This window comes from Saccharibacillus sacchari DSM 19268 (assembly GCF_000585395.1).
Lineage (GTDB): Bacteria > Bacillota > Bacilli > Paenibacillales > Paenibacillaceae > Saccharibacillus > Saccharibacillus sacchari.
In genome coordinates, this window is record NZ_KK073875.1 from 3,261,307 (window position 1) to 3,376,649 (window position 115,343).

Here is a 115,343-nt window from a genome sequence, read left to right on the forward strand (position 1 = left end):
TGGGGTTGTAGGACGTCTCACATGGAGTGACAAAGGGGTTTGGTAGGCGAAGAGGTTTGGAACGACCCGCCAGAGCAGGTGATAGCCCTGTAGCTGAAATTAAGCCCCCTCCGAGACGGATCCTGAGTAGTGCGGGGCACGTGAAACCCCGTATGAATCCGGCAGGACCATCTGCCAAGGCTAAATACTCCCTGGTGACCGATAGCGAAGCAGTACCGTGAGGGAAAGGTGAAAAGGACCTCGGAAGAGGAGTGAAATAGAACCTGAAACCGTGCGCTTACAAAAAGTCAGAGCCCAATTAAGGGGTGATGGCGTGCCTTTTGTAGAATGAACCGGCGAGTTACGTTTGCATGCAAGGTTAAGGTGAGAAGCCGGAGCCGTAGCGAAAGCGAGTCTGAATAGGGCGATTTGAGTATGTAGGCGTAGACCCGAAACCGGGTGATCTACCCCTGTCCAGGGTGAAGGTGCGGTAACACGCACTGGAGGCCCGAACCCACGTACGTTGAAAAGTGCGGGGATGAGGTGGGGGTAGCGGAGAAATTCCAATCGAACCCGGAGATAGCTGGTTCTCCCCGAAATAGCTTTAGGGCTAGCCTCGGATATGCGAGTTGTGGAGGTAGAGCACTGATTGGGTGCGGGGTCCGCGAGGATTACCAAGCTCAGTCAAACTCCGAATGCCATCAACTTAGATCCGGGAGTCAGACAGTGAGTGCTAAGATCCATTGTCAAAAGGGAAACAGCCCAGACCATCGGTTAAGGTCCCCAAGTGTGTGTTAAGTGGGAAAGGATGTGGAGTTGCCCAGACAACCAGGATGTTGGCTTAGAAGCAGCCACCATTTAAAGAGTGCGTAATAGCTCACTGGTCGAGTGACTCTGCGCCGAAAATGTAACGGGGCTAAACACACCACCGAAACCATGGCTTGATGCTTGCATCAGGGGTAGGGGAGCGTTGTATAAGGGTTGAAGGTGTACCGTAAGGAGCGCTGGACATTATACAAGTGAGAATGCCGGTATGAGTAACGAAAAGATCAGTGAGAATCTGATCCGCCGAAAACCCAAGGATTCCTGAGGAAGGCTCGTCCGCTCAGGGTTAGTCGGGACCTAAGGCGAGGCCGAAAGGCGTAGTCGATGGACAACAGGTTGATATTCCTGTACCGCCGTAAACCGTTACGAGCAATGGAGTGACGCAGGAGGGAAGGGACGCGGACTGATGGAATAGTCCGTCCAAGTACCAAGTTTTGTTAGTAGGCAAATCCGCTAACTTTAAGGACAAGGTGCGATGGGGAGCGAAAATTACAGTAGCGAAGGTCCTGGGCTCACACTGCCAAGAAAAGCTTCTAGCCAGGTGAAGGCGCCCGTACCGCAAACCGACACAGGTGGGTGGGAAGAGTATTCTAAGGCGCGCGGAAGAACTCTCGTTAAGGAACTCGGCAAAATGACCCCGTAACTTCGGGAGAAGGGGTGCCCCGGTAGTGTGAATAGCACGAGGGGGCCGCAGTGAAAAGGCCCAAGCGACTGTTTAGCAAAAACACAGGTCTGTGCGAAGCCGCAAGGCGAAGTATACGGGCTGACGCCTGCCCGGTGCTGGAAGGTTAAGAGGAGGGGTTAGCGGCAACGCGACGCTCTGAATTGAAGCCCCAGTAAACGGCGGCCGTAACTATAACGGTCCTAAGGTAGCGAAATTCCTTGTCAGGTAAATTCTGACCCGCACGAATGGCGTAACGACTTGGGCGCTGTCTCAACGAGAGATCCGGTGAAATTTTAATACCTGTGAAGATGCAGGTTACCCGCGACAAGACGGAAAGACCCCATGGAGCTTTACTGTAACTTGATATTGGACTGGGGTGCGATTTGTACAGGATAGGTGGGAGCCTTAGAGCTCGGAGCGCCAGCTTCGAGGGAGGCGCCGTTGGGATACCACCCTGATCGCATGCTAGTTCTAACCTCGTACCGTTACCCGGTACAGGGACCGTGTCAGGTGGACAGTTTGACTGGGGCGGTCGCCTCCTAAAATGTAACGGAGGCGCCCAAAGGTTCCCTCAGAATGGTTGGAAATCATTCGCAGCGTGTAAAGGCATAAGGGAGCTTGACTGCGAGACGGACAGGTCGAGCAGGGACGAAAGTCGGGCTTAGTGATCCGGTGGTACCGCATGGAAGGGCCATCGCTCAACGGATAAAAGCTACCCTGGGGATAACAGGCTTATCTCCCCCAAGAGTCCACATCGACGGGGAGGTTTGGCACCTCGATGTCGGCTCATCGCATCCTGGGGCTGAAGTAGGTCCCAAGGGTTGGGCTGTTCGCCCATTAAAGCGGTACGCGAGCTGGGTTCAGAACGTCGTGAGACAGTTCGGTCCCTATCTGTCGTGGGCGTTGGAAATTTGAGAGGAGCTGTCCTTAGTACGAGAGGACCGGGATGGACGCACCGCTGGTGTACCAGTTGTTCCGCCAGGAGCATCGCTGGGTAGCTACGTGCGGAAGGGATAAACGCTGAAAGCATCTAAGCGTGAAGCCCCCCTCAAGATGAGATTTCCCACTTAATTGGTAAGACCCCTTGAAGACGACGAGGTTGATAGGCTGGAGGTGGACGCGCAGCAATGTGTGGAGCTGACCAGTACTAATCGGTCGAGGGCTTATCCAACGTTTTCGTAAGAAAACAACTTCGAATAGACGCGAAGAGATCGTTTCGGATCCGGTTTTCAAGGTGCAAGCCTTGTGCGTAGTTGAGCTTCAACTACAAATGGTTTGGTGGTGATGGCAGAGGGGTTCCACACGTTCCCATCTCGAACACGACCGTTAAGCCCTCTAACGCCGATGGTACTTGGACCGCAGGGTCCCGGGAGAGTAGGAAGCTGCCAAGCCAACGAAGAAGTCTTCTCTTAACGGAGAAGGCTTTTTTTCTTGTTTCCGGAGGCTGTACTTAAACAGGTCGCTACGGGAGAACTCTTATTACTTCCCTGGCTAGCGGATCGCATATCCTTCAAACCTGATTATTTTCGCAATTTGAAATCTGTAACGGATCGTAGGGCGCCTAAACCGGAAAAATGGATGAAATCGGCACGAAAATCGGCCTTTTTCACCGCTAAGCGTCGCCTCGCTACGTTAAAAATCTCAATTCCCGAGTTCTGAGCGCTAAGCGCCATATCGATCCGTTACATGTCCTCTTCTCCGGATTGCGCTAACGCGCTCTATATTGAACGAAACGATGTGAAGCAGGTCTTGATGGATGGACCACGCTGAATCTCAAATCTAATGCGGTCAAGGTACTCCTTCAAAAATATCTTTGTTCTATCTTTTCAAAAGCTCAGACGCTTGAGAGGATTTCGCTTCCCCGCCTAGGGCGTGTCTTCAAACCTGCCAATGTGCATCTTTTGCCGCCTTTTCGCCCTCTACTGGAATTGTACCTAAACCGTGTACCCTTCCAGCGACGCTTCGTCACTTTCCCTTGACGTGCCCCGGCACGCCTTCGGAAAAGTTCCTTATTGAGAACGAAAATTCGGCAAAATCTGCTTCCATCGAGGTTTGAAGACACGCCCTAGCATGAGCCTTTTTCGAACCGAAGTACCTTTGCCCTTTCCCCCACCTCTAATCTTTTATTCAAATGGAGGGTGAGGGACAATGAAGCACAGGTTGAAAAAGGATCATGCCTTGTTACTAAAATTTATGTCGAAATTGTAACTTTTCGAGGGGTTTTATAGTAGAATGGACTTTGGGTCTAAACATTGCCTCGCAAGTGGCCGATAATACATAAAGTGGGGCTTTTTCAGAAAACATTATGAATCTTCCACGGACATTGCCCGGATCTTGATCACAGATGGAATGGCACCTCGGGTCCCCAGGATTTACGTGCACGCAACGTGGTCCGGAAATAAGAAATAGTCCGGCATTCTCCGTTTATTTCTTCGCAATAGAGGCAAGACAAATATAGCATGACGGCACGGCTTGAAGTTGTAGGATACAGGCAGACAGTTGTATAGAATCTTCAATCAACCATTTTGGGAGGTACATCTTGAGCAAACGTAAATTTTTCTCCGGCTTGGTAGTTTTATCTTTGGGTATCGGAGCAACTTTGGCAGGAGGCGCAACGGCGGAGGGAGCTGGGGTTACCCAGACGTACTCGTCTTCAGCAGCATTCGGCACGCCTCAGCAGGGAGCCGGTCAGTGGTATTACGAGAAGCTGTCAGGTAGCGCATATCTTGATTTAGTTTATGACAAGAAAAATAATCGCTGGGCTGCGCCTAGCGGCTACCCTTGGGTATCGGCAACGGCTCTTCATCCGGATCAGAATTTTGATGCGGTTCGTAAATGGGTTTCTCCAGGAAAAGGAACCATTTCAATCTCCGGAAACGTGAAAAAAGGCAGCAGCGAAGGTGACGGAGTCGTTGCAACGATCAAAAAAGACAATATGAAGCTCTGGAGCACGAGTATTACCAATACAACAGCCGTTACTCCGAAGGGAGTCTCGGCGATTCCTGTAGAAGAAGGCACCGAAATTTCGTTTGTCGTGAATAAGCTTGGAAATGCGAATCACGATCATACGATGTGGGAACCTGATATTGTGTATACGGGTTCTGCTCCTGCAGCTTTTTCCAGCACAGGAAAAACAGCTAAAGCTTCTGCATCTGCTCAAAAAAACTCATCGCCGGTTGTATCGGTTCTGGATTATGGGGCAAAAGCTGATGACGCTGTGGACGATTATACCGCTTTTGTTGCTGCGATCGATGCGGCAAAAACTTCGGGCAAGCCTGTCTATGTTCCTCCGGGTAATTATATCCTCGGTGATATTTTGACCATTGACGGCGTAAAAGTACAGGGTGCCGGCAAGTTTTTGACTACGATCACTTCGACCAATCCGAAACGCGGCTCGATCGATCTCAAAGGCAACGGCGTAGAACTAAGCAACTTAAAGCATGTTTACAAGACGACCGTACCTCGCGGAGACGGATCGAACGAAAAGAACAGCATTACCGTACGCGGAGCGAAAAACTTTAAAATTCAGGACGTGTATGTAAGCAAATCCAGTACGGCAGGTATCATGGTTACGTATGGCTCTACAAACGGAACGGTCAGCGGCAATACGCTCGATTCGACAGGTGCCGACGGCATTCATATGACCGGCGGTAGCAGCCATATTACGGTTGAGAACAATATCGTGCGCCAAGCCGGCGACGATACGATTGCCGTTGTCAGCTATATCGATAGCGATGTAAATCCGGTCAATAATATTACGATCCGCAAAAACAATGTCGGTTACGGTTCAAAAGCACGGGGAATCGCAGTCGTGGGGGGTACGGATGTGACGATCTCCAATAACTCGGTTCAAGATACGAATATGGCAGGGGTTTATGTAGCCGTCGAAGCCTCTTATAATACGCGAAACGTAGATCGGATTACCGTATCGAATAACGTCATTAACCATACAGGAATCGCACAACCGCAGAATCATCCAAATGTATTGGTCTATGCTTCTCAAGGCGTTGTGGACAATGTCGTATTTACAGGGAACATTATTAAAAACGGTGCGCATCGCGGCATTGGCGTATGGGGTGAAGGCAAGATCAAAAACATCACATTCAATAAAAACACATTGATCAATCGCGTAGGCGCGCCTACTACATTTACGAACGGAACGATCAAACTGAATCAAAACGTAGGATTTTAAAAGGTGGATTTGTTGGGTGGACCAAAGAGGAATTTAACCTGAGAGAAGCGGATGTCGGCGAAAACCGGTGTCCGCTTTTTAATGATTTATTGGGGTTAGTGCTTAGAGAAGAACAATGCGGTTTAAATAACACTAATCCTGCTTAACCGCTTTTCACCGTTCTGAAACATAAAAGGGAACCTTTTCCGGAATAAAAACTTTGTTTGAACGGATTATTGAAAAAGTTATTAGGTTTGGATGTCTAGAGTGAGAGTCGAAAAGCGCGAAGGAGGAAACCATGAGAAAAAAAACAAACAGGAAAATTTGGTGGGCCATTTCGATCGTCGTCGTGCTTGCGGCTGCTCTCGCGATTTGGAGAGGGGCTATTTTTATGAGAGAAGAAGCGCAGATGCCGGAATCCGCAAGTACCGGATCTACAGTCGAGGTGCCGGAAGGTGCATTATCGATTGTCGATGAAGGAGCAACGCCGGATGATGATACGGATGATTTGGCAGCTATTCAAGCAACGCTTGATCGAGCAGCCGCAGAACAAGTTGCCGTATACATCCCCCCGGGGAACTATCGACTAAGCGGTATTTTGGTTATCGACGGTGTAGAACTTTTGGGAGACGGAGCCGATCAAGCCATTCTGACTTCAACCAATCCCGAGAACGGTTCGATCGACGTTGAAGGAGACGGTGCAGTGCTTAGCGGCTTTGCTCATGTCTATGAAACAACGGTCGAACGCGGGAACGGAGCTAACGATAAGAATAGCATTACATTGCGAGGTGCCACTAACTTTACGATTCAAGGTTTAAAAATCGATAAGTCGAGCACGGCAGGCATTTTTGTAGGCGATGAATCTGCGAATGGAACGATACGTGGAAACTCGCTTCAAAATACGGGGGCCGACGGGATACATATCACTAATGGCAGCAGCAACGTGACGGTAGAAGAAAACAGTGTCCGTAAAGCCGGTGACGATACGATTGCCGTAGTCAGCTATGAGGAGAACTCGAAGACAACGCAGGATATCACCATCCGAAGAAACGATGTGGGATACGGCTCGAAGGCCCGGGGCATTTCTGTTGTTGGCGGAGAAAACGTGACAATCGAGAACAACCAGATTCGGGATACGGAAATGGCGGGCATCTATATCTCGGTTGAAAAGGAATGGGATACTCGTAATGTGAAAAATATCGTGATCAACGAAAATACGATCGAGCATACGGGTACGAGACTGGGATCGGAACATCCGAACATTCTGGTTTATGCCTCGCAAGGGATTATCGACGAGGTGAAGTTCAACGGAAATACCATCAGCAACTCGGTGCATGGAGGAATCGGCGTATGGGGAGACGGGGAGATCGGCAACATCTATTTTGACGCAAACAAACTCGAAAATACGAAAGGATTGGCAACAAATTTCAAAAGCGGGACGATTCATTCCGAAGGAAATACAGGGTTTTGAATTTCAAAAAGGAGTCAGGGGTAACTTCCTGACTCCTTTTTGTTACTTTAGGTTGCTTTCTCTCTTAAAATAGGAAAATGAGTCTGCTTGCTTGCGAAAAGTGAATAGGCATAAAGAACTAAAAACACATCAAAGAAATTGAATTTGATTCAAGCGAAAAGAGGGGGTTTATAAACTAGCATCGCAAAAGCAAATAGAAAGGTGTGAGGAGAAAGTTAAGAATTTGAAAATTCTTTGTGAAAGCTTTGTTAACGAATTTTGAACAAAAACAAAGCAGGCTAACGACTTAAATGAGCAGCCGAGCAAATTAACGCAGTTCAAAAGCAACAGAAGACGGTCGTCGGAACAAGAAGCGTTTGATAGCAAAAAATCCATATAGGGACTTTTGGCATCCGAGCTTACAACTTCTTTTCAATAAGTCGGTGCGTCACATACGGGAGGAGTTGATCGAGAAGCTTGAGCGGACTACATAATCGGAGTATTCACGACAAATTTCTGAATAGGTTGGTCTCTTGTAGCGAACCCGGAAATCGCCGGATAAACGGCAAAGGTTCGAATTTTCTATTTTCAATTTTGAAAATGTAAGTCGTTTCCATAACCTTTTTGAAATTAATCCATTTTATTTTCAACATGTAAAGATTGTTCTCATTACTTAAAAGGTTTCGCCTACTGTTAACCATTTCATTGAACACGGAGGGATCGTGCATGGAGTTAAAAGAATACTTGAGCGTCATTAAGAAAAGATGGTGGGTGCTGGCCCTGACCGTATTAGTGTGCTTCGCTGCCGCGATTGCATTCAACTCCAGATATCAGCCCCTCTACAAAGCTTCCGTCGACTTGATCGTCAATGAACCTTCAATCAGCAGTACGGGGCAGGCGCAGGTCGACTCCAACTCGATTGAGGCCAATCTTAAACTGATCAATACGTATAAAAAGATTATTACATCGGATTCCATCACCAAACTTGTGGTAGAACGCCATCCCGAGTTGAACCTGACTTCGACGCAGATCGGCGACAAACTTATGATCGACTCGACGCAAAATACCCAAGTCATTAACGTTTCCGTGCAAGATCCTTCGTACGAGACGGCTGCAACGATCGCCAATTCGACCGGCAACGTATTTATCAGCCAAATTCCGGAGATTATGCAGGTCAACAATGTCAGCGTCTTGAACGCAGCCGACCCGAATCTTTCGGCGGCGCCGGTAAACGATCACAGACAGATGGTAATCGTTTTGAGTCTGATCGTGGGACTTATGCTGGGATTCGGGATCCTTTTCCTGATCGAATACTTGGACGATTCCGTCAAAACGGAGTTCGACGTGGAAACCGCGCTCGGGCTGCCCGTCTTGGCGAAAGTGGAACGGATCGCGAAAAGCGATTTGAAAAACCAGCAAACCAACGATTCAGGGCAGCCTGAAGAAAAAGCCCTTCTTCGTACTGCCAACGAGCAGCGATAAGCGAGGCGAACCATGAAACTCATTCAACCCGAACTTCCCGTACTCATTTATCGGGATCAAATCTTGCCGCCGTCCGAGACTTTCATCAAGAGTCAGGCTGAACGTTTTGAATCTTTTCATTCGTATTTTATGGGTTCTCGTCTCGTGCCGGGGTTACAGATCGAAGCCGATAAGCAGATCATTATCAACACTGGAGGCGTATCGGGGCGAAGAAAAGAGTTGGAATTCAAGCTAATGGGGCCTGGTCGCGGATTGACGCGCAGACTCAAAGACATTCAACCCAAACTCATTCATGCTCATTTCGGTCCTGAAGGTTGTCTCGCTATGCCAATCGCGGAAAAATTGAAAATCCCGTTGATTGTAACTTTCCATGGATATGACGCGACAACCAAGGATGAGTACGCCAGAAAATCTTATTATACCCATCGAAATTATCTGAAACAGCGCTCTAAACTTCAGAAAAAAGGGGATCTGTTTATTGCGGTATCGGATTTCATCCGCAGTAAATTGATCAGCCAGGGTTATCCGCCGGAAAAAGTTGTTCGTCACTATATTGGAATTAACGTGGAGTCCTTCACGCCGGATCCTGCGATTCAGCGTCAGGAGACGGTTTTGTTTGTCGGACGGCTTGTTGAGGTCAAAGGCTGTGCGTATCTGATCGAAGCTATGGCTGAAGTCCAACGCAAAAATCCTGAAGCCGAGCTTGTCGTGATCGGAGACGGTCCGCTTCGCGGGCAACTGGAAAATATGGCGGCACAGCACCTGAAACGTTATCGGTTTCTTGGAACACAGCCGCATCATGTCGTTCGCGAGTGGATGAACAAAGCAAGAGTGTTCAGTGTTCCAAGTGTCAGAGCCGAGAACGGTGCCGAAGAAGGACTGGGCATGGTGTTTTTGGAAGCTGCTGCAATGGGAGTGCCGGTGGCAAGTTTTGCTACAGGCGGAATTCCGGAAGCTGTCGAACACGGCAAGAGCGGTTATCTCGCCCCTGAACGGGACTCGCATAGACTGGGCGCGTACATCGAACGTCTTTTAACGGAGCGCGATCTGTGGAAATCGTTCAGCGAGTACGGTCAGGCCCGAGTCAGTCGTCAGTTTGACCTGCACGAACAGACTCGAAAAATGGAAGACCTCTATAAGATGGTCATTTCCAAGCAATGGACCGAGGATCGGCTGCGATCGGATTCGATCATTCCTTCCGTCGGCGAAGCCCAACATGTTTTATAAAAGCAGATTTACCTTTTAGCATGAACTAATCCCATTAAAGGCAGGCGATGTAATCCATGACTAGAGCCATGAGCAGCGGAACTTACCTGGTGGCCAATAAAAACTCAACTGCGGACGCCTCCGAATCCTATCGGACGCTGCGCACGAACATCCGTTTTTCGGCGATGGGTCGTTCCTCCAAAATTTTATTGGTAACCTCGGCAGGCAGCGACGAAGGCAAAACGACAACCGCAACCAATCTCGCTGTGTCTTATTCGCAAGAAAACAAGAAAGTGCTACTGATTGACGGCGATTTGCGAAACCCTTCAATCCAACGAGTCTTTCCCCGCTCCAATAAGCGAGGATTGACGGATGTATTGAGCGGGCAATGCGGGCTGGAAGCCGCAGTATCCACAACAGCGATTCCCAATCTGTCCGTGCTTACTGCCGGAACGATACCGCCTAATCCGTCCGAAATTCTCGGCTCAGACCGCATGCAGGAGTTGTTAAAAGAAGTTTCCGCTTACTATGACGTTGTTCTGATTGATTCGCCGGCCGCATTGGACGTGTCGGATGCGCAGATTCTTGGCACGATGTCGGACGGCGTTGTACTGGTGGCCCACCAAGGTAAAGTAACGAAGGAAGAATTGAAGCGAGTGAAGCGCGGCATGGATCATGTGAATGCCCACATTCTAGGCGTTGTGCTGAACAAGGCGTAAAGACTGCAAGCTCGACATCCACAGACACCCAAGACAAATGGAGGGGAAACCATGAGTGTAGTCAGAAATGATGCCGAAGCGGCAGAATACAATGAAGCAGCGTTCAGGGACCTAACCTGGAATCGGGGAATCGTGTTTAACACAACCAAGCGGAGTATGGATCTGGTGGCTTCTCTGATCGGTCTGATTCTGTTATCGCCCGTATTTCTGGTATTAGCCGTTCTGATCAAGATCGAAGATCCGAAAGGCCCTGTATTCTTCAAGCAAAAAAGATTCGGGAAAAACTCGAACATGTTCAGTATTTACAAGTTCCGTTCGATGGCGACTAATGCGGAGCAGCGTTTAAAAGAAGATCCGGCCCTTTATGAAAAATACGTTGCTAACAACTATAAGCTGGAGCAAGACGAAGATCCCCGTATCACGTCCATCGGTCGTTTTCTGCGCAAGACAAGCCTCGACGAGCTGCCGCAACTCTTAAACGTACTCAAGGGTGAAATGAGCCTGGTCGGCCCGAGGCCGATCGTCGCGCAGGAACTAAAAGAATACAAAGACCGCAAAGACGATTTGCTCTCCGTAAAACCGGGCGTAACCGGATATTGGCAGGTGAGCGGACGCAGTGAGGTCGGGTATCCCGAACGCGTAGACCTGGAACTCCATTATGTCTATCACCGGACGATCTGGCTGGATATTCGGATTCTGTTTGCGACTGTCGTCAGCGTATTGCTCAAAAGAGGCGCGTATTGAGGTCGGGCTGACTCCTACATCAGAAGAGAAAGGATGAATCCGAATGAAAGTCGCAATCATTCACGACTGGTTGACCAGCTATGCCGGATCGGAAAAGGTCCTTGAACAAATGATTCAAATCTTCCCGGAAGCGGAGATTTATAGCCTTGTGGACTTCATGCCGGAAAAGGACCGGGGGTTCCTGCAAGGGAAAAAAGTACATACCTCCTTTATTCAGAAATTGCCGCTGGCGAAAAAGCAATATCGTCAATACCTGCCGTTCATGCCACTTGCGATCGAACAGTTCGATCTCTCGTCCTACGATCTGATTTTGTCCAGCTCCCATGCGGTAGCGAAAGGCGTCATCACCGGGCCGGATCAATTGCATATCTCTTACGTGCACTCCCCGATCCGCTATGCCTGGGACATGCAGCCTCAATACCTGAAAGAGTCCGGATTGCAAAAAGGACTCAAAGGCGCAATGGCCAAAATCATTCTCAGCCGTATCCGGTTATGGGATTATCGGACTTCGAACGGCGTCGATCATTTTGTCGCCAACTCGCAGTTTATCGCCAACCGGATCTGGAAAGTGTATCGTCGCGAAGCTTCGGTTATCTATCCTCCGGTCAATGTGTCAGCATTTACGGCACGCGAGGATAAAGAAGACTTTTACCTGACGGCATCACGTATGGTTCCTTACAAAAAAATGGACATGATTGCCGCAGCTTTCGCGCAAATGCCTGACAAGAAGTTGGTCATTATTGGAGACGGGCCGGACATGGAAAAAGTTCGCAAGCACGAAGCGCCTAACATTCAAATTCTCGGATACCAACCGGATCATGTGCTGGTCGACCATATGCAGCGCGCTCAGGCTTTCGTTTTCGCTGCCGAGGAGGATTTCGGAATCACGCCGGTTGAAGCACAGGCTTGCGGAACTCCGGTTATCGCTTACGGTAAAGGCGGCGCTTTGGAGACGGTAAAAGGCTTGGATGAACTGATGCCGACCGGAGTGTTCTATGGTCAGCAGAGTCCGAACGCGATCATCGAGGCCGTGCAGCGCTTCGAATCGGAAAAAGCCAAAATCCTGCCGACGAATTGCCGCAAAAACGCGATGCGTTTTTCACCGGAAGTGTTCCGGCAAAATTTGCAGACGCATATCCATAACAAGCAAAGCGAAGAAGGGCGTCGGTTTGGCGCAGAACGGATGATTTCACGGGTGCTTTAAGCCGATTCTCAACTCAAAGGAGACTTCATTATGAAATTGACATTCATCGGGACCGGCTATGTCGGTCTGGTATCGGGCGTTTGTTTTTCGGAAATCGGCAATCAGGTCACCTGCGTAGATAAAGACCTGGACAAAGTGGAACGCCTGAGCAAAGGTGAAGTTCCGATCTATGAGCCGGGTTTGCAAGAGCTTATGGAGAAAAATACAGCCTTGGGCAATCTGAAATTCACTTCCGATCTGACGAATTCGGTGAACGAAGCGGATGTGGTATTCATCTGCGTAGGTACGCCGTCGCTGCCGAGCGGCGAGGCAAATCTCGAATATGTGGAACAGGTTGCCCAAGATATCGCACTGGCGATGAACGATTACAAGATCGTCGTGACCAAGAGCACGGTTCCGGTCGGCACCAACGATAAAATCAAAAAAATCATCAGCCAGCTCAGCCCGCATGCTTTTGACGTCGTATCCATTCCGGAATTCCTGCGCGAAGGTTCGGCGGTGAAAGACACGTTGAATCCGGATCGCATCATCATCGGAACGGGCAGCGAACGGGCAGCGGCTACATTGACCGAGTTGCACCGACCTTTGACGAACGAGATCATGGTCACCGAAGTCCGCAGCGCGGAAATGATCAAGTACGCGTCGAATGCGTTCCTTGCCACTAAAATTTCGTTCATTAACGAGATTGCGAATATTTGCGAAAAAGTCGGAGCCGACGTGACGCATGTCGCGCAAGGCATGGGCTATGACAAGCGGATCGGCTCGTCGTTCCTGCAAGCAGGTATCGGATACGGCGGCTCGTGCTTCCCGAAAGACACGCACGCCTTGATCCAGATTGCAGGCAACGTGGACTACGAATTCAAGCTTCTGAAATCCGTGGTCGAAGTGAACAACGATCAACGCTTCAATATCATTGCCAAACTGAACCATTCGCTCGGCGATCTGCAAGGCAAAACGATCGGCATCTGGGGGCTTGCGTTCAAGCCGAATACGGATGACGTTCGCGAAGCGCCGGCGCTGGATATCATCAAAACGCTGCTGCAAGAAGGCGCGATCGTCAAAGCTTATGATCCGATTGCAACAGAGAATTTCCGTCGGTTCTTCCGTAACGAATCGGATGTGGAATGGTGCGATTCCGCTATGGATGCCGCGGCAAGCAGCGATGCGCTTTGCTTGTTGACGGATTGGGCGGAATTCAAAGAAATCGATCTCCAGCAATTGAACGGCGCAATGAAACAGCCGGTGTTGATTGATGGGCGCAACGTCTACTCCAGAGAACAATTGGCGGACACGACGTTCCAATACTACTCGATCGGACGGCCTGAGCTGGAAAGCCTGTCGCCTTTCCGCAATTCGGTAGCCTCGGATTGATCCGAAGTTACACGTTGATTCATGAAAACGAAGAGCGAAGCGATGCCGATTTGAACGGCTTTCGGCTTTCCGTCAGGAAAACGAGGGTAGAGAAAAGCGGCATTGCGTAGCGACTCATCGGCAGAAAGGAGGATCGGACGATGGCAAACAACAATCAAGCAAAATCTACGCAAGTTACGACGATTGAACAGGTACAGCGGATCTGGTGGCTGAATCCGACCGTCATTTTCGCAATCTTGATGACCGTGATCCTGATCGGGGCTTATTACATACCGGCAGACAGTTACGTTTCCTTCTACCGGGTCAACAAATTTATCGACTCGTCGAATATCATCTATTCCATTCTTCCGGTCTGCTGCTTTGTACTTGGCGGAGTGCTTGCCTTTCTGGCCGGAAGAGGAACGAAGCCGTCGCAAGCATTCAGCGAAGTGATGGAGAAAAAAGATTCCTTCATTAAAATGTGGATCGGCTTGCTATTCGGCTTTACCATGTTCGGTTACGCGATGTGGTTCCTGGTCATGCTGCGCGGCGGTTTCAGTATCGGACTGTTTATGAGCGTACTGAGCGGAGAGCCGGGAGCGATCTACGGAATCAAAGAAAGCTTCGATAACGTAGCAGGCATCACTTCGTTCACCAACTTCAGCATCCCGTTCGTGATCCTGACTAGTTACTACCTTTTTTATAACAAGAAAAAGATGTACATATGGATGCTTGCGCTCGTATTCGTCCTGACGATGCTGCGGGCGGTGTTTTTCCTGGAACGTTTGGCCATCATGGAATTCATCGTTCCGGCCGCCGTCGTATTCTTCTCGATGCGGGCCAAGCTCGGACGCAAAACGCCTTTCGTCGGATTATATCCGTTTATCGGTCTGGTCGCGCTTGTCGGATTCTTCGGAGTCAGCGAGTATTTCCGATCCTGGCTCAGCTATTACGTCAACTACTATCCTTCGTTTTGGGAATTCATCGTGACGCGTTTCTTCGGTTACTACGTGACGGCGATCAATACCGGCACATTGTACTTCCAGCATCTCGGATTCCATTGGCTGCCCTTCCCGAGTTCCACGGCAGAGTTCATCTGGAAATTCCCGGGCGTACCGGATACGGCTTACGAATCGATTTACGGCTTTGAACCGCAGTCCGTCATTAACAATACATTGGCGACGATGGGGAACCCGGAATTTAACAACCCGTCGGGACTGTTGCAGCCTTACAGCGACTACGGATTTAGCGGTGCACTGATCTTCTGGGTCATCGTCGGCTTTTTCACTGGAGTTCTGTATAACCACTTCAAAAAAGGCCACACATTCGGCATGATGATCTACCCGATCTGGCTGGTAGGCGTATTGGAAATTCCTCGCTACTTCTACTTTGGCAGCGGACGCTTTTTCCCATGCTGGATCATCATTCTCGCTTTTACCTTCATTCTGCATTACAACCGGAAGAAACTGACAAGCTGGCGTTTGAAAGGAGTGGGAGCAGGTGACTAAGACGCGCATTTACGTTAACGGACGATTCCTCAAGGCTTCCGTAACCGGTGTACAGCGTTATGCTTACGAGCTGCTGCGCACCATAGACCAATTGATCGGTCGGGATGACCCGGCCGTTCGCGGTTACGAATTTGTGGTACTGGCTCCGACCGGAGACATTCATGAGTTAGGTACCCGGCATATCGAAGTTCGTCAAGCGGGGCGCTTCAGCGGGCAATTGTGGGAGCAGATCTCGCTGCCGCTATTATCGAAAGACGGCTTCCTCGTCAACTTATGCAATGCGGCTCCGTTGTTCAAGCGCAAGCAAGCCGTCACGTTACATGATGCTGCCGTGTACTCGGTGCCGGATACGTATTCGTCCGCGTTCAAGATGTGGTACAAGTTGATGTTTCGAACACTCGGGCGCACTTCGCCGCTCATCCTGACTTGTTCGGAAAATTCGAAAGACGAATTGATTCGCCACTGCGGCATTCGCGAAGACAAGATCGTAGTTATCTACCATGGAAAAGAACATGTGCTTCAAAGTGGAAGTGCTCCCGATTACCCGGCGCAACAGGGGCTGGATCGTCCTTTCGTGCTCGCCGTAAGCAGTCGCAGTCCCAATAAAAATTTTCGTTCCATCGTTCGTGCAGCCGAGCTGATCGGAGATCAAGGGTTCGACTTCGTGATCGCTGGAGGGACAAACCCGAAGATTTTCAAATCCGAAGATACGGAGCTGAACGATAACGTTCGGCATGTCGGGTACGTCGAAGACGAAGAATTGCGGACCTTGTACGATCGCGCATCCTGCTTCGTATTCCCGTCCTTCTACGAAGGGTTCGGGTTCCCGCCGCTTGAAGCCATGGCATGCGGATGCCCGGTTGTCGTATCGGATACGGCGTCATTGCCGGAAGTATGCGGAGATGCCGTCTTGTACTGCGATCCGAACAGCCCCGAGGATATTGCCGGGAAAATCGCCAAAGTGATGCAAGATCCCGAACTGCAAAATCAAATGAAACAAAAAGGTCTTGCGCAAGCAAGTAAGTTTTCTTGGGAAAAATGCGCGTATGAGACGTTAGCCGAAGTGAAGCGGCATGCAATCGGACGTTATGCGGAGAAAGTTGTCCGCAACGAAAATCGTAAGGCGCAAGCTTGAGCCGAGAACGTAACGCGAGAAAAGGAGGAGAGTCGGTATGAATATTATGTTTGCGAGCCATACGTATATGGGAAGCCCGTTCGTCGTCGGCTCCCATCACTTATCCAGGGAAATGGAGAAGCTGGGGCACTCGGTTATTCACGTCAGTACCCCGCTAAGCCTGTTTCATCTTTTGAAGTGGAAAGATCGGGATATTCAGGCTCGATTCCGCATCTTGCAAGGGAATAAAGTCGATACGTCGGCCGTAGTCAACTCGGTTCCGATGTCACTGTTACCGTGGGAGATTGCCGGACCGATCTTCAAGCGGACGCAGAAAAATTGGATGTTGCCCGCAATAAAAAAGGTAATGCGCGAGCATGAGATGCCTTCAGTCGATTTGCTGCTGATCGACCAACCGCGCTTTGTCGGATTAGAGAAGTTGGTGTCGCCCAAAGTGACCATTTACCGACCGACTGATATTTATAGCAAAATGACCGGAGATGCTTCGATCGCCACAGCGGAACGAACGTTGATGTCGGTGGTCGACGGATTGGTATCCACTTCGGGACCTGTACTGTCCGAACTTCAGGAATACAACCCGGCCGTGCCGACGCTGCTGCTGGAAAACGGCGTCGAATACGAACACTTTTCCGCTCCGGCCGAAGAGCCTGATGATCTTAAACCGATTCCTTCTCCGCGCGCCGTCTACGTAGGAGCGTTGGACGAGCGGCTTGATTTGAAGGGGCTTAAGCTGTTGGCGAAGGAAAAGCCGAATGTCAGTCTCGTGATCATCGGTCCTGTAAATGACGAAACCAAGCGGGATTTCTCGGAGTTTGCCAATGTTTATTTTCTCGGGGCAAAAAAGTACGCGACCGTGCCTGCTTATCTCCAGCATTCGGACGTGGCGCTGCTGCCGCTCAGCAATCATGCCGCCAATGCGGGACGAAGTCCGATGAAGCTGTATGAATATGCCGCCGCCGGGTTGCCCGTTGTCGTGACGGAGACGCCGGAGTTGCTCAGACGCCAAGAACGCTTTCTCCATTTTTACCGGGATAGCGCGGAGCTGCCGAGCCAAGTGGAAGCTGCGCTGTCCGCAAAGCAGGATCGGCTGGCGATCCGCGAAATGGCGCGAAGCCATGCTTGGGAATCCAAAGTGAACACGCTGTTGGATTTTATTGATCAGTTACAGGTCAAGATCGGATAGACAATCTTAGATAGAGAATTGCAAACCTAAGGAGTGGCGATATGTCTTCATTAAAGAAGAAAGGGATCAAAGCGGCGAAGTGGTCGAGCATAGCCACGATCGTGACGATCGTGATCCAGCTGCTGCAGCTGGTCGCGTTATCCCGGATCTTGAGTCCGATCGACTACGGTCTGATGAGCATGACGATGGTCGTCGTCGCTGCGGCGGTCAACTTGACCGATGCGGGGATCTCGAACGCCATCATTCACCGCCAGGACGTAACCAAAAACCATCTTTCCAGTCTCTACATACTTAATCTCGTTACGGGAGCGTTTATCGGCGTCGTTATTTTCTTCTCGGCACCGCTCGTCGTCTGGTTCTACCAAGAACCGGAGCTGCTGAATCCGGTTCGCTGGATGGCGCTGCTATGTCTGCTTCCGGCTTTCGGTCAGCAATTCGAAGTTCTGTTCCGCAAAGAGCTGAAGTTCGATAATATCGCCAAAATCCAGATCATTTCCTACTTCGTCGGCTTCCTGCTCGCGGTCGGCGGAGCCATGGCAGGCTTCGGCGTCTACGCGCTGGTTCTGTCGAACCTGGGTAACGCCTTCGTCAAATCCTTTATGCTTTTGGCGCAAGGATGGAGAAAGTGGACCCCGACGCTGCATTTCGCCAAAAAGGATTTGAAAGGCTATCTGAGCTTCGGCGTATATCAGATGTCGTCCAACGTGATCCAGTCGCTGATGTCCAATATCGACTATATCCTGATCGGTCGTCTCTACAGCGCCCAGGTTCTGGGTTACTACTCGTTCGCGTTCCAGCTCTGCACCATGCCGGTATTGAAGCTGACGCCGCTGATCAATACAGTCAGCCTGCCGCTGTACGCGAAGATGCAAGACAACATGGAACGCTTGCGCAGCGGTTATATCAAAACGATCAGTCTTGTCAGTTATCTGAACGCTCCGATCTATCTCGGGCTGCTCGTTACCGCTCCGGTACTCGTGCCTTTCATTTTCGGAGCCAAATGGGAACCGAGCGTCATTTTGATCCAGGTGCTGTCGGTCGCCATGCTGATGCGTTCCTTGATCGTCCCGATCCAACCGCTGCTTCAAGCCAAAGGCCGGACCGACATGTACTTCCGCTATACGCTGATGGGCATGTGCATTCAGGTTCCGGGACTTGCGATCGGCACGTATGTCTGGGGCATCATGGGAACTTGCGTCGCTTACGTCGTGATCCAATTCTTGCTCATGATTATCCAATACCATTACGCTATGCGCCGGATGATCGGGCCTTGCTTGCGCGATTACCTGCGCAGCATGGCGCCGGGACTGTCTTACGGACTGATCATGGTCGCAGGCGTGCTGTTGATCAACTATTTGTCCGTTGCCGTGTTCTCTCAAGAAGCGAACTTCGTTATCCAAGTCGCTGTCGGAGCATTAATCTACTTTGCCGTTATTTTTCTTTTTAACAAAGAATTGTTTCAAAACGTCAAGAATAGGCTTATAAGTAAAACTAAGTTAGCTAAATGACGGTGATTGCGTTAACTAAGTTTACACATTCCGAGGAGGGCATCAATGATGACTAAAGTTAAAAAAGCAATTATCCCGGCGGCCGGCTTAGGAACAAGATTCCTGCCCGCAACGAAAGCCATGCCGAAAGAAATGCTTCCGATCGTAGACAAGCCGACTATTCAATATATTGTCGAAGAAGCCGTTTCCTCCGGCATCGAAGACATCATTATCGTAACGGGACGCAGCAAGCGGGCCATCGAAGACCACTTTGATAAAAACATCGAGCTTGAAGCGGACCTGGAAGAGAAGAACAAGGAAGAGCTGCTAAGTATCGTTCGCGAAGTAACCAACCTGGTCGAGATCCACTGCGTCCGGCAAAAAGAACCGCTCGGTCTCGGACATGCCATCTGGTGCGCACGCAAATTCATCAACGACGAGCCGTTCGCGGTATTGCTCGGCGACATGATCATCGACAGCGAAGTGCCTTGCCTGAAGCAAATGATGGATGAGCAGGCGCGTACCGGCGGCAATATGATCGCGGTCGAAGCCGTGCCTTGGAAAGACGTAAGCAGCTACGGCGTCATCAAAGGCGACAAGCTGACCGATAACCTGAACTTGATCACGGACCTCGTGGAAAAGCCGAAAACGGACGCGCCGTCCAACTTGGCGATGATCGGCCGTTATATCCTCGAACCGAGCATCATGGACATTTTGGAGCATCAGACAGCGGGCGTAGGCGGCGAGATTCAATTGACGGACGCGTTGAAAAAGCTGGCGGAACTGTCCAGAATGTACAGTTTCCGTTACGACGGAACCTTGTACGACGTAGGCAGCAAAATCGGTTATCTGAAGGCTAACGTTGATTTCGCGCTCAAACGCAGCGGCCTCGGCGACGAGCTTCGCGAATACCTGATCGCAAGCCTGGTCGATCCGGCCGCGGCTTCAGAAAAAAAGGATAATCTCAAAATCGTGTAACATAACGCGCATATCTTAAAAGACACCGATACGAATCGACAGAATGGAGGGGCAAGCATGAAATTGGTATTACTGTCCGGAGGCTCGGGCAAGCGGCTATGGCCATTGTCGAACGACGCCAGATCGAAGCAGTTTTTGAAAGTGTTGGAGAACGAGCGCGGCGAGATGGAGTCGATGGTCCAACGGGTTTGGGGACAAATCAAAGGTGCAGGCCTCGCCGATTCGGCGGTTATCGCAACGAGTAAAGTTCAAGTCGAAATTTTGCAGAATCAACTTGGCGGCGTGCCGATTATCGTGGAGCCGGAGCGTCGGGACACATTCCCGGCGATCGCTCTTGCGGCGTCGTATCTGTATTCCCAGGGAGTAGGCCTGGACGAGACGGTCTGCATCCTGCCTGTCGATCCGTATGTCGATGATCAATTCTTCGACCGGATTCGCGATTTGGAGGGGGCGCTGCACAATTCGGGAGCCAAAATGGCTTTGATGGGCGTCAACCCTACATACCCGTCTTCGAAATACGGATATATCGTGCCGGAATCGGATGAAAACAACAGCGATTACAAGAAGGTAGGACGATTTACCGAAAAACCTAGCGAAGATCGGGCCGAGCGGCTGATCGAGCAAGGCGCTTTGTGGAACTGCGGCGTGTTCGCCTTTAAGCTGAGCTATATGATGGATCATCTGCTCCGCGCGGGAATGCCGATGCAATACGAGGATCTGCTTGCCCGTTACGCGACGCTGGAGAAAATCAGCTTCGATTACGCGGTGGTGGAAAAAGAATCGCATATCGCCGTGATTCCTTACGACGGATACTGGAAAGATCTCGGTACCTGGAACACGCTCACCGAAAACATGGGCTTGCAGCATATCGGCAAAGGCGCGATCAGCGAAGATTCGCCCAATACGCATCTGATCAACGAATTGGATATTCCGGTTACGATTATCGGCGTTCCCAACGCGATCGTCGCGGTCAGCCCGGACGGGATTCTCGTATCCGACAAAGAAGCCAGTCCTCGGGTCAAGGACATGGTCGATCCCGGACAGCGTCCGATGTACGAAGAGCGTCGCTGGGGCTGGTATCGCGTGCTTGATTATTCCAAGTTCGGGGACGGCACCGAAGTGCTGACCAAACGCATCGGGCTCAAAGCCGGCAATAATCTGGGGTACCGCAAGCATCTTTATCGCGCAGATACGTGGACGATCATTAGCGGAAAAGGCATTTTGGTCAAAGAAGGCACGATTACGCCGGTTGCCGCAGGCGATGTGGTCACGATCGAGCCTGGAACGTACCACTGCCTTAAGGCGTTCCACGACATGGAATACATCGAGGTGCAAAAAGGCGAAGTCGTGCAAGAAGAAGACTTTGAGGAATTGTTCAGCAGTTGGAACGATATCGAACGCCACTGCGTGGTCAGCGGCGCGAAGGCGGCCGGAGCCGGCCGAAACGCTTTATGAAGCGCTGGGCGAAGATCGTGATTTCCGGCGTCGCCGTTCTGGCAATCGGCGTCGGAGCTTACGCGTACTCTATCTATCGCCCGGTTGTCGATACGATGGCATCCATTTATGAACCGCTGGAATCGGACGTGGCCGCAGGCTCCGCCGATCCGGCGGCTCAAGGCGGAAGCGTAACCGCTTCGGTTGGAAATGCCGGCGCGCAGCAGGCCGCACAGGAGCTTCCAGCCGATCTGAGCGAGACCAAGCCTTTCAATCTGCTGGTCCTCGGCGTCGACGAACGGGAGAATGACGTAGGCCGTTCCGACGCGATCATGATGCTGGCCGTCAATCCTCAGAAGCGTTCGGTCCTGATGTTCAACATTCCCCGCGATACGCGCACGGAGATTGTTGGCCGAGGCACGGTCGACAAAATCAATCACGCTTATGCTTTCGGCGGCGTGAACATGTCGGTAAATACGGTCGAGCAATTTCTGGACGTTCCGGTCGACTATTACGTGAAAGTCAACATGGAAGGCTTGGAGCGGATCATCGATATTTTGGGCGGCGTAACCGTGGACAACCCGTTCGAGTTCGATTTTGAAGGAACCGATTACAAAAAAGGCCTGATCGACATGAACGGACATGAAGCACTGATGTACTCCCGCATGCGTTACGACGATCCCAAAGGCGATATCGGCCGCAATGACCGTCAACAGCTGGTATTGTCCGCCCTGATCGAAAAAGGAAAAAATATCTCGAATTTGACCAAAGTCAACGCGTTGTTGGACGCGGTCAAAGATAACGTCAAAACGAATCTGACCAAGGACGATATGATGGACATTGTAACCAAATATCGGACGGAAATCGATTCGGTCGAGAAGGACGAAGTACAAGGCAGCGGCAAAAAGATCGACGGAATCTACTATTATATCGTGGACGATGCGGAGAAGACTCGTATTCGTGCCGAGCTGACAAATCAGCTTCAAAACGGTGACTCTTAAGGAAACGGAGGAGCAGGCGGCAATGGCAGTTAATCTTTTTTTCATCCCCCATCAAGATGACGAAGCGCTGACGTTCGGAGCGGGCATTCGCAATCATCTGAACGTCGGCGACGAGTGTCATGTAATTTTGTACACGGACGGTTCGTCTTCCAACGTCGTTCGACAATTGAACGGTCAGACCAAAAGCAATATGCACCGCAAGCTGCTGGACCCGAAGCGGGAAGGCTATACGCCATTGGATCGCACAGATCTGGTCCGTTACCGCAACGATGAATTTCTGCGTTCCTGCATAGCCTTGGGACTCCCCGTGGAACATGTGCATTTCGTCCAAGAATTACAGGACGGTACGACGACGGTCGAAGATTGCGAAGAACTGATTCGCGAATTTACGGACCGTTATCACGGTGCCCGAGTGAAGACGTTCACGGATTTGGGCGATAATCATCGGGACCATGCCAACATGGGCGCGGCGGCGCGAAATTTGTATCGACAGGAAAAGATCGCGGATCTGCGGCTTTACGTGGAGCCTTATAATCTGCGTCAAGCCAAAAAAGCGAATCGGGCAGTTCGGGTATTGAAAGAAAAGCCGGAAACCCATCGCGAATCCGTAGTCGCTTCCTTAAGCGAATATAAAAAATGGAACCCGGCACTTGAGCAATTCGCGATCGGCTATCATTCGGTTCGAAAAGAAATCGATGCGGCGATCGCGAATCCGGTGTCTTATTATCATAAGCCTTACTGATTGTTTTGCCCGTTGGACAAAAATCGGATAAAGGAGCTGCGACTGAATGAGCAAAATTTTGATTGTAGGCGGACAGATGGAAAATAAGGGTGCACAGGCGATGACTTTCACGGTGATCAACGAGATCAAGAAGCGTTATCCCGACAAAGAAATCCTGGTGAACTGTATCGATCCGGATCGGGGATACGCATTCGACATCATCAAGATCGGCAAAAAGCTTAAAATCGAAATGTTGGGTGGGGTATTCGGCACATTGGGCAAGCTGATTCCGAATGCCGAGCATGTCAACGTGACCCGCGGGGACATGGAGCGAATCATGAAGGATACGGACATGATGATCGACATCAGCGGCTTTGCTTTATCTTCCCAATTTACGATTCGTCACTCCGTGAACTATCTGGTCAATATTATGTTGGCCAAGCGTTATAAAGTACCTATGGTGCTCATGCCGCAATCGTTCGGACCTTTTGAATACGAAAGCAAGTATAAGTCGGTTATTATGGCGCTGATTAAAAAGTACATCACTTATCCGACCTACATATATGCGCGCGAGGATGAAGGGATGCAGTTTTTAAGCCGCTTCACGACCCGCAACCTGAAACGTTCGATGGATTTGGTGCTTCAAGGCAGCAGTGCATACGATCTGAATGTGCTGTTCAAACCGGGTGCTTACCAGCCGAATGAACGCGTCGACATCCAACCCAATTCGGTAGGGATCGTGCCCAACGTCAAAACGATGAAATACGGCTCCCGCGAGGACCTGCTTCAGGCTTATCGCAAAATGACCGACCACCTGCTGAAATCCGGCAAAAATGTGGTTCTGCTGCGTCATTCGACGGAAGACTTGGAGATTTGCAAAGGCATCAAGCAATATTATCCTAATGATGAGCGGGTTGTGCTGCTGGAAGATGAATATGATTGCATCGAGATCCATCATATTCTGGAACAATTCGAATTCATTATCGCGTCGCGCTACCATTCCATCATTCATGCGTACAAGGACGGCATTCCGGTCTTGGCACTTGGATGGGCAACCAAATATCAGGAACTGCTCGGACGATTCGGACAAAAAGAGTATATGTTCGATGTTCGCGACCTTGCGCATGTGGAGAGGGAAATCGAACGCAAGATTGACCTGATGATTGCTCGCCGCGAAGATGAATCGAAGAAGATCAAAGAAGTCACCGCAGAGATTCAGAGTCAAACGATCTTCAATGAAGTATTCGGCGAACTTCCCGTGACGGAACGAGCAAAGACGGAGATATCCGCGGAGCTTGAAGACGTCGAGAACGCAACGCTGCAAATCGGTTAGGGTAGCGCTGCGGGGCTGTGTGAAGAAACCTTTATTGAGCAGGCCGCAAGGTCTCCGGTAAAGGTTTTTTTGCGGTGAGCAGACATAGGCAAAGTTCAGGTTTTGTGCTACCCTTACGGAATATATGGAGAAGATCAAGCGGAAGGGAAGAATGCGCGTATGCAACAATTGTTTATTGGCGACATCTCGCTCAGCGACGGAACGATCGAATCGGTGCTGCTGCTTGAATCCGCTGCGAGAGTCGAGTTTCGGATGTGGGACGGCGGCAAAGCAATTTTTCGTTTCAAAGGCGTAATCGGCGTTCGGGACCGCAATGCAGCCGGGCAGGAAGTGGAATCGTTGGAGACGGAGGATGTGCTGCCGATTCGGAGTGTTCCAACCGACCCGTTTATAGCCGAGCTGTTGGAAGAACGGCCCGAAGGTCGAGCGGAAGGCGTAACGCGTTACGCTTTTATCGGTTCGTGGACGATGCGTCCGATCCTTGAAGTTTACGCGGAGGAAGTTGAAGCGGAACGTGCATACGCTCTTTAAAAAAGGGTTGGGAACCCATGGTTTTCACGCTTGAGATTTTGCTTCTCGGAACGGTTTAGGATGAAAAAAATGTGTTTATTTACCGCATGTGGACAAATTGCGCACTCGGCGCCGGATCGAAGCTGCTCCTGCCGCGTTCGTGCAAAAAATTCTCATTCTTTCAATCGAAGGAGCTGAAGCGTATGTCGATCGACCGTTTTATTTGGACCAAGTTAAGCCGCGCAGACAACGAAAAAACGAAAAAAAATCTGGCCAAGCTGTTGGCGATTCGGATTCGCAAAGCCGAGAAAGCCGAGCGGTTGACATCGTGACCCGAGCGTAATTGTCTGAAGACGTACAAAGGAGGTTCCTCTCGGAACCTCCTATTCGGCCTTTGTGCCGGCCGCGGCTTTTTCGCAATCTTCGTCGGAGAAGTGCAGGACTTCTTCTTCGGATTCCGAATGCTGCGGTTCGTTGATCCACTCGTCCGACCAGCCTTGAATGCAGGCGATCGTCGACTGGAGAGCGTGTCCTTTTTCGGTCAATTCGTATTCGATCCGGACCGGCGTCTCGGCATACACGTGGCGTACGACGATGCCTTCTTTCTCCAAATCTTTCAAGCGTTCCGACAACAGTCGTCCGCTAACCGGGAAAGCCGATTGAATGTTACAAAAACGCTGCGGTCCCGACAGCAAACGATAGATGATCAGACCGTTCCAGCGTTGCGACAGAATCTGCATGCCCCGTTCGAATCGAGGACAAAGCGTTGAGTTCTTCATGGGTTCACCTCCAAACTTTCCAAAGGAAAGTCACTGCCTGTAAGTTTCCTTGATCGCCTTGATTATATCACGAATTGCAGATGGAATGCGGATTTCCGTCATTATTTTCCGTCGGATCGTGAAATTAAGGAAGAACCTTTCTTTTTGCGCAGTAGCTCTTTATAAAAAAAGCGAATCTGACGAAAATAAATAGTGAGCAGCTACTACATCAACGGCGATCCTGCCAGAGGGAAGAAGGGAACTACATGAATATTTTGGAAGCGCTCGTACTCAGCATCCCGTATTTAAAAAAAATCACCAACGAAGACTTTATGATCGGCATTACGGATACGCAAAAATTCCTTTATTACGCGCCGTCCTCCGATCTTGATTTCGGCTTGTCCGTCGGTTCGCCGATTCCGCCGGATGACGCCAATTTGAAAAAAGCGCTTGCTGGACACTTATCCAGCACCCGCATTCCGGCTTCGGCCTACGGTGCCGAGCTTGAAGCAAAAGGCATCCCCGTCTTTAATGAAGAAGGAAAGGTTATTGGTGCATTGGCCGTTGCTTATACACGGAAGAACGAAGACTTCTTGCATGGATTCGGCGATCGGATGGAATCGGTTAGCCGGTCGTTAACGGATTTCGTCGCTTCGATTGCAGCGCAATCCCAGCAGCTGGCCGCCGCAACGACCGAAATCCGGGAAAATTCGGGTCGGGCCGTAAGCGATGCGCGCGAGGTGAACAAAGTCACTTCGTTCATTCGCGAAATTTCCGAACAAACAAATATGTTGGGACTGAACGCTGCGATCGAGGCCGCGCGCGTCGGTGAGTTGGGTGCGGGATTCCAGGTGGTGGCGAGTGAAGTGCGCAAGCTGTCCGTGGATACGAAACAGGCTACTCAGAGCATTGAACAGGCGCTCAACAACGTACAAGAAAGTATTGTACGAATGCAGCAGGAAATCACGTCGATCTCCGACGCGTCCAACGAACAGGCGCATTTGCTTGGCGAATTCAGCAGCCTGACGGACCAACTTAATCATCTGAATATTGAATTTTCCGAATTCACGCGAAAAATGTTGGATGAACGCGGTCGCATGAATTAACAAAAAGCAATCAGCACTGCGTGCGGCGAGGAAGCAGTGCCGCATGATGATCATACAATAAGCCGGTAAAACATGAAAAAAGACATTCCGCAAACCGGAATGTCTTTTTATGTACCGCTGCTGATGCCGCGCCACTCTTATTAGTAGAGGGACAGAGCGAGCGTGTCGCTTTCGCGGTACGAATGCAGAATGGCTTCGGAGCCGACAATTTCAATACTAATCAGGGAACCGATACAATTTTTCAAGGCACGTTTACCGTTGCTTAACTTATTATCTAATGCGCTGGTCAGCAGTCTGAGCATTTTCTGAGCGGGTTGAGTATTCTCGGCGTCAATGTAAACGGGAACCAGTTTTTCTTGAACCGTAATCGTCGTCGTTTTCATTACAATCACCTCGTCATGTTCTTTATCCTTGTTTGTATTATAAACTCGCTTCCTTAAAAACAAATTAAAAAAGGCTTAAATTTCTTCGTAAATATTACTATTTTCTCGGTTTTTTTTGAAAAACTCTCGATTCCTCCTTAATAGTTAGCCTATCGGCAGCGATCGCCGCTTGATTTTAATAGTTTTTACCCTGCCTTGCCTATTTATGAAAACCTTTTTGCGTGAATAATTAATCAATTTTCAAAAAAGGATTGAAAAAGCGGAAAATGATTGAATGCAAGAACTTTTCGGGTAATGAATACCTGGATTGGAGCAGCCGTCTAACTGCCTCCAAAAAGGTATTTACTTTCTGAAAACGAAGGAGTGGATCGCCATGACGGCACCGCGTTTTGAAGGCAGAACCGTGATTGTGACAGGAGCAGGTTCAGGAATAGGACTGGCAGCGGCCGTGAAATTCGCGCAGGAAGGCGCGAATGTCGCGTTATTCGAGCTTGACCCGCTTCGCGCGGAATCGGCGCGCGCAGAATTGGAAAGTATCCGGGGCGGCTCGGGCTTTGTCCAAATCGTAGATGTCTCCGACCCGGACGGCATGGAAGCGGCTTACCGGAATGTGAACGAGCATTTCGGAGGATTGGATGCCGTATTTGCGAATGCCGGAATCAACGGAGCAAAAGGTCCTATTGAGCATATGGAACTCGATGAGTTTAAAAAGACCATAGACGTGAATCTGGGCGGCATGTTTTTATCCGTGAAATACGCCATTCCTTATATGAAGAAACGCGGCGGGGGAAGCATCGTGATTACCAGCTCCGTAAACGGCAACGGAAGGTACTCCAGCGTCGGCATGTCTCCTTACAGCACATCCAAAGCCGGACAAGTCGCTTTCGCCAAAATGGCGGCATTGGAACTGGCTCGCTATCGGATTCGCGTCAATGCCATCTGTCCCGGCGCGATCTCGACGAACATCGACGAGACGACCGAAGAAGACGCCCGCATGGACGAGATCGCGATCCCGCTCGAATTTCCCCGGGGCGGCGATCATCCGCTCGCCGGACGTCACGGATTGCCGGAAGAGGTGGCCGACTTGGCGGTATTCCTCGCTTCTTCGGAGTCGCGCCATGTGACGGGGACTTCGATCACGGTGGACGGCGGGGAGTCTTTGTTGTTCTGAGGACGCTCGCCCGATTCCGCCCCTTCGCTCGGGTTGTTTCCCTTGCGGGAAGCCAAAAGTCGCTCAGGTGCGGAATCGGGCTCGCTGGGTCAGAGCATGGCGTGTAGGTAGGGCGCCCGGCCCTTTTGCATAGGCCGGGCTAGGGCGTGTCTTCAAACCTGCCAACGTGCATCTTTTACCGCCTTTTCGCGCTGCCCCGGATTCGTACCTAAAGCGTGTACGATTCCGGCAACGCAGCGTCACTTTCCCTTGACGTGCCCCGGCACGCCTTCAGAAAAGTTCCTTATTCAGCACGAAAATTCGGCAAAATCTTCTTCCGTCGAGGTTTGAAGACACGCCCTAGGTAGCTGCTTTGCAGGCTGCGGGAAAGCGGATTAGTGAGCTTTTTTATGCCGGAAGACTATGTAGCGGTTTAAGTCGCTTGTTAGTTCTTATCTTAAACGAGCAAACCCAATGCTGGTCGAGCAAGCCTTTTTAATAACTTTAAGCAGACGGCGGAGGGAGAAGTTCGGTGAAAGACGCCTTTGAACGAAGAAAGCTGAAAGCTTTCTTCGTGAGACAGCATCTTGAACGAATTTCTCTCTCCGCCTTCAAGCTTCTCCCAACGAATAGGAATTGCTTGGAATTTGAGCCCCGCCAAAGGATAGCCAAGGCAGGGCTTTTTGTCACGGAAAAGAGAGCCTGCTGCCCAAGGCAAAAAGAATCAGGTATAATGGAACGACAAAAGTCGATGGGATCGGGAGGGATTCGGATGGGTTGGTTATCGTGGTTGGCGGAGCAGAAGATCGACGAAGCGGCGCGCAACGGGGAGTTTGACGACTTGCCGGGAAACGGGAAACCGATTGAATTGGAAGATATGTCAGGAGTGCCTGAAGAACTTCGGGTTCCTTATCGGATTTTGAAAAATGCGGGGATGTTGCCGCAGGAGATTGTGTTGCGAAAAGAATGTTTGGAGTTGGAGGATTTGCTTGCGGCTTGCCGCTCGGATGAAGATCGTGAGGAAATTGGACGTCGATTGAATACGCAAAGGCTCAAACTTCGGATGGTTGAAGAAGAACGAGGCTGGAGCGGAGGCGCGTATTCGGAATATGCGGACAAGATCAAGGATCGGTTAGGCGGCGATTAATGCAGAAATCCAGTTATTTGATTTTTGCTCAAGCTTAAGTTTGAAATACCTGCAAATCTCCATTTATTTTTGAAAAAGCGTCTGAATTTTGGCTTACGCTTGCTCATTTAAATGGATAAATGCAGGTATTTCGGTGAATATGGAACATATCGAGTCGGATAAATGGATATTTGCAGTTATTTGTTCTTGCAAACCTTATAAATCAGGCACGTCCACGACGACGGGTTCTCGCGGAATCAAAGACAGATCGAAAGAGCTCACCAGCTCCGCGGCCGCTACCGCTTCCGGACGGTCGATTAATCCGCTCGCATGAGCCAGCCAGCCGACAAGCTGTTCAGGCGAAGTGCCGCGTTCGCGGAAGGACGAGATCGCGATGCCGCCGTGACGTTTGGCCAAGCGTTTGCCGTCCGATCCGTTCAATAGAGGGACATGCAGGAAATTCGGCGTTTCGAGTCCCAAAGCTTCATACAACAGGATTTGTCTCGGCGTCGAATCCAATAAGTCGTATCCGCGCAGGACGTCAGTGATCTTCATGTCCGCGTCGTCCATCACGACCGACAACTGGTACGAATGCAGGCCGTCGGCACGACGAACGACGAAGTCGCCTCCGCTGCCCGGCGCGAAGGATCGGGTTCCGGCGATGCCATCTTCAAAACGAACTTCACGACCTTCAGGCAGGGCGAAGCGGAGCGAAGGATCTTTATGCAGCGCTTTTTCGGCACGCTGCGCGGCCGTCAGATGCCGGCATGTTCCTGCGTAGGCAGGACCTTCGGAGGTCAATCCGTGGGGAGCGCTGGCAGCGGACAGAATGTCTGCACGACTGCAAAAGCAGGGATATAGTGCGCCTGCCGCTTCCAACTTCAGCAAGCCTGCTTCGTATCGTTCCAAACGCTCGCTTTGCGTATAGGGCGCGCAGGGACCGCCGACGTCGGGGCCTTCGTCCCAGTCCAGACCGAGCCAGCGCAGATCGAGCAGCGCGAGTTCGGCCCATTTTTCACGGGAACGCTCGGTGTCGATATCTTCCATGCGGAGTATGAATTCGCCGTTTAACGAACGCATATGGAGCCAGGAAATCAGTGCGGTGCGGGCATTGCCCAAATGCATTTTGCCGGACGGCGTAGGCGCAAAACGTCCGCGTCTCATTATCGTTCACTTCCTTGTTGGGGCGTGCACGCAAACCGGTACCTTGCGTTGCTTCAAGGTTTGCATGCAGGCCTTAGTATCGATCAGTAACAAAAGCGTCGCATGAATTCGAATGAATCGGATCAGACATACAGGCGAGCTTGACATGATCCATTATACGACACATTTTCTGTAGGCTGAAATTGCATGTTCGAATCAGTCTACTTATAAGGAAAGGGAACTGCCCAACATGAAAGAAGATCAAGTCCGAAACGCGAAAAAAGAAAGCGATTCCGGCGAAAGGTTCTCCGAAGCTCCTTTTTCCAAAAATAACGCGATAACGTTTCCCGTCGACTCCGCCCTGCCTGAGCTGAAACGAAGCCTTGCCGCAAATCGTCCCGCGATCCTGATTGCTCAGCCGGGAGCCGGCAAAACGACACGGGTCCCTCCTGCGCTGCTGCATGAACCTTGGCTGGAAGGGCGCAAGATTCTGATGCTGGAACCCCGGCGGCTTGCGGCGGTATCGGCAGCCGATTACATCGCGGAATCGCTCGGCGGGAAAACGGGAGAAATAGTCGGTTACCGGATTGCTTTGGATAGCAAATCCAGCTCTCGAACAAGGATCGAAGTTGTGACTGAAGGCATATTAACACGGATGCTGCAATCCGATCCTTCCCTGGAAGAAGTAGGTCTGGTCATTTTCGACGAGTTCCATGAGCGCAATCTGCAGGCGGATCTGGGATTGGCTCTTGCCTTGCAAAGCCGCGCCGTGCTGCGGGAAGATCTGCGTATTCTCGTGATGTCGGCGACGATCGATCCCGAGCCGTTGTCCGGCGTATTGGGCGGGGCGGACGTGATCCGCAGCGAAGGCAGAGTCTATCCGGTCGAGACGGCGCATCTCGGCGCTGCGCGGGAACTTCCGTTGGAACGCAAGGTGGCGCAGGCCGTGCGCCGGGCTTGGGAAGAGACGGAGGGAGGAATTCTCGTATTCCTGCCGGGGGTGCGCGAGATTTCGCGCGCGCGGGAAGAGCTGGTCCGCGGCGGAGGACTGACGGGCGCGGAGATTTTGGCCCTGCACGGCGGGCTGGGGCGCGAAGAACAGCGTCGCGCCGTTCGGGCTTCCGCGGACGGGAAGCGGAAGATCGTGCTCTCGACCACGCTGGCCGAGTCCAGCATTACGGTCGAGGGGGTGACGGCCGTCGTCGATAGCGGCCTGATGCGGACGCAGGTGTTTTCTCCGCGCACAGGCATGTCGCGGTTGGTCACGTTGACCGAATCGCTGGAGTCGGCGGATCAGAGGAGAGGGCGCGCGGGGCGGACTGCGCCGGGTATGTGTTATCGGTTGTGGAGCCGCGAAGAAGAGTCGGGCATGCCGACTTCCCGGATTCCCGAGATCCTGCAAAGCGATCTCGCGCCGCTTGCGCTCGAACTGGCAGCATGGGGCGTTCGCGATCCGAAGGAACTGGATTGGGTCGACGCGCCGCCGGAAGCCGGCTATGCGGAGGCGCAGACGCTGCTTCGGCGGCTGCATGCACTGGGCGAAGAAAATCATATTACGGAAGAAGGCCGGGCGATGAGCGACCTCGGCGTGCATCCTCGATTGGCCCGGATGATCCGGCGTGCTGCCGGTCTCGATATTGGCTTGCAGGGCCTTGCCTGCGATCTGGCGGCGCTGCTTCAGGAACAAGCTTCTTCTGCTGCGCCCGCCGGCGGAACGGTGACGGACACCGTGTCCTTGCTGCCGCGTTTGGAGGCTCTGCTTGCCGCCTCCGGTAAACGGAATTCAGGCACGCCGCGGACGCCGGAAGACCGGGCGGCGGAGCGTGCTGCCAGGCTGCGCCGAATTGCCGGCGTGACGGAAAGTTCGGATGGCGATCTCCATCGGGCAGGGTTGCTGCTTGCTTACGCTTTCCCCGATCGGATCGGGCGTCTTAGAGGAGGAGGACGATTCTTGCTTAGCGGCGGACGCGGCGTGTATATGCCCGAGCGGGAACTGCTGTCGAGGGAAGAATACGTGGTCGCCGCCGATATTGACGATCAGGGAAGCGAGGGACGAATATGGCTTGCGGCTCCGATCGAAGCGGACGATTTGAACCTTTTTGCTGCTGAAGAAGGGATCGAAGAAACATGCGTAGAGTGGGATTCGGACCGATCCGCCGTATCCGCGCTGCGGATCCGACGGATCGGTGCTGTCATTTTACAGTCGGCGCAAGCTTCTTCGCCCGATCCGGAAGCTGTCGGAGCCGCTTTGCTGGAAGGAATTCGGGCTGCTGACGGCCGGATTCTTCCATGGGGCAAGGAGGCGAGGGAACTGCAAAACCGCATGATGTTCATGCATCTGGCAGACTCGGAATTCCCCGCCGCCGACGATGTGACGTTGTTGGCAGAACTGGAAGAGTGGCTGCTTCCTTACGCATCGGGCATTCGCAATGAAGCGCAGCTCAAAAGGCTTAACCTCCCGCAACTGCTGGAACAGCGTTTAACCTGGGAGCAGCGACGGACGCTGGACGCGGAAGCTCCAACCCGTCTAAGCGTGCCCAGCGGTTCGCGTATTGCCGTTGATTACAGCGACCCCGAACGTCCTTTCATGGCGGTAAAGCTTCAAGAAATGTTCGGCCAAACCGAGACGCCCCGCATCGGACGCGGACGTGTGCCGATCACGTTACAATTGCTTTCTCCAGCCCGTCGTCCGGTACAAATCACGTCGGACTTGGCTAATTTTTGGAAAGAAACCTATTTCGAAGTAAAAAAGGATCTGAAGGGCCGTTACCCGAAACATTACTGGCCGGATGACCCGAACGGAGCCGAAGCGACAAGGCATGTCCGTCCCCGCAACTAAAGCGATTTTGCGCGGGAAAAGTCGGTTTTCCGCATAAAAGAATCGCTCGCCTCAATAGACCTGCATCCCTGGCGCGCCGATAACTCCGCGTTTCGCCTGCCCTGCATCGGGTAATAAAGAAACGAACACGAATCCCAAGTCAGTTGGGAACAACGATGAAGGAGGAGTTTAACATGGCGAAAAAAATTGTAGGGGTATTCGAAAACGAGCGGGAAGCTTCGCTGGCGATTCAGAACCTTCAGGAGCGAGGGTTTACTTCAGACGAAATTTCGGTAGTGGCAAAAGATCGCAACGACTTAAGAGCGATAGATGAAGAGACAGGCACAAAGGCTCCGGAAGGCTTGGCCGCAGGAGCAGCGACAGGCGGCGTGCTCGGCGGCGTAACGGGTCTGTTGGCCGGAGTCGGCGCGCTGGCAATTCCGGGGATCGGGCCGATTCTGGCAGCCGGGCCTCTGGCAGCGGCAATTGCGGGCATGGCGGTAGGAGCCGGAGCAGGCGGTTTGGTCGGCGGTCTGGTAGGACTGGGCATTCCGGAGAACGAAGCGGAAGAATATCAGGAGTATCTGAATCAAGGGAATATTTTGGTTCTGGTCGATGAAGACAACCGCAGCCGCGACGTATACAACTCGTTCCGCGACAACCGTTCGGTAAACGCCAATCGTTACCATTTGACGGAAGAAGGATATGGCAACGAGATGCATACGGGCGGTTCGGTGAATCCGGAAACGAACATGGAAGCCGAGCAGGTAGGGATTTCAAATCGAAATTCGGCAGATTCGATCAGCGAAGCAGAACGCCGTCGGGCGATTGACGATCCGTCGGATACGCTGCCACCGCGCGGGGATCGAGGCATTTAAAAAGAATAACGCGAGAGGGTCTGCTGCGCATCGGCAGCGATAAGCATGATCCTACATCAGAGTTTCATTCAAAAGGCGCCTTCGGGCGTCTTTTTTTGGTTGGCACGGCCGTTCGAATCGAAGATCGCGTGAATCAAGGCCTGTCTTCATTTATAATAGAGCAACAATAAAGCACAGAAAGAAGGGAAATGTAGATGGCTTCATCGTCGGAGAGAAAGCTTCGCAAACCCGATATATCGACTCTGTTCCATGCGCCGACCGGCGGCGAGGGATTACGCTGGCTTGAACAGGGAGATAAACGGCAGCGGGGATTGGCAGCTTAATGGAGCAGCTTGCCTTGTACCGTCCTTCGATAGCGGGTACGTTTCCGATCGGGATCGATATTCCGGGCAGCGATCTGGACGTGTTATGCGAAGTTCATAACCATGAGGAATTTTTGCGGATATGCGCAAGCCGATATGGGCATTTGGACGGATTTGAAGCCGATCGGCGCAGCGCGGAGGGGGAAGAACGCTCGGTTGTGCGATTTTTATGGGAACAGATCCCGATCGAGTTGTTCGGACAGGGACGACCTCCCGCTTTGCAGAACGGATGTCGGCATATGATTGTAGAGCGTCGGCTGTTGGCGTTGGACGAACCTTCGGTAGCGGAGTCTATTCGTACTCTTAAGCAGGCAGGATTGAAGACGGAACCTGCGTTTGCCTCTTTTTACAAGTTGCCCGGCAATCCTTACGAGGTCATGTATCGACTGGCTGAAGCTGATGAGCAAGAGCTTCGCCGGATTGTTTTAAAGCGTCAAATTAACTAATTATTTTATCAAGTGAAAAATTCACAATAGTAAACATGAGCTTATCGCTTCTTACCAACATATGCATTGGTCTTTGCTCTCCCTCTGAAAAAAGGAGAAAAGCGCCGCTTCGCTCTTTTTCACAAAAAAACCGGGTCAAAAGATGTGAAAACGCAAAAATTCAGTTATAATGAAAGGGAACAAACGTTCACCCGAAAAGGAGGAGGAAAGCATGGCCTTCATGATCGCCCAACGGGCATTTATCAAACTGTACCTCATCACCATGGTTGAGCAGCAACGCGGATACGGATACCAGATGCTCGAAGAGATGAAGGAGAACTTCAAGCCCTTCGGGTACGTGCCTCCACAGAGCGAAATTTACCGTGCGCTGCACGAGCTGGTGCACGAAGGCGTCTTTTACCGGACCAAGCAGCTCAAAGGCAACGATCCCCGCGTCGATTTCCAGGAAATCGTGCTGTATCATTTTACGGAAGACGGACCGGAGAAAGCTAATTTATACAAAAAACAGGTCAAAACCGATCTGGATCGCTGCTTGGGAATGTTGAACAAAGCGGCTGAAGATAATTACGGAGTTTGATTCGCTCAAAAGATACGCGCCGAACAGGCTTAATGCGTATCTTTTTTTACGGGGAAAGAAAGGCGATTGGCAGAGCAATAAGAAAGCGTTATCATGATAATGGATAGGTTATTTAAAGGAGGGAACGATATGGTTCGAACGCTGCGATGGGGAATTGTCGGAACGGCGGCGATCGCGGAAAGTGCTTTTATACCGGCGGTGCAGGAGTCCGAGCGAGGAATCGTGCGAGCCATAGCCAGCCGAAATGCGGACAAAGCCAAGCAGATGGCAGAGCGTGCGGGCGTGGAGCGGCATTACGGCAGTTACGAAGAATTATTGGACGACCCGGAGATCGACGCCGTTTATATTCCGCTGCCGAACCATTTACATAAGGAATGGACCATTCGGGCAGCGCGGGTGGGCAAGCATGTCTTATGCGAAAAACCGGCGGCTTTGGATGCGCAAGAGACGATGGAGATGCTGGCGGCGTGCGAAGAGCATCATGTCGTATTTTCGGAAGCATTCATGTATCGATACGGAGAAAAGCATCGTCGGGTACGCGAAATCATCGCGTCCGGCGAGATCGGGGACATTCGCTCGATGCGGGGCGTGTTCAACTATTGTACGCCTGATGATACGGGGAATGTGCGTTTTAATCGGGCGATGGGCGGCGGTTCGATTTACGATATCGGCGTGTACCCGATCTCTGCCGCGCGAATGATCATGGGAAGCGAGCCGTTATGGGCATCCGCGCACGCTTTTTTCTCGCCGGAGCATGATGACGTGGATATGTCCGCTTCGGGCCTGCTTGCCTTTTCCGGAGGCGTGGCGTTGTCGTTCGAGTGCGGGATGTGGGCGTATAATCGCTCCTACTTCGAGGTAACGGGGACAAAAGGACGCATCGAACTTCCGCATATGTTCGGCTGGCGGGAGAATCCGCAGATTATCGTCGATACGGATCGGCATAAGCGCGAGGAAAAGCTGCATTGCGTCAACCATTATATTTTGCAGTCGGATGCGTTCGCGCGTGCCGTCTTCGGCGAAGAGCCGCTTCCGTTTCCCGCGTCGGATGCTTTGCGTGACATGCGGGCGGTGGATGCTTGTCTTCGTTCCGCGCGGGAAGGCGTCAAGGTTGAGATCGGGCAGGATTAAAAACATCAGGCAACGAGAAGAAAACGTTCTGTCATACGGCAGAGCGTTTTTTTGTATATCATCGTCAAAAAAAATTTAACGATACCTCTTGAAAAAATATTCGTTATCGTTAAAATAAGATTAACATTAAAAATATTTTAACGTTAATAAAAATTTAAGGAGGTATAATGATGCAAGATACGCAAACGGCAACGGCAAAAACCTCAAGCACCGCGACTACGCAGCAGCGCAAGCAACCGGAAGGAATTCGATCGCTCTGGACCAGCCTTTCGTTTCGCCGACTGTTGATTTCCCGGGTCCTGTCCAACTTCGGGGATTCGGTCGACGTGATCGCTTACAGTTGGCTGGTTTACTTGCTTACCGGGTCCAAACTATTGATGGGAACATTGTTTGCCGCGGGAACGCTGCCGACGATCGTATTGGGGATTTTTGCGGGCGTGTTGGTGGATCGGTGGTCGAACAAAAAAACGGCGATCGTCAGCGCGTTAATCCGAGGCGGAATCGTGACGGGGACGGCGCTGCTTTATGTGACGGGAACGATTCAAATATGGCATCTGTTCGCATTATCGATGCTGCTTTCTTCGGTCGCCGCTTTTTCCAATCCGGCCATGATGTCTTGGCTGCCCCGATTGTTATCCAAAGAACAGATCATGCCGGGGAACTCGCTTATGGCTTCCGCGGCGCAAACGGCCAGGCTGGGCGGGTTCGCGCTGTCCGGCGCATTGATCGCATGGGCCGGACTCGGAGGAGCGTTCGCGCTGAATGCGTTGATGCTATTGCTATCCGCGCTAACGTTGCTTCGTATTCCGGCGATGCAGCCAGTCAAAAAGGAAACGGATAGCGCCAGCGTATCGGTATCCGCATTCGGACAGGAATTGCGATCGGGACTGGTTTATCTGTCTCGTCAAAAAATACTGCTGATCATTATCGGGCTGGCGGCGTTCCTGAACTTTGCCGTCTCGCCGATCGAAGCTTTGGAAGCGGCTTACGTCGGGGAGCTGCTTAAGCAGGGACCCGGCGCTCTCAGCGCGCTCAGCATCGGAATGGCAGCAGGCATGATCGTTGGCGGATTGCTGCTTGGACAGGTCGGATCTCGTGTACGAAAAGGGACGCTGATGGTGTTTGGATTTGTGTTGATGGGGATCTCGATCGGATTGATGGTACTGCCGCCTGTCGTTGCTCAGCCGCGATTTGCTTTGATCTTCGCTTCGGCGCTATATTTGCTGCTCGGTTTGTCGATCAATCTGATCGCTTCGCCCGCTACCGCCTATGTGATGGAGCAGACGCCGTCCGATATGCTCGGCAGGGTCGGTTCGCTGTTCAACACGCTCTGTTTGGCCGCTTTCCCGATCGGAAGCGCGTTGTCCGGAGCGGTGGCCGAACGGATACAATTGTCGCCTCTTTATCTGATCGTTTGCGCAATGGTACTGCTGCCTGCTTTGGCGATGTTGATGATCCCAAAGCTCCGTACTTTGAAATAGATGCTTTTGTGCTGCCGGTCCTTTTTCGCCTATAATGGGAAGATACGAACTTCGCGTTACGCGGAGCCGATCATGAAAAAGCGGGAGCTGGAGCAGTGGATAAACGAGAGAGCAAAACGCTGAACACGGTCGAAGAGATCAAAATCTATTCCGATCCTTACCGGCTGCGGATATTGAAAACCTTTTTGGATTTCGGGAGACCCGCGACGGTCAAAGAAGTAGCCGACCGGATGGGGGAAGTGCCCGCGAAGGTCTATTATCACGTCAAAAAGCTGGAATCGATCGGACTGGTGTCCATCGACCATACCGAGATTATCAACGGGATCGTAGCCAAATATTACGATTCGTATTCCGGCCAGATCGAGATCAAAGCCGCAGAGATCGAACCGGAAATGCGCAGCGTGTACTGGTCCAACGTGCGCCGCCTGATCGCGGAACAATTCGATCAAACAAAAGAAACGTTCTTGAACCGGGTAAACGGCGACGGCGATACGGGACGTTTTATGCAGAATATCCTGTACATGAACCCCGAAGAAGCCGAAGAACTGTTCCGTCAGGTACAGAAGCTGTTCGAGCCCTACGAACGCAAACGCAGCGGCGAAGAAGTGAAAGCTTACGATCTGTTCCTGGCTTTGGGCGCGGAAAAATCCGAAGCCGATGCGGAGAAGGATATGCCGAAAGAGGAAAAAGGGGAAGAAGATTGAGTCTGTTTTTCTCCGCATGTCGAGAAAGTCCGGCGTAACCGGAAGACAGGAGACGGAGAGAGAAATTCAGTTCAAGACGCCTTTGAACTCGGAAAATTCCTTAGTTAAATCCAATCCTTTTTCCGAGTGAGACAGCGAATTGTGAAGCATTTCGAAGAAATGCACTTCGGAAGCGTATGCTGGCAATTTCTCTCGCAGTCTTTTGTCTTCCCGCACAAAAGTAACTTTCGAGAGCAACCTCAAGACGGTCAATCCTGACCGTCTTTTTCTTTTTCGAATTGAAAGCGCCTCCGCCTACGCGATATAATGAACCTTGAGTGATTCCATCTTGATTTAAAGGAGACTGTATATGTCCATGAATCCAAATGCCGGAACTCCTCCGGTATATGAAGCAAAACGCGGCGACTACAATGGAGAAGAGGCCGTTTGGCTGACATACGGCGATTACGAGGCTGCCGTACTGCCGAATGTCGGCGGCAACCTGATCGCTTTCCGCGATACCAAGCGCGGCTTCCGTTTCCTGCGCGAGCCGGAAGACATGCAGGCTTTCGTGTCCGATCCGGGCACGCACGGCATTCCGCCGCTATTCCCTCCGAACCGCTATGACGGCGGCAAGCTGAAATGGAACGGCGAAGAGTACACCTTCCCGGTGAACGAAGAAGCGACGGGCAACTTCCTGCACGGTTACTTGCATACGCTTCCTTGGGATGTGGAAGCTTTCGGCGCGTCGGAAGCGGAAAGCTTTGTCGTGGTGGCCCATCATGTCGGCGAAGGCCATAAAATGTATGAATATTTCCCTTATGCGTTCACGCTGCGCATTCGCTATACGCTAAGCTCGCTGGGGCTGGAACAGGACGTCGCGCTCTTTAACGAATCGGGACGCAAGCTGCCTGCGCTGCTCGCTTTCCATACGGCGCTCAATGCGCCTTTCGCTGAAGAAAGCACGTCGGAAGATTGCAAAATAAAAGTGACAATCGGGCAACGGCGCGAGCTGGACGGACGCATGCTGCCGACCGGAGGATTCCAACCGCTGACCGAATGGGAAGAAGAAATGCGCGAAAGCGGCGTTAATCCGTATATCGATTCCATGGATAACCATTACACGGCCGTTCCGCAGGGCGGACGCAACCGTGCGGAGATTACCGATTCGCGCATCGGCGTCAAAGTTGTGTATGATGTAGGGACGTCCTATCGTCACTGGATGATCTGGAACAGCGGAGCAGGCGGCTCGTTCATCTGTCCCGAACCGCAGGTCAATCTGGTGAACGCGCCGAATCAATCGCTGCCGAGCGAAGATATGGGATTGTTCGCAATCGAAGCGGGCGAAATTTGGCAGGCGACAAGCCGTATTTATGCGGTAGATTTGGCAAGCGGCGTATAAGAATATAAGAAGGAGGAATCGCAATGGAACTGTCAGAAGCGATCCGTACCCGGCGCAGCGTCGGGGCAGTCAAGGATGAAAGCGTGCCGCGCGAGTTGATCGAACGCATTTTGGAAGCAGGAACGTGGGCACCGACTCACCGCAGAACGCAGCCGTGGCGATTCTTTGTTTTGCAAGGAGAAGGCCGAACCCGTCTTGCATCCGCATTGGTCGATACGGAAGCGGCGGAGAAAGGCACAAGTCCGTCCGCGGAAGAACGCGAGGAGTTATTGGCTTCCGCGCAGAAAAAAGTATCGCGTGCTCCCGTGATCATCGCGGTAGGCTGCGAGCCTGTCGACGAACCGAATATCATTCCGTTGGAGGAGACCCTTTCCGTGGGAGCGGCAATTCAAAACATGCTGCTTGAAGCTCATGCCCTGGGACTGGGGGCAGTATGGAGAAGCGGGAGTTCGTGCTACCATCCCGTGATGGCAGAGCGCTTCGGTCTGGGACCGAACGGGCAAATGCTGGGCTTTGTCCACCTCGGTTATCCGGCACGCGAACCGGGCGAAGGCAAGCGCGAGTCTTTCGAGACGAAAACGGTCTGGATTGACGGCGCAGAAGACTGATTGTTTTTTACGGCATGTAAACAGTATCCCGTTTCGAACGTTGAGGGTTTGACCTTTGATCGGCTTCGCGTCTCTTTGGAGGCGCGGAGCCTTTTTATTAACTTGCCAGAAACGCACCAGGTCCGGCTTTGGAGATTGTCCGATACGAAGGTATAATGAAAAACAAGGAGATGAAGCGCATGCAGGACGTATGGACCGAACCTTTCGTTGCCACGGTGACAGAATCGGACTTTGCCGGACGCATTCGTCCGTCCGCAATTCTGGCGGCGATGCAAAATGCGGCCGACCGCCATCTGGAGAATGCCGGCGTCCCTGTAGCCCGCCTGCTTGAGCGCGGGTTGGCTTGGGTACTGATGACGACTCGAGTGAAGTTGGAAAGAATGCCCCGTCTCGGAGAGGCTTTGACATTGGAGACGTGGAATAGCGGAGCGTCCGGGGTATTATGGACGCGCGACTATCGACTTTTTGGGACGGACGATCTTGAAGTCATGCGAGCTTCTACAGCTTGGACATTGGTCGATATCCATAAACGCCGCATATTGCGGCCGTCCGCGTTTCCGTTTCCGTTACCGGTCAGCAGCCGCCCTTCTTTATCCGGACCGCCGGAAAAGGTATCCACGCCCGATAAAGGAATCGAGTGGTCGGAGCCTAAGACCTACACGGTACCTTATAGTACAGTGGACTGCTACGGTCATATGAATAATGCTCGTTATGCCGATCTATGCACCGATCTGATGAACCCGGAGCAATTACGAAATTTTGATCTGGTTGCGTTTCGGATCACCTACAATCAGGAAGCTGCGCTGGGGGACAACATTCAACTTCGCTGCGGGCAACAAGGAAGCGAATGGTTTGTTTTCGGAGAAACGGAAACGGGACGCAAAACGTTCGAGGCGGTGTGGTCGCTTAAGCCGAAAACGAAACTTTTTAAATGAAAGGAGCACTCGATATGAAACAAAACAAGCTTGGCCGCTCGGAGCTTCTCGTAAGCGAGATAGGTTTTGGCTGTATGTCGATAGGCACGGAGGAGAATAAGGCGATCCGTTTGCTGCATGAAGCTCTTGATCTCGGTATCAATTTGCTGGACACGGCAGACTTGTACGATGCGGGACGCAATGAAGAACTGGTCGGAAAAGCAATCAAGGGTCGCCGAAGCGAAGTCGTCTTGGCCACCAAAGTCGGAAACCGTCGCGTGCCGGGGCAGGAAGGTTGGGCCTGGGATGCTTCGAAAGGCTATATTCTGTCTGCGGTGAAGGACAGTCTGCGTCGGCTGGGAACGGATTATATCGACCTTTACCAACTGCACGGAGGGACGCTCGACGACCCGATCGAAGAAACGATCGAAGCTTTCGAGCAGTTGAAACGCGAAGGCGTGATCCGTTATTACGGCATTTCATCGATTCGTCCGAATGTCGTCCGGGAATATGTATCGCGCTCGAATATCGCAAGCGTCATGAGTCAATACAGTATTTTGGATCGCAGGCCGGAGGAAGAAATTCTGCCGCTGCTCGAAGCCAACGGCATAGGCCTGATCGCCCGCGGCCCTGTCGCAAGCGGCATGCTGGCGGAAGAAGGCGAAGGTAAGCTTGCAAAAGGTTACCTGGGGTATGCGGAAACGGAATTACGGGATTTTCGCAAAGGTATCAAGCAGGCGGCAGATCGCCCATTGACGGAAACCGCGCTGCGTTATCCATTAGCCAATCCGGCAGTCGCTTGCGTGCTGGCCGGCGCAAGTACGTCTGAGCAGCTTCGTGCCAATGCGGCAGCAGCTTCGCATTCGCCTTTGAGCCGCGCGGAGCTAGATGCGATTCGTTCCGGTGTCCCGGCTAACGTATATGCGCAGCATCGTTGAAAAACAGAATCATAAAAAGAAAAAAGTTCCACTTCGCTTAGGTGAAGTGGGGTTTTTTTATATGGATTAGGATAGGATATAGTTTAACGCCCCGTTAACCGTCGTCGCACGACCCGTTAATAGAGTGATGCTAGAATGAATCAGCTTGGCAATTGAGAGACCAAAATGAGCAACGAATAGAGAGGGGAACTCCCAGAAACATGAAAATGATCTCGGCAAACAAGAAAAAATGGCCTGCGCTGCTTGCGGCCGCGGTTCTGGTAACCAGCGTCTTCCCGTCGCCTGTTCCGGCATCGGCGACTCCGGCCAACGATAATATTGTGATTTCGCAGGTGTACGGAGGCGGCGGAAACAGCGGAGCACCCTATAAAAATGACTTTATCGAGTTGTACAATCCAACCTCTGCAACAATCGATGTAACAGGCTGGAAGATTCGGTATGCTTCCGCGACAGCCACTTCTTTCCCAGACGATGGAGATAATATTGCCGTGCTGCAAGGCAGTATCGAATCCAACGGCTATTATTTGATTGAAGCAAGTGCAGGAACGGGAAATGCGGCTGCACTTCCAACGGCTGATCTTTCTGCGTTGTCCATAAAAATGGCTGGGACAAACGGTAAAGTTGATCTGCTTGACAATGCCGGTAATGAAATTGATTTAGTAGGCTACGGAACAGCGAATAAATACGAAGGAACAGCTCCGACTGAAGTTCTGAGCAATACGACTGCTGCTGTAAGAGGTTCTGTGGATGGATTGGCTCCGGCGAACCGTGCCCTCGATACGGATTCGAATCGCAACGACTTTTCGGTCGCATCGCCTGACCCGCGCAACAGCTCTTACGATTCCCTGCGCGTGCAATCCGTCGAAGCGACTCCGGCATCCGGCGCGGTTATTTCCGGAACCCAAGTTTCTCTGAAAAGCCCGACAGTATCAGCAAGTGTATATGCAGCCGTCTATGGCTCTGGCGGATCGGGAACGTACGAGCCTTATATCGGTCCGATCACCGTTACCGGCCCGACAGAAATTCGTACCTACGCGCAAGCGGAGGGAATGACGCAGAGCGAAGAGACGACGTATACATACGACTTGATTCAATCCATCAGCGTTGCGGATGCGCGTTTGCTCAAAAAAGGCGAAAATGCGCTGACAGCAGGTATTGTAACGTTCATTAACGGCACGGAGACGTACATCCAGGATGAAACAGGCGGTATCGTTCTATACGGTTACTCGAACGGTAATATTCAAGTTGGCGACCGCGTTCAAGTCGGCGGCGTCATGGAAATCTACAACAATCTGCAAGAACTAAAGCCGGTAGACGGTTTGCCTTACGAAGTCATTGAGGAAAATACAGGCGTTCCTGATCCGAAAATTTTGACGGCAACCGACTTGTCGCCGGCTAACGGTGAAGCGCACGAGGCGGAACTCGTGCAATTGACCGGTATCGAGATCACGGCTAAAAACCCGACCAGCAACGCCTATACGGCTACTCAAGGCGGGGAGACGTTCACGATCTTCTCCAACTCGCCGAAGCTGGCTGTAGGCAAGACTTTTGAGCGCGTAACGGGTGTCGTCAAGCAATACCAGAACGATTACCAATTAATTCCGCTGGGCGAAGATGCACTGGTGGAAGAATTGTTCTCGGTAACGGCAAACCCGCAATCCGGTAAAATCATTATCGGCGGCGAAGTTACATTGTCCAGCCCGACGGCGGAAGCGGAAATTCGCTATACACTGGATGGAAGCGAACCGACTGCATCCGGCTTGCTGTATCAAAACGCGCTCAAAGTCGAGCAAGATACAACGGTAAAAGCCATTGCCGTGCTGAACGGCGAGCAAAGTCGCGTATACACGTTCAATTACGAAGCCGTACAACAACCGCGTATCCACGACATTCAAGGCCGTTCCCATACTTCCGAGTATGACGGTCAGAAAGTCGAAGACATCGAAGGGGTCGTGACCCAGTACGGATACACGTTCTCCAACGGCAATTACAAAGGCTTCTTCCTGCAAGACAACAAACCGGACAACGATCCAGCGACATCCGAAGGCATCTTCGTGTATTCGACCAAAGAAGATCTGAAGCCTGCCGTGGGCGATCTGGTTCGGGTATCGGGTACGGTCAGCGAATATAATGAAGGAAGCAGTACCAACCTGACGTCCACGCAAATCTCCCTATCTTCGATTAAAAAAGTAGAAGGTGCGGTGAAAGGCGTTGACTACGAGGTTCCTCAGCCAATCGTTTTGGGGAAAGAAGGCCGCGTGATTCCGTCTTCGGTCATTGATGACGACAATATGACGGAATTCGACCCGGAACACGATGCGATCGACTTCTACGAATCTTTGGAAGGCATGCTGGTCACGCTGCCGAGCCCAACGATTCTCAGCCCGTATTGGGTGAGCGCAGGCACGTACAATATTGCCGCGCGCGTCGAAAACGATAGCAACGAAGTCGTTTCTCCGGCGGGCGGTCTGGTACTCAAAGAGTATCTGAACTACAATCCGCAGCGCCTGATTATCGCTTACGGCAATCCAGGGCAAGAAGTGGGAACCGGCGATACCTTCGACGGCGACGTGACAGGCGCAATTGGTTACAATAACGCCAACTTCAAAGTCATTCCTGCCAAGGACGGACTACCATCTATTACGGCAAGCACTCGCGGTCAGGAAACAACGGATATTGTGCCGGCAGAAGACAAACTGATAATTGCTTCTTACAATATCGAAAACTTCTATCCGGGAACCGGAGATGCGAAAATCAAGAAGTTGGGCGAATCCATTGCCTCGAACATGAAGCGTCCGGATATTATCGGCGTTGTCGAGATGCAGGATGCGGACGGTCCGGCGAATAACGGAACCGTCGAAGCGGATGCTTCCGCATTGATTCAGGCGATCGCTCAAGCGGGCGGTCCGACTTATCTGTACACGGACGTCGCTCCGACAAACAATGAGGATGGCGGTCAGCCAGGCGGTAACATCCGCGTAGGTTTCCTTTACAATCCGGATCGCGTTCAATTGTCCGATAGCGTCAACGATGCAAAAGGGAATGCCAAGACCGCTGCTGTTTACGATCCGACATCCGGTATGTTGAATTATAATCCGGCACGCGTTGATCCGACCAATGCGGCATTTAATGAATCGCGCAAACCTTTGGCCGCCCAATTTGAATTCAAGGGCGAGCAGGTCATCGTCATTGCCAACCATTTCAATTCCAAAGGCGGCGATAGCGGTCCGTTCGGCAACGTTCAACCGCCGACATTGTCGAGTGAAGTACAGCGTCACGAGATTGCGAAGACCGTCAACGCGTTTATCAAAACGGTATTGACTGCAAATCCGAAAGCCAACATCGTCGCATTGGGCGACCTGAACGATTTCCAATTCACGCCGACGGCTGACTTGCTGCGCGGGAACGAATTGGTGAACTTGATTGACACACTGCCGATCGGTGAACAGTATACGTACACGTACGACGGCAACTCGCAGGTTCTCGATCATATCTTGGCGAGCAAAAACATCGCGGCTTCCGCAAAAGTGGACGTCGTGCACCTGAACGCGGACTATCCGGAATCGAGAGGGCGGGTATCCGATCACGATCCGGTTGTAGCCCAGTTCGATCTGAAAGCGGTGGTTCCAACACCGAATCCGAACCCGAACCCGAACCCTAATCCGGGAACGGATCCAGGAACGACGCCGACACCAACGCCTGCTCCGACTCCAACTACAGGCGGAAATACGACGAATACCGGCAATGGACAAACGGGAACCACCACTCCATCCACAAATCCGAATCCGAATTCGGCTTCGACGACAACGCTCACAGCTGCTGATTTGACTGCCCAACTGTCGGAGCTGACAAGCGGTTCCAACGAAGCCAATATCCCGGTAAGTTCGAATTCGGCGGGTGCCGAAATCGTATTGCCGGGAGCCGAACTGATGCGCCAAGCGGCTTCGAATCCGAATGCCGTTCTGTCCTTCACATCGGATCAAGCTTCGTATTCGCTGCCATTGAAGCTGTTGAATGATGCCAATCTGGCTGGACGATTTACCGGCGACTTTGCGATTAAAGTTTCTATGGTTACCGCATCCGGAAGTACAGCAGAGGGCGCAGAGCGCGCGGCTTCGCAAAACTCGCTCACTCTCGCTGCTCCGATCATGGAGTTCCGTGTGACGGCTGAAGCTGAAGGCAAGACGATCGAGCTGAACAACTTTGGAAATACGTACGTGAAGCGCACGATTGCTCTGCCGGACGGCAAGAACACGCAGAATCTGACGGGCGTGCTGTATGATCCGACTACAGGCACATTCTCCTTTGTCCCTTCCGTGTTTGCGGCAGAAGGCAATAAAGTGACGGCTTCGCTCATGCGTAACGGAAATAGCTATTATACTGTCGTTGAATCGCTCAAGACCTTTAACGACATTAACGGACATTGGGCTCAAGCTTCTATTGAAGAGTTGGCATCGCGTTTGATTGTCGACGGCACGGGCAACGGGGTATTCGCGGCTTCCCGTGATGTCACTCGCGCGGAGTTCGCTGCGATTGCAGCGCGCGCTCTCGGTCTGACAACAAATGCCGGCGCAGCCTCGACATTCAGCGATATCGACCAAGGCGCTTGGTATGCCGAAGCCGTAGGAACGGCTGTAGGCGCAGGACTGATGAACGGTTATCCGAACAGTACGTTTAAGCCGAATGCTCCGATCACCCGTCAGGAAATTGCCGTGGTTCTCTCCAAGGCCAGCGGATTTGCCGGAGGAAAGCTGACATCGAATGCTTCTGTTCTCGACCGCTTCAGCGATGCTTCGGATATTCCGGCTTGGGCGCGCGAATCGCTGACAGAGCTGGCTTCGTCGGGTATTCTGCAAGGAAACGCGAACGGTCGCATTTCCCCTGCACAGGAAGCAACGCGTGCAGAGACGGCCGTTATGCTGGAGAAACTGCTGCAACACTTGCAATTTATTGATTAATATCCAAGGAAAAATCCAGCTGATTGAAAAAGAAGCAGGCTCGTGCGGATCTATTGCCGCAGAGCCTGCTTTTTCTTTTGACTAATAATTACGCGAACTGAACGTTAGATCACGCTGCATTACGGGTAAACAGGAGGAGAAGCCGACTATAGGAGGTATTAGACGATGGATGCCAAACACGACGAAAAGAAACAACAAGAGCAGAATCAGCAAGACGCAAATCGTGAAGGAGCACTCGATCATCCCGAACAGTATCCGACCGAAAACGAAAGCTTGTTCGATATGCACGAAGAGGAACAAAACGTCGATCCGCTGCCGATGGAAGACATTCGATTGGAGCAGCAGGAGGAGAAGGACAAGGATGCGACCAAGCAGCGTTCTTCGAGCGACGATAAGTATAAAAGCGGTTTTTGACGAATAGGAAAAAACCTGCCGGGGAAGCCGGAGACTTTGCTTTCTCGTTTAAGGTCCTGTTTGTAAAACGGAGGCGCTGCGCAGTTTTACGAACAGGACTCACTCGAAATAAAAGCCTTCCGGAAACCCGGAAGGCTTTTTGCTGGTTATGTGGGTAGAAGATAGAAGAGCAGACAATGAAAAATAAAGATTAGAAGATCAATAGGCCAAGACGATTAGACTTCTTCGTTCAGCGCGTTGCGTTCGAGATTTTCGTCGGCTTCTACGGGGTGGCGGACGATCTCGAGTTTACGGTAGCGGCGGGGGCCGCGGCGGAGTACGGTGAATTCGAGGTTTTCGTACTGCCATTTTTGGCCGACGGTAAGATCCGGTTTTTGGCCGTATAACCAGCCGCCGATGGTGTTCAGTTCTTCGTCGTCGAGGTCGGTCATCAGGATTTCGTTGATGCGGTGGATAAAGACTTTGCCGTCGACGACGAGGTCGTCATCCGATAATTGAACGAGCTCCGCTTCTTCGGCTTCGTCGAACTCGTCGCGGATGTCGCCCACGATTTCTTCCAGAATGTCTTCGATGGTGACCATGCCGGACGTGCCGCCGTATTCGTCGACCAGTACGGCGAGGTGCGTGTTTTCTTTTTGCATCTTTTTGAGCAGATCTTTGACCGCCATGCTCTCGGATACGGACATCACCGGGTGTACAAGCTCCGCAACGTCCAAATCCGGGTTCTCTTCCAACGCCAGGAAATATTGCTTGGTGTTGATCATGCCGACGATATGGTCTTTGCTGGAATCGGCTACCGGGAAGCGGGTGTATTGTTCTTGCAAAATAATGCGCCGGTTCTCTTCGCGAGATTTGTCCAGATACAGGCAAGCCATATCGGTACGCGGCACCATGATTTCATTAGCCAGCATTTCGTCAAAAGCAAAAATTCGATTAACGTAACCCAGTTCGCTTTGGTTGATTTTGCCGCCTTCGTAGCTTTCGTTCAAAATCAAGCGCAGTTCTTCTTCGGAAAAGGCTTCGCCGTGCTCGCTGGCCGGTTTCATGCCGATCAAGCGGCCGATTTGGTTGGCAGAGCCGTTCAGCAGCCAGATAAACGGATACATCACTTTGTAGAAGATAAGCAGCGAACCCGATACCGCCAATGTCACGGCTTCGGATTTTTGGATCGCCACCGTTTTCGGGAAAAGTTCACCGACTACGACGTGCAGATACGTGATAATCGCGAAGGCCAACACATAAGACAACAGTGAGGCAACGGCTTCGGGAATCGCGGGCACAGCCTCGAACACCGGATGAAGCAACAGCTCCATAGTCGGCTCGCCGAGCGATCCGAGGCCGAGGGCCGTAATCGTGATGCCCAATTGGCAGGCGGACAACGATCCGTCGAGATTGGTAATGACCTTTTTGGCGTTGACGGCCCGTTTATTGCCTTCCATGATCAATTGATCGATCCGGCTTCCCCGGACTCGAATGATGGCAAACTCCGTAATAACGAAATAAGCGGTTGCCGCAATCAGCAGCGCAACCAGCGTAAGATTGATGGCTATGGTAACTCCCATGTGAACAAATTTCTCCCTTCGTGTATGAAACGCTTTTCAAGTAAATAAGGAAAAGCGGTCTTCATGCACGTAATTCGAGAGAAACTTGAGCGGCCGCAGCAGCATTCTTTTCAAATGCAGCAGGACGGCCCACCCGATCAACAGTTCTGTTGCATGCAGCGGGAAAAAGGGATTATAGGGCGGTGCAGGATCGGATTCCAGCGGAATTCCGCCTGGCGTCCACAGCATCGAGGATAATCCCGAGGGCAATAGCCCTACTCCGGTATCCGCGCTGTTGAGATTGTCCAGTGCTTCATCCAGATCGATCGGGTCCGCATCTTTCAAGATGGCAGGAGACAGGCACAGAACAAGCGTCAGCAGAAAAATAAAAATAAAGTTGCCCCCGTTTTTCGCGATGCGAGAAACGTTCCGGGGCCTTCGTATTCGATTAGATATAAGGAAACGACCCCTTTCAATATGTAGGTCTTACGCGCGATTTCGGGCCGGAAATTCATATATTATGCAAATGCTGAAATATGAAAGTTCAACTACACAAATTGTATGGAGAACAAACGCACATGTCAAATGAACGTTCAAAAACGTCATTTTGGTTTATATAATTTTGAAACTGACTTTACAAAAGCAAGCGGGTATGTACGACGGGCGGCAAAACGATCGATGCCTGAGCCTGCATAATCGGAGAGGAGCTTTCTTTATTATGGTATACGATTGCATCATTATCGGAGGAGGAATTGCCGGTACTCAAGCTGCGATTCAATTGGGACGCTACAGCGGGCATAACGTGCTGGTGATCGATGCCGGTCACGGCCGCTCCTCCGTGTGCCATACCTATCATAATATTATCGGTTGGCCCGAAGGCGTGACCGGCGAACATTTGCGCAAAGTAGGCAGAGAGCAGGCGGAAAGTCTAGGCATCGAGTTTATGGAAGGAACCGTGACCGAAGCCGCGCGCGACGGCGAACGATTTGTTCTGACGACAGGCGACGGTAACCGGTTTACCGCGCACACGGTATTGATCGCAACCGGCATGCTGGATCGTTACCCGGATATCGAAGGGCTGCGCCACGCTTTGGGATATAGCATTTACATTTGTCCGGACTGCGACGGCTACGAGATCGTGGATCGGAAAACGGTATTGATCGGATCGGGCGAGCACGGATCGGGCATGGCGGTATTGTTGGCCGAACGGACGCCTCACGTTACCTATATCAATCATGAACGAAAGCCGATCGAACAGCGCTTGCTCGACCATTTGGAAGAGATCGGCGTAACCTACCTCGAACAGCCTGTAGCGCAAGTGCGTTCGGACGAGCACCACGATATTCAGTCGGTCGTGCTGACGGACGGAACGGTCATCGAAGCGGAACGCGGATTCATCGCTTTCGGGGGCAACCATGTCCGGTCGGAACTTGCGGAGCAGCTCGGCGTTAAGCTGGAGAGCAATCGTCATATCAAAACCGATTCCCGAACCAAAATGACGGACGTCGAAGGCGTGTGGGTAGCCGGGGATATCGGGCTGCATTCCGAACTTTCCACCATCGCCATGGGAGAAGGGACGCAAGCAGCTATTTGGATACACAAAAAATTGCGCAAAATTCATAAAAGCTAAAACGTTAGGGTTCATATTCGGCTGAGAGGTTAATAATAGTGCAGCAGGTGCTAGACACTTTGAAATGAACGCCGTTAGATCCGCTTAAAGAAACCCACAACCGAGAGGAGAACTAACTATGAGCGACAACATCAAAGAACAACAGCATGCGGTAACGAAAGACGGAGAATTGCATACGGACAAGGTCGAGCAAACCATCGATCGCATCAGCGACGACAAAAAAGACAAGATCCTGCAGGATTTTGAAGAGTTCAAAAAATACTTGCATAACCGGATCAAAATCGGAGAAAGCATCGGGCTGGGCGAAGAGCAATTGGCCAAAGTGGCCGAAAAAGTAGCCGGTTATCTGGCAGCCAACGAAGAACCGCGCAATAGCGAGGAAAAGCTGCTTCAGGAACTGTGGAAGGTCGGCGACCAGGATCAGCGCCATAAGCTGGCGCATTTGTTGGTTCGCTTGGCTCAAAACTCTTAACATTCGAATGGCTTGATATAAGCGGGCATACCGTTCCTCGCCAAAGAGGCCAACCCGCCGATCAGTCGGTTTTTACAAAAATCGGATCCTTGATCTCACACATCTTACGACGCACAACAAAGCAGCCACCGATTTTGGGAAAGCCTTCTGGTAGCAGAGAGGCTTTCCCTTTTTCAGTTTTATGGAATTAAAAGGGCTATGGGTTATAATGAGGAATAAATAGATTCAGGAATACAAAACCGAAGAGCGAGGTGAACGTAGTGCCGATTATCGGAATCGATTTGGGAACGACTCACAGCTTGGTATCCTACCGGACGGAAGAGGGCAGCACGCTGATTCCGAATGCGCTCGGAAACGTGCTGACGCCTTCGGTTGTCGGGGTAGACGATAACGGTCAGATTTTAGTCGGAGAAATTGCCAAGGAGCGTCTGATTACGCATCCTGAGCGAACGGCTGCGCTTTTTAAGCGATACATAGGCACGGACCGGCGCTACAAGCTGGGAGAGTATAAATTTTCGCCGGAGGACCTGTCTGCGTTCGTACTGCGCTCATTGAAGCAGGATGCGGAAGCTTTTCTCGGCGAGTCCATAGAAGAAGCGGTCATCAGCGTTCCGGCTTATTTCAACGATATTCAACGCAAAGCGACCAAACGGGCGGGAGAGCTTGCCGGGCTGCGCGTGGAACGCCTGATCAATGAGCCGACGGCTGCCGCCGTGGCGTACGGTCTGCATTTGGAACAGGAAGAAAGCCAGTTCCTCGTTTTCGACCTTGGAGGAGGGACGTTCGACGTATCGATCCTTGACATGTTCGAAGGCATCATGGAAGTGAAGTCGGTGGCCGGGGACGCGTTTCTCGGCGGCGAAGACTTTACGGACATGTTGATTGACCGTTTTTTGGAACGTTTCGGCCTGGAACGCGATTCGCTCGACAACCGGACGATGGCGGCGCTGCGCAAGCAGGCCGAGCAGGGAAAGCGAATGTTGACCATGCAGCAGGACGCGAAGCTTGCTTGCACGGTTGACGGCGAGATCCACGAATGGGTGATTGACCGGGGATTATTCGATCACCTGTCAAAGCCGCTGCTTAACCGTCTGCGCAATCCGGTAGAACGGGCTTTGAAGGATGCGTCGCTTAGTCCCAAAGAGCTGAACGAGATCATTTTGGTCGGAGGAGCTACGCGGATGCCGCTGATTTACTCGTTTGCGGCACGGTTATTCGGTCGTCTTCCGGCAGCGCGTATCCACCCGGACGAGACGATCGCGATCGGGGCCGGGATTGTCGCTGCGATGAAGGAACGCCGCGAAGAACTCAAGGAAGTCGTGCTCACCGATGTTTGTCCGTATACGTTGGGTACGATGGTCACGGTGAAAAACGGGGACGGCGGCTATGATAACGGACACTTTTTCCCGATCATCGAACGCCATACCGTAATTCCGGCCAGCCGCGTCGAGCGATTCTATACCGTTAGCGATGATCAGAAGGCGATTCGCATTGAAATCTATCAAGGCGAAAACCGTCTGACGCGCAATAATATCAAATTGGGACAGTTGGAGATTCCCGTTCCTGCGAGCCGTGCGGGAGAGGAGGCTGTCGATCTTCGTTTTACGTATGACATCAACGGAATACTGGAAGTGGAGGCGACGACGCTGTCCACGAACGAGACCCATCGGCTGTTGATCCGCGAAGACGTGAGCGGCATGTCGCTGGAAGAAGTCGAGAAAAGGTTCAGCGAGCTGGAAGCGATTAAAATCCATCCTCGCGACAAGGCGGAAAATCGTCTGCTGCTGGCTCGGGGAGACCGGATTTACGAAGAGACGCTGGGCAGCGCGCGAACGCGAATTGCCGGAGCGCTGAGACGTTTCGAGACGGCGCTGGGGCGGCAGGACGAACGGGAAATCCGCAAGGAAGCGGGGATGCTGAAAGAGCTGCTGGAATTGGCGGAAAAACAGCCGGAGGACTGACATGAATATTTGGGCTACGTTAGGAATTGAACCGACGTCGGAAGTAAAAGCGATCAAGCGTGCCTATGCGCGTCGTTTGAAGGAATGCCATCCGGAAGAAGATCCGGAAAACTTTCAACAGATCCGAAGATCGTACGAATCGGCACTGGAAGAAGCCAAAGAGCTTGCCGAGCGCGATATTCGAGCCCAACTGAGCGACAGCGAGCTTGAACAGTTGAGAAGTCCCGAGCCTAGCGCAGCCAGACCGGGAGACGAGTCTCCGATTACTGTTTTTTTGCGTCGCTGCGAGGAATTGTATGCGGATATTTCCCGGCGCGTCGATCCCGAGGAGTGGCAAGCTTTGCTTGACGACGAGCTGTTCTGGCCGATCGAGATTCGCGAACGCATCGGAGACGAACTGTTTGGGTTTTTGCTTAAGCATTCCTTTTTGCCCAAGAAAGTGTTGAATCTGCTTGACGGGCATTTCGAGTGGACAATGAGGGAACGCAGGCTTTACGAAGACTACGACAAAGCGGAAATTACGCTGTTCATGGAACGCTTCTCCAGCTTCTGGGAACTGCGTTATGATTCTTTGTGGACGGATGAGCCTTATGATTACGACGCTTTTTTGCGGTTTCGCGAACAGGCGCATTACGCGCTTGTCGTGAATGACCTGGACCTGGCAGAGAAGGCACTTAAAGGAGCGGCGCTGCTGAACAACCGGGAGCCGGACTGCCTGCGTCTGATCGCTTTATTTTACATGCGGAAAAATCAGCCGGATTCGGCCCTTCAGGTGTTGGAACAATGGCTGAAGGACGAACCGGACGAGCCGGAAGCAAGACTGATGCGGGCCGATGCGTTGCTCCGTCGCGAGAACCCCGAGTCTGCATTGGCGGACTATCGGGAATTGTTGGAGCTTCTGCCCGGAAGCATTCATGCTCTAAGCGGCATAGCGGCCTGCAAGGAAGCGCTGGGCCAACTTTGGGAAGCCAAAAAAGCGTACGAGGACCTCTGCGCGCGCTACCCGGAAGATCTGGATGCCCAGATCCGTCTGCTTGTCCTCAATGACAAATTGGCCAATGAACTGACTGAAGGCGACGGCGATGCCCTGGCAGGCGCCAGAACGCTGGCCGAGTTGTACTTGGACACCGGAAGGGAAGCGGAATGCGTGGCTCTGCTGCTTGAAACGGAGCAAGGACAACCGCTGAGCGCCGAACTTAATTTTCTTTTGGGCAAGGCTCTGGGCAAGCTGGAACGGTATACGGAGAGCGAAGAACGGCTTAACCGCGCGGTGAATCAAACGGAATCCGAACCGCTGAAGCAGTCCGACGTGTTGAAATTGCGCGGCCTGATTCGTATCGCGTTGGATCGATTCGAAGAAGCGCGCGACGATCTGAAGCGCGTGCTGCTGTTCCAGCCGTCCGATCCGGAAGCTTTATATCGTTTCGGCGAGTCTTTGCGGATGGAAGGACGTTATGAAGAAGCGCTTCAACTGCTTAATCATGCCTTGGAGTTGTCCTCGCATTGGTATTATCATTCGGCGCGCGGCGACTGCTTCTATTCCCTGCGCCGTTATCCGGAAGCCTTGCTGGATTATCTTCGCGTGATCCAATATGATCGGGGATTGACCGAAGCTTGGTTCCGCGCCGGTTACTGCTTTTTGCGAATCGGCGATTACGCGCACGCCGTGGAATATTTCGGAGAGGCTATGGGACGCGGCTTCCCGGAAGCGATTTTGTTGTTGATCGCGGAGGCTCATTTTCGGGCAGGCGATTTCAAGTTGGCGGCGGAACTGGCAGACCGGTATAATCGCGAACGGCCGAACGATTACTACGGACGCATCGTCGAAGGGGATCTGTATCGGGCGTCCGATCAGGCGGCCGAAGCGCTGGAGCGTTACCGGAGCGCGGCTTTGCTGGCTCCGACGGAATATCTGCCGCTAAGGCTGGTCGCCGAAATGCTGCTTCGGCTGGATCGGGCAGAAGAGGCGGAACTGGAATTGGCGGTGCTTGCGGAGCGGCATCCGCATCGAGGCTGGGCGCATTTGCAACGTATCCGCCTTCTGATCGAAGCGAGACGCTGGAGAGACGCGGAGACGGCGATCGTGCGCTATACCGAGCAGATCGAACCGAAGGAGCAGGACCCGCTTGTTTTGTTTTACGGAGGCTACATCTTATTCAGGTTGGAGCAGCATGAGCAGGCTATTGAATTTTTGGAAGCGGCTTGCAAAGTTGGGCTTGAGCGCGAGTCCGAGGAGTATCTGATTCGCTGCTTGGCTGCACTTGGCCGGTACGATCAAGCGGAAGCGCTTGCGTCTCAAGCTCTTGCTGCGGATGCTGCGCGGCCTATGCTGGTTGAGATCGGGCAAGCGCTGGAACGGCATTCTACCCGCAAATGGAAATTGCTGCGCCGCAGTCGCGAAGCCGAACTGCCCGAAGTCGAGGCTCGCCCGGTTCTGCCCGAACCTGAGGGAGAGCGACTGCCTGACATTCACGGATTTTAAGGAAGGGGCGGGAGCCTATGGAAACGCTGCGTATACGCGAGACCGATCAACGAACCCTGCGCATATTTGCGATCGGAGCCGTGTTGTTTCGGATGAACGGACTGCTGGAGGAAACCGGCTTTGCCTGGCCGGCTTCGCGGAAAGACGATCTTCGCAAACTATTGGCGCATACATGGTCGGTGCAGGACGAAGAGTCCTTGGAAAAGCATCTGAACTGGTTATGGGAAGAAGGCGGGCAAGCCTCTTATCGCAAAACCGAATCTTTTCTCGGTACGTTGTCTTTTCGCGATCGGGAGCCTTACTTTGAACGTTTAAACGGCAATGCGGCTCTATTCAACCACGCTCGCCTCGTACAGATGTACAGCGGCAAGCTTCCTCCGGCGGGAATTACGGCCTGGGATCTGGGGCAGTACGTTTTTATTTGCCGAACGGCCCACTCCGCTGGATGGATGGACGCGGATCGCTCGCTTGAATTAGCGACTGCGGCCGCCCATCGCGCGCAACAGCTCTATCGCGACTGGACCGAATTTGCTGTGGCCTACCTGGCCGGACGGCAAATATGGACCAATCAACCTTCCGCGGAAGCGGCGAAACCTTATATCGATTGCGTGTCGAAGTTGCTAACCGAATCCAATAGTCTGTGGAAACGTCTGGATTGGAATATGGATCTGCTCACAGAACGTTCAATTAACCCAGCGACAGACTCGGAATAAAGGTGTTGACTCTCTAACTGAACTGATATATAGTTTATTACGAAAAGTTATTTAAAATACTTTCGTGAATCGATGAGGAGGATTTTACCGTGGCAAAAGAATTTTTCGAGGCGCTTAAATCCAGACGTTCCATCTACGGAATCGGCAAGGATGTTTCCGTAAACGAAGCAAAGATTCAAGAAATCGTGGAAGATGCAGTCAAATATACGCCAACTTCATTTAACTCCCAAACTTCCCGCGCGGTTGTGTTGTTCGGCGAACAGCACGACAAGGTCTGGGATATTACCTTGGCTGAACTGAAAAAAGTAGCAGCATCCGAAGAAGCATTTGCTGCAACAACCGATAAAATCAACTCGTTCAAAAGCGGCTACGGCACGATCCTGTTCTTCGAAGATCAGGATATCGTGAAGAACCTGCAAAACCAATTCGCTCTGTATGCCGACAACTTCCCGATCTGGGCCGATCAATCTTCGGGCATGCTGCAACTGGTAGTATGGACGGCGCTGCACGACGAAGGTCTGGGCGCAACGCTGCAACATTACAATCCTCTGATCGACGCAGGCGTGCAAGAAGCTTGGAACCTGCCTTCGAGCTGGAAGCTGAGAGCGCAAATGCCTTTCGGCAGCCCGCTAGCACCTGCCGGCGAGAAAGCTTTCCAACCTGTGGAAGAGCGCGTTAAAGTGTTTAAATAAGACGACGGATGGTGCTGCGGGAGAAATTCGTTCAAGTCGCTGTCTCACCCGGAAAAACCGATTAGAATTTTAGTGGAAGTTTTCCGAGTTCAAAGGCGTCTTGAACTGAATTTCTCCCTCCGCTTACGTCGCTTCGTTTTGTGTGAGGTAGTTGAAAAGATAAGAAAAGAAGCAGAGATGTCTGCTTCTTTTTTGATTGTTTAAAAAGAAAAATAAATCTTTTCTACTTTGACAAAGGGCTTTCTATACCTTAAAATAGAACATGTGTTCTTGTTTAATTGAGAGAAAGGAGAATTTTTATATAACAGCTCTTATACATAATGAAATTTGCGCAAAATTTGAGGGTTAGGTTATAGAAATGATAGCGATTGTAGTCGTTTTTTTAAAATCCCTTAAGTACCAACTAACCCCACCGTAACTGGAAGCGAGAAGACGGAGAGAGAAAATCAGTGATAAACGCCTTTGAACTTGGAAAACCTCCAACTAAAATTTCAATCCAGTTTTCCAAGTGAGACAGCGTTTTGAACGAATTTCTCTCGGAGTCTTCTCGCTTCCCCGCTCCCCCCTCCCAAGAATCCCCTTACAAAAAAGTCGATATTGTAAGAACTTCTTTATCGAATCGATACTCTTTTTTTAATACCAGGTCCTATAATGAAAGCAAGAACGAAATTTACAAAAAAAGTTTTCGCAAGCAAGCGTTCGGGTAATAAGACTTACCGACAACTTGCACATACAGGAACCTCTGAAAGGGGAGAGCAACTATGAAAAAAACAACACTCGGCATGATCGGTACAGGTATCTTGGCCTTTATGATCGGATTCGGATATTTCCCGGTTTCCAACGTAATGACTCCGGCGGCAGCTGCTCCCGTGGAACAAACAACAGGCGTAAGCGAAGAGAATTCGGCAGAACAAACATATACGGTATTCATTAACTCGGTAGAAAAAGATACGGCCGGCGCATTGCAACTCGAAACGGATCGCATTGGTTGGTATACGGGAGAAGCAGCAGACAAGCTTTTCTTGGAAGCTAATCCGGATGCGGCTGAAGAACTCGGCGGAGCACCGGACGGTTATTACATCGTAAATAATGATCTCACCGAAGTAAAACTGCCTGTTGCGGCAGATGCAGAAGTACTGATGCAAATTTACGACCAAACAGGGAACTACGAAGACATGGAGATTAACTGGAACGAACCGATCAGTCCGGATAAGTTCGACGCCCAATACAATAACCCGCTCGGATTGCTCGACCTCAGTGCTTTCCCTTACCACATTACCGTTAAGGACGGCGTGATCGTCAAGATCGTGCAACAATACATTCCGTAAGTAAAAATGACGGAAAATCAGCAACTTCGGCAGGGATTGTTCCTGCCGAAGTTTTTTGTTTGTTCACAGAATAGAACGGTTACAAATCGGGTAATAAAAAATTGAGATTTACATGCTATTCGAATTCTTATATAGTCATGCTATAAGAATTCAACTTGTCTACGACACACGAGAAATCAGAGATTGCGAGAAGTCTGAAGTTTGTGTGTTCGGAATGGCTGGAGGCGGATATTCATCATGTCATCAAAAGTCAAAATTGCAGGTTGCGCGCTACTGGTCATTCTGTTCGAAGCTGCGGGAGTGCGGTCATTTTTGTATCCTGATTATGTTCAGGCTGCGATGTATGCAGGCGCTGGCGTTATACTGGCTTCTTCGCTCGTCCGCCGTAGAGTCTAATCAGCAAAAGGTTCGACATGCGAGGTTTTTCTTCGAGTGTCGAATACAATCAAGCCGAAAACGTTTTTCGATCTCTGCTCGGAGATTGAAAAGCGTTTTTTGTTTGGGCATAATTTATCTTTACATGTCGAACGGGAAGGGATAGACTGTGAGACAGACTCGAAAGAGATCCCGGCGCGTGCCAGGGCAAAGAAAAGCTTCTTTTTGCGAATATTGAGCGAAAATTCACAAACTTCTTTTATTCGGAAATTTGGAAATCGGTTAAAGTCGCCGAAAGTCGAAGCCTTCTTTTCTCCGGCTAGTCTCGGATTCGATGCGTTGCTTCATGAAACGACATCGTCCTAAGGCCGCGCCCACCAAGAGGAAATGGGGAGAAGAAGAATGGAAAATGTTAAGGTACTCAGCAAGCCGAAACGAAGAAGCCTGCTCAGAAGCGTGGGCATGAGTTGGTTGTTCGATGCAATGGATGTGGCGTTGATTTCGTTCGTCGCCGCGGCTCTTGCGATCGAATGGTCGCTCAATCCGCAGCAGTTGGGCGTTTTGACTGCGATTAACTCGGTTGGCATGGCGGTAGGCGCCGCTTGCGCCGGCATTCTCGCAGACCGTTTCGGACGTAAGTCGGTCCTTCTCTGGACGCTATTGATTTTCTCGCTGGCGAGCGGACTGTCCGCCGTCGCAACCGGCTTTGTGATGCTGTGTATCCTCCGGTTTATTTCGGGATTCGGCCTTGGCGGAGAGCTTCCGGTCGCATCCACGCTCGTGTCGGAATCGGTACCCGCGAACGAGCGCGGCCGAACCGTCGTCCTGCTGGAGAGCTTCTGGGCAGGAGGTTGGATCGTTGCCGCGTTGATTGCCTACTTCATCATCCCGAACTTCGAATCCGGCTGGCGTATTGCTTTTGCATTGGGCGCATTACCTGCTTTTTACGCCCTCTACTTGCGGAGAAAGATCGACGATTCGCCTCGCTTTATTTTGCAACAGAGGAACAAGGCGAAGGCGGAGAAGATCAGTCTCAAAAAGCGCTTCGCTCAGGTGTGGGCACCCGAGTACCGCAAAACGTCGATCATGCTCTGGATTCTATGGTTTACCGTCGTGTTTTCCTACTACGGCATGTTCTTGTGGCTGCCGCAGGTCATGGTCTACAAGGACTACAGTCTGACGAAAAGCTTCGAATACGTGCTGATTATGACGCTGGCCCAGCTGCCGGGTTATTTCACGGCTGCCTACTTTATTGAAAAGTTCGGCCGCAAGTTCGTTCTGGTCGTCTATCTCGTCCTGACTGCGGCAAGCGCGATCTGGTTCGGACTTGCGGATACGACGGCGACGTTGATTGCGGCAGGCATCTGTCTCTCCTTCTTCAATCTGGGAGCTTGGGGCGGCTTGTACGCGTATACACCCGAGCATTATCCGACCAGCATTCGTACAACCGGGGCAGGTCTTGCGGCTTCGTTCGGCCGAATCGGCGGGATTATCGCTCCGTTCCTCGTGGGTTGGCTGATCTCGCAGGGTGTTGCTATCACTTGGATTTTCGCTATGTTCTGCATCATGATCTTGATCGGAGCTGCCGCTGTCGCGTTCTTGGGGAAAGAAACCAAAGGAACGGAATTGGCAGAGTAACTCTTAAGGCCCGTTTCCCGCATGAAATACAGGTACAACGGTCCGGTCCCATTAGGGATCGGGCTTTTTTGTCGTAGACTGAAAAAATAGCGGGTCACGGAATAAGCCTACTTTTGCCTCAATACCTTTTCCCATTAATCTGGTATTTTTGAAAGGTCCGGTCGAGAACGGGGTAATAATTGGAAGGCGTATCCATCTAAGCGGGTAGGCTAGAGAAGCGTTAAACGCGCAATTTCAGAAACGTAATGGAGGGGAAAAGATGCAAAAACGTTCATGGAGAAAAGGAGTAAGCGTCATGCTTGCTTTTCTGCTGGTTGCCGTACTTGTTGCCTGCGCAGGGCCTGGCGGCTGGGCTTCCGCGAAAGAGGCATCCGGCAGCGGCAAAACGGAAAACGGGCAGCTCGCGGCTTCCAAAGCGTCAGCTCCGGTACATGCGGCAAAAACGTCCGCGTCCAGCGCTGCGAGTTTTGTCGGTACGCATGGGCAGTTGTCGATCCAAAACGGCAAACTGACTGATGCTTCCGGGAATCCTGTACAGTTAAAAGGCATGAGTTCGCACGGCATTCAATGGTTTGGTGATTATGTGAACAAGGAGAGTATGAAGTGGCTGCGTGACGACTGGGGATTGAATGTCTTCCGTGTAGCGATGTATACGGAATCGGATGGCTACATCTCGAACCCTTCTCTGAAAAACAAGGTGAAGGAAGCGGTCGATGCGGCGATTGAACTGGGCGTCTACGTAATCGTGGATTGGCATATTTTATCCGATGGTGATCCGAACACGCACAAAACGCAATCAAAAGCCTTTTTCAAAGAGATGGCTCAGACTTACGGAGATACGCCGAATATCATTTATGAGATTGCCAATGAGCCAAACGGCAACGTGAATTGGAACAATCAGATCAAGCCTTACGCGGAAGAATTGATTGCCACGATTCGTGCCGAAGACCCGGATAATCCGATCATAGTCGGCACGGGTACATGGAGTCAGGATATTCACGATGCTGCGGCTTCTCCGCTTACCGATGAAAATGTGCTATATGCGGTACACTTCTACGCCGGTACGCATGGCGCATGGCTGCGTGACCGGATCGATGCCGCGATGGCGCAAGGGCTGGCCGTGTTCGTTAGCGAATGGGGAACAAGCGATGCTTCAGGCAACGGCGGGCCTTTTTTGACGGAAGCCAAACAGTGGACCGACTTTATGGCTAATCGCGGCATCAGCTGGGCAAACTGGTCGCTGGCCGACAAACAGGAAGCTTCCGCGGCATTGGCGCCTGGGGCAAGCTTTACGGGAGGATGGACGCAGGCTCAGCTCAGCGCATCAGGTAAATTCGTCCGTGAGCAAATGCTGGCGGGATCGGGCAATACAGGCGGAACCACTCCGGTTGTACAGGTTCCTACGCAGGTTAAAGGCTTAACGGCGACTGCGGGGAACGCCAAGGTAGCGCTGAAATGGAACGCCACAACCGGGGCCGATAGTTATATCGTGAAACGTGCGGAAGGCGGAGGAACGTATACGATCTTGAAAAAAGGCATAACTCAAGCTTCTTTTACGGATGCGACAGCAGTAAACGGCAAGACGTATCGCTACAAAGTTGGGGCTGTCAATACGAAGGGAGCAGGCACGGATTCGACTGAAGTCACGGCCAAGCCCGTTTCGTCCAGCACAACTCCCCCGGTAACGCCGCCTTCGACAGGTAGCGGGAATTTGAAACTGCTTTATCGAATCTTGGACGATAACGCTTCGGACAACGCTTTGCGTCCCGTTTTTAATATCCGTAATACGGGTTCGAATGCTGTGGATTTGAAAAACGTTAAAGTTCGCTACTATTACACGAACGAAGGCGGAGTCAGCCAAAATTACTTCTGCGATTGGGCGCAGATCGGAGCTTCCAATGTCAAAGCCGCTTTCGGTAAAACCAGTGGTTCGCCAACAGGGGCTACCGACTACGTAGAGCTTTCTTTTACAGCAGGAACGATTCCGGCCAATGGAGAAACGGGTGAGATTCAGTCACGCATCCACAAGTCGGACTGGAGCAATTACGATGAAACGGATGACTACTCGTATAAAGCCGGGCAAATGCAATTCGGTGAATGGGACCGCGCTGTAGTCTATGTAAATGACGCAGTTGCTTATGGAATCGAGCCTTAACGGATCAGGATTCCAAAGCTTACCCGGGTTGGCATTTTTGCAACGATGAAGACTCCGCGTTAGAATAAAGAGGCGGATTCGCGAAGCGGAAACGAAAGACGATAGGCGCGGGCGCATACGGTCGGGATTTTTCCGCCGTCGCCTGCGCCTTATTTCATGAAGAGGAGTGACGGCAATGAGTGAGAAAGTGTTAACGCGCGCGGAGGTGCCGGAGTCTTCGACCTGGAATCTGGAGCATCTGTTTTTGACGGAAGAAGACTGGAATAAGGAGCTTGAAGGGGTGCTGGCCAGCGCGGACGAAGTGACCCGGTTCAAGGGACGTCTGGGAGAGGGCGCGGACTTGCTGCTCGACTGCCTGAATGCCCAGGAAGCCTTGATGGAGAGAGCTCGCAAAGTCGGAGCCTACGCACATTTAAAACAGACCGAAGACGGGACCAATCCGGAAAATCAAGCACGTTCGGCCAAGTCCGGCGATGCATTGACCAAGCTGGGTTCGCAATTCACGTTTATCGAGTCGGAGATTTTGGAACTGCCGGAAGGCACGGTGGAACGGTATTTGCAGGAAGAACCGGGTCTTGCAGAATTCGCGCGTAGTTTGAAACTGCTGCTGGAGCAGAAGCCGCACAGCCTGTCGCCGGAAACGGAAAAGGTATTGGCTTCGTTGTTCGAAGTCCACGGTGCGCCGTATCGTACATACCTGCGCGGCAAGCTGGCTGACATGACGTTTGAAAGCGTGGAGGTCGAAGGAAGCCGTTACCCGGTGTCTTTTGCTTCTTACGAGACCAATTACGAGATGAATCCGAGCACGGAACTGCGCCGCAGCTCTTTTGCTTCCTTTAGCCGAGGTCTGCATGCTTACCGGAATACGTTTGCCGAAGCTTATGCGGCTGAGGTGAAGCGCCAGGTCGTGATGTCGCGCCTGCGCAATTATGACTCCGTAACCGAGATGCTGCTGCGTCCGCAGCAGGTGACTGAGGAGATGTACAGCGCGATTCTGGATACGATTCAAACGGAACTTGCGCCGCATATGCGTAAATACGCGGCATTGAAGAAAAAAGTGCTGGGTCTCGATACGATGTATTTCTGCGATCTGAAAGCTCCGCTTGATCCGGAATACAGCCCGTCGATCACGTATGAGGAAGCCTGCAAAACGGTGCAAGAAGCGCTCGGCGTGCTGGGCCATGAATACGGCGAGATCGTCGAAGCCGCCTTCACGCAGCGTTGGGTCGACCATGCGAGCAACGTTGGCAAGTCGACAGGAGCATTCTGCTCGTCCATTTACGGCATGCACTCGTATATTTTGATGTCCTGGTCGGATAATATGCGCGGCGCGTTCACGTTAGCGCATGAAGTGGGCCATGCCGGACATCTGATGCTCGGCGCCCGGTATCAACGGATGACGAATGCGCGTCCGTCGCTCTACTTCATCGAAGCGCCGTCGACGATGAACGAGCTGTTGCTGGCCGAGCATCTGCGTTCGCGTTCGAACGACAAGCGTCTGCGCCGTTGGGTTATTATGCAGCTGCTCAACACCTATTACCATAACTTCGTGACCCATCTGCTTGAAGGCGAGTTGCAGCGTCGCGTGTATGCGCGTGCCATGAACGATCAGGCGATCACGGCTAAAGTGCTGAGCGACCTAAAAGGCGAAGTATTGGCTTCATTCTGGGGCGATGCGCTGGAAATGACAGAGGATGCGAAGCTGACCTGGATGAGACAGCCGCATTACTATATGGGCTTGTATCCGTATACGTATTCGGCGGGATTGACTTTGTCGACCGCGATGATGCAAAAGATCCGCGAAGAAGGACAGCCGGCGATCGATCGTTGGTTGGAGACGCTGAAAGCCGGAGGCTCGCAAACTCCGCTGGAACTGGCGAAAATGGCGGGTGTCGATATGTCCGATACCGCCACGATTCGCAGCGCGGTGGACTATGTAGGTTCGTTGATTAATGAATTATGCGAGCTTTTCGAAGAGGAAACGATCGGCTGACGCGCGAATCGAAAACTGATTTTGGTTTGCCCCTTGCGCGCTTCACCGAACGGTAAGGAATAGAACAAAGACCGTTTCGCGGGAATCGAACACTCCCGCGAAACGGTCTTTTCGTCATGGCTTTATAAGCTTTTCCGGTCGGAGCTATCAGAATTGATCGAACGTTACGAACTCGGATACCGGCTTGCGGTAACCGCGAGGGCGGCGCTTGTCCGTATCTTCTTTCCCGATCGCGATCAGCATCACCGGAGTCATATTGTCCGGCGCGCCTACCGCGTTGCGCACGGCTTGCGGATCGAAGCCGATCATCGGGCAGGTGTCCCAACCTTTGTCCTTGGCAATCAGCATGAACATCATAGCCGACAGGCTCGCATTGCGAATCGCTTCTTCTTGTTGGAACACTTCGCCGCGCAGTTCGTAAAATTCAGTCACGTCACGAACGCTAGTGTCGAATTCCATCCGATCGATAATCCCGAGCGAAAGGAAACCTTCATTCATCTCGGCAATATGCGTATACGCCGACTTGTCACCGAATACGGCAATAACGGCCGAAGCCAGCTTAATCTTATATTGACCGCCGGAAGCTTGATAAATCTTTTCCTTTACATCCTCATTCATCACCGGTACGTAATGCACATGCTGAAGATTAAAAGCCGAAGGCGCCAGTTTAGTCAATTCAAAGATTTCAGTCAATTCCTGACGAGAAATCGGAGTCTCCGGTACGAACTTGATCGCCGAATGGCGATTTTTAAGCAGAGTAGTCAAGTCTTGCGAGGCAGTCAGTTCCTGCATGATGAACACCTACGTTTCTATAGAATGGATGATCCGTAAAAGACCAAATGCGTACAGGTTGTTCCGTTTGCTTGCCTTCTAAGTTGCTTTGTATCATTAGGATAATAGATAACTAAAAGTAAGTCAATGAGTTTTTAAGATTTTCACAACTTTTCTCTTACTTTCTCAAATGTTTTTATTATGATTTAAAATGCTTTTCGAAGCGCTCTTCAAACAAAAAAGAAAGGGGATCAAGTCTATTGAGACTCGATCCCCTTTATTCCGACCTACCTTCCCTACAAGAAAGCTAAAAGCGAAGGGAGAAATTCAGTGAGGAACGCCTTTGAACTCGGAAAATTCCTTATTCAAATCCAATCCATTTTCCGAGTGAAACAGCGTTCCGAACGAATTTCTCCCGCAGCGGCCTAAGCTTTCCCCTCCACCAAATTAATATGCGACAAATCCAACGAATTATTAAAAATAAACTCGATGTTGTATTCGCCGCGTTTATACGTCAACTTGGTCTGCGTCGTATTCCCGTTTTTAATCGTCGTCGTGGACGTCGGCACATACCAGTTTTTCTTCACCATCGCCATCGTAATTCCGCCAATATTCGTCTGACGCTCTACATTGGTACCGAAATAGCGAATTTCCTTCAGCACGCCGGAAGTCGTGTAGGACATCGCATATCCCGGATTTCCCATATTGGCCGTATAGCTATCAAAGCCGTTCACGGAAGTCCGCGCGACATCGGGCTGACCGAATTTATCGATAATTTCGCTCCGGGTTGTTTTTCCTACGGCAAATCCTGAAGGATTGCCGGGGAATTCGCCTTTAAGAGCGGGTTTGTAGAAAGTATTGAGTTTCTCCTGGGCCATAGCGGTATCCGAAGCCGTGGGCGCCTGAGCGGCCGAAGCGGAAGGGAGGCCAACTTGCGTGGCTGCTCCGAATGAGCCGATGGCAACTACGCTTGCCGCCGATAGAGCCAGAAGTGTTTTGCGTACGCGAGTAATGGTAGTCATGAAATTTCCTCCTTAAAAGCAACAGCTGTTTGCGAAATATGATACTCCTTACATATTACCTGATTAGCAGACTTTGAAACAAGCGAGCAGTAAAAGGACGCGCATGCAAAAGCGAATGTCATGCCTATTCTTTTCATACACCTTTTGCCGAGCCGGAAAACAGCTTCCGATATTGACCCGGCGTATGACCGGTTTCTTTCTTGAATTTGCGTATAAAGTTCGGTGCATCCTGATAGCCGATTCGCCCGATGATCTCTTTCAACGGTTCGTCCGTCGTCGTCAACTGCACGATTGCCGCGGCCATTCGTTTATGCCAGATATATTGAACGAAGTTCGTCCCGACCTTTTCCTTGAATGAACGGCTGAAGTACGACATGGAGATTGAATAGTTATGCGAGATCGTCTCCAGACTGAGCGAATGATCCGCGTAATGCTCATCGATATAAGCCACGATCGTATCCATCAGCGTATGGGCTTCGCATTCTTCTTTTTGTTCAATTTGCTCGCAAAGCTTGTCCACGAGTCGCAAGAAATAAGGCTCCAACTCTTCCGGCGAAGAGAACGATTCGAGCGGAGGGATGCCTCCGTGCAGATTATCGATCCCCGCTTCATTGGCCGTTTTCAGAATCGTATTGAGAATGTCAAAGCCGATACAACGCATGTAACGTGCCGAGAGTCCGGGAATCCGCAGCGTGTCCAAAGCTTCGGCTACGGAACGCGCAGCCACGTCGGCGCTTCCTTGCTTCAGGCTCTGAGTCAGCTTGAGCAACACATTTTTCGGAACCCAGTACGCTTCGCCGGAGTCCGCTGTCAGATCGCTAAAGTAAGCAATACTCGCTCCGCCGCTGCGTGTGCGCGACTCGAACGCCGAACAGGCTTCGATAAACGATTGACTGAGCCGCTGAGGTCCTGCCGAACAAGTGCCGATCCCGATTGCCGGATTCAACCGACCGATACCTTGCAGATGATCATGAACGGAGCGCGCGATTCGGTCGATCTGCTCCGTCTCGTCCAACTCTTCGAGCGGATCGAAACCGACGATCAACGCGATTTGATCCGGCTTTTGCAATTCCACGCTATGCAGCTTCGCGCCCAACTCCGGATATTCCGCTTCGGCCAGCATGGTTAGCATCAACTGCCAGTCGCGCGTCTCGTCCGTGGTTGCGCCGGGACGTTCGCGGCCAATCAGCATCGTGAAATAGCGAGTGCGGTCAAAGTCCAATCCGAACGATTGCAGCAGCTCGGGAGTCAGTTCTTCATCGCCGCCGTGGCGCAGCAGCATCAGCAGGAAATGATTGCGCGCATACGGCTCCTGCAAATCTGCCTTCGCGCTATAAGCTTGCAGCGCCGAACGAATCCGGTCCAACTCATTGCCGGGTGCCGCGTCGTGAACCGGATTGGCATCGCCCGAACGCGAAGTCGGCTTGGATTCGGCAAACTCGGACAATTGGAAAATGGGGCTATACTGCCGACGCGCCAGCAACCACGCGCCGAGTGCACCGAAAACGACGACGATCGAGAACAGCGCCGCGATAAAGGTACGAATATGCAGAACGCTGCTGAAAAACTGCGAGCTCGGCATCAGCGTCACATATTCCCAGCCATTCAGTTCGGATTTTACCGATACGACGGAATGCGGAACGCCGTCGATCGCAATGCTATGTGTTCCGGTGGATAGCGAAACAAGAGAGCCTAGCGCGTCTTCTCCCAACCCTTCCTCTTGGTTGCTTTTCACAGCCAGAACTTGTCCTTCCGAGTCGAAAATATAGGAAGAGCCTTCATACCCGCCCAGAATCGAATCGATAAGACCCGTTAGGCTGGATTCTTTAACAAAGTACATCAAGGTGCCATGCGGATTCGGGCTATTCGGAACGATCGGAACCAAATAAGCCAGCGTCGACTGCTCGAAGCCGGAACCGCGACTGACCAGATCGGCAGGGCGCATCGTCGCAAACCGTGTCTTGTTCAGATCGGTTTCGACTGTGCCGGCTTCCCAGTTGCGGAACCGGTATTTATCCGCAAACACGTCCAGATCATACATGCCTACACTGGAATAAATCCGCGGATCACCCCGGAAATACAGGAACATCTCGTCAATGATCGGACTTGCCGCTTTGTAATTCCCCAACGCGTCGATTGCCTCGAGACTGTAATACGCATCATGCACGCGATAACGACTAAGCCTCGGATCATACGCCGCGCGCGAAGCGATATCATTCAATTGCTGCAAATGAGTGTCCACGATCGTCTCGGCCTGAGTGAGTTGGTTGAGATGCGATTGTTCGATTTGCGCGCGTAAATTGGCCGCCGTATTGTGATACAACACAAACGTCAGACAGATCAGCGGAATGAGCAGAACGAACAGATAAGAGGAAATGTATTTCAGGAAGAGCCGTGATTTGAAGTAGCTCGGTTTCACCTTCATCTTCATTCTCCTTTCCCGATCCCTGTTTTGGCAGATATAAGCCGTTACCTTCTATCTAAAGTGTACGAAAGTGTGGGATTGTCGGACAATATGTAGAATTTGACCAATTATAGGGAGGCGCAGCGGCGCTGTCTTTTGCTTTTCGATATGTTGTTTTTTACTTTTGGACGGGAATAGAAAACATTAATCTTTCTTCGCGATGTGAAATTCGATTGGTTTTCCATGAAAAAACCAGTGATTCTGTAATGTATTCTAACACATTTTCCAGTCGGTGCGATTGTCAAAATTTTCGTCAGAGCCAAAACCACATATTTACGCTCTGCCTTTCGTTCTGTAAACTCGCTGTAAACCCAAATCAACGAAACGCGGAATGAAGGCAATGGAAATGCTTACAAAAAAATAGACGCACGCCATATTCAATCCGGAAATGTGACAATATCATTGAATGGGTGCATCGGAAAGGAAAAGCCATCACAAAAAAGCTTGTCAGGTAATGTGACTCTTCTATATCTTATTCTTGCCTGACCGGCCATTTAACTAACAAGGGAGTGAAGACGATGATGCACGAGGGCGCAAAAGCGGTGCTTGATCCACAAGACGTACCGGCCAAACGAAAAAGCAAAAAGTTATTCAAGAAAATCGTACGCAACTGGCAGTTGTACATCTTTATGGCTCCCGCGCTGCTGACCGTCATTATTTTCAACTATGTACCGATGTACGGTATTCAGATCGCGTTCAAAAATTACATCCCCGCGCTGGGCATGGCAGAGAGCAAGTGGGTCGGCTTCGATCATTTCACCCGGTTTTTCGAATCGTATTATTTCTGGGATCTGATGTGGAATACGCTCAGTATCAGCTTGTACGGATTGCTGGTCGGATTCCCGCTGCCGATTCTGCTCGCGCTAGCTTTCAACGAAATCCGCACGGGTCCTTTTAAAAAGACGGTCCAGACCGTTACATACGCGCCGCACTTTATCTCGATGGTCGTTATGGCGGGCATGATCATCACCTTCCTGACGCCGTCGACCGGCATGATCGTCAATCTGCTCGAAGCGATCGGAGTCACGCCGCCGAGCTTCCTGACCGATCCGCGCTGGTTCAAGACGGTCTACGTGCTATCGGATGTCTGGCAGGCTACCGGATGGGGAACGATTATTTATTTGGCCGCCCTGACCGCCGTCGATCCGGGATTGCACGAAGCGGCCATCCTCGACGGAGCATCGAGGCTTCAGCGGATTCGGCATATCAACTTCCCGGTCATTATTCCGACGATTACGATTCTGCTGATTCTGAACATGGGCGGATTGCTCGGCGTCGGTTACGAGAAAATCCTGTTGCTGCAAAACCCGCTTAATATGGAAGCTTCCGACGTCATCGCCACTTCCGTTTACCGAACCGGCTTGCTCGAAGCGCAGTACAGTTACTCGACCGCGGTCGGCTTGTTCAACTCGATCGTGAACGCGATCTTGCTGATCGTCGTCAATCAGGTGGTGCGGCGCACGAGCGAGAACAGTCTGTGGTAAGCGTGAAAAAGATGAATTCAGGGAGGGATGAAGGATGATCAGTTCGATTAAAGAAACCAAGCAGGACAAAGTCTTTCTCGCTTTCGTGTATCTGATCTTGACGGTGGCGCTCGTGATCGTCGCTTATCCGCTGATCTATATCTTGAGCGCTTCGATCAGCAATCCGACCATCGTGGCCGCCGGGGAAATGTGGCTGCTGCCGAAAGATATTACGTTTGAAGGATATCGCCGCGTGTTTCAGGATTCCAGCATCTGGAACGGTTATCTGAATACCGTCATCTATACCGTCGTCGGAACGCTGGTTAATCTGGTCGTCACGCTGCCCGCGGCTTACGCACTGAGCCGCCGCGATTTCGTCGGACGCAACCTGTTCATGATTTTGTTTATCGTAACCATGTTCTTCGGCGGCGGGTTGGTTCCTACGTATCTGGTCGTTCGCAGTCTCGGACTCGTCGACAGCATGTGGGCGTTGATCCTACCGGGGGCGACCTCGGTGTGGAACCTGATCGTGTGCCGAACCTTTTTCCAATCGTCGATTCCGAGAGAATTGCAGGAAGCGGCAGAGATCGACGGGTGCAGCAATTTCCGCCTGTACTTCCGTATCATTCTTCCGCTGTCTACCGCGCTGATCGCCGTTATGGCTCTCTTTTTCGGCGTCGGGCATTGGAACAACTACTTCTCCGCCATGATCTACCTGAACCAACAGGAAAAATATCCGCTTCAACTGGTGCTTCGGCAGATTTTGGTCCTGCAGCAGATGTCGGCGCAGGCCGGAACCATCGACGCCACCATGGCGACTTCGCTCAATAACAAAGCCGAAGTTGCCGCGCTCGTCAAATATGCCGTTATCATCGTCGCAACGCTGCCGATCATCGCGGTGTATCCGTTCCTTCAGCGTTACTTCGTGCAAGGTGTCATGATCGGCTCCGTCAAGGGCTGATTTTGCATAGCATTACATTGTCGTACTACCTGCATATCCATCAGAAAAAAGGGGAGGATTTAGGTATGAAAAAGGGACGTAAAAAAGGAGCAGTCGCATTATCCGGCTTGTTGTTGTTCTCGGTGTTGGCTTCGGCCTGTCAATCCGGAGGGTCGCCGACGGAGTCGGCAGCGGAAACAGGCGGTACGGTGAGCAAAGACGGATTCCCGATCGTCGAACAACCGATTACGCTGAGCGTGTTCGCGCCGAGCGCCGATATGGCGCCGTGGGACACCATGCCGGTCATCGAAGAGATGGAGAAGCTGTCCAATATCAAGATCGAGTTCCAGACCGCGCCGATCGACAGTTTCCCGACGAAGAAGAATCTGGTCTTCGCGAGCGGCGAACTGCCGGACATCCTCTACGCTGCGGATATCACGCCGGCCGAGCAGGTTAGCTACGGCACGCAGGGGCAACTCGTACCGCTCGAAGACTTGATCGACAATTACGCGCCCAACCTGAAAAAAATCCTCGACGAAAACCCGAACGTGCGCAAATCGATCACGACGACGGACGGTCATATCTACGCGCTGCCGTTTATCGACACGACAGCGGTCTGGTACCGCGGCCCGATGTGGTACAACGGCGAATTCCTGGAAACGCTGGGCGTGGAAGAGCCGAAAACGACGGACGAGCTGTACGACTATCTGAAACGCGTCAAAACCGAAGATCCGAACGGCAACGGCCAGGCTGACGAAATCCCGTTGACTTCGGTCAAGCTGGACGATCTGCGCATGTTCTTCCTCGGCTTCTGGGGAATCTATAACGAAGTGTATTACGCGGACAAAGACGGCAAAGTCCACTACACGCCGCAGGAAGAAGGCTACAAAGGCTATCTGACTTTCCTGAACAAGCTGTGGAACGAAGACCTGCTGGATCACGAGACGTTCTCGCAAACCGATGAGCAGAAAAAAGCCAAAGGCGCGAAAAACCAACTGGCGCTGTTCAGCGACTTCTATCCGTACTTCACGCTCGGCGGAACTGAAGAAACCATGCAAGATCCGATGATGACGCCGGTGAGCAGCGAAATCGCGGATACGCCGGTTTACGGCAAACATCCGGGCATGTCTTCCAACGGCACGTTCGCGATCTCGGTCACGAATCCGAGTCCGGAAGCCAGCATGCGCTGGATCGATTATCAATACGGATATGACGGCGCGACGCTGTGGACGCAAGGACCGAAAGGCATGATGTGGGATTACGTAGACGAAGCCACGCACGAGAAAAAGTATCTCGAAGTGCCGAACGGCGGCGACCGCGAGGAATTCCGCGCGACGCTGACGCCGAACTACGGCATCGTGACGCCGGGCGTCAATATCCCGGATCTGACCAACGGCCTGCGCAGCGAAGTGGAAGACTGGGTCGTGCAGCAAAACGAAGAAAAACTCGTGCCGATCGCCAAAATCCCGTTCCCGAACGTGTATCTGACCAACGACGCGCAAACGGAAGTGTCCGCGCTGCTGTCCGATCTGAACACGTACGTGGAACAAATGGAAGCGAAATTCGTTACCGGGCAAGAACCGCTGAGCAACTGGGATGCCTATGTGGCGCAGCTGAAAAAAATGGGCAGCGACCGCATCGTGGAAATCTATCAAGAAGCCTACGATCAGTGGAACAGCGAAAACGCGCAGTAAACCGTCCGTAATGGATAAAAAACATGCGGCAGGCGTCGTTTGAAATGAAAAAACGGCGCTTCGTCTAAGAAGTGAATCGAAGAAGCGAAAGATGAAGCGGGAGAGCCCGTTTTCGTTTTTCGCTTCTCGTTTTATCAAGGAGGCTAATCCCGAAATGACGGATATCAAAGTGACGGAAGCAACATCGGAAAACGAAGAAACGGTCGTTCACGAAGGCGTGCACAATTACAGCAGCGAAGACGAATGGGTCAAGCCGGAAGATCCTTTGATTTTAGAGCGGCTGGAATGGTTCAAAGACCAGAAGCTGGGGCTGATGATGCACTGGGGACCGTATTCGCAGCTCGGCGTAGTGGAATCGTGGGCGCTGAGCGACGGAGACGCGGATTGGGCGAGAGACTGTATCGACTGGGGCGTGGAAGGCGAAGAGTTGAAGCGCGAATATTTCGATCTCGACAAAACGTTTAACCCGATTCGGTTCCAGCCGGAACTGTGGGCCGATCTGGCCGCGGAAGGCGGGTTCAAATATTTGACGTTTACGACCAAGCATCACGACGGGTTCTGCATGTGGGATACGCATACGACGGATTACCGCATCACCGGGCCGGAGACGCCGTTCCATCGGCACAAATACGCGGATATCTGCCGGAATCTGTTCGATGCGTTCCGCTCCAGAGGGCTTGCGATCTCGACTTATTTCTCCAAAGCGGATTGGCATACGAAAGACTACTGGGCCCCCGGCATGGAGCGCGGCGAAAAAATGTGGCGCGGCCCGTCTTACGATCCGAAAGAGTACCCGTGGCTGTGGGAAAAGTTCGTTCAATTCACGCATGAGCAGATTACCGAGCTGATGACGCGTTACGGACGGATCGACATGCTGTGGCTGGACGCGGGCTGGGTCAACGAGCGCAGCGGTCAGGATATCCGGCTCGGCGAGCTGGTCGATAATATCCGCCGCGAGCATCAACCGTGGCTGTTGTCGGCCGACCGTACCGTAGGTGGAGCCTACGAAAATATCATCACGCCGGAGCAAACGCTGCCGGAGCGTCCGCTAAACGTGCCGTGGGAAAGCTGCATCACGATGGGCACTTCGTTTTCGTTCAATTATGAAGATCGCTACAAAAGCGTGCGCGAACTGGTGCATCTGCTGGTCGAGATCGTGGCAAAAGGCGGCAATCTCGCGCTTAACGTCGGGCCTCAGCCGGACGGGCGTTTGCCGCAGGCGGCGATCCAAGGCATGAAAGGATTGGGAGCCTGGCTGAAGGTGAACGGCGAAGCCATCTACGGGACGCGAATCTGCGAGCCTTACGTGTCCGAGGATAAAACCATTCAATTTACGCGCAAAGGCGACATTGTGTACGCGATCCGGTTGTACGGGGAACATGAAGCCGTAGAAACCGAACTTGCTATTCCGGTAATCGGCGAGTTCAAGCGGGCTTCGTTGGTCGGAACGGACGGCGAACTGCCGATGCGCGGCACGGACGCGGGCGTAATCGTGACGCTGCCGGAATCGATGGGTACAGACGGCACGCCGATCGCGTTGGCCATTCGTTTGGAATAGCAAGCAAGCTTGAGCAGACAGTTGAACAGGAGGCATACACATGAACTTAAGCGGAATGCCGGAACCGGCGATTCCTTTTGCGCCGTTGTCGTATCTCTGCAAACGTGCGCCGGGCAAGCTTGAACTGGACGGCCGCCTGGACAAAACGTTCTGGGACGACGCGCCGTGGACGGAAGACTTCGTCGATATTGAAGGCGATCTGAAGCCGAAGCCCTGGAAACGGACGCGAGTCAAAATGCTGTGGGACGACGAATATTTTTATTTCGGCGCGGAATTGGAAGAAGACGAGATTTGGGCAACGTTGACGGAACGGGAATCGGTCATTTTTTACGACAACGACTTCGAGATTTTTATCGATCCCGACGGCGACACGCATCAATATTACGAGTTCGAGATCAACGCGTTGAATACGGTATGGGATCTGATGCTGGTCACGCCTTATCGCGACGGGGGCCCGTCTGTAAACGGCTGGGATATCCGTGGTTTACGGACGGCGGTACATATCGACGGCAAACTGAACGATCCGGACGCGGACAATCGGAGCTGGAGCGTAGAAGTCGCGATGCCGTGGAACATTTTGCGCGAATGCGCGGAAGGGCAACAACCGCCGCAAGCCGGACAATCTTGGCGGGTGAACTTTTCGCGGGTCCAATGGCAGGTCGAAAAGGAGCAAGGCGCTTATCGGAAAAAGATCAATCCCGAGACTGGGCGTCCGTTTCCCGAAGACAATTGGGTCTGGTCGCCGCAAGGCGTGATCAATATGCACTATCCGGAAATGTGGGGATTCGTGCAGTTTGCGGGAGAAGAGATGTCCGGCGGCGCCGAGCCGCCGTTCGAACTTCCGGCCGACGAGCGCGTGAAGTGGAAGTTGCGTCGTCTCTATTACCGCCAACGGAATCACTATGAACGCTTCGGGAAATTCGCGGCCGAGCTGGCTCCGCTGTTGGAAGACGGCGACGAAGGCGGCGAACTTGCGGCATGGGGAGATTCGGCTCAAGCGCCGTTGATCGAGACAACCACGAATTCGTTCCGGATCCGGGCCGCGTCGGCGAACGGAAGCGGAGCATACTGGATACGCGAAGACGGAAAACTATGGAAGGAGTGAATCGGCGATGAAAACGGGCGAAAGCAAGCCGGAGATCGGACGAAGCTCAAGCGTGAAAGATTCGGACTGGGAGCAATCGAACGCGCGGGACAATGCCGGCGCGACAAACGGTATTTTTTCGCTGACTCCCGAACGGCTTGACGCGATCAACGAAGCGTTCGAGCAGCGGAGGGAATTGGCGGCGGCGCGAGATGATGAACTGTTCGGCGTATTGGAACAGGTTGCGGACGACGAAGAACGTCTGGCGTTGATTTTCCTGTACGCGCATATGCCGATCAACGATCTGGCCGATTATGACGGGCAGTTATTTTTGAGCCATGTTCGGCACGCCCTGCATATGCGTAATGCGATGCCTTGGGGAGCCGACGTGCCGGACGAATTGTTTTTGCATTACGTGCTGCCGCCGCGCATCAACAACGAACGGATCGAAGATTATCGCGGCATTATCGCAGATCAGTTGACCGAGCGCGTTTGTTCGTTGTCGATGAGCGAAGCCATACTGGAGACCAATTATTGGTGTTATGAAAAAGCGACGTATACCGGCAGCGATGCGCGAACCATTTCGCCGCTCGGCATGATCGTCAGCGCCAAAGGACGCTGCGGCGAAGAATCAACGCTTACGACCGCTGCGCTGCGCAGTATAGGCATACCCGCGCGTCAGTGCTACACGCCGCGCTGGGCGCATGTCGATGACAACCATGCCTGGGTAGAAGCGTGGGCGGACGGCAAGTGGCATTTTATCGGGGCTTGCGAACCGGAAGCCCAGCTCGACAAAGGCTGGTTCGACGCCCCGGCCCGCCGGGCGATGCTGGTCCATACCCGGGTTCCGGCCGGATACGACGGACCCGAGCCGGTCACCTATACGGACGGGTCGCACACCGAAATCAATCTGCTGGCAAATTATGCGCCGGTGCGGAAGCTGCTTGTGCAGGTATCGGATGCTGACGGTCGGCCTGCCGCCGAAGCCGAAGTGCAGTTTCAGATTTACAACTATGCGGAGCTGCACCCGATCGCTTCGGTGCGAACGGATGATAACGGCGAAGCCGCATTTCTGACCGGATACGGCGATCTGGTCGTGCGCGCGGCGTCGAAAGGCACTTGGGCGGAAGCTTGGATCAAAGGCAGCGAGGAGAAGTCTGCAGAACAGCAGATCGCGCTGACACTGAATCGAAACGGACAACCGGAAGGCATAATCGATTTCGATCTGACGCCGCCGAAAGAGATTCCTCCTCCGGCAGATCGCGAAACGCTGAGCGAACAAGCGTTAGAGATCCACCGCCGGCGCACGGCTGAAGGCGAGCAGATACGCAATGCTTACGAATCCACTTTTATCGGCGAAGAGCAAGCCGGGACAATGGCAGGGCGATGGGGACTGGAACCGGACCGTTTGCTTAAAGTGTTGGGCGACGCGCGGGGAAATCACGGCGAAATTGCGGCTTTTCTGGACAAATATGTGCCCGAGCACGGCGAATGGCCGCTGCGATTGCTGGAAAGCCTGACTGCCAAAGACATGATCGATATAGGGCAACAAACATTAGAGGACCATCTGCTTGGCGGTCTGCAAGCTTTGCGCGATTGCGAACAAAATTATCGCGGCGAACTTTTCGTTGCGGAAGTGTTCTGCCCGCGCGTGCGGTGGGAACGCCTGGCTCCGTACCGTAAGAAGCTGCGAGCCGCTTTTGCGATCGCGGAGCAGGAGCAATTTCGGGCCGATCCGCAATTGTTGGCCCGGCGGATCGCGGACGCGTGGAGCGTGCGCGACGATCTGACGCCCGTACCCGGCAAAGCGTCGCCGTTCGGGACTTTTGCATTGAGAGCGGGAGATCGGGAGTCGGTCGAAATTTTGCTGGTGGCGCTTTGCCGCAGCATCGGCATCCCGTCCCGGCTGCATCCCGCAACGCAGCGGCCGCAGGCAATGGCAGACGGGGCATGGATCGACCTCGAGCGTCCGGTCTCAGCTTTCAACAGCGACATGAAAGCGGGCGAGCCGGAAGCTGAAGCATTGAAGACTGCGACAGGCAACCCTTCGAACAAGGAGTCAGTCTCGATGCTCGGCACGTTACGTCTGCTGCCGAATATCGAAAATTCGGATACGGCCGTCGCAGTCGAAGCTTCTTATCGGGAAAACTTCACCCTGGCCCGTCTGGAGAACGGATTGTATGCGACCTTGAATTATCCGTTTCGTAAAAAAGACGTGCATGCGCAGCCGTTTGAGCTGGAAGCGGGCGAATACCGGATGACGACAGGCATTCGTTTGCAAAATGGCCGCGTGCTTGGACGGATGTTCGATTTCGTGATCGGGCCTGAACGCGAAACGACGCTTGCTCCAATCTTCCGGCAGCCTGAAGAAGTCGTTCCGGTGCTCGGAATCGCCCCCGACATTTCTCGCTTGACTCTTCGGGACGGGACCGCGTCTGCGCTGTCCGATCTTGTCGGCAGCGATGGCGCACTGGTGGCTTGGATCGATTACCGCTTGGAGCCGACCCGTCACCTGCTGCGCGAGGCTGGCGAAATGAAAGCGGAGCTGGAAGCGGCAAACGTGCCGTTGGTGTTCATCGTCAGCGATCAAGCGGTCGATATGGACGAGATTATGCCGTTTATTCCCAAGCCGCTGCCGACAGGAGCAATCTTTGCTTATGATGCGTCCGGCGCAGGCTTGGAGACAATGAGTACTGTTTGTCCGCCTCCGGGCAAGGAATATCCGCATCTTTTTGTGTTAGACGCGCAGCGGCATATCCGCTACGCCGAATCCGGCTATAAGCCCGGCAGCTGCCGCGAAGCGTTGAGCGTTTTGCTTACGGTTCGCGATTAGCAGGCAATCCTTACTACTTCATGGAAAAGAGGAAATGACATGACCGGCTCCCTATCTGCGCAAGACCCAAATTCAAATGTTGTTCGTACGGTCGGTTACGTCGGCCATAACGATCTCCCGGATCTCGACACGGAAGACCTGCTCAAGCTGACCCATATCAATATCGCTTTCGGTCATGTGGGCAACGACGCGATCGTGACCGACCATTTGAATAATATGACCGAAATCGCCCGCCTCAGAAAAGAACATCCGAGTATCCTGATCCTGTTGTCGGTCGGCGGTTGGAGCGCGGGCGGATTCTCTGAAGCAGCCTCCACCGAAGCCGGACGCCGCCGCATGGCTGAATCCTCGCTGGCTGCGATCGATGCCTATGACTTGGACGGGATCGATCTCGACTGGGAATATCCGTGCTACGGCGAAGCCGGAATCGGAGCCGACCCGGCCGATCGCGAAAACTTCACGCATTTGCTGCGAAGTATCCGTGAAGCGTTCGACGCGCGCGGCGCCGTTGACGACCGGCATTATTTGCTGACGATCGCGGCGGGGGCGGATCAGTATTATATCGACGGCACGCATATGGACGAAGCGCAGCAATACCTCGATTACGTTCAGTTGATGACCTACGATATGCGCGGAGGTTTCCAGGTGCTGACCGGACATCATACCAATCTGCATACGCCGACTGGCGATTTGTTCCGCATCAGCGTCGAAGCATCGGTCAACTTGTTTGTGCATGCTGGCGTACCGAGATCGAAGATCGTGATCGGCGCGGCTTTTTATTCCCGGATGTGGAAAGGCGTGCCGAACGTGAATAACGGTCTGCATCAGATGGCGGCGACAAGCGGCGGTTACGGTCCGGAATTCACGGAGCTGCACGACGATTATATCGACCGGAACGGTTTTCGCCGATATTGGGACGATGAAGCCAAAGCGCCTTATCTTTACGACGGAGGAACGCAAGACGCCGGTACCTTTATTACCTATGACGACAAAGAGTCGATTCATTGGAAATGCCGTTACGTTATTCAAGAAGGTTTGGGCGGCGTGATGTTCTGGGAATATCGCTGCGATCGTACAGGATTGCTGCTGGAAGCTATCCGTGCAGGATTAGCCAGCGGGGAAAAAGCGGCCCCGTCCGTATCTTGATGAGAGTGCAACGTAAAACTTTTGAGTAAAAAGGATCGGAATATCGGCGATTATGGACAAGTTTCTTTTCTATCGCTACAATCGAATACAATGTCAGACAACCCGGCTTCCGAAAGCCGGGTTGTCGGCATGCGTAAAACGCGGAAGCGGACGCTTATTGGATGATCTGCGTCTGCCGCAAACGATAATTATCCCGATTTGCGCATAAACTTTCATTATGTTAACTAACCTGCCGCAAAACGAAAAACTTTTTACATTTGATCTGGTGATTATTTCTTAAACTCGTTATACTGGAAAAATAGTTCGTACATCAGAGGAGGAAATGCATTGACGACCTTTCAACAGTTTGACTACGTACGCCCAAATATTGACCAGTTGAAGATTAATTTTAAGGAATTGATCGCCAAGTTCGAAGCCGCAGGGAGCGTTGGGGAGCAAGAGTCTGTCATGCACGAGATTAATGCGCTGCGCAACAGCTTTGACACGCAGCACCAGCTCGTCAGCATTCGCCATTCGATCGACACTACCGACGAGTTTTACAAAAACGAGCAGGATTTCATGGACGAAGTCGGCCCGGTCGTGCAGGAGTACATATCCGATTACTACCGCGCGCTGACGACCTCGAAATTCCGCGGCGAGTTGGAAAGCAAATGGGGCACGCAGCTGTTCGCGTTGGCCGAAAGCGCGATCCGCACGTTCAGCCCGGAGATCATCGAAGATCTTCAGCTCGAAAACAAACTGTCCACCGAATACGATCAGCTGATCGCATCGGCGAAAATTCCGTTCGAAGGCGAAGAGCGCACGCTGCCGCAGCTGCTGCCGTTCGAATTGTCGACGGATCGCGATATGCGCAAACGCGCGTCGGAAGCCCGCTTCGGTTTCCTGAACGAAAAAGAATCGGAACTGGACCGCATCTACGACGAGCTGGTCAAAGTCCGTACCAAAATCGCGAAAAAACTCGGCTACCCAAGCTTCGTCGAGATGGGTTACGACCGCATGATGCGCACCGACTACAACGCCGAGATGGTCGCGAACTTCCGCAAGCAAGTGCAAGAAGAGATCGTGCCTGTAGCGACTCGTTTGCGCAAGCGTCAAGAAGCACGGATCGGCGTCGACACGCTGCGTTATTACGATAACGGCTTCAGCTTCAAGAGCGGCAACGCCACGCCGAAAGGCGACCCGGACTGGATCGTCAAAAACGGCGAAGACATGTACAAAGAGCTGGCGCCGGAAACGGACGAGTTTTTCCAATTCATGCTGAAAAACGACTTGATGGATTTGGTGAGCAAAAAAGGCAAAGCGGGCGGCGGTTACTGCACGTACCTGCCGGATTACAAAGCGCCGTTCATTTTCTCGAACTTCAACGGCACTTCCGGCGATATCGACGTGTTGACGCACGAAGCGGGACACGCGTTCCAAGTGTATTCCAGCCGCGGTCACGAAGTGCCGGAATACTTGTGGCCGACGTATGAATCCGCCGAGATCCATTCCATGAGCATGGAGTTCTTCACTTGGCCGTGGATGGAGAAATTCTTCAAGGAAGATACCGATAAGTACCGCTTCGACCATTTGGCTTCGAGCCTGCTGTTTATTCCTTACGGCGTCTCGGTCGACGAATTCCAGCATTTCGTGTACGCCAACCCGGACGCGACGCCGGACGAGCGTAAAACGGCTTGGAGAGAGATCGAGAAGAAATACCTGCCGCACCTGAACTACGAAGGCAACGATTACCTGGAGCGCGGCGGTTTCTGGCAAAAGCAAGGCCATATTTACGGCGCGCCGTTCTATTATATCGATTACACGCTGGCTCAGCTCTGCGCGTTCCAATTCTGGAAGCGTTCGAGAGAAGACTTCGAAGCGGCATGGAAAGATTATATTCACCTGTGCGGTCTGGGCGGCACGCAATCCTTCACCGGACTTGTCAAGGAAGCCGGCCTGATTTCCCCGTTCGAAGACGGCTGCGTATCCTCCGTGATCGGGACGATCGAAGAATGGCTGAACAGCGTGGACGACAAAGCGCTGTAAAAAGAATTCGACCGATCACGTCAAAGAAACGCGAGTATGAGCCTGTTCGAGAAATCCGCCTTAACCGACAAAACTGCTGTTCACCGAGTGTGGACGGCAGTTTTTTACATAAGCTTATCCGCGTCAAATGAACAGAAGAGGAGTGCGAAAAAATGAAGCAGTCGTTTCACGATTTTCCGTATGTTCGTCCCGATATCGAGGCTGTCGGTCGGGACTTCCAAGCCGCGATAACCGCTTTCGAATCTGCCGAGAACGTCGAGGAGCAGATCGTTGCCAATCGCGAATACAACGAGCTGTATTCGGCAATCGCGACGCAGGTCATGTTGGTCAATATTCGGCATTCGATTGATACGACCGACGCTTTTTATCAAGAAGAGAAAGCGTTCATGGACCGCAACATCCCGATCGTGCAGCAGATGGAAGCGGCTTATCATCGGGCGTTGATTGCTTCGAAATTCCGGCCTCAGCTTGAAAAATTGTGGGGGACGCAGCTTTTTGCCCTGGCCGATGCTTCGAGCCGTACGTTCGATCCGGCAATCATCGAAGAACTTCAGCGTGAAAACGAGCTGTCGACGAAATATCAAATGTTGATCGCGTCGGCGAAAATTCCGTTCGAAGGCGAAGAGCGCACATTGATGCAGCTGATGCCGTTCGAATTGTCGACCGACCGCGCGATGCGGAAAAAAGCTTCTGAAGCGCGTTATGCGTTCATGGAGGAACACGAAGCCGAATTCGACGGAATCTACGACGAGCTGGTCAAAGTCCGCACGGGAATGGCCCGCAAGTTGGGGTATCCGAGTTATGTGGAAATGGGCTATGACCGGATGAAGCGAACGGATTACGATGCCGGGATGGTAGCCAATTTCCGTAAACAAGTATTGGACGAGATCGTGCCCGCGGCAACTTCCTTGCGCAATCGTCAGCAGCAACGAATCGGCGTCGACACGCTGCGTTATTACGATAACGCGTTCAGCTTCGAAAGCGGAAATGCCACCCCGAAAGGCGACGCGGATTGGATCGTGCAAAACGGCGAACAGATGTATCGGGAGATGTCGCCGGAGACGGACGAGTTTTTCCAATTCATGCTGCAAAACGACCTGATGGATCTGGTGAGCAAAAAAGGCAAAGCGGGCGGCGGTTACTGCACGATGCTGTTCGATTATAAAGCGCCGTTCATTTTTTCCAACTTCAACGGAACCTCGGCGGATATCGACGTGCTGACGCACGAGGCGGGACACGGCTTCCAGGACTACCGCAGCCGGGAGTTCGAAAATAAAGCGTATTGCTTCCCGACCATGGAGTCCGCCGAGATCCATTCCATGAGCATGGAGTTTTTCGCTTGGCCGTGGATGGAGAAGTTCTTCGAAGAAGATACCGACAAGTACCTGTTCAATCATCTTGCAAGCGCGCTTCAATTCATTCCGTACGGCGTTTCGGTCGACGAATTCCAGCATTTCGTGTACGGCAACCCCGACGCGACGCCGGAAGAGCGCAAAAAGGCGTGGCGGGATATCGAGAACAAATACCTGCCGCATCTGAATTACGAAGGCAGCGATTATTTGGAGCGGGGCGGCTTCTGGCATAGGCAAAGCCATATTTTCACCGCGCCGTTTTATTACATCGATTACACGCTGGCGCAAATCTGCGCGTTCCAGTTCTGGAAACGTTCGAGGGAAGACCGCGAAGCGGCTTGGGCGGATTACGTGCATCTCTGCGGTCTCGGCGGCAGCTTGTCGTTCACGAACCTGGTTCGCGAAGCGGGCTTGATCTCGCCGTTCGAGGACGGCTGCGTATCGTCCGTGATCGGACAGATCGAAGAGTGGTTGAACGGAGTCGACGATCGCGCGCTGTAGAGATTCAAAAGCTAACAAGGAAAAGGATGAAGCCGAATGTTTCGGTCTCATCCTTTTTCTGCATGATCGATTATGACAGAGGCACTGACGTTGCTTGCTTGCGAAAATCCTGCGGCGTATGTCCCGTATGTTTGTGGAAAACATAAGCAAAGTAGCTCGCGGATTGAAAGCCGCACGCAATGGCTACTTCGGATACGGGGCGATTCGTTTCTTTGAGCAGGTCGCAGCTTTTTTGGATGCGGTATTGAACGAGATAATTGTTCGGCGTGAGGCGAAGATGCTTCTTGAACAGCTCGCAGCAGCGGCTGCGGCACACCGACCCGGCTGCCGCGATGTCGTCGGTGCTGAGCTTGAATTCGTAATGCCGATGAATATAGTCCGTCATGTCGTGAATGATGGCAAGATGACGATTGTCGATAGACTCGCTCGACTTTTCTTGAATATGGTCAGCAATACAGGCGCATAAATAAGAACAACGGGAGATCAGATGCAGCAAATTCCCGGAATTGCGTTTCATTTGTTCATTGATATCGATTAATAGGTTAATAATCTCCTGCTGCCAAGCGATTTGCGCGGATAAATGCAAAAAGTCGTCCGCATTCAATCCGAATTTTTGATTCAAAAAAGTTTTGCCTGCCGAAGTGTGCTCGCCCAATAAAGTCGGATGCACGGTAACGATGACATGCGAACAGTTGCCGCTATCGGCAAAAAATCCGCGATGCAGCCTTTTGCTGTTCACGAAGATCGCATTTCCTTCCTCGACGCGAACGGACTGGTCATTGACCATATAATTCATGGAGCCTTCAACAATCAATAAAAACTCCAGATCGGCATGCCAGTGGTAAGCAAACGCGTTCAAATCACGAACCCTCACCGATCCCTCGTAAACGCATACGGGAAAACCGGGCAGATTATAAGAAAGCTTTTCGGATAGGTCCGAAGAAATTTGAAGCGATTCGACCATATAAAAGTCCCTCTCTTGAAAAAAATACAATATTGATAGTGAAATAGACTATTTTTAGCGCGAAATCAATAATTTTATTATACAATTTCGATAATCGAATATGAAATAAAATTCGGAATATTCAAAAGACAATCTCAAGTCTGCGGAAATAGGGGTGGGAAGATGAATACCTTGATTATTGCCGATGATGCCGAGGTTAAAAATACGATCAAGCAGGCGATTTGCGAGCTTGAGCTGGGATGCAGGATTTTCGAGACGTCTTCGCCCAAAGAAGCGCTGAAGCTGATGCAATCGGATCGTATGCCGATCGTCTTTTCGGAGATCGATATGCGTCAGATGAACGGTCTTTCTTTTGTTGAAACGCATAAGCGTGCTTTTCCCGAGACTTGCTGGTTGGTGATCTCGGCGTCTAAAAATTTCTATGATATCAAAAAGGCGATCGAGCTTGGCATTATTGATTATTTATTGAAACCCGTCGACGGATCGGAACTGCGTAATGTGCTGAAAAATCGAGTGCATTATACACGTGCAGTTTGTCATTAGCTTTAATAGATTCTAAGCTTTAAAAAAAGAAATCTCGAGGCTGTCGAGAGAGTTACGTAGGAGCGTGAAGCGAGAAGACTGCGAGAGAAATTGCCAGCATACGCTTCCGAAGTGCATTTCTTCGAAATGCTTCAGGTCGCGTGTTGAAATCGAGAACGGGATTAAATTTTTAGCGGAATTTTCTCGATTTCAAAGGCGATCACTATCGTTCCTACACTGAATTTCTCTCTCCGTCTTCTCGCTCCCAGTTACGGTCAGGCTTTCTCGGTACCTTCTTTAATAAAAAAGAAGGCTCATTTTTTAATTTAATAATCTGCCGTTATCGTTCCATTGTCCGTACATGCGGTTTTCTCGCGTATTTAGCATAAACTTCTCCAGTCTGCTTTCGAACAATTCCGGCTGCTTGCGGCAGCTTTGGATCGTGTCGAGACGGATGCGTCGGTACAATTCGGGGAAGGCGAGGAAATTCTCAAGCGTTTGCGAATCTGCCTGTAGTCTGCGGTCGATTTCTTCGTCGATGACAAAAGAATCAAGGCCTCCCGGTGGGAAAAATAGACGTCCGGTCTCATGGATCAGACCTAAGCGTTCCAGACGCAAGGCGCGCTGTTTATTCAGTTCTGTCCATGAACTGCCGCGAGTTCTTGGCGAAAGGCGTTGCATCACGCCGATGCCCGCCGCGGTCTTTTTTACGCCGTCTATCCAGCCGAAGCATAGGCATTCTTCAACGACATCCAGATACAGCAGAGTATCAGGACTTGGTTTCATGCTTACGGCGACCCAGCAGCATTTTTGAGTAGCATGATTTTCCTCCAGCCACTGCCTCAAGTTCTCCCGCGTTTTGACCTCTGTTAACAAAGGCTGCATCTCCATAGCCCTGATCACTCCTTTTCTTCAACCGATTCGGTCGTGACTTGCTTATTTCGAATAAACCTGCGCTTCGTCTACCGGATTTTGATACCAGAATAACACATAATCCGTCATCGTCGAAGCATGTCCAAGCTGCCGCAGCATCGCCGAAATATTCCCCCGGTGATACGTGCCGTGATTCACTAAATGCAGCAAGATCTCCGACAGTCGCGTCTCGCGGCTTCCGGTATACGGATTGACCAGCAAAATGCTGCGCTCCAGATCAGGCTCCGCCTGGAGCCAAACGTTAACTTTGTGCGCAAGCGATTCGAAAGCAGCAGCAAACTCTTCTACGCCAAACCCGGACATCTCTTGTTCCAGCGCCATATACTGATTCATGGCTTGCTGCATATCCATGCCCGTCAGCACGTGATACCAGATCGTTTCCACCGCGAACATATGACTGAACCCCCGCGCAATCGTCGGAAAAGAAGTGTTCGCCTCCTGTTGCATCACCGAAGAAGGCAGCTCATTAATTCGTTTCAACAGCGTCTGAGTCGCCCAAGCGTCGTAAGTAAACATTTGTGCAGAAGGATTGTGATTCATGATTATGACCTCTTTTCAATAAGTAGTGTAACCCGTCTTCAACAACAGCATACGAAAAGAAGACTGACAACAGCGTGTCAGCCTTCAAGTTGCAGATAGAATTCAGAGTCAATTCCTGTTCGGGGGGGGAAGCTGGGAACTGCGGGGGAAATTCGTTCAAAACGCTGTTTCACCCGGAAATTTGATTGAAGTTTTTGTGGAATTTTTCCAGGTTCAAAGGCGTTTTGACCTGAATTTCCCCCTTCGTTTTCGCTTCATTTATAAATAAAATTAAAAAAAAGACTGACAATGCAACGTCAGTCTTAGCGTGCCAAGAACGTCCAACGTAGCTGGAAGCGAGAAGACGGAGAGAGAAATTCAGTTCAAGACGCCTTTGAACTTGGAAAACCTCAACTCAAAATTTCAATCGACTTTTCCAAGTGAGACAGCGAATTGAACGAATTTCTCTCGCAGTCTTCTCGCTTCCCCCGCCGAAGTGACTTTCGAGAGCACCCTAAGACTGACCGCGATGCAGCGTCAGTCTTTTTCTCCGTCGTACAGAAACAATGCCTTTTGCAAATGATCGCGCAAAATGAACCGCAGCTCCACCGGCTGCAATACTTCCGCACCCGGGCCGAAGCCGAGCAGGATCGACCAGAGCCAGCGGGCTTCGAGCGGTTTGTGAATACTCAGACGCATCGTAAGGCTCCCGTCCGAATGAAATTGTTTATCCGCTTGGGGGAATTGATCGAGCGCGCTGGATAGAGCTTCCGGATACACGCGAAACACCACATCGCGACTATGTTCATCTTCTTCATAGATCGCCGGCGGTCGGTCCAACGAGCTTTCATCGTGCGCGGCAAACGTGTCTTCCGTCAACTGCACCGCCAACATGCGCGACAACCGAAACTCGCGATAATCACGTCGGGTCCGGCAGAAGCCGTAGACGTACCAATTGCTGTGCTTGTAATGCAGGCGCAAAGGTTCTAAAGTTCGACGGGTTCGCTGATTGTCCGCACGGACGTAGTCGAAGCGAACAACCCGATGCTCCGCTACGCCTGTCCGCAGCTTCGGTAGCGCTTCGGGATCGACGCGTCGCGTTTCCAAATTAACGGCCAGTCCGGCTGCGCTGTCCGAATTCGGCGAGATCGTTTGCAATCGTTCGATCGTGCCTTGCGCCCGCTCGTCCTCGAAGACGGAGGAGAGGCTGCGCAGCACGGTGAGCAGCGTCTCGACGTCGTAGGAGCCGAGCAGCGCTTTATCCATTTTATAACCGTCCATAATACCGTATCCGCCATGCTGCCCCAGAACGGACACGACCGGGAATCCGGCAGCGCACAGCACGTCGATATCCCGGTAAATGGTACGCTGCGAGACTCCGTATTCATCCGCCAACACCGACGCCGACAGCACTTCATGATTGAGCAGCTTATAGATCATGGCAATCAATCGTTCCAATTTCATGGGTTTCTCCACCTGTTTTCCGAGTAATGTATCCGCATTATAGCATGCGGATTCGCACGCAATAACAAAACGTTCTTGTCGCAACACGAAAAAGACATAACTGATTGCTACACTGACTCTTGTAATCGTAAAGTGATTAGGAGATGACGATGAATGAAAAAAATGATTCCTTCCGCGTTGACGTTGGCTAATCTGTTGTTGGGATTTCTTGCCCTTTTATTTATTTTCAAAGACGAGCTCGTGCCTGCGATTTGCTTGATTTTGCTTGGCTTGTTATGCGATTTCTTCGACGGTTATTTCGCGCGCAAGCTGGATGCCGCATCGGAACTCGGCAAAGAGTTGGATTCCTTGGCCGATCTCGTCACCTTCGGCGTGGCGCCTGCCGCTCTGGTCTATGCCGCGTCGCTGCGCGAGATTGCGGTGTTCGGCGCGCTCTGCTGCGTGATTTATCTTTGCTGCTGCGCAGTTCGCCTTGCCCGATTTAACGTAAAGCAGGCTTGCCTGGCGGGCTTTGTAGGCATGCCGACGCCGCTGGCCGCTATCCTGATTCTGCTGATCTCGGTATTGTCTACGCCCGGCGTAACGGCGATCGGGATGTTGGTGATCGGCGCGTTGATGGTCAGTCGGCTTTCTTTTCCCAGTTTAAAAAAGATGAAGAGTGAACCGGCGGAGGAGTATCGATGAATAACGCGCTGCAATTTTTGTCGGATTACGGATATGCGGCCGTCTATGGTCTGCTCACGCTCGGAATTGTCGGACTGCCGATACCGGATGAAATTCTGATGACGGGCGTCGGCTATCTGACCTTGATCGGCACCATGAAGCTGCCCTATGCGATTTTTTTCAGCTTCGCGGGGGCGATGAGCGGGATGATGATTAGCTATGCGATCGGTCATAAAGCCGGACGGCCGCTGCTGGAGCGGTATGGAAAGTGGGTAGGCATGAAGCCGCAGCGAATCGCCAAAGTAGAGGGATGGATGAATAAATACGGGCCAATCTCGATCGTCGTCGGTTATTTTATCCCCGGCTTCCGGCATGTGACCTGCTATATGTGCGGAATCAGTCGAATGCCGTTGCGTAAATATGTATTGTTCGCTTCAGTGGGGGCATTGGTTTGGTGCGTCATTTTTATTATGATGGGAAGGGTATTGGGATATGCGAATCATTGAACAGGGAAAAGGATTCATATACCGTTTATCGGTGCGCGTGCTCGGCGGAAGGTTGTGCAGCGGGGCGTTAAAAAGATTCTGCGATTCGCGGTTTAGTCGGCATCTGATTCCGGCTTTTGTCAGCGTCTATAGGATTTCCGACAAAGAGCTTGAGAAACCGTTGACGGCTTTTCGTTCGCTCAGCGACTTTTTTATACGTGAAATTCATCCGAGTCGGCGCCCGATTGACGGAGATTGCTCCGCAATCGTAAGTCCGGTGGACGGTTATGTGCAGTCTTTCGGCGACATTACGGAGGATCAGCGTTTTGAAGTTAAAGGAAAGAGCTATTCGTTCGAAGCGTTAACGTCGCTGAATGAGGAAAGTTCCAACTATGGCGGAGGCAAATTCATTATTTTATATTTGAGCCCGGCTCAATATCATCGCTTTCATAGTCCGTTGGCTGGAGAAGGGGCGCGAGTGGCGGAGCTGGGTCGGCGTTCGCTGCCGGTTAACCGCAATGGCTGGAAATACGGAGGGCGCTTGCTGTCGTTCAATCATCGGGTTGTTTTCCAAATTCGACGTCGTTCGGCCGGCATGATGATGATCGCGGTGGGAGCGTTGAACGTGAACTCGGTGATCCAGAGCAATACGCGTCCTTTTTGGGGAAAGGGAGAGGAAGTCGGTTATTTCTCGTTCGGTTCGACCGTTGTTTGCTTGTTTGAAAAAGGGACGGCCGAGTGGATCGAAGGCTTGCAGGAAGAAGGTTATATTCAAGTCGGGGAACGGTTGGCAAATTGGCAATGTCCCGACTCGCCGGAAGGGGGAGATCAAGGTGACGAAGAAAGTGCTGATTGTCGAAGATGAACGTCGAATCCGGGAGTTGATCTCGGATTATTTTGTTGCGCAACATTGGACGGTCTGCCAAGCGGCGGACGGCAGCGAAGGTTTATATACATTCGAGACGGAGATTCCCGATCTGGTCATTTTGGACCTGATGATGCCCGAAATGGACGGTTGGGAACTGTGCCGCCGTATTCGCCGCCGCTCGGGGGTTCCGATCATTATTCTGACTGCGGTATCGGGCGATGATCGTCAGATCGAAGGGTACGAGTTGGGCGCCGACGATTATGTCACCAAACCGTTCAGTCCCAAAGTGCTTGTGTCCAAGGCGGAAGTATTGATGCGTCGGGTGGACGGTCATCTGATCTCCGCTGCGGAGACGCCGATCGGCTTCGGCGTTCAGCTCAATACGCGCAGCCGCAAGCTGGAATACGCGGAAGAGTCTGTCGAATTGACGCCGAAAGAATACGGACTGCTTCAACTGCTGCTGCGCAACCGGGGGATCGTACTGTCGCGGGATACGATTCTCGGTTATATCTGGGGTTCGGAATACGAAGGGGATGTGCGCGTCGTCGATACCCATATCAAGAAGCTGCGAGGGAAAATGGGACCGGCCTCGGAATGCGTGCGAACCGTATTCGGCGTCGGGTACGTGTTTGAGGAGAAATTATGAAAAGAGCCGGAGTGACCGCCAAATTGTTTATCGTCACGGCCGCGATTTTCATTTTGTTTTATATCGTGGTGCTGCTGGCCCAAGTGCTTGTATTCCCGGAATTTTACGAATACCGGAAGACGGCGAAATTAAAGACGGCAGCAGAGGAATTGGCCGCGGTTTATGCGCATGATCCCAAGTCGTTCGCGGTATCTGATTCTTTGCTTGCCCAGCGTCTGCGCCGAACAGACATTAACTTTGCTCTAACCGACTTTGAAGGCAGCTTGACCGCGAACGATCCTTTTCAAATTCGGATTGCCCGCTCGGACGGCAACGAACTTAACGTATCGTTGTTTTATTTGGTGATCGCTTACCGCAGTGAAGTCGAACAGCTTAAGTTGGCAGCGGGCGAATCGGTGCAGATCTATGGCGAGTTTGGTCAAGGAGAAGATCGCGATACCTTTTACGCGTTCTATATCGGAGCGGCCGGAGGCGAAGGGACTCGCGGCAAAGAAGCGGGGGAGCGAGGCATTCAGGGCGAAGGAAACGCTATGCGCGGAACGATCGTGACGGCCAAGTTGCCGGAGTTGGACAAGCTGGGCAGACGTCTGGGATTGCTGTATTCGGCTTTGGACGAGCTTTTTCCCTTATCGGATGAACAGGTCGCAAGCCTTCGTCGAAAAGAGCCGGTGGCGTTCACCTGGATCGATTCTTTCGGAGGAAACCGGAGCGGAATCTTGATCCGTCCGGTGGAAGATCCGCAAGGGAATATCAAACTGCTGTTGTTGGTGACTTCCTTGCAGGAGATCAAAGAAACGAACAGCGCGCTTCGCGTGTTCTTCATTTACTTGGGCGCGGGCGGGCTGGTGTTGATCCTGCTGTTATCCGTGTGGTATTCGCGGATCGTGACGCGCCCGTTGCTGCTGTTGAACCGAAGAGCGGAACGCATGAAAAGGCTCGATTTTTCGGGCGGAGAACCGCTCCGGCGGAAAGACGAGTTAGGCAGCTTATCGAACGCTTTGTTCGAACTGTCCGGCAAATTGGGCGTCACGCTGGACGAACTGAACGCGACCAACGTTCGTTTGCAGCGGGAAATCGAGCAGAACAAAGAACTGGAGCAGCTCCAAAAAGACTTTTTCGCCAATGCTTCCCATGAATTAAAAACGCCGCTGAGTATCGTACGAGGCTTTGCGGAAGGGATGCAGGACGGAATCGGAGCCGGCAGGCAGGAGCATTATATCGGCGTAATTCTGGAGGAAAGCGAGAAGATGGAGAGGCTGGTGCAGGATATGCTGGAGCTGCTGCGCCTTGATTCGCCCGCCGTGAAGTTATACAAGTCGCCTGTACTGTTAAGCGAGTTGACCGAAGACGTGCTTCAGAAGCTGGTGTATCGAATGCGGGAAAAGGAACTGGCTACACGCATCATCCGCCGCAATGAACAAGCCGTATCCGTAGATGCCGGCAAGATCGAACAAGTCGTGCTTAATCTGCTGACCAATGCGATCCGGCATGCCAAACCGGGCAGCACCCTCGAGATCGGGGTAATCGGCGAGGCGGACGGCATGACTTATCATGTACACAATGAGGGGGAGCCGATCCCTGAGCCTTACCTAACCCGGATCTGGGAACGCTTCTTCCGGGCGGAAGCTGCGCGTGACCGAGCCAGCGGCGGAACCGGACTGGGACTTGCGATCGTGAAGCGGATTCTGGAGCTGCATGACTGTCGATATCAGGTGGAGAATAAGGATGGAGGCGTGACCTTTACAGTACGCTTCCGCAATCGGGAAACGTAAAAGTTTCGCATACGAGTTAACACCCAAGCCGCGAATGTATGGCTTGGGGGCTTTTTATAGCTTGGGTTCGAAATGTGTTCAACTGTTACAATCGTTTCTTTTGATGCCCTCTATACTTTTTCTTCGCCGAATTGTTCAGCGTCAGACCAAATCCGATGCCTAAAACACCGCCAATGATAAATCCCATCGGAAAGTTTTCAAAAGCGACGCCAAGCATGGTCCCGAACGTAATGCCGAGCAAAACGCCGAAACCTGCTGCTTTTCCTCTGTTTTCCATATGTGATCGACTCCTCACTTTGTATAGGATACGTTCTTCGGTGTACGGGCTTGGATCGCGTTAAGAGGTTGATCCAACTTTAGCCGAAGCGTCAGTAGACAGCATGACAGCGTGAGCAGCGAAGAGACGCCATACACCACGAACAGCGACGACACGTTCATCAGTATTCCCGACAGGCCGGTACCGAGCAGAATGCCCGCCATCATCACCGGAATCATGACGCCGTTGGCCCGTCCGATATACTCCTGTTTGACCTCTTGAATCATGAATGCCGTAAAAATGACTTGGAAAAAGGCTCCGCATAAACCGGATAACACCCGCGCGCCTGCCGTAAGGGGCGTCCATACGGATAACACTTCAACAAAAGTGAGAACCGACCAGATCAGCATGATTCCCGTCATGACACCGCGCCGATAACGGCCGACCCAGCCGGCGGCCGCAGCGGCGGCAAGACCGCCGACCAGCATGCCGACGCCTTCCGAAGCGGTCAACCACTGCACGCCTTCCTTCGGCAATCCCAAACGTTCAATGACCAAAAATACGTCGAGCGGCTGCGTCAATCCGATCGACAGTCCGCTAATCAGGAATAGAGCGGCGGTGATTCGAAGATTCGAACGCTCCCATACATAATGAAGCCCGTCTTTCAAATCCGTCCAAGCGGAAGTCGCTTCGGGGCGGGCTTCACGCTTGGCATCCGGCAGCAGCAGTTGAATGCCCGCAGCGGTCAGGAAGACGAGGATCAGCGCGATCAACGACGCATTCAGCCCCAGTTGAGTATAAATGAACGTGCCCAGAATCGGTCCGAGAATCGTAAAGATCGCCATTAAGCTCTGCGTAATGCCGACGGCGCTGCCGACCTGTTCGGCCGGAACGTGCTGGCGGAACAACACGGAGGAAGACGGCTGCGAAAATTGGCTGACGATCGCGGACACGACCGTCGCCACGAAGACGGCCTGCCACAGTCCGGCGAGTACCAACAGCAGAATCACCAATATGGAGACGGCACTCAGCGCATCGCCCGCGATTACCGTCTTTTTCGGATTCCAGCGGTCGGCGAACGTGCCTCCGATTAGCGAGAACAAGAAGATAGGCAGATACTCCAGCGCGGTCAGCAGCGAGACTGCGACGGGATTGTTGCCGCTCTGCTCCATGACGTAGAACAGCAGCGCCATATTGCGTATCCAGATGCCGATTTGCTGAAGCAGATCGGCACCGGCGACGATTAGGAAAACGCGGTTTTTAAATAATGAAGTCATTGTGGGGTTCTCCTAATCATGATGTCGTGCGGGTCTGGGACGTAGGGGAAACGGAGCCGACCGGAATCAGTTTGGGCTTGAAGAACAGATACATCAGGCGGCCCATATAGATTTTGAACAAGCGCAGAAACTCGTACGGGATCGGTTCGCCTCCTTTAACCAATACCTCATAACCTTCCGATCCGTGTACCATACGGTATTGGGCATTCCGGTAGCCGTGGTTGAGATAGAAGCGTTTGCGTTTCGCCCGTTGCTCCGCGTTTTCGGCAGCGACTCCGGTTTCTTCGATATTCAATACCAGACGGTTGCCGCGATACTTTTCCGAAATAAGACTGAGCACGGCGCCGCCGTAGCCTTTGGAACGATGGGAAGAGTCGATCGCCAGATATTGGACGAAGGTAATGTCATTGTGCGAGATCAGATAAGCGAAGCCGATAAATTCGTCTGCGTCGTAAAAGGCAAGGAAGTCGACAAAGTCCTTTTTCGCTTTGCGGAGCAGGAAGCTCATCGGGATGCGTTCGCTTTCCGGGAAAGCCTGTTGATAGAGACGATCGGCAAGCTCTGCTTTGCGGGAATTTTTACGGATGGTTCTGATATGCAGCATGGTGGTCAATCTCCTTTTGTACGTATGCGGTTCATCTTTTTTTATTTTAGGGAAGGCTTGTGTTTTTCTTGTGTCGTTTGCGGACGGACCATCACTTTCTCGCCGTTCAGGTCCAGTTCGCCGTTGAAGCGGAAGCCGAATTTTTCGTATAAGCGCAGCGCGCCTTGATTGTCCTCGTACAGGCTTAGATAAATCTCGCTCGGTCCGAATTGTTCGGTTAACAGATCGAGCAGTGCGCTAAGCATGATTCTGCCGAATCCGCGTCCTTGATGCTGCGCGTCGATCAGGAACCGGTCCAGCCAGACGCGTCCCGCTTGACCTGATGATTCTTCGTCCGGGAAAAATCCGTACATCGCGAAGCCGACCAGTTCGTCGTCCGCATACAGCGCGACCGGGACGTAACATGAACACTCTTCGGCTTCTTGCAGGCATTGCGCCGTGCTTTCGATATAAGAGATTTGATCCGGCGCTACCCGAAGATCAAGTACGGATTGAACATTTTCTACTGAGACGACATGGATTGAAGTTTGCATAAGATTCACCTTGAATTTCCGGAGTTCCGCAACTGCGGCTCCACGTTTGATCGAGATATCGTTTAGAATAAGGTATACCGTAACCGGATAGTCAAGGAGGACTTATGGACAAAATAAAAACGGAAATTTACCTGTCGACCGGGGAGTTTGCGAAGCTGTGCGGCGTCAATAAAAGGACGTTGTTTCATTATGACGACATCGGGCTGTTGAAGCCGGCTTTTACGGATGAGAAAGGATACCGTTCGTATTCGCATCGTCAGTTGGACGTTTTTTTGCTGATTAACGGCTTGAAAGAATTGAAGTTTCCGCTGAAGGACGTGCGCGAATATATGGATAGCCGAACAACGCGTCATATGATTGACATGGCGAACCGGGAGCTGCCGCATATTCAACGAGAGATCGAAAAATTACAGGACATTCGCAGAATGCTGGAAGAAACGATCGTCATGGCGGAGGAAGGACTCGCGGCGGAAAAAGGAACGTTCAGGTTGGAGCGGCATGAAGCGCAGCGACTCATCCGAAGCGGGCCGATTGCGGAAGGCGATCCGAGCGCGGGTTATCTGGAGTGGACGAACGAGTTCCGGCAATTCGATCGATTAACCCAATCGGACGCCGCTTCTTTTATCGGAACGATGATGGCGGTCGAGGATTTGTTGAACGCCAAAGAGCCGATTGTTTATTTTTTCGTGAAAACGAAAAGCAAACGCAAAGGCTTGAGCACGTTCGTTAAACCGAAAGGCATGTACGCGGTCGGTTATCATCACGGCAGCTACGAGCGTCTGGACGACACCTACTCGGATATGCTGGCTTGGCTGGAACGGCAAAAGTTGTCTACGGGCGAATTTTCGTATGAAGAATATTTGATCGACGACGTGGCGGTAAAGGACGAAGAGGAGTATGTGACGAAGATCATGATCGAGATCGAGAACGAATAAATGGTAAAAAAAGGTTTTTTAAAGCTTCAAATTTGCGGTTTAAGAAGAAAACAAGAAAATGAATCCCTAGGGATTAAACCGCTGTTGCACAAGCTTTAAAACTGAAATTAATCGCCTTAAAATCGATGTTTTTAACTGATATTTTCTGTGTTAATATGTAGCAGTCGATTCGAATCCGACTTACTTGAACAACGAGGAGTCGTGCGTATGGAATTTGTGTGGATGCTTGTTTTGATTTTGCTCGGAACCAAGGTGGCCGGACATTTATCGGTTCGTCTGGGTCAGCCGTCGGTGTTGGGAGAACTATTGGTCGGAATTCTGATGGGACCCGCGCTGCTCGGTTGGATCCATCAAGGTTCGTTTATCGAATACATGGCGGAGATCGGCGTGCTGCTGCTGATGTTCATGGCGGGTCTGGAAACGGATTTGGAGCAGTTGAAAAAGAACTGGAAGCCGGCGATGGCCGTAGCGTTGGGCGGTATCGCGCTGCCGATGATCGGCGGTTACGGCGTCGGTCAGTTGTTCGGATTTTCCGGGGCGCATTCGTTATTCCTGGGTGTTTTGTTCAGCGCGACTTCGGTCAGCATCACGGTCCAGGTATTGAAAGAAATGAACAAGTTGGACTCCCGCGAAGCGACGACGATTCTGGGCGCAGCCGTCGTGGACGACGTGCTGGTGGTTGTTCTTCTGGCGGTGCTCACGAGCTTTTTCGCGACGGGAGACGGCGCGGAAGTATCGATCAGCCTGCTGCTGATCAAAAAGATCGCGTTCTTTGCCGTCGTTTTCTTGGCAGGTTGGCTGATCGTTCCCCGCGTGCTGCGTTGGACATCGAAGTTCCGGGTCATGGAGCCGGTGCTGACGTTCGCTTTGATTTTTTGCTTCGCGTTTGCGTATTTCGGCGAAAAAATGGGAATCGCGGGCATTATCGGCGCTTTTGCGGCAGGACTTGCGATCTCGCAAACTTCGTTCAAGCACTCCGTAGAGAGCAAAGTCGAGCCGATTGCTTACTCGATCTTCGTTCCGGTATTTTTCGTCAGCATTGGATTGAACGTCTCGTTTGAAGGCGTAGGGAGTCAGATCGGGCTGCTCGTGATCCTGACGGTTATGGCCGTATTGACCAAGCTTCTCGGCGGGGGATTAGGCGCAGCGCTGACCGGGTTCAAGCGTCGTTCGGCTTTGGCGGTAGGTGCAGGCATGGTCTCGCGCGGAGAGGTAGCCTTGATCATCGCGGCGACCGGCTTGAGTTCCGGGTTGCTGGAATCGCGGTATTTCACGACGGTGATCATCACGATCATCCTGACAACGTTGATCGCGCCGCCGATGCTCAAAGCGTTGTTCGGCGGCAGCGGATCCCGGCATCAAATACCTCACAGACGAATGTAAGTCGATCTCTCGCGAAAGGATGAAGCTCATTGACCGCGAATATTTTTTTGTTTTCGTATGAACCCCATAAGCGCGGCTGGACCGATCGCTGCGTCCAGTCTCATCTTGAAAGTTTGTACGACATCAAGCATTTGCATCATGACATGTATCTGATCAAAACGGACGACGACATCGATTTGCTGGAAAAGTATCTGACGGAATGTTTTTTTGAAAAAGATCGGTATTATTTGCTGCAAATCAAAGACGAACCTTACCGATTCAAGCGGGCCAAGTCCAAATCGATCCGCCGATGGATGGACAATATTTGAGCATAGGAAAGAGCCTTTCGAACGCTGGAAGGCTTTTTTCTTATTTTCAAGTGAACGGAAAAGGAGGCAGTCCGAATGAGTGCGATCCATGAAGAAGAACGCCTGGACCCAATGCTTTTGTCGCGATCATTATGATCTCTTCCATTCTTGACCGCATCGGATCTTTGGCAACCTAATCGTCTGCATTGACCCTATGCAAAATAAGATCTTTATTCCGCCACGACCGCTTCGAACGATAAGCCTTGCGGTTCTTTTCTTTATCGAACAGATATGGAATGATAGAGGGTAAGGAGTTGAGCGAATGTTTAAAGATTTCAGGGCGGAAGGCGAGAGTCCGGCTTATATTCAATTGAAAGTCTATATCGAGACCTTGATTGCGCAGGGCGTTATGCCGTTGCATCATAAACTGCCTTCCACGCGCGAGTTGTCCGGACTGCTTGGGGTGAGCCGTACAACCGTCATCAGCGCGTATGAAGCGTTGGAGCGCACGGGCTGGATCGAAGCGGTCAAAGGCCGGGGCAACTTCGTGTCGCGGGCGGCCGTGCATCTGGACGAACCGCCCAGCATGATCGAGTGGACGGAGCGACTGGGGCCGCAGGCCTTTTTATCGGAAGAGATGGATTTGATGAAGCACGGAATCAAGTGGGAAAAAGGCATGATCGCGTTCACCAGCATTGCGCCCGATGAACGATTGTTCGACATGAGCGGCGTCAAGCGTGCTTTTCTCGATCGGATGGCGCTTGAAGGCGACGTGCTGTTGAATTACGGCTATGCACAGGGCTATCGGCCGCTGATGCGTTATTTGATGAGCTATATGAAAGGCAAAGGCGTCGAGACGACAGGCAAAGACATTTTGATCACGAACGGCTTCACCGAGGGCTTTGATCTGTTGTTGACCGCGATCGGCAAGCGGAGCGGGCGTATTCTGTGCGAGAATCCCACGCATCAGACCGCGATCAAGATTATGAAGCTGCACGGATTCGAGCCGGTCGGCGTTCGCATGGAGCGCGACGGCGTCAATATGGACGAACTGAAGCAGACGCTGGATGAAGGGGGCTTCGATCTGGCCTATTTGACTCCTTCTTACCACAACCCGACCGGCATCGTGACCTCGCCGGAGAAGCGGATGGAATTGCTGCGCCTGTTGGGCGAGCATGAGATTCCGGTGGTCGAAGACGGCTTCAACGAAGAACTCCGTTATTCCGGCGCGCATGCGGCTCCGTTGATCGCTTGCGCGGGCACCGGCAACTCGGTCGCGTACGTCGGGAGCTTTTCCAAGATCCTGTTTCCCGGTATCCGGGTAGGCTGGATCGTGGCGGATCGCAAACTGATCGGCTATCTGGAGAGCTTGAAGAGGGCGCGGACCATTCATACGTCGACGCTCGACCAGGCACTGTTGTTCCAATATTTGCATAACGGCAACTTCGAACGTTATCTGAAACGGGCGCGAACGGAGTATAAACGCAAGTACGAACTGGCTGTTCAGGGCTGCACCGCGCATATCCCGATGAAAGGCATGAGCGGTGAAGGCGGCCTGCACGTATTCGTCGAGCTGGATGAACGGTTGGATGCTCGCACCGTATTGGAGGATTGTCGCAAACTCGGCGTCGTGTTTACGCCGGGCGATATCTTTTTCACGGACGGCGGCGGGCAGCATACGTTACGGATCGGATTCTCGCGCGTGCCGGAGGAACGAATCGAAGAAGGGCTTCGAATCATCGGAACGGTGGTAAAAGAACACGTAAAGGCTTTAAATCATCGTGCAAATGCATAGAAGAAAAGGGGACATAGGGATGGTTGATCGCAAAAAACGACTAAAGCCTTGGGCCGCAGGTGCCGCGCTCGCATCCATTCTGCTGCTCGGCGGCTGTCTCCGTTTCGGTCCGCAAGAAGATGAGATGGCGAACACGACCAACACGGAAACGGCGCAAACTCAGCAGGCAGAGTCCGCGGATTCGCAACCGGCAGAAGAAGCGGAAGATTCTATGGCGGATGAATCCGCTGCGGAGTCGACAGAATCTACGGAGTCCGGGCAAACGGAGCCTTCCGGCGACGGGGAATCAACGGAGGGTACGACTTCGAGCGCGTCAGAGGAAGAAAAGAAATCCAAAGACGAAGGCCAACGGATCGAAGTGACGATAAGCCGAGACGACGCGGAGCAATTGGTTGAATTCGATCTGCATGTGCTTCCGGCAGGCTATTCGTTATCGGGCATGTCTTGGGAGCCGGAGGCTGAAGCGCGGGCATCCATTGATCCGGGAGAAGACGAAGCGGCGGGAACCGGAACAACGACCATGAATGAGGCCATGGCCGGAACGGACGCGGAGATCGAAGAAGGGGCTGCTCCGACGACTGAACCGGAACGAATTACATCCACTTATTTGGATGCCGTTATCGCCGGACAGATTGGAACCGAAGGATTTTTCATTGACGAGAACGGTCAACGAATCGGCTATCGTTACGCGGCGGATCAGACCGGACGCACCGGTACGGTTCGTCTGGATTTCCGGGACGGAGACGGCGGAATAGCGACGTGGGAAGCGCGAATCGCGCTTGGGTTGCAAGAGATAACGGATCCGGCAGAAGAAGCGGATGGCGGTCAAGAATAAATCTCGTTTCAAACATGCGGAAAATGGATAAACATGGATTACATTCGGTGTTAGCCAAAGTTCGGGGGAAAGGAAAAAGGACTTGCTTTTTCACGCTCCGCCTGCTAACTTTTCAAAGGGTACAACCGATATATAGGGAAGAAGCAGCGGCGGCGCGGAGTGCTTAAAGCTGCTTTTTTATCCTAAAATTTGGAAGCGTTATCAGGCTATCACGGAAAAAGGAGATACATCTATGAGAGTACATGAATTTAAGATTGAAGGGGACTTCGATCGCGACGAACTGCTCCGCATCTCATCGCAGGCTTCCCAGTTCGCTTCGGAAATCAAACTCGCCTTTGGAGACGAAGACAATCAGCGGATCGTAGACGTCAAGAGCTTGTTCGGCATGATGCTGCTTCCGATTCACAACGGCAATACCGTACGGATCAGCGCGCGGGGTCAAGACGAACTGGCAGCGCTGGAATATATGTGCGAATTGTTCCAACATCACGGCTGCGCGCCTCATTAAGGCTGCCGGAGAAGGTATGAAGAAACTCATCCTCCTTTTGAAGGAGTGATGGGTTTCTTCGCGTTTGTGTAAAAACCTTTCCCGAATCTGCCGATATTTTGTTAAGGCATGCCTGACATGCTTTACGTTCAACCCTGATCTGAAAATGACAGCGTCCAGGAGGAGTTTATTCGTTATGCTTCAACTTTCATATAATCTCGGCAGTCTGCAAGAGATTGATTCCTACCTGCATGATACCGAGTTGCAGAACCATGCAGCTCGAAGTCGCTCTACGCTGGTTCAATTTTTTGCATCGCATGTAGATTCGAACGCGATACCTGCCTTATATCAACGCATCATTGAATATATCCCGGAAGCGATCGTCACGGGAATTACGACGGCCGGCGAAATTCACGAAGGGGAATCGATCATGGAGCGCACGGTAGTGGTCTTTTCCTTTTTCGAAACGGCGGAACTTCAGCTTGTGTCTTATCATGGGCAGTCGGAGGCGGAGCGAGAGTTAGGCCGGCGCATGGTCGATACGATTCTATCCGAGCCGGTCGCTGCCCCGATCAAAGGCATTCAATTATATGCGACGACGCAGCGCATGAATGCAGCAGGCTTGCTGGAGGACATGCAGAGCCGATTGGAGGGTGTTCCGGTGTTCGGTGCAGGAGCGAGCTCGTACCATAATCATGGAGAAACCTGGATTTTTGCGGGAGACCAAGTCTATGAAGAAGGCGCCGCAGCTGTTGTATTCCGCGGAGCAGAGCTGGAGATCGAAGTGTATCCCTGTCTGGGGTGGGAGCCGTTAAGCCGTGCGATGACCATTACCGAAATCGAGAGTCCGACACTATTGAAAACGCTCGACGGTATTCCGGCAGCCAGCGTATACGAGAAATATCTGGGGATTCAAAACGACGATAACTTTTTCAAAAACATGCTGGAATTCCCGCTTATGCTGAAACGCGGCACGTCTACGCTGGCTAGGGTTCCGTTGATCCGTCGGGCGAACGGGAGTCTGCAATTGGTGGCGGACGTGCATGTCGGGGAACAGGTGAGAATTACCTACGGCAGTCCGAAACATATTATCGAAGCCGCTTATGATATGCAAAAGAAGCTGGCAGACTTCCGTCCGCAAGGTATTTTGATTTACTCTTGTTATTGCCGTCAGGTCTATCTGCAAGAAGGATTAAATCTGGAGACGCAGGGTTTCCGTCAAATTGCGCCTTCCGCGGGATTTTATACGTATGGCGAATTTTACGGGGAAGGCGGGGAACTGGCTCTGCATAATGCAACGATGGTGGCAGTCGGCATGCGCGAGGGCGGCTTGGCCGAGCAATTTTCCGGGCAAGAGCCGAATCAAGTTCATTTGTCGGAGTCGAAACCGATGGAAATGACGGCGAGGCTTGCACGCTTCGTCGGCGTTGTCGTCGAAGAGCTGGAGCAGGCCAACCGCGACCTTCAGGAGCTGATGCAGGCGGATAGCTTAACCGGAATCTATAACCGCCGCAAAATGGACGAGCTGCTTGGCGAAGCAATGAGTTCGGACGAGGCTAACGATTCGTTATCCATTGTACTGCTCGATATCGACTGGTTTAAGCGAATCAACGATACCTACGGACATCTTTGCGGAGACGAGGTGTTAAAGCGCACGGCCGCGATTTTGCGTGAAGACGTCTGCGGAACGGGGGATGTTGGGCGATGGGGCGGCGAGGAGTTCCTGCTGCTTTTGCGCAACAAGAAGGCGGATGAGGCTGTAACGATTGCCGAGCGGATCCGCGTCACGTTGGAACAGACGGATTTCGGTGCTCCAGGCTCGGTGACGGCAAGTTTTGGCGTAACTGCCGCCAGACCCGGCGAAGAGATCCGACAGCTTTTCAAACGTGCGGATGATGCGCTTTATTCGGCCAAACACGGCGGTCGCAACCGCGTAGTTTTGTTTTAGGGGAGAATCGATTCTTTTATCTTTTAAAACTGGATTTATGGAAGGTTTCAATGTGCTCGAATAGTTCTTGGCCGTTGCGGCTTAGTGGATGCGTTTGACGCTCCTCTTCGTTTTGCAGGTCGAGCAGCATGGCGCGGTATTTTTCCGGGATCCAGATATAGCCATGAACGTATTCGGTAGACTCGAATCCGCATTGTTGCCAGAATCGCAGTCGATTTCGGCCTTCTTCGCTATTGTCAACTTCCGCTTCTATCAATAGGCCGCTTACTTTGAGGTTTTCGCGTGCCCAGTCGGCTAACGCGGCGACCGTCTGTTTTCCGATCCCGCGTTTGCGAAAAGACGGAGATACGGCGAGATAGTCTACGATCAGCAGGCGTCGGTCGGCACTGAGTCCGGTTAAGGCCATGGAGCAGGGTTGATCGTCTAAGACTCCCATGTGCAAAAAAGCATCCATGCCTTCTAGCATATTGCGCACGATGCGTTCGGGTTTGCGGATATGTTCGGGAAAGGATGCTTCATAAATAGGAAAAATCCGATTACGGAAGTCGTCATTCCATTCCGAACTTGTCCGGAGTTGCAATCGTTTCGGGGGAGGCTTCGGATTCATCGCGGGTTCCTTCTTTCTCCGATGTTTCTCTTTATTGTACAAAATAAGGATTCCTATAACAAACAGCCCCGTGCATCCTGCACGGGGCTGTTTGAGTTCAGCTTACATAGAAGAGAGTTTGAAAAGGCCGAGATCCTTTTGCAATCCTGTCGCCATCTCGCTGAGTTCGCCTGCGGCGCTGCCGATTTCTTCAAGCGCGGCAAGCTGTTGCTGGGTTGAGGCGGCCATCGTCTGAGATTCTTCCGAGGAATGCTGCGCGACCCGTGCGACTTCGGAAATGGAAGCCGTCACTTCTTCTACGCCTGCGGAAATTTCCTGCGAAGCCGCGGAGATTTCCTGAATTTGATCGCTGACGGCCCGGGCGCTGTGCCCGATCGCTCCGATTGCGCCGCTTGCCCGGTCGATGAAGGCCAAGCCTTCTGCTGTTTCGTTATCCGTGCGGGACATGAGTTGAACGGTTTCTCCGATCAAATCTCGGATATCGCCGATTCGAAGAGAGATGGTCTCCACGGAAGTCTGCGTCTGCTCCGCCAGTTTACCGACTTCCGATGCAACAACGGCAAAACCCCGACCATGTTCGCCGGCTCGTGCTGCCTCGATGTTGGCATTCAAGGAAAGAAGCTGGGTTTGCCGGGCGATGGCTTTGATCGAAGCGACAATCTCGTCAATTTGCTGAGAGTGGGCATCAAGCCGGGAGACGCTGCCGGCCGATTGGCTGACCGAATCCCGAATGCTCCGCATTTGCCGCACGGCCGCAGTCAGTTCCTGATCGCCCGTTTCGGCTTTTTGAGTCGTTTCGGCAGCCGATTCGGCTACGGAAGCCGAGGACTCTGCGATTCGCGAGATCCCGACGGCCATTTCGTTCATGGCAAGCGCGGTATCTTCGGTCATGCGGCGTTGCGATTCGGAACCGTCCGCCACCGATTGAACCGCTTGGGCAACCTGGCGCATGGCCAGCGACGACTCCCGCGAAACTTCGCTCAGCTGTTCGGAAGCGGCAGCAGAATGTTCGGAAGCTTCCTGACTGTTGCGAAGCGTTTTGTTCAGAGCGACGATCATACGGTTGAACGACTGGCCGACCTGCCCCAACTCATCTCGTGTCTCAATTTGAATATCTCGAGACAAGTCGCCGTTCGCCATCGCTGTCGCGCGCTCGTTGAGTTGTTGAACTGCGGCATTCACGCTTCGGTAGAAAGCCATGTAGAAGAGCAGCACAAGCAGCAAGGCGGCGATAATCACGGCAACAACCAAGTTGCGTTGAGCTTCCAAACGGTCAATGCGCTGGTCAAACAGCAACATAAGCGTTTCGGAGGCCTGCTTGAAAAACGTATTGGAGACATCGATGGTTGCCGTGCCCGCCGAGAAGAAGGCAGCCGGATCTGACGTCAGGTTTTTATCGTCAAACAACTGCTGTTGGGCGGTGGAAAGGAACTGTTCGATCGAAGTCGAAGTTTCCTGCCCGGAGGCGCTCATCCGGGATGCGGCTTCCGGATTCAGTTCGGTAATTCGTTGAAGTGCTTTATTCAATTCTTTCAATTCATTTTCCGCTTGCGTTTTCTTGACGGCAACTTGAGTCAACGTCTGCGCTTCCGCTTGGCGTCGAGTCAGCATTCCGTTGCCTGTGCCGCGGATTTCCGCGGTTTCCTCAATCAGAGCCGGAATACGTTTAACGACCATATCCATGAGGTAAAAGGAGTCAATCTCCGTGTCGAGCGACAAACCCGATTCGTCCGCGCTTTCGACCACGAAGTCGAGCACGCGCGCGATCAGGTCGCTGTGACGGGCGAAACTTTCTTCGGCGGAAAGCGAAGTTGTTTCCTGTTCAAGCGTTTTCCATTCTCCCGCAAGGGCTTGCCAAGCATCGGCGGAGCCGACTAATCCGGACTGCTGAACAGCAAGATCGATCGCGGCTGCATTTTCGTTTGCTTGCGAAGTTGCTTCGACAAGTTTACTTTCGCTGTCTGTACCGCCGCCATTCAGATAGGCATTAGCTTGTCCGCGATGCTGCTGCAAGGAGAGGATAAAAGGCATGGAGGCTTCGATCTGAACCAACCCGACTTTTTCTTCCCGGGTCGTAGCAATTTTCTCTTGGGTGCCCGTAATCCACAAGCCGAAAAGAAGGGCCAGTGGAGCGGCGAACAAAATGCTGATGAGTACGAATTTTTGTGCATACTTCAATCGGGATAATACGAATGTGAATGGATAAAGCAGTTTGGCCAACATGGGCATCCTCCTCTGTAGTACGCTGATCCGATCTCTATTTCGACCCGCATAACGGGCTTCGAAATGGTTCGTTCGACCCTGTACAAGATTCTCTCTATCTATATCGGAAGAAAACCCTAAAATTGATTGCTTCACCGCCCAAAAGTGAAAAAAACCACAAAAATTTGGCGTAAAATGCAAAGAGCCTGCTCGCAAGAAGGTATTTCGCGGCGCGCAAAAAGACCCCGTCCACACAAAATGCGTCGACGGAGCCGGGATGAAAGAATGTTTAGATTGGTTTAATCGGTGATCGAATGATGCAGATCATTAATGCAAGCGTTCAAACCGTTTAACTGCCCAGTAAGGAAGAGTTACGGAACGCTCAGCCGTGTTAACGGTGAAGAAGCGAGTATCATTCATATCGGGAAAACAGGGCCCCGTATAAAACTCGCCGCTAACTAGATGCAGGCGCAGTACTTCTTCTTTGAATACGGCCTTTTTGATCTCTTGAACTGCCATGGTGCAGGCCCCCCTTATCAGGTAAATAAGGTCTTGCGAACTGTTTAATACCTTACATTACCCCGTGTTACGATTCTCCAATCATATTGCAGGCAATATTAATGAACATTGTAAAAAATAATTTGAGTTTGTAAAAATTAAGGCGTCTTTATAATCGACATTAATAAGAAGACACGCCCTAGTTCCGATTTATCCTATTTGCCATGAAGTTGATTTCTTATAATGAAAAAGCACGAGAAGATTACGATTATCCAGTACATGAACCGGCTGGTAATCAAGTATTGGAACGTGTGCTTTTATGGCAGCATAAATAGAAACATTTGGAGGAATTTTTGATGAAAAAAGTAGTTATAATGGGTTGCGGAAATGTAGGGAGCGACGTGGCGCGGTTTGTCGCCGAAGAAATGTCTGACATCGAAATTACGATTGCTGATTATAACCTTGAAGCTGCGGAACGATTAGCAAATGAAGTCGGCGGGAAGGCCGTTCAATTCGACGCTACCGTTCCCGAAGATGTGAAGCGGGTATTAAACGGAGTTGACATTGTGTTCAACGGGGTAGGGCCTTTCCATCGATTTGCGATTCCGATCATCGAACAAGCTATTGCCAGCGGAGTCAATTATGTCGATATTAATGACGACTTTGATGTTGCTATAGAACTTATCAGCACGGAAAAATTCGATAAAGCAGCAAAAGAAGCGGGAGTCACCGTCATATTCGGCGCAGGCTCTACCCCCGGATTGACCAATATACTGGGAAAATGGGGCGTCGATCAGCTTGATCAAGCACATTCGATAAACATTGCATGGGGATGTTCGTTCGTACCGAATCTGTCTGTTGCTGTAGTGGATCACCTATTTCACTGTTTGATTGGCGATGTTCCGCAATTTATTGATGGTCAGCATCAGAATGTGCCGGCCTGGAGCGGAGAGCAAAGAATACAGCTTCAAGGATCGTTAGGAACGAAAACATTCTCATTCTCCGGCCATGCTGAACCTGTTACATTGCCTAAATATATTCCGGGGTTGAAAAACGTAGAAGTGAGATCGACCTTCTTTCAAGAAGAAGGTAACGATATCTACAAACAAATTATTGCTTTGGGGCTTGCCGGAAATGAGAAGCTTCCTAAATCGGGGATTTCTCCGCGTGCATTTATTACAGAGTTCTTGAACTCTGAAGCGGGAATTGAGGCTTTAAGTGTAGATTTAGGCTCTGAACCTGCAGGCGCAATTTTCCGAGTGGAAATTGAGGGTGAACTTGAAAATAGCCCAACTAAAATTATTTACGAGGTTCATTTGTTGTCGGATACCGTGAATGACCCTACTTCACTTTGTGCCGCTAACGTTGTAATCGATGTTCTCACAGGAAAAGTGACTCAACCAGGTTTATTCTCTCCTGAAGCTGTTATCGAACCTGAATCGTTTGTAACAAGAGTGGCTAGCAAGTTAGGCGGTAAGCTGTATAAAGAAATCGTTAAATTGGATGAATTGTATTAATGTTCATTCATGGCGTGTCCCATAAAGGGACGTGCCTTTTTTTGCGCTTAACGTTGCAAATGAAAGGTGACATCTTGAAGAATCGATCATTTTCTGTTTACTCCGCAGTTATTGTGCTAAAGTATCAAGAACCGTGATCATACAAAACTAGAATTAAAACCAATTACGATGAGGTGAAGGGGGAATGGGGAGTTTGCTATTAAATAGTCCGTATAAACCCAGTCAGCCTGATCTGGAACAAAAATATTTTGTGAACAGCTATAAGGTAGAAGAAACAGATGTGCTTTATGGGAAAGTATGGGAAATCTATCAATATGAATTTGATAGGCTGCCTTCTAATACAATTACAGTGCTGCCGGACGGACTTATTGAGCTTGTGTTCAATTTTAAAGACGGTCAAGCCGATTCATATTTAGTTCTGGCATCGACAGAATCCAGCCGCATAGAGGTTGGTTATTCGGAGTCAGGTTTCGGCATACGCTTTGTACCGGGTTGGTTGGGACAAGTACAGAATCCGCCTTTATCGAGTTCGCGCAAGATACTGAATGGGCTGACGTATATAAATAGCGAAGAAGTGATTTCTAATTTCGATGTGTTATTTCAGAAAGTCATATCTACTCATTCATTCGAACAGAGAGTGGAGTACTGCAAAGCGTTCTTTGGCGGCATAGAGCAAGTAGAAAATGACCAGGCTGAACTTGCTAGACAGGCCTGTTTATATCTCATTAATCATAATGGAAACAAAACGATTAGTGATTTGGAAAAATATATGGGGTACAGCTCTCGCTATATCCGAAAATTATTTGGTGAGTTTATCGGTTATTCTCCAAAAACAATGAACGAGATTATCAAGTTTCAGCATTCATTTCATCATTTTTCTGCGGAGCCGCATCGTTCTTTAAGCGACCTAGCCTGTGAATTCGGATATTATGATATTTCACATATGAATCGAGCGTATATAAAGTTAGCCAAACAACTGCCTAAATCGTTGTATCGTAATTTCTATGCGGAAAAGAAGTTCGAATGATCAATAGAAAAGGCGCATGCATGATGCCCGCACAAAGCTGCATTAAAGAAATTATGCAAAAATATATAGACGGATTTAACGGTAAAGACGCATCTGTTGTATACATGCTTTTTTCTGATAACGCTAAAATCGAGGACCCTGTCGGAGGCGGTCGAACGGTCGAGGGAAGATAGGCGATTAATGCTTTTTATAAAATGGCTGTTAATAGCGTCGAAAAGCTTGAATTGGAAGCACCGATTCGAGGTTCTCATGGAAATGAAGGCTTATTGGGGATCTGAGGATGCGGATGGAATCAGCCAAGCAGCAATTCAATAAAACGTGAGAAAGCCTTTATGAGAACAGCTTAAAGCTATAATCGTAGAGGCTTTTTCAGATAAGATTATTTTACAATGATATGATTCGCTACATGTTGTATGTTCTGTATAAGCAGCTTCGACATTAAAACGTAAAGGCGGGGATTAAAATGACACCGCAAGACCTTCAACGAGTCGGATACACTATTGTACATATTGAGCATATTACTAATTTGGCTAAAACTAGTCATCTGCCATTCGAGACGTCGATTCAGGAGATTCATAAATTAACCCTTCGCAGAGGAATGGACTTTGTAAGCAAATATACTGACGTCTATGCACTTTGCAGGGACGATAAGATGCTAACCGAGGTCGGGACAACGCTCCTGGAGTATGAGGGTGAAGTTACGGACTAATTGAAATAAGAAAATATCAAAACGGTATTCTCTATGGAGAGTCTTTCCTGATTTTATAGACGAATATTTTTTTGACTGCTATACTGTTGATAATCAATCTCATTTGGGCGTGCTTTGTGTACATTTCCGACACGATCGTGAACGGGGTCGGAAATGCAAAGATATTCATACATAATCCGATGCTTGAGGTCAACTGCCAGCGCCGGATGGAATATGTACCGCCAGCCTAACGATAAAGAAAGAATGTCCATTCAGCCTGGTGACCGCTTATTATCCATCTTCAATAGGCGGGCCGCATATGAGGGTTTTGGTGTCCATTCGGAAAAGGGTGATGTCGTGAAACAATTGCAAGTAGACGCGCAAGCGTTGCGAAAAATCGGTTTGTCGCGTGGCGATAAGGAGGAAGGCATCCAATGAAATCTTCCGCTTCGCCTGAAGATCCGAAGCAGGCCGTTAAGCAGGTCAAGGTCCGTTCGAGACCGTGGGCCGCATCGCTGATTCTGGTCGGCGGCGTTATTTTGCTCGTGCTCGGAATGGCGGTCGCGATTGCCATCGGCGCAAAGGATATCGCGCTTCCGGATGTATGGGATGCGGTATTCCATTTCAATCCGGATCTGACCGAGCATCAGATTATTCGCGAGCTGCGCATGCCTCGCGTAATCGGCGCGGCGGTCGTCGGAGCGGCTTTTGCGGTCGCGGGGGCGATCATGCAGGGGATGACCCGAAATCCGCTCGCCGATACCGGCTTGCTCGGCTTGAATGCCGGTGCCGGTTTCGCGCTGGCGCTGTGTTTTGCTTTCTTCCCGGGCATGTCTTTCCTGGGGCTGATGCTGTATTCGTTTCTGGGAGCCGGTGCGGGCGTCGGGATCGTATACGGCATCGGTTCCAGGTCGAAAGGCGGCTTGACGCCGATTCGTCTCGTACTGGCAGGCGCAGCCGTGAGTGCATTGTTTACCGCGCTCAGCGAGGGCGTAGCTCTGTATTTCAAGATCGGGCAGGATTTGGCTTTCTGGTACGCGGGCGGCGTTGCGGGCACGCAGTGGGTTCAAATCCAGATTATTTTGCCGGCCGTCGTGATTGCGCTTCTGGCTGCTTTCGCATTGTCTCGTTCGATCACGCTGCTCAGTCTGGGCGATGACATCGCGACCGGACTCGGCCAACGAACGGGCGTCGTTCGCGTATTCGGCGTAATCATCGTTCTCGTTCTGGCGGGTACAGCCGTATCGATCGTCGGTTCGGTCGGATTCGTCGGTCTGATCATTCCTCACTTGACGCGCAAACTGGTCGGCGTGGATTACCGCTGGATCATTCCTTGTTCGGCCGTACTCGGCAGCTTGCTGATCGTTTTCGCCGATCTGGCGGCACGTACGATTAATCCGCCGCAGGAGACGCCGATCGGAGCTCTGGTCGCCCTGATCGGCGTACCCTTCTTCCTCTATCTGGCTGTCAAAGAAAGGAGGAGCCTATAATGGAATCGATGATTCATCAAGCGGAGCGTCGCAAGCGCAGCCGCGGGCTCCTGGTTATCGGGATTTTGATCGTGCTTATTATCGTGGCGTTTGTCATCAGCATGAATACCGGTTTTATCCGCTTGTCGCCGATGGAAGTGGTTCGGACTCTGTTCGGCGGCGGTACAGCGCAGCAGCATTTGATCTTGTTCGAATTCCGTTTGCCCCGTATCGTCATATCGATTCTGATCGGCGCGGGTCTGGCCGTATCCGGCTGCGTCATGCAGGGATTGTCGCGTAACGCGTTGGCAGACCCCGGCATCCTCGGCGTCAACGCGGGTGCGGGTCTTATGGTCATGCTGTACGTCTCGTTCTTTTCTTCGACGGTAAGCGGTTCGGTGTTCCTTCTTCCGATCTTGGCGTTGATTGGAGCCGGAGCAACGGCAGTGTTGATCTACGTCTTGTCTTATAAAAAAGGCGAGGGCCTGATTCCTACCCGTATGCTGCTTGTCGGAATCGGGGTTGCGGCAGGCATCAGCGCGGCAATGATCGTGCTTACGCTTCGTCTTCGCCCGGAAGAGTACCAGTTCGTCGCGTCCTGGTTGGCCGGACGAATCTGGGGAACCAGCTGGAAGTTTGTTGTGGCCTTGCTTCCATGGCTGATTATTTTCCTGCCGTTCGTCTTCTACAAAGCCAAAGTCATGAACGTGCTGAACATGGGCGACCAGACAGCAACAGGATTGGGCACGTCGATCGAACGCGAACGGTTGCTGCTTCTGGCGGCGGCTGTCGGCCTTGCCGGCGCCTGCGTCGCAGTCAGCGGCGGTATCGGCTTCGTCGGCCTGATCGGCCCGCACTTGGGCCGACGCCTCGTCGGACCGAAGCACCAGATTCTGCTGCCCGTCTCGGCTCTGGCCGGCGCGCTGCTCGTCCTCGTCGCCGACACCCTCGGTCGCTGGATTCTTCAGCCGACCGATATTCCAACCGGAGTCGTCGTCGCCGTCATCGGCGCACCTTACTTCTTGTACCTGCTCGGCAAGAGCAAAATGTAAAACTCAAAACCCTCGTTTCATCCGAGCCGCTCTCCTTCCGGAGAGCGGCTTTTCTTATATAAATATAAGGGTCATTTGGATTCGTTCTTCGAGCGTCAACGAATTTGTTCGAGCTCGATTCTTCGATCGAATGCGAGAGGAACTTAAAACTCTTGGCGGGCCATTCCATACGGGAGCGAGGAGCAAGACTCTAACGGAACGTATATCCTTTAACGGCCCTTTTTGGAGGTGTTTTGATTTTTAACGGAACAGAGAAACGCTTAGACGGAAAAAAAGGACTCAAAGGCTTGAAATCCTTGTTTTTTCGTCTCTAAGTATCCGCTCGTTCCGTTAAAAATCTCAAACGAGCGATTTGGGCTGCTAAGCGCCAACTGGTTCCGTTAGAGTTTCCAAAACTGTAAGCTTTCTTCGCGAGACAACGTCTTGCATGAATTTCTTCCATAGCCTATCATGGAAGCGTTACCGAAATATCGAAACCGGTTTAGCGGTTAATCGATCCCAATCTAACCCAAGAGGTGAGCAGCAATGAAATACAGAAGACTGGGCAAGACCGACTTGAACGTATCTGTCGTGGGCGTAGGCACCTGGCAATTCGGAGGGGACTGGGGCAAGGATTATACGCAAAAAGACGCCGACGAAATTCTGATCCGTGCCAAAGAATTGGGCATCAATCTAATCGATACCGCGGAATGTTACGGACCGCATCATATGTCGGAGACGTTCATCGGCGATTTTTTGTCCCGCGATCGGCGAGAAGACTGGGTGCTCGCGACCAAGTTCGGCCATCATTGGCACGATAAATGGGAAAACGCCTGGAACGTCGATCAGATCCGCACGCAGCTCGAAGAATCGCTTCGCGCTTTGAAGACCGATTATGTCGATCTGTATCAGTTCCACTCCGGTTCGGACGAAGCGTTCGATAATGACGAGCTATGGACCATGCTGGACAAGCAGGTGCAAGCCGGCAAAATCCGCAATCTGGGCATCTCGATCGGCAGCAACGACAATCTGTACCAAACGGATAAAGCGGCCGAAGTGAATGCCAAAGCGATTCAAGTCGTGTATAACCGCATCGACCGCGTGCCTGAAGAACGGGTATTTCCGTCCTGCGAGCGTCAGGATCTCGGCGTGTTGGCGCGGGTTCCGCTGGCAAGCGGCTTCCTGAGCGGAAAATACAAGCCCGGTGCCATATTCGAAGATAATGTGCGCAAAGGTCGCGATCGCGCCGATATCGACGAAAAGCTGAGACAGGTGCAGCAAATTCAAAACACCGAAGTACCTGAAGGCATTGGCATGGCAGAATGGGCGCTGGCTTGGTGTTTGAAAAATCCGACCGTTAGCTGCGTGATTCCCGGTTGCAAAACGGTAGAGCAGGTCGAATCGAATGCTCGCGCCGCGGAAATCGAGCTGTAAATTAACGATATTGAAAAAAACCACATGACTTTTTTGCATTACTGTTGTAAAGTGATTGCAGAACGGTTTCCGCGTCGAGTTCGGACGCGGGGGCCGTTTTTTTTCGAAAACGCTTCATATGGGCATGAAAATGGTACAGGGTCGCAGCACGAATGGATAGATTGCCTGGATATTTAAGGAATTCCCGTCGAACGGCAGAACTCGGAGCCAGCGTCTGCCCAGGCCGAAACTGCGGCTATGACGGATCGTGCTTCGCAAGTTACAGAGCGACTGCTGGATCTTTTGCGTATTCCGGTTGAAGCCGGTATTCCGCTGCTGTTAATCGCGGGCGGGGCAGACGATGCCGTGCCTTTGGAGGAAAACGGGGATCGTCTGGACCGGCGTTATCGGGAGTTGGGCGGAAGCATTACACGAATCATCAAGCCGGATGGCGTACACCACCCGCATGGATTGGAGAATCCGCATCAGATCGTGGAGTTCGTTCGGGCCTCATTCCGGTAAAGCATCCGCTCGCAGCAGCTCTGGCAAAGCTTCGACTAGCTTGCCGCGTGTCCAGGCGTCGTCGAAATTCCAATGAGAGTGGAGCAGATGGACCCGATTGGCGTAACGGTGAAAGATTCCGCTTTGTAGCAGTCGACTTGCTTCACGGGATTCGACATCGCTGTTGTCCGAGTCGTACATGATGAAAAATCGTCCTGCCGCGTAATCGCCGAGTTCGTCCAGCGGCACATGCCGAAAACCTACGCCTGCTTGGATCATTCGGTCGATTTTGGGACAAGGGGTGAAGCCTCCTGTTCGATATAACGTAGTAGCCAAGCCTTGTCCGGCCATCGCGTATAAGCGGGTATCCATCAAGACGAAGCAAGCCGCCGTCTCGCCTGTCTGTAAGTCAGCCGAATGCCACATCCGTTCCAGCGCCGCTGCATGCAACACGATCCATGCAGCGGCTTCTTCGGTACGGCTTGTTAAACTTCCGATCAGGTTCAGTCGTTCATCCGGCGGGACAAAGTTTTCGATCGACACGGCGCTGCACACCTCGCCAACGCGCGGTAGCCATTCATGGCCTTCCGCTTCGAAAATCGCAAGATCGGGATTTAGTCGACCCAACATAGAGGAATCGGGCACAATACCCAGATCGATCATGTCGTGCAATTCGTCGGGAAAACAAAGCTGACTATGTACGACGGCTAGCGTAGCGGCGATCGGTGTCAAACCCAGCGCAAGCAGATCGCCTACAAGCCCTCCAGATGCCGCTATCCGCGCAGGCCGTTCAGGCGTAGGCGGCCCGGCGAAACGGATACTTTGGCTTCGGCGCCTAGAAAGCTGCCGATAAGCGGTAGGCGACACGCCCATAAATCGACTGAAACGGCGGCTGAAATAATATTCGTCGCGAAACCCCGACCCCCGGGCAATTTCGCGCAACGGATCATCCGTTTGCAGCAGCGACTTGCGCGTATGTTCTAATCGGATGACGTTCAAATACTCCAGCGGCGACAGGCCA

94 protein-coding genes, 1 rRNA gene and 1 other annotated feature (2 of these 96 only partly in view) are annotated in these 115,343 nt (G+C 51.8%); of the genes, 75 read left to right on the forward strand and 20 right to left on the reverse strand.

Annotation, left to right across the window (positions count from 1 at the left end; genetic code table 11):
• Window positions 1-2,639 (forward strand) — a sequence feature (mutual gap in cmsearch alignment for this rRNA model is longer than 100) (it extends 423 nt beyond the left edge of the window).
• 103 nt (window positions 2,640-2,742) lie between these two features.
• The 20 genes from rrf to SACSAC_RS28660 all read left to right on the forward strand — a co-directional run bounded on the left by rrf (window position 2,743) and on the right by SACSAC_RS28660 (window position 25,416).
• Window positions 2,743-2,859: ribosomal RNA gene (gene rrf / locus SACSAC_RS13845) — 5S ribosomal RNA — on the forward strand.
• Window positions 2,860-4,007: 1,148 nt separating this feature from the next.
• A complete protein-coding gene (locus SACSAC_RS13855; RefSeq protein ID WP_037287363.1) occupies window positions 4,008-5,660 on the forward strand; it encodes a glycosyl hydrolase family 28-related protein in 1,653 nt (550 codons plus the stop codon).
• A 277-nt stretch (window positions 5,661-5,937) separates the two neighbouring features.
• A complete protein-coding gene (locus tag SACSAC_RS13860; protein WP_245608640.1) occupies window positions 5,938-7,110 on the forward strand; it encodes a right-handed parallel beta-helix repeat-containing protein in 1,173 nt (390 codons plus the stop codon).
• A gap of 705 nt (window positions 7,111-7,815) precedes the next feature.
• Complete coding sequence (locus SACSAC_RS13865; RefSeq protein WP_051507114.1) at window positions 7,816-8,571, forward strand: YveK family protein; 756 nt, start codon at window positions 7,816-7,818, stop codon at window positions 8,569-8,571.
• Window positions 8,572-8,583: 12 nt separating this feature from the next.
• Complete coding sequence (locus SACSAC_RS13870) at window positions 8,584-9,798, forward strand: glycosyltransferase (RefSeq protein WP_037287365.1); 1,215 nt, start codon at window positions 8,584-8,586, stop codon at window positions 9,796-9,798.
• A 56-nt stretch (window positions 9,799-9,854) separates the two neighbouring features.
• Window positions 9,855-10,496: a CpsD/CapB family tyrosine-protein kinase gene (locus SACSAC_RS13875; protein WP_084778064.1), complete on the forward strand. Its 642-nt coding sequence runs from the start codon at window positions 9,855-9,857 to the stop codon at window positions 10,494-10,496.
• Between the two features lie 51 nt (window positions 10,497-10,547).
• The gene (locus SACSAC_RS13880) at window positions 10,548-11,240 is read left to right on the forward strand and encodes a sugar transferase (RefSeq protein ID WP_037287371.1); all 693 of its coding nucleotides are present in this window, start codon (window positions 10,548-10,550) and stop codon (window positions 11,238-11,240) included.
• A gap of 43 nt (window positions 11,241-11,283) precedes the next feature.
• Entirely contained in the window at window positions 11,284-12,444 is a 1,161-nt protein-coding gene (locus SACSAC_RS13885; protein ID WP_037287374.1) for a glycosyltransferase family 4 protein, read from the forward strand.
• Window positions 12,445-12,474: 30 nt separating this feature from the next.
• The gene (locus SACSAC_RS13890) at window positions 12,475-13,815 is read left to right on the forward strand and encodes a UDP-glucose dehydrogenase family protein (RefSeq protein ID WP_037287377.1); all 1,341 of its coding nucleotides are present in this window, start codon (window positions 12,475-12,477) and stop codon (window positions 13,813-13,815) included.
• A gap of 140 nt (window positions 13,816-13,955) precedes the next feature.
• Complete coding sequence (locus SACSAC_RS13895) at window positions 13,956-15,302, forward strand: O-antigen polymerase (RefSeq protein ID WP_037287379.1); 1,347 nt, start codon at window positions 13,956-13,958, stop codon at window positions 15,300-15,302.
• Window positions 15,295-16,437, forward strand: coding sequence for a glycosyltransferase family 4 protein (locus SACSAC_RS13900; protein ID WP_037287383.1), 1,143 nt, complete (start codon window positions 15,295-15,297; stop codon window positions 16,435-16,437). The genes SACSAC_RS13895 and SACSAC_RS13900 overlap by 8 nt, the downstream gene beginning before the upstream one ends.
• A gap of 37 nt (window positions 16,438-16,474) precedes the next feature.
• Window positions 16,475-17,620 carry a glycosyltransferase gene (locus SACSAC_RS13905; RefSeq protein ID WP_037287386.1) on the forward strand — a complete coding sequence of 382 codons (1,146 nt, stop codon included), beginning with the start codon at window positions 16,475-16,477 and terminating at the stop codon, window positions 17,618-17,620.
• Window positions 17,621-17,661: 41 nt separating this feature from the next.
• A complete protein-coding gene (locus SACSAC_RS13910; RefSeq protein WP_037287389.1) occupies window positions 17,662-19,128 on the forward strand; it encodes an MOP flippase family protein in 1,467 nt (488 codons plus the stop codon).
• A gap of 48 nt (window positions 19,129-19,176) precedes the next feature.
• Window positions 19,177-20,085: a UTP--glucose-1-phosphate uridylyltransferase GalU gene (galU, locus tag SACSAC_RS13915; protein WP_037292825.1), complete on the forward strand. Its 909-nt coding sequence runs from the start codon at window positions 19,177-19,179 to the stop codon at window positions 20,083-20,085.
• 57 nt (window positions 20,086-20,142) lie between these two features.
• Window positions 20,143-21,540, forward strand: coding sequence for a sugar phosphate nucleotidyltransferase (locus SACSAC_RS13920; protein WP_037287392.1), 1,398 nt, complete (start codon window positions 20,143-20,145; stop codon window positions 21,538-21,540).
• Complete coding sequence (locus tag SACSAC_RS13925) at window positions 21,537-22,520, forward strand: LCP family glycopolymer transferase (RefSeq protein WP_037287394.1); 984 nt, start codon at window positions 21,537-21,539, stop codon at window positions 22,518-22,520. The genes SACSAC_RS13920 and SACSAC_RS13925 overlap by 4 nt, the downstream gene beginning before the upstream one ends.
• A gap of 22 nt (window positions 22,521-22,542) precedes the next feature.
• Window positions 22,543-23,262, forward strand: a complete 720-nt coding sequence (locus tag SACSAC_RS13930) for a PIG-L family deacetylase (RefSeq protein ID WP_037287397.1) — start codon at window positions 22,543-22,545, stop codon at window positions 23,260-23,262.
• A 46-nt stretch (window positions 23,263-23,308) separates the two neighbouring features.
• Window positions 23,309-24,574: a polysaccharide pyruvyl transferase family protein gene (locus SACSAC_RS13935; RefSeq protein ID WP_037287400.1), complete on the forward strand. Its 1,266-nt coding sequence runs from the start codon at window positions 23,309-23,311 to the stop codon at window positions 24,572-24,574.
• Window positions 24,575-24,733: 159 nt separating this feature from the next.
• Window positions 24,734-25,105, forward strand: coding sequence for a hypothetical protein (locus SACSAC_RS13940; protein ID WP_037287402.1), 372 nt, complete (start codon window positions 24,734-24,736; stop codon window positions 25,103-25,105).
• Window positions 25,106-25,287: 182 nt separating this feature from the next.
• Window positions 25,288-25,416 carry a hypothetical protein gene (locus tag SACSAC_RS28660; protein WP_281175778.1) on the forward strand — a complete coding sequence of 43 codons (129 nt, stop codon included), beginning with the start codon at window positions 25,288-25,290 and terminating at the stop codon, window positions 25,414-25,416.
• A gap of 51 nt (window positions 25,417-25,467) precedes the next feature.
• Here SACSAC_RS28660 and SACSAC_RS13945 read toward each other — a convergent pair whose 3' ends face one another.
• Window positions 25,468-25,863 (reverse strand): winged helix-turn-helix transcriptional regulator, encoded by a 396-nt coding sequence (locus SACSAC_RS13945; protein ID WP_037287405.1) that lies wholly within the window; start codon window positions 25,861-25,863, stop codon window positions 25,468-25,470.
• 245 nt (window positions 25,864-26,108) lie between these two features.
• On the opposite strand from SACSAC_RS13945, the gene SACSAC_RS28665 reads away from it, so the two are divergent.
• Window positions 26,109-26,948: a methyl-accepting chemotaxis protein gene (locus tag SACSAC_RS28665; protein ID WP_037287408.1), complete on the forward strand. Its 840-nt coding sequence runs from the start codon at window positions 26,109-26,111 to the stop codon at window positions 26,946-26,948.
• 140 nt (window positions 26,949-27,088) lie between these two features.
• On the opposite strand, the gene SACSAC_RS13955 is transcribed toward SACSAC_RS28665, so the two are convergent.
• Window positions 27,089-27,331 (reverse strand): hypothetical protein, encoded by a 243-nt coding sequence (locus SACSAC_RS13955; RefSeq protein WP_037287411.1) that lies wholly within the window; start codon window positions 27,329-27,331, stop codon window positions 27,089-27,091.
• Window positions 27,332-27,704: 373 nt separating this feature from the next.
• On the opposite strand from SACSAC_RS13955, the gene SACSAC_RS13960 reads away from it, so the two are divergent.
• Both SACSAC_RS13960 and SACSAC_RS13965 read left to right on the forward strand, forming a co-directional pair.
• The gene (locus SACSAC_RS13960; protein ID WP_037287414.1) at window positions 27,705-28,502 is read left to right on the forward strand and encodes an SDR family oxidoreductase; all 798 of its coding nucleotides are present in this window, start codon (window positions 27,705-27,707) and stop codon (window positions 28,500-28,502) included.
• 751 nt (window positions 28,503-29,253) lie between these two features.
• Complete coding sequence (locus SACSAC_RS13965) at window positions 29,254-29,628, forward strand: DnaJ family domain-containing protein (protein WP_037292826.1); 375 nt, start codon at window positions 29,254-29,256, stop codon at window positions 29,626-29,628.
• Window positions 29,629-29,823: 195 nt separating this feature from the next.
• Here the strand turns inward: SACSAC_RS13965 and gluQRS are convergent, their stop codons facing one another.
• Window positions 29,824-30,771, reverse strand: a complete 948-nt coding sequence (gluQRS, locus tag SACSAC_RS13970; RefSeq protein WP_037287416.1) for a tRNA glutamyl-Q(34) synthetase GluQRS — start codon at window positions 30,769-30,771, stop codon at window positions 29,824-29,826.
• A gap of 229 nt (window positions 30,772-31,000) precedes the next feature.
• Between gluQRS and hrpB the strand changes: the two genes are divergently transcribed.
• The 14 genes from hrpB (at window position 31,001) to SACSAC_RS14035 (ending at window position 48,360) form a co-directional block, all read left to right on the forward strand.
• On the forward strand, window positions 31,001-33,589 hold the full coding sequence (hrpB, locus tag SACSAC_RS13975; protein WP_084778065.1) for an ATP-dependent helicase HrpB: 2,589 nt from the start codon (window positions 31,001-31,003) through the stop codon (window positions 33,587-33,589).
• A gap of 173 nt (window positions 33,590-33,762) precedes the next feature.
• A complete protein-coding gene (locus SACSAC_RS13980) occupies window positions 33,763-34,446 on the forward strand; it encodes a general stress protein (protein WP_037287419.1) in 684 nt (227 codons plus the stop codon).
• A gap of 194 nt (window positions 34,447-34,640) precedes the next feature.
• A complete protein-coding gene (locus SACSAC_RS28670; protein WP_281175779.1) occupies window positions 34,641-34,769 on the forward strand; it encodes a hypothetical protein in 129 nt (42 codons plus the stop codon).
• Window positions 34,769-35,254, forward strand: coding sequence for a DUF4269 domain-containing protein (locus tag SACSAC_RS13985; RefSeq protein ID WP_051507115.1), 486 nt, complete (start codon window positions 34,769-34,771; stop codon window positions 35,252-35,254). Before SACSAC_RS28670 ends, SACSAC_RS13985 begins: the two co-directional genes overlap by 1 nt.
• A gap of 211 nt (window positions 35,255-35,465) precedes the next feature.
• A complete protein-coding gene (locus SACSAC_RS13990) occupies window positions 35,466-35,831 on the forward strand; it encodes a replication termination protein (RefSeq protein ID WP_037287423.1) in 366 nt (121 codons plus the stop codon).
• 129 nt (window positions 35,832-35,960) lie between these two features.
• Window positions 35,961-36,962 carry a Gfo/Idh/MocA family protein gene (locus SACSAC_RS13995; RefSeq protein WP_037287425.1) on the forward strand — a complete coding sequence of 334 codons (1,002 nt, stop codon included), beginning with the start codon at window positions 35,961-35,963 and terminating at the stop codon, window positions 36,960-36,962.
• Window positions 36,963-37,132: 170 nt separating this feature from the next.
• Window positions 37,133-38,443 (forward strand): MFS transporter, encoded by a 1,311-nt coding sequence (locus tag SACSAC_RS14000; protein WP_051507116.1) that lies wholly within the window; start codon window positions 37,133-37,135, stop codon window positions 38,441-38,443.
• 95 nt (window positions 38,444-38,538) lie between these two features.
• Entirely contained in the window at window positions 38,539-39,147 is a 609-nt protein-coding gene (locus SACSAC_RS14005) for an ArsR/SmtB family transcription factor (RefSeq protein ID WP_084778067.1), read from the forward strand.
• 349 nt (window positions 39,148-39,496) lie between these two features.
• Entirely contained in the window at window positions 39,497-40,528 is a 1,032-nt protein-coding gene (locus SACSAC_RS14010; protein WP_051507117.1) for an aldose 1-epimerase, read from the forward strand.
• A gap of 23 nt (window positions 40,529-40,551) precedes the next feature.
• Window positions 40,552-41,136, forward strand: coding sequence for a nitroreductase family protein (locus SACSAC_RS14015; RefSeq protein WP_037287428.1), 585 nt, complete (start codon window positions 40,552-40,554; stop codon window positions 41,134-41,136).
• Window positions 41,137-41,315: 179 nt separating this feature from the next.
• Complete coding sequence (locus SACSAC_RS14020; protein ID WP_051507118.1) at window positions 41,316-42,071, forward strand: acyl-[acyl-carrier-protein] thioesterase; 756 nt, start codon at window positions 41,316-41,318, stop codon at window positions 42,069-42,071.
• 14 nt (window positions 42,072-42,085) lie between these two features.
• Window positions 42,086-42,988, forward strand: a complete 903-nt coding sequence (locus tag SACSAC_RS14025) for an aldo/keto reductase (RefSeq protein ID WP_037287431.1) — start codon at window positions 42,086-42,088, stop codon at window positions 42,986-42,988.
• Window positions 42,989-43,188: 200 nt separating this feature from the next.
• Window positions 43,189-47,946 carry an S-layer homology domain-containing protein gene (locus SACSAC_RS27160; protein WP_051507119.1) on the forward strand — a complete coding sequence of 1,586 codons (4,758 nt, stop codon included), beginning with the start codon at window positions 43,189-43,191 and terminating at the stop codon, window positions 47,944-47,946.
• A gap of 165 nt (window positions 47,947-48,111) precedes the next feature.
• Entirely contained in the window at window positions 48,112-48,360 is a 249-nt protein-coding gene (locus tag SACSAC_RS14035; RefSeq protein WP_037287434.1) for a hypothetical protein, read from the forward strand.
• 215 nt (window positions 48,361-48,575) lie between these two features.
• Here SACSAC_RS14035 and SACSAC_RS14040 read toward each other — a convergent pair whose 3' ends face one another.
• Both SACSAC_RS14040 and SACSAC_RS14045 read right to left on the reverse strand, forming a co-directional pair.
• Window positions 48,576-49,922, reverse strand: a complete 1,347-nt coding sequence (locus SACSAC_RS14040; RefSeq protein WP_037287437.1) for a hemolysin family protein — start codon at window positions 49,920-49,922, stop codon at window positions 48,576-48,578.
• A 36-nt stretch (window positions 49,923-49,958) separates the two neighbouring features.
• Window positions 49,959-50,246, reverse strand: a complete 288-nt coding sequence (locus tag SACSAC_RS14045) for a hypothetical protein (RefSeq protein ID WP_156951005.1) — start codon at window positions 50,244-50,246, stop codon at window positions 49,959-49,961.
• A 373-nt stretch (window positions 50,247-50,619) separates the two neighbouring features.
• On the opposite strand from SACSAC_RS14045, the gene SACSAC_RS14050 reads away from it, so the two are divergent.
• The 10 genes from SACSAC_RS14050 to pepF all read left to right on the forward strand — a co-directional run bounded on the left by SACSAC_RS14050 (window position 50,620) and on the right by pepF (window position 65,340).
• Window positions 50,620-51,531 carry an NAD(P)/FAD-dependent oxidoreductase gene (locus tag SACSAC_RS14050; protein ID WP_037287443.1) on the forward strand — a complete coding sequence of 304 codons (912 nt, stop codon included), beginning with the start codon at window positions 50,620-50,622 and terminating at the stop codon, window positions 51,529-51,531.
• Window positions 51,532-51,649: 118 nt separating this feature from the next.
• Window positions 51,650-52,003, forward strand: coding sequence for a DUF3243 domain-containing protein (locus SACSAC_RS14055; RefSeq protein WP_425414810.1), 354 nt, complete (start codon window positions 51,650-51,652; stop codon window positions 52,001-52,003).
• Window positions 52,004-52,263: 260 nt separating this feature from the next.
• Window positions 52,264-53,964, forward strand: a complete 1,701-nt coding sequence (locus tag SACSAC_RS14060) for a molecular chaperone HscC (RefSeq protein WP_037287444.1) — start codon at window positions 52,264-52,266, stop codon at window positions 53,962-53,964.
• 1 nt (window position 53,965) lies between these two features.
• Window positions 53,966-56,446, forward strand: a complete 2,481-nt coding sequence (locus SACSAC_RS14065; RefSeq protein WP_037287446.1) for a J domain-containing protein — start codon at window positions 53,966-53,968, stop codon at window positions 56,444-56,446.
• Between the two features lie 17 nt (window positions 56,447-56,463).
• A complete protein-coding gene (locus SACSAC_RS14070; RefSeq protein ID WP_037287448.1) occupies window positions 56,464-57,159 on the forward strand; it encodes a DUF1266 domain-containing protein in 696 nt (231 codons plus the stop codon).
• An 89-nt stretch (window positions 57,160-57,248) separates the two neighbouring features.
• Window positions 57,249-57,851 (forward strand): nitroreductase family protein, encoded by a 603-nt coding sequence (locus SACSAC_RS14075; protein WP_037287450.1) that lies wholly within the window; start codon window positions 57,249-57,251, stop codon window positions 57,849-57,851.
• A gap of 761 nt (window positions 57,852-58,612) precedes the next feature.
• Entirely contained in the window at window positions 58,613-59,179 is a 567-nt protein-coding gene (locus SACSAC_RS14080) for a hypothetical protein (RefSeq protein WP_051507120.1), read from the forward strand.
• A gap of 777 nt (window positions 59,180-59,956) precedes the next feature.
• Window positions 59,957-61,192, forward strand: a complete 1,236-nt coding sequence (locus SACSAC_RS14085) for an MFS transporter (RefSeq protein WP_037287454.1) — start codon at window positions 59,957-59,959, stop codon at window positions 61,190-61,192.
• A gap of 259 nt (window positions 61,193-61,451) precedes the next feature.
• Window positions 61,452-63,347 (forward strand): cellulase family glycosylhydrolase, encoded by a 1,896-nt coding sequence (locus SACSAC_RS28675; protein ID WP_037287457.1) that lies wholly within the window; start codon window positions 61,452-61,454, stop codon window positions 63,345-63,347.
• Between the two features lie 175 nt (window positions 63,348-63,522).
• A complete protein-coding gene (pepF, locus tag SACSAC_RS14095; RefSeq protein WP_037287460.1) occupies window positions 63,523-65,340 on the forward strand; it encodes an oligoendopeptidase F in 1,818 nt (605 codons plus the stop codon).
• A 147-nt stretch (window positions 65,341-65,487) separates the two neighbouring features.
• On the opposite strand, the gene SACSAC_RS14100 is transcribed toward pepF, so the two are convergent.
• From SACSAC_RS14100 to SACSAC_RS14110, 3 genes are all read right to left on the reverse strand, one after another.
• Window positions 65,488-66,132 carry a nitroreductase family protein gene (locus tag SACSAC_RS14100; protein WP_037287463.1) on the reverse strand — a complete coding sequence of 215 codons (645 nt, stop codon included), beginning with the start codon at window positions 66,130-66,132 and terminating at the stop codon, window positions 65,488-65,490.
• 404 nt (window positions 66,133-66,536) lie between these two features.
• Window positions 66,537-67,133 (reverse strand): YjgB family protein, encoded by a 597-nt coding sequence (locus tag SACSAC_RS14105; protein WP_037287466.1) that lies wholly within the window; start codon window positions 67,131-67,133, stop codon window positions 66,537-66,539.
• A gap of 133 nt (window positions 67,134-67,266) precedes the next feature.
• Window positions 67,267-69,558 carry a helix-turn-helix domain-containing protein gene (locus SACSAC_RS14110; protein WP_245608641.1) on the reverse strand — a complete coding sequence of 764 codons (2,292 nt, stop codon included), beginning with the start codon at window positions 69,556-69,558 and terminating at the stop codon, window positions 67,267-67,269.
• Window positions 69,559-70,118: 560 nt separating this feature from the next.
• Between SACSAC_RS14110 and SACSAC_RS14115 the strand changes: the two genes are divergently transcribed.
• The 9 genes from SACSAC_RS14115 (at window position 70,119) to SACSAC_RS14155 (ending at window position 84,193) form a co-directional block, all read left to right on the forward strand.
• On the forward strand, window positions 70,119-71,081 hold the full coding sequence (locus tag SACSAC_RS14115) for an ABC transporter permease (protein WP_037292839.1): 963 nt from the start codon (window positions 70,119-70,121) through the stop codon (window positions 71,079-71,081).
• 34 nt (window positions 71,082-71,115) lie between these two features.
• A complete protein-coding gene (locus SACSAC_RS14120; protein WP_037287469.1) occupies window positions 71,116-72,021 on the forward strand; it encodes a carbohydrate ABC transporter permease in 906 nt (301 codons plus the stop codon).
• 65 nt (window positions 72,022-72,086) lie between these two features.
• Window positions 72,087-73,694, forward strand: coding sequence for a type 2 periplasmic-binding domain-containing protein (locus SACSAC_RS14125; RefSeq protein WP_037287472.1), 1,608 nt, complete (start codon window positions 72,087-72,089; stop codon window positions 73,692-73,694).
• Window positions 73,695-73,848: 154 nt separating this feature from the next.
• Window positions 73,849-75,252: an alpha-L-fucosidase gene (locus SACSAC_RS14130; RefSeq protein ID WP_037287475.1), complete on the forward strand. Its 1,404-nt coding sequence runs from the start codon at window positions 73,849-73,851 to the stop codon at window positions 75,250-75,252.
• A 40-nt stretch (window positions 75,253-75,292) separates the two neighbouring features.
• Window positions 75,293-76,357, forward strand: a complete 1,065-nt coding sequence (locus tag SACSAC_RS14135; protein ID WP_037287478.1) for a carbohydrate-binding family 9-like protein — start codon at window positions 75,293-75,295, stop codon at window positions 76,355-76,357.
• Between the two features lie 7 nt (window positions 76,358-76,364).
• On the forward strand, window positions 76,365-79,169 hold the full coding sequence (locus SACSAC_RS14140) for a transglutaminase domain-containing protein (RefSeq protein WP_084778070.1): 2,805 nt from the start codon (window positions 76,365-76,367) through the stop codon (window positions 79,167-79,169).
• Window positions 79,170-79,208: 39 nt separating this feature from the next.
• Complete coding sequence (locus SACSAC_RS14145; RefSeq protein ID WP_051507121.1) at window positions 79,209-80,315, forward strand: glycoside hydrolase family 18 protein; 1,107 nt, start codon at window positions 79,209-79,211, stop codon at window positions 80,313-80,315.
• 327 nt (window positions 80,316-80,642) lie between these two features.
• Window positions 80,643-82,340: a M3 family oligoendopeptidase gene (locus SACSAC_RS14150; protein WP_037287481.1), complete on the forward strand. Its 1,698-nt coding sequence runs from the start codon at window positions 80,643-80,645 to the stop codon at window positions 82,338-82,340.
• Window positions 82,341-82,492: 152 nt separating this feature from the next.
• A complete protein-coding gene (locus tag SACSAC_RS14155) occupies window positions 82,493-84,193 on the forward strand; it encodes a M3 family oligoendopeptidase (RefSeq protein ID WP_037287484.1) in 1,701 nt (566 codons plus the stop codon).
• A gap of 70 nt (window positions 84,194-84,263) precedes the next feature.
• Here SACSAC_RS14155 and SACSAC_RS14160 read toward each other — a convergent pair whose 3' ends face one another.
• On the reverse strand, window positions 84,264-85,157 hold the full coding sequence (locus tag SACSAC_RS14160; protein ID WP_037287486.1) for a helix-turn-helix domain-containing protein: 894 nt from the start codon (window positions 85,155-85,157) through the stop codon (window positions 84,264-84,266).
• A gap of 162 nt (window positions 85,158-85,319) precedes the next feature.
• Here SACSAC_RS14160 and SACSAC_RS14165 point away from each other — a divergent pair, with 162 nt between their 5' ends.
• Complete coding sequence (locus tag SACSAC_RS14165) at window positions 85,320-85,700, forward strand: response regulator (RefSeq protein ID WP_037287489.1); 381 nt, start codon at window positions 85,320-85,322, stop codon at window positions 85,698-85,700.
• A gap of 300 nt (window positions 85,701-86,000) precedes the next feature.
• Here SACSAC_RS14165 and SACSAC_RS14170 read toward each other — a convergent pair whose 3' ends face one another.
• The 3 genes from SACSAC_RS14170 to SACSAC_RS14180 all read right to left on the reverse strand — a co-directional run bounded on the left by SACSAC_RS14170 (window position 86,001) and on the right by SACSAC_RS14180 (window position 88,595).
• Window positions 86,001-86,570 carry a YdeI/OmpD-associated family protein gene (locus SACSAC_RS14170; protein ID WP_037287493.1) on the reverse strand — a complete coding sequence of 190 codons (570 nt, stop codon included), beginning with the start codon at window positions 86,568-86,570 and terminating at the stop codon, window positions 86,001-86,003.
• Between the two features lie 45 nt (window positions 86,571-86,615).
• Entirely contained in the window at window positions 86,616-87,152 is a 537-nt protein-coding gene (locus SACSAC_RS14175) for a DinB family protein (protein ID WP_037287496.1), read from the reverse strand.
• 516 nt (window positions 87,153-87,668) lie between these two features.
• The gene (locus tag SACSAC_RS14180; protein WP_037287498.1) at window positions 87,669-88,595 is read right to left on the reverse strand and encodes a helix-turn-helix transcriptional regulator; all 927 of its coding nucleotides are present in this window, start codon (window positions 88,593-88,595) and stop codon (window positions 87,669-87,671) included.
• A gap of 153 nt (window positions 88,596-88,748) precedes the next feature.
• Here SACSAC_RS14180 and pssA point away from each other — a divergent pair, with 153 nt between their 5' ends.
• From pssA to SACSAC_RS14205, 5 genes are read left to right on the forward strand one after another with little or no spacing between them, the layout of a single operon-like run.
• Window positions 88,749-89,279, forward strand: coding sequence for a CDP-diacylglycerol--serine O-phosphatidyltransferase (gene pssA, locus SACSAC_RS14185; protein WP_037287501.1), 531 nt, complete (start codon window positions 88,749-88,751; stop codon window positions 89,277-89,279).
• Window positions 89,276-89,764, forward strand: coding sequence for a DedA family protein (locus SACSAC_RS14190; protein WP_037287504.1), 489 nt, complete (start codon window positions 89,276-89,278; stop codon window positions 89,762-89,764). The genes pssA and SACSAC_RS14190 overlap by 4 nt, the downstream gene beginning before the upstream one ends.
• Window positions 89,751-90,608 (forward strand): archaetidylserine decarboxylase, encoded by an 858-nt coding sequence (asd, locus tag SACSAC_RS14195; RefSeq protein WP_051507122.1) that lies wholly within the window; start codon window positions 89,751-89,753, stop codon window positions 90,606-90,608. The genes SACSAC_RS14190 and asd overlap by 14 nt, the downstream gene beginning before the upstream one ends.
• Window positions 90,577-91,257: a response regulator transcription factor gene (locus SACSAC_RS14200; RefSeq protein ID WP_037287507.1), complete on the forward strand. Its 681-nt coding sequence runs from the start codon at window positions 90,577-90,579 to the stop codon at window positions 91,255-91,257. The genes asd and SACSAC_RS14200 overlap by 32 nt, the downstream gene beginning before the upstream one ends.
• Window positions 91,254-93,029 (forward strand): sensor histidine kinase, encoded by a 1,776-nt coding sequence (locus SACSAC_RS14205; RefSeq protein ID WP_037287510.1) that lies wholly within the window; start codon window positions 91,254-91,256, stop codon window positions 93,027-93,029. The genes SACSAC_RS14200 and SACSAC_RS14205 overlap by 4 nt, the downstream gene beginning before the upstream one ends.
• An 85-nt stretch (window positions 93,030-93,114) precedes the next feature.
• On the opposite strand, the gene SACSAC_RS14210 is transcribed toward SACSAC_RS14205, so the two are convergent.
• The 4 genes from SACSAC_RS14210 to SACSAC_RS14225 are packed head-to-tail and all read right to left on the reverse strand — an operon-like array spanning window position 93,115 to window position 95,699.
• Window positions 93,115-93,306 (reverse strand): glycine zipper domain-containing protein, encoded by a 192-nt coding sequence (locus tag SACSAC_RS14210; protein ID WP_037287513.1) that lies wholly within the window; start codon window positions 93,304-93,306, stop codon window positions 93,115-93,117.
• Between the two features lie 14 nt (window positions 93,307-93,320).
• Window positions 93,321-94,562 carry an MFS transporter gene (locus SACSAC_RS14215; RefSeq protein WP_037287517.1) on the reverse strand — a complete coding sequence of 414 codons (1,242 nt, stop codon included), beginning with the start codon at window positions 94,560-94,562 and terminating at the stop codon, window positions 93,321-93,323.
• A gap of 16 nt (window positions 94,563-94,578) precedes the next feature.
• Entirely contained in the window at window positions 94,579-95,166 is a 588-nt protein-coding gene (locus SACSAC_RS27165; protein ID WP_051507123.1) for a GNAT family N-acetyltransferase, read from the reverse strand.
• Between the two features lie 41 nt (window positions 95,167-95,207).
• Window positions 95,208-95,699 carry a GNAT family N-acetyltransferase gene (locus tag SACSAC_RS14225; RefSeq protein ID WP_037287520.1) on the reverse strand — a complete coding sequence of 164 codons (492 nt, stop codon included), beginning with the start codon at window positions 95,697-95,699 and terminating at the stop codon, window positions 95,208-95,210.
• A gap of 104 nt (window positions 95,700-95,803) precedes the next feature.
• Here SACSAC_RS14225 and SACSAC_RS14230 point away from each other — a divergent pair, with 104 nt between their 5' ends.
• The 7 genes from SACSAC_RS14230 to SACSAC_RS14260 all read left to right on the forward strand — a co-directional run bounded on the left by SACSAC_RS14230 (window position 95,804) and on the right by SACSAC_RS14260 (window position 103,369).
• Window positions 95,804-96,634: a MerR family transcriptional regulator gene (locus SACSAC_RS14230; protein WP_037287522.1), complete on the forward strand. Its 831-nt coding sequence runs from the start codon at window positions 95,804-95,806 to the stop codon at window positions 96,632-96,634.
• Window positions 96,635-96,841: 207 nt separating this feature from the next.
• Window positions 96,842-98,017, forward strand: a complete 1,176-nt coding sequence (locus SACSAC_RS14235) for a cation:proton antiporter (RefSeq protein WP_037287524.1) — start codon at window positions 96,842-96,844, stop codon at window positions 98,015-98,017.
• A 29-nt stretch (window positions 98,018-98,046) separates the two neighbouring features.
• Window positions 98,047-98,325: a hypothetical protein gene (locus SACSAC_RS14240; RefSeq protein ID WP_037287526.1), complete on the forward strand. Its 279-nt coding sequence runs from the start codon at window positions 98,047-98,049 to the stop codon at window positions 98,323-98,325.
• A 301-nt stretch (window positions 98,326-98,626) separates the two neighbouring features.
• On the forward strand, window positions 98,627-100,099 hold the full coding sequence (locus SACSAC_RS14245; protein WP_037287528.1) for an aminotransferase-like domain-containing protein: 1,473 nt from the start codon (window positions 98,627-98,629) through the stop codon (window positions 100,097-100,099).
• Between the two features lie 19 nt (window positions 100,100-100,118).
• Entirely contained in the window at window positions 100,119-100,934 is an 816-nt protein-coding gene (locus SACSAC_RS14250; RefSeq protein ID WP_037287530.1) for a hypothetical protein, read from the forward strand.
• Between the two features lie 232 nt (window positions 100,935-101,166).
• Window positions 101,167-101,442, forward strand: a complete 276-nt coding sequence (locus SACSAC_RS14255) for an HPr family phosphocarrier protein (protein WP_037287532.1) — start codon at window positions 101,167-101,169, stop codon at window positions 101,440-101,442.
• Window positions 101,443-101,617: 175 nt separating this feature from the next.
• The gene (locus tag SACSAC_RS14260; protein WP_037287535.1) at window positions 101,618-103,369 is read left to right on the forward strand and encodes a sensor domain-containing diguanylate cyclase; all 1,752 of its coding nucleotides are present in this window, start codon (window positions 101,618-101,620) and stop codon (window positions 103,367-103,369) included.
• A gap of 16 nt (window positions 103,370-103,385) precedes the next feature.
• Here SACSAC_RS14260 and SACSAC_RS14265 read toward each other — a convergent pair whose 3' ends face one another.
• The 3 genes from SACSAC_RS14265 to SACSAC_RS14275 form a co-directional block, all read right to left on the reverse strand.
• Window positions 103,386-103,976 (reverse strand): GNAT family N-acetyltransferase, encoded by a 591-nt coding sequence (locus tag SACSAC_RS14265; RefSeq protein WP_051507124.1) that lies wholly within the window; start codon window positions 103,974-103,976, stop codon window positions 103,386-103,388.
• Window positions 103,977-104,078: 102 nt separating this feature from the next.
• Window positions 104,079-106,199, reverse strand: coding sequence for a methyl-accepting chemotaxis protein (locus tag SACSAC_RS14270; RefSeq protein ID WP_037287537.1), 2,121 nt, complete (start codon window positions 106,197-106,199; stop codon window positions 104,079-104,081).
• Between the two features lie 306 nt (window positions 106,200-106,505).
• On the reverse strand, window positions 106,506-106,697 hold the full coding sequence (locus tag SACSAC_RS14275; RefSeq protein ID WP_037287539.1) for a hypothetical protein: 192 nt from the start codon (window positions 106,695-106,697) through the stop codon (window positions 106,506-106,508).
• A 332-nt stretch (window positions 106,698-107,029) separates the two neighbouring features.
• Between SACSAC_RS14275 and SACSAC_RS14280 the strand changes: the two genes are divergently transcribed.
• The 6 genes from SACSAC_RS14280 to SACSAC_RS14320 all read left to right on the forward strand — a co-directional run bounded on the left by SACSAC_RS14280 (window position 107,030) and on the right by SACSAC_RS14320 (window position 114,343).
• Entirely contained in the window at window positions 107,030-108,193 is a 1,164-nt protein-coding gene (locus SACSAC_RS14280) for a saccharopine dehydrogenase family protein (RefSeq protein ID WP_342666467.1), read from the forward strand.
• Between the two features lie 184 nt (window positions 108,194-108,377).
• Window positions 108,378-109,220 carry a helix-turn-helix domain-containing protein gene (locus SACSAC_RS14285; RefSeq protein WP_037287544.1) on the forward strand — a complete coding sequence of 281 codons (843 nt, stop codon included), beginning with the start codon at window positions 108,378-108,380 and terminating at the stop codon, window positions 109,218-109,220.
• Between the two features lie 1,122 nt (window positions 109,221-110,342).
• Window positions 110,343-111,398 (forward strand): FecCD family ABC transporter permease, encoded by a 1,056-nt coding sequence (locus SACSAC_RS14305; protein ID WP_037287552.1) that lies wholly within the window; start codon window positions 110,343-110,345, stop codon window positions 111,396-111,398.
• Window positions 111,398-112,429, forward strand: coding sequence for a FecCD family ABC transporter permease (locus SACSAC_RS14310; RefSeq protein ID WP_037287555.1), 1,032 nt, complete (start codon window positions 111,398-111,400; stop codon window positions 112,427-112,429). Before SACSAC_RS14305 ends, SACSAC_RS14310 begins: the two co-directional genes overlap by 1 nt.
• A 525-nt stretch (window positions 112,430-112,954) precedes the next feature.
• The gene (locus tag SACSAC_RS14315; RefSeq protein WP_037287558.1) at window positions 112,955-113,842 is read left to right on the forward strand and encodes an aldo/keto reductase; all 888 of its coding nucleotides are present in this window, start codon (window positions 112,955-112,957) and stop codon (window positions 113,840-113,842) included.
• Window positions 113,843-114,079: 237 nt separating this feature from the next.
• Window positions 114,080-114,343 carry an alpha/beta hydrolase gene (locus SACSAC_RS14320; RefSeq protein WP_037287560.1) on the forward strand — a complete coding sequence of 88 codons (264 nt, stop codon included), beginning with the start codon at window positions 114,080-114,082 and terminating at the stop codon, window positions 114,341-114,343.
• On the opposite strand, the gene SACSAC_RS14325 is transcribed toward SACSAC_RS14320, so the two are convergent.
• A protein-coding gene (locus SACSAC_RS14325; protein ID WP_037287563.1) for an AraC family transcriptional regulator crosses the window boundary here: on the reverse strand, window positions 114,332-115,343 show its 3' portion. Its footprint extends 566 nt past the window's final position; only the last 1,012 of its 1,578 coding nucleotides appear in the window; its start codon lies beyond the right edge, outside the window; the stop codon is at window positions 114,332-114,334. The two genes, SACSAC_RS14320 and SACSAC_RS14325, sit on opposite strands and share 12 nt — an antisense overlap.

Coding starts and splice junctions, on each gene's coding strand:
- SACSAC_RS13860 (WP_245608640.1), top strand. CDS start 5,938: ATGAGAAAAAAAACAAACAGGAAAATTTGGTGGGCCATTTCGATCGTC.
- SACSAC_RS13865 (WP_051507114.1), top strand. CDS start 7,816: ATGGAGTTAAAAGAATACTTGAGCGTCATTAAGAAAAGATGGTGGGTG.
- SACSAC_RS13870 (WP_037287365.1), top strand. CDS start 8,584: ATGAAACTCATTCAACCCGAACTTCCCGTACTCATTTATCGGGATCAA.
- SACSAC_RS13875 (WP_084778064.1), top strand. CDS start 9,855: ATGACTAGAGCCATGAGCAGCGGAACTTACCTGGTGGCCAATAAAAAC.
- SACSAC_RS13880 (WP_037287371.1), top strand. CDS start 10,548: ATGAGTGTAGTCAGAAATGATGCCGAAGCGGCAGAATACAATGAAGCA.
- SACSAC_RS13885 (WP_037287374.1), top strand. CDS start 11,284: ATGAAAGTCGCAATCATTCACGACTGGTTGACCAGCTATGCCGGATCG.
- SACSAC_RS13890 (WP_037287377.1), top strand. CDS start 12,475: ATGAAATTGACATTCATCGGGACCGGCTATGTCGGTCTGGTATCGGGC.
- SACSAC_RS13895 (WP_037287379.1), top strand. CDS start 13,956: ATGGCAAACAACAATCAAGCAAAATCTACGCAAGTTACGACGATTGAA.
- SACSAC_RS13905 (WP_037287386.1), top strand. CDS start 16,475: ATGAATATTATGTTTGCGAGCCATACGTATATGGGAAGCCCGTTCGTC.
- SACSAC_RS13910 (WP_037287389.1), top strand. CDS start 17,662: ATGTCTTCATTAAAGAAGAAAGGGATCAAAGCGGCGAAGTGGTCGAGC.
- galU (WP_037292825.1), top strand. CDS start 19,177: ATGACTAAAGTTAAAAAAGCAATTATCCCGGCGGCCGGCTTAGGAACA.
- SACSAC_RS13920 (WP_037287392.1), top strand. CDS start 20,143: ATGAAATTGGTATTACTGTCCGGAGGCTCGGGCAAGCGGCTATGGCCA.
- SACSAC_RS13925 (WP_037287394.1), top strand. CDS start 21,537: ATGAAGCGCTGGGCGAAGATCGTGATTTCCGGCGTCGCCGTTCTGGCA.
- SACSAC_RS13930 (WP_037287397.1), top strand. CDS start 22,543: ATGGCAGTTAATCTTTTTTTCATCCCCCATCAAGATGACGAAGCGCTG.
- SACSAC_RS13935 (WP_037287400.1), top strand. CDS start 23,309: ATGAGCAAAATTTTGATTGTAGGCGGACAGATGGAAAATAAGGGTGCA.
- SACSAC_RS13940 (WP_037287402.1), top strand. CDS start 24,734: ATGCAACAATTGTTTATTGGCGACATCTCGCTCAGCGACGGAACGATC.
- SACSAC_RS28660 (WP_281175778.1), top strand. CDS start 25,288: ATGTCGATCGACCGTTTTATTTGGACCAAGTTAAGCCGCGCAGACAAC.
- SACSAC_RS13945 (WP_037287405.1), bottom strand. CDS start 25,863: ATGAAGAACTCAACGCTTTGTCCTCGATTCGAACGGGGCATGCAGATT.
- SACSAC_RS28665 (WP_037287408.1), top strand. CDS start 26,109: ATGAATATTTTGGAAGCGCTCGTACTCAGCATCCCGTATTTAAAAAAA.
- SACSAC_RS13955 (WP_037287411.1), bottom strand. CDS start 27,331: ATGAAAACGACGACGATTACGGTTCAAGAAAAACTGGTTCCCGTTTAC.
- SACSAC_RS13960 (WP_037287414.1), top strand. CDS start 27,705: ATGACGGCACCGCGTTTTGAAGGCAGAACCGTGATTGTGACAGGAGCA.
- SACSAC_RS13965 (WP_037292826.1), top strand. CDS start 29,254: ATGGGTTGGTTATCGTGGTTGGCGGAGCAGAAGATCGACGAAGCGGCG.
- gluQRS (WP_037287416.1), bottom strand. CDS start 30,771: ATGAGACGCGGACGTTTTGCGCCTACGCCGTCCGGCAAAATGCATTTG.
- hrpB (WP_084778065.1), top strand. CDS start 31,001: ATGAAAGAAGATCAAGTCCGAAACGCGAAAAAAGAAAGCGATTCCGGC.
- SACSAC_RS13980 (WP_037287419.1), top strand. CDS start 33,763: ATGGCGAAAAAAATTGTAGGGGTATTCGAAAACGAGCGGGAAGCTTCG.
- SACSAC_RS28670 (WP_281175779.1), top strand. CDS start 34,641: ATGGCTTCATCGTCGGAGAGAAAGCTTCGCAAACCCGATATATCGACT.
- SACSAC_RS13985 (WP_051507115.1), top strand. CDS start 34,769: ATGGAGCAGCTTGCCTTGTACCGTCCTTCGATAGCGGGTACGTTTCCG.
- SACSAC_RS13990 (WP_037287423.1), top strand. CDS start 35,466: ATGGCCTTCATGATCGCCCAACGGGCATTTATCAAACTGTACCTCATC.
- SACSAC_RS13995 (WP_037287425.1), top strand. CDS start 35,961: ATGGTTCGAACGCTGCGATGGGGAATTGTCGGAACGGCGGCGATCGCG.
- SACSAC_RS14000 (WP_051507116.1), top strand. CDS start 37,133: ATGCAAGATACGCAAACGGCAACGGCAAAAACCTCAAGCACCGCGACT.
- SACSAC_RS14010 (WP_051507117.1), top strand. CDS start 39,497: ATGTCCATGAATCCAAATGCCGGAACTCCTCCGGTATATGAAGCAAAA.
- SACSAC_RS14015 (WP_037287428.1), top strand. CDS start 40,552: ATGGAACTGTCAGAAGCGATCCGTACCCGGCGCAGCGTCGGGGCAGTC.
- SACSAC_RS14020 (WP_051507118.1), top strand. CDS start 41,316: ATGCAGGACGTATGGACCGAACCTTTCGTTGCCACGGTGACAGAATCG.
- SACSAC_RS14025 (WP_037287431.1), top strand. CDS start 42,086: ATGAAACAAAACAAGCTTGGCCGCTCGGAGCTTCTCGTAAGCGAGATA.
- SACSAC_RS27160 (WP_051507119.1), top strand. CDS start 43,189: ATGAAAATGATCTCGGCAAACAAGAAAAAATGGCCTGCGCTGCTTGCG.
- SACSAC_RS14035 (WP_037287434.1), top strand. CDS start 48,112: ATGGATGCCAAACACGACGAAAAGAAACAACAAGAGCAGAATCAGCAA.
- SACSAC_RS14040 (WP_037287437.1), bottom strand. CDS start 49,922: ATGGGAGTTACCATAGCCATCAATCTTACGCTGGTTGCGCTGCTGATT.
- SACSAC_RS14050 (WP_037287443.1), top strand. CDS start 50,620: ATGGTATACGATTGCATCATTATCGGAGGAGGAATTGCCGGTACTCAA.
- SACSAC_RS14055 (WP_425414810.1), top strand. CDS start 51,650: ATGAGCGACAACATCAAAGAACAACAGCATGCGGTAACGAAAGACGGA.
- SACSAC_RS14065 (WP_037287446.1), top strand. CDS start 53,966: ATGAATATTTGGGCTACGTTAGGAATTGAACCGACGTCGGAAGTAAAA.
- SACSAC_RS14070 (WP_037287448.1), top strand. CDS start 56,464: ATGGAAACGCTGCGTATACGCGAGACCGATCAACGAACCCTGCGCATA.
- SACSAC_RS14080 (WP_051507120.1), top strand. CDS start 58,613: ATGAAAAAAACAACACTCGGCATGATCGGTACAGGTATCTTGGCCTTT.
- SACSAC_RS14085 (WP_037287454.1), top strand. CDS start 59,957: ATGGAAAATGTTAAGGTACTCAGCAAGCCGAAACGAAGAAGCCTGCTC.
- SACSAC_RS28675 (WP_037287457.1), top strand. CDS start 61,452: ATGCAAAAACGTTCATGGAGAAAAGGAGTAAGCGTCATGCTTGCTTTT.
- pepF (WP_037287460.1), top strand. CDS start 63,523: ATGAGTGAGAAAGTGTTAACGCGCGCGGAGGTGCCGGAGTCTTCGACC.
- SACSAC_RS14100 (WP_037287463.1), bottom strand. CDS start 66,132: ATGCAGGAACTGACTGCCTCGCAAGACTTGACTACTCTGCTTAAAAAT.
- SACSAC_RS14105 (WP_037287466.1), bottom strand. CDS start 67,133: ATGACTACCATTACTCGCGTACGCAAAACACTTCTGGCTCTATCGGCG.
- SACSAC_RS14110 (WP_245608641.1), bottom strand. CDS start 69,558: ATGAAGGTGAAACCGAGCTACTTCAAATCACGGCTCTTCCTGAAATAC.
- SACSAC_RS14115 (WP_037292839.1), top strand. CDS start 70,119: ATGCACGAGGGCGCAAAAGCGGTGCTTGATCCACAAGACGTACCGGCC.
- SACSAC_RS14120 (WP_037287469.1), top strand. CDS start 71,116: ATGATCAGTTCGATTAAAGAAACCAAGCAGGACAAAGTCTTTCTCGCT.
- SACSAC_RS14125 (WP_037287472.1), top strand. CDS start 72,087: ATGAAAAAGGGACGTAAAAAAGGAGCAGTCGCATTATCCGGCTTGTTG.
- SACSAC_RS14130 (WP_037287475.1), top strand. CDS start 73,849: ATGACGGATATCAAAGTGACGGAAGCAACATCGGAAAACGAAGAAACG.
- SACSAC_RS14135 (WP_037287478.1), top strand. CDS start 75,293: ATGAACTTAAGCGGAATGCCGGAACCGGCGATTCCTTTTGCGCCGTTG.
- SACSAC_RS14140 (WP_084778070.1), top strand. CDS start 76,365: ATGAAAACGGGCGAAAGCAAGCCGGAGATCGGACGAAGCTCAAGCGTG.
- SACSAC_RS14145 (WP_051507121.1), top strand. CDS start 79,209: ATGACCGGCTCCCTATCTGCGCAAGACCCAAATTCAAATGTTGTTCGT.
- SACSAC_RS14155 (WP_037287484.1), top strand. CDS start 82,493: ATGAAGCAGTCGTTTCACGATTTTCCGTATGTTCGTCCCGATATCGAG.
- SACSAC_RS14160 (WP_037287486.1), bottom strand. CDS start 85,157: ATGGTCGAATCGCTTCAAATTTCTTCGGACCTATCCGAAAAGCTTTCT.
- SACSAC_RS14165 (WP_037287489.1), top strand. CDS start 85,320: ATGAATACCTTGATTATTGCCGATGATGCCGAGGTTAAAAATACGATC.
- SACSAC_RS14170 (WP_037287493.1), bottom strand. CDS start 86,570: ATGGAGATGCAGCCTTTGTTAACAGAGGTCAAAACGCGGGAGAACTTG.
- SACSAC_RS14175 (WP_037287496.1), bottom strand. CDS start 87,152: ATGAATCACAATCCTTCTGCACAAATGTTTACTTACGACGCTTGGGCG.
- SACSAC_RS14180 (WP_037287498.1), bottom strand. CDS start 88,595: ATGAAATTGGAACGATTGATTGCCATGATCTATAAGCTGCTCAATCAT.
- pssA (WP_037287501.1), top strand. CDS start 88,749: ATGAAAAAAATGATTCCTTCCGCGTTGACGTTGGCTAATCTGTTGTTG.
- SACSAC_RS14190 (WP_037287504.1), top strand. CDS start 89,276: ATGAATAACGCGCTGCAATTTTTGTCGGATTACGGATATGCGGCCGTC.
- asd (WP_051507122.1), top strand. CDS start 89,751: ATGCGAATCATTGAACAGGGAAAAGGATTCATATACCGTTTATCGGTG.
- SACSAC_RS14205 (WP_037287510.1), top strand. CDS start 91,254: ATGAAAAGAGCCGGAGTGACCGCCAAATTGTTTATCGTCACGGCCGCG.
- SACSAC_RS14210 (WP_037287513.1), bottom strand. CDS start 93,306: ATGGAAAACAGAGGAAAAGCAGCAGGTTTCGGCGTTTTGCTCGGCATT.
- SACSAC_RS14215 (WP_037287517.1), bottom strand. CDS start 94,562: ATGACTTCATTATTTAAAAACCGCGTTTTCCTAATCGTCGCCGGTGCC.
- SACSAC_RS27165 (WP_051507123.1), bottom strand. CDS start 95,166: ATGCTGCATATCAGAACCATCCGTAAAAATTCCCGCAAAGCAGAGCTT.
- SACSAC_RS14225 (WP_037287520.1), bottom strand. CDS start 95,699: ATGCAAACTTCAATCCATGTCGTCTCAGTAGAAAATGTTCAATCCGTA.
- SACSAC_RS14230 (WP_037287522.1), top strand. CDS start 95,804: ATGGACAAAATAAAAACGGAAATTTACCTGTCGACCGGGGAGTTTGCG.
- SACSAC_RS14235 (WP_037287524.1), top strand. CDS start 96,842: ATGGAATTTGTGTGGATGCTTGTTTTGATTTTGCTCGGAACCAAGGTG.
- SACSAC_RS14245 (WP_037287528.1), top strand. CDS start 98,627: ATGTTTAAAGATTTCAGGGCGGAAGGCGAGAGTCCGGCTTATATTCAA.
- SACSAC_RS14250 (WP_037287530.1), top strand. CDS start 100,119: ATGGTTGATCGCAAAAAACGACTAAAGCCTTGGGCCGCAGGTGCCGCG.
- SACSAC_RS14255 (WP_037287532.1), top strand. CDS start 101,167: ATGAGAGTACATGAATTTAAGATTGAAGGGGACTTCGATCGCGACGAA.
- SACSAC_RS14260 (WP_037287535.1), top strand. CDS start 101,618: ATGCTTCAACTTTCATATAATCTCGGCAGTCTGCAAGAGATTGATTCC.
- SACSAC_RS14265 (WP_051507124.1), bottom strand. CDS start 103,976: ATGAATCCGAAGCCTCCCCCGAAACGATTGCAACTCCGGACAAGTTCG.
- SACSAC_RS14270 (WP_037287537.1), bottom strand. CDS start 106,199: ATGTTGGCCAAACTGCTTTATCCATTCACATTCGTATTATCCCGATTG.
- SACSAC_RS14275 (WP_037287539.1), bottom strand. CDS start 106,697: ATGGCAGTTCAAGAGATCAAAAAGGCCGTATTCAAAGAAGAAGTACTG.
- SACSAC_RS14285 (WP_037287544.1), top strand. CDS start 108,378: ATGGGGAGTTTGCTATTAAATAGTCCGTATAAACCCAGTCAGCCTGAT.
- SACSAC_RS14305 (WP_037287552.1), top strand. CDS start 110,343: ATGAAATCTTCCGCTTCGCCTGAAGATCCGAAGCAGGCCGTTAAGCAG.
- SACSAC_RS14310 (WP_037287555.1), top strand. CDS start 111,398: ATGGAATCGATGATTCATCAAGCGGAGCGTCGCAAGCGCAGCCGCGGG.
- SACSAC_RS14315 (WP_037287558.1), top strand. CDS start 112,955: ATGAAATACAGAAGACTGGGCAAGACCGACTTGAACGTATCTGTCGTG.
- SACSAC_RS14320 (WP_037287560.1), top strand. CDS start 114,080: ATGACGGATCGTGCTTCGCAAGTTACAGAGCGACTGCTGGATCTTTTG.